Raw genomic sequence first — 114080 nt, forward strand, 5'->3', positions numbered from 1 at the left:
TCCAGTCCGGACTGGATGAAGACGCCGCCGCACGACAGGCTGGTTGGCGGATTTTCGGTGCCAAACCCGGTGCTTATGGCGCAGGCGTGCAGGGCGCTATCGATGGCCGTTTGTGGCAAAGCCGCGAGGATCTGGCCGAGGTCTACCTGAATTGGGGTGGCTACGCTTACGGCGGTTCCGATGAGGGTACGGCAGCCCGCGAGCAGTTCGCCCAGCGCTTGAGCCAGGTTCAGGCGGTGCTGCAAAACCAGGACAATCGCGAGCATGACTTGCTCGATTCCAATGACTATTACCAGTTCCAGGGCGGCATGCTCGCCGCTGTCGAAAGCCTCAGCGGCGAAGCGACGGCGAGCTACCATGGCGATCACAGTCAGCCGGACTTGCCGAAGATCCGCACGCTGAAGGAAGAGCTGAACCGGGTGATCCGCTCCCGGGCAGCCAACCCGAAGTGGATCGAAGGGGTCAAGCGGCACGGCTACAAAGGCGCTTTTGAACTGGCGGCCACCGTCGATAACCTGTTCGCTTTCGACGCCACCACGCAGCTGATCGACGACCATCAGTACGCCTTGCTGGCCGACGCTTATTTGCTTGACCCGTCGACCCGCGAATTCGTCCAGCAGCATAATCCGCACGCCTTGCGCGACATGACCGAACGCATGCTCGAAGCTCAGCAGCGGGGGATGTGGCAGGAACCGGGCGAGTATCGGCAGGCGTTGGAGAATTTGCTGCTGGATATCGAAGAAGATGTTTGAGAACGAGACAACCCGATGACAGACACTCCGCATTTCCCGCTGTCCGCCGTGGTCGGCGCCGATGCCCTGAAACTGGCGTTGTGCCTGACGGCCATCGACCCGAAAATCGGCGGTGTGCTGATCGAAGGTCCGCGGGGCATGGCCAAGTCGACGTTGGCCCGTGGCCTGGCGGATTTGCTCGCCAGCGGGCAGTTCGTCACCTTACCCTTGGGCGCAACCGAAGAGCGACTGGTCGGCACCCTGGACCTGGACGCCGCGCTGGGCGAAGGCCGTGCACAGTTTTCTCCGGGAGTGTTGGCCAAGGCCGACGGCGGCGTGTTGTATGTTGATGAAGTGAATCTGCTGCCCGATCATCTGGTGGATTTGCTGCTCGACGTCGCGGCCAGCGGCACCAACCTGGTCGAACGCGACGGCATTTCTCATCGGCATTCGGCGCGCTTTGTGCTGATCGGCACCATGAACCCGGAAGAGGGTGAACTGCGCCCGCAATTGCTCGACCGTTTCGGCCTGAACGTCGCGCTCAGCGGTCACACGGCGCCGCTTGAACGCGGTCAGATCATCCGGCGCCGGCTGGATTTCGACAGCGATCCCCAAGGCTTCTGCGCCCAATGGGAAGCCCCGCAGCAGCAATTGCGCGAACGCTGCCAGCGCGCTCGTGCGGCACTGGCGAGCATTCCTCTGGACGATCAGGCGCTGGTACAGATCACCGAGCGTTGCTTTGCCGCTGGGGTCGACGGCTTGCGCGCCGACCTGGTCTGGCTGCGTGCCGCTCGCGCTCATGCAGCGTGGCGTGGGGCAGAGGTGATCAGCGAGGACGATATCGATGCAGTGGCCGAGTTTGCCTTGCGTCATCGTCGTCGTGACACTCCACCGTCTGCACCGAGCCAGAACCCCGCGCCAGACTCGTCCGCAGCCCAACAACCGAACCCCGGCGAAGGCCAGGGCCAGTGGGGTGAAATGCCGGCTCAGGCATTACCCACCGGCGCCCGTCATGAAGTGCCGAGCTGGCCAAAAAAGCCCTAGGCATTCGCCCTCGATCTGACGCGGGGGCGAATGCCAAACCCCGTGCAGGACACCTGAAACACGGCAGGCAGGGCCAGCGTCGAACCACCAGCAGCGGCTCGGTCAATTGGCCTGGAACGCTGCTCAACGGCCGCCCGCGTCAGCGCGAAGATCTGCTGTTTCACCTGCGCAGTCGTTCGCCCCATGAATTGTGGCTGGTGATCGTCGATGCCTCGGCCTCGACCCGGCGTCATCAGGCGTTGAGCGATGCCAAAGGCCTGCTGGCGCAACTGTTCGACGACGCCTATCGCCAGCGCGTGCGGCTGGCGCTGTTGACCGCCAGTGGTACTGCGCCGAAGTGGCAGGTGCAAGGTCTGAAAGCCTCGGCCAGCCTGCGCGACTGGCTCGGCGCGCTAGGTGCGGGCGGTGGCACGCCGTTGTTTGCCGCACTGAATGAAGCGGCGCATTGGCTGACGTCGCGGCAAAAGCGCTTTCCGGCAGAGCAGCAGCGATTGTTGCTGCTGACCGATGGCCGCCTCAAGGAGTGGCCTGCACTGGCGCAACTCCATTGTCCGGGTATGCTGGTGGATATCGAGCGCGGGCCCATCCGGCTCGGGCGCGCTAAAGCCCTGGCCGCCGAGTTGCAGGCCGAGTATCGGCACATCGACGATCTGTAGCGCTTGCAAGAAGATCGCAGCCTGCGGCAGCTCCTACAGAATTGCGTACGCCGTCGTGATACGGTCGGCGTAGGAGCTGCCGAAGGCTGCGATCTTTCAGGGACAAAATCAAAGGAGTGGACCATGCGTGTTCTAGCCGCTAACAGTCAGGACGATTTTCGGGTCAAAGCCTATGCCGGCACCAACGGCGTGTTGCTCGCCATGGACCTGGCCGAGTCCCGACGCAAAGGCCTGCTCGGTTTTGCCATCGAAAAACAGCAGGGCAGCGGACCCTGGGAGTTTCTGTTCAACAGCCTGACCTTCCCCGGTAAGGCCCACACCTTTCCTCAGTACAACGCCACGCCCAGCGATAGCGCACCGTTGCAGAAATTTCGCTGGGCCGATTACGCGGTCAATCCGGGCGTGACGATCAACTACCGAGTGCATCTGGCCTATGGCACGCCGGATGCGCCGCAATTGGGCGAGGCCCTGGCGGTGACGGTCACCACCGACAATGGTTTGCCGGCAGGCCAGCATGTCATTTTCAATCGTGCGGTGGCGGCCAGTCAGGCCTTCTCCCGCAAGTTCCCCGAGCTCGATGCACAGCTGAGTGCCAACAAGAATCTGTCTCTCGACGACTGGCCCGCCGCACCACGGCTATGGCTGGAGAACGGTTTGCTCGAGCAGATCACCGGTTTCATCGAGCGCGCCGTGGATAGCCAGTGGGCGCTGGACATTGCGATTTACGAGTATCAGTTGCCGACCATTGTCGACGCGGTCAACGCGGCGTTTGGGCGAGGCGCCAAGGTTCGGGTGCTGTATCACGCCAAGCCCGGCGATACCGACACCACCATGAATGAAGAGAGCCTGGCCAAGCTTCCCGCCGAGAACAAACGGGGGCGGGTGACCCACGCCATTTTCCATGACAAGTTCATCGTGCTGAGCCAGGTCGATGGTGCCGGGGAGTATCGGCCGCAATCGGTGCTGTGCGGCAGTACCAATTTCACCGACAACGGTGTCTACCGTCAGGCCAACGTGGTGCATGTGCTGGACAATACCGTTGTGGCCACCCGCTATCTGCAAGTGTTCGAGCAGATCTGGGCCGCGCCGACCGATGTGGGCGCCACGCGTACGTGGTTGACCAAGAACAACCCGATGGACCCGTCGCAGCCGTTGTTTGTCGGTTTTTCACCGCGTACCGGCCAGGCCGATCTGCAGCAATTCGTCGAGATCATCAATGCGGCGAAGAAGGACGTTTTGTTTGTCACCGCGTTCGCACTGCCGGATGAAATCCTCAACGCCTTGCTCGGCCAGCCCCACGACGATGTGCTGCGTTATGGCCTGCAAAACACCGCCAGCCGCATCACCGGTTTTCACGCCGACCGCACGGCTGATTTCGCCGCCACTGCATTGCTCAACACCGGCATCGAGGGCTGGCTCAAGGAAAGCATGAAAGGCCAGAAGGGTGACCTGCTGGTGCATTTGAAGGCCATCGTCATCGACTTCACCAGCGACACGCCGGTGATCATCAGCGGCAGCCACAACCTGAGCATCAACGCCAGTGAGGGCAATGACGAAAACTTCCTGATCATTCGCGGCGATGTCGACCTGGCCGACCGTTACGGGCTGGAACTGCTGCGCTTCTACGAGCATTACCGATTCCGCTATGCCGCCAAACAAGAGGATCTCAAGCAGGTTCCGCCACTGGCAGTGGATGACAGTTGGACCAACGCCTATTACCTGGACGGCGACCTGCGAATGCTCTCGCGGTTGCGTTTTTCCGGGCGGTAAATGATCGGCTGCATGTCATTCCGTGAGCCCGGTAGAACGGGCTCCGGCTATTTGCTCATCGCTGCCCGGTACTGGCGTGTGCGTTTGGCGATGTACAGCTGGTCGAGGATCAACGCCCAGATCGCCGGCACTGCAGGTTTTGGCCGGTGACCACGGCTCATGCGCTTGATCTGGAAGCGCACGACGGCCATGGTGGCCAGCGACGCCAAAGGTTTGCGCTTCCAGGTGATCGGCGGCAATTGTGGGTGGCTGGCGTGCCCCTCGCGCCACAACTTGACCAGCAACGGCTCGACCGCCAGCGCAGTGCCGATACCGGCCATGGCGATGCCGCTGGCCAGCACCTGTTCGACAACGGGTAGGCGTCGAATGCCACCGGTGACCATCACCGGCATCTTCGCCCGGCTCGCCAGTTCACCGGCCATTTCAAGGAAGTAGGCCTCGCGCGCCAGAGTGCGTCCGTCGCGGGCTTCGCCTTGCATCGCCGGGGCTTCATAGCTACCGCCCGACAACTCCAGCAGATCGATGGCCAGCGGGTTGAGCATGTCGATGACCTGCCGCGCATCGTCGGCATCGAAGCCGCCGCGTTGGAAGTCGGCGGAATTGAGTTTCACCGCGACGCAAAAATCTGCCGTGACCGCTGCACGAACCGCATTCACCACTTCTATCAACAAACGTGCGCGATTTTCCAGCGAGCCGCCCCAGCGGTCGGTCCGTCGGTTAGTCAATGGCGACAGGAACTGACTGATCAGGTAGCCATGGGCTGCGTGAATTTCTACTCCGGTAAAACCGGCTTTTTGCGCCAGAGCGGCGCTGGTGGCAAAGCGCTGGATGACGTCCTGGATGTCGTCTTCGCTCATTGGCGTCGGTTGGGCGAACATTTTCGAGAACTGTCCCATCTCCAGCGCCACGGCAGACGGCGCCCAGGCTTGTTGCCCGAGATTGGCCATGGTCTGGCGCCCGGGATGATTGAGCTGCACCCAGAACTGCGCACCCTTGGCCCGACCAATGGCAGCCCACTGACGGAAACGTTCAAGGTGCCGTTCATCTTCCAGCACCACGCCGCCGGGACCGGTCATGGCCCGGCGGTCGATCATTACGTTGCCGGTCAACAGCAGGCCGGCTTCGCCATCGGCCCAGGCCCGATAGAGTTGCATCAAGGCCTGGGAGGGTGCTTGTTCGGTGTCGGCAAGATTCTCTTCCATCGCCGCTTTGGCGATGCGATTGCCGATCGTCTGGCCGTTGGGCAGATTCAACGCGTTAAAGGGCGACATACTTGACTCCTCATCAGTGGAGAGGCGAGGCTAAGCTTAAAGTCAACTTTAATGTCAAGCGCGGGAATGAGGTTCTGATGAAGATTGGTGAATTGGCGCAATTGAGCGGACTGACGGCTTCGCGCATCCGGTTTTACGAAAGTCAGGGGTTGATCGGTCAGGTTCAGCGTTTGGCCAACGGTTATCGGCGCTACCCGGCGCAGGTGCTGCAAACCCTGCAAATCATCCAGTGTGCGCAGCAGGCCGGGTTCAGCCTGGAGGAGCTCAAACAGTTGCTCACCAGCCCGAAGCAGGGTGAACTCCGGCATGACGAGTTGGTGCTGAGCCTGGAGCGCAAGGTTGAGCAGATCGAAGAAATGCAACAGCATCTGGCTCAGAGCAAGGCGAAATTGCTGGGTGTTATCGAGACCGTCAAGGCACGACCTGAGGGGTTGGTGTGTTCGGAGAATGCCGAGCGCGTGCTGGCGACGCTCAAGCACTTCTGAGCGTCAACGGTGTTGTACACCGCTCGACTTGTTTTTATGTTGATTGTCCAGAATCACCTGTCCCCACGGACGGTAGCGCAAGGAAAACACTGCCGTCGGATGGCAGCCACCCGACATGGCGTCCGGAGTTGCCGGCTCGGCGCGGAACGGCTGACCTTCGGCGCTGATCTGACGGAACGCTTCACGCACGATACCGACCGAGCAGGGCAGCGCGCTGGCGTAACTGTTGCGCACCACCAGCGGCAAGCGTCCGGTGCCGGCGCCGTCCTGCCACCAGACTTGAATCCCGCTGCCGGCCAACTCACCCAGCCAGTTCGCGTTGAGCTGCGGCGCCAGCTTGCCGGCACTGAACGCGCTGATGTGCAGCGGCGCGTCGAGTTGGCGGGCGAAGGCCTGGAGTTGCCGTTGCAGTTGCTCGCGCCTGTCGACTGCCATGAAGTGCGCGTCATCCAGCTCCAGCGGCAAGTACCAGCCGCTGACAGGCAGCTTCCAGTCCTTGCGCAGTTTTTGCTGTTGGGCCAGTGATTGCCCGAGCTGCGCTTGCCAATAGGACGCCAGCCCGGCGCTGTCGAGCTGGTCAATACGCTGGTAAAACGCCGGGTCCATGGACAGCCCGAGCACCAGTTTCAACCCCTGCGCCTGGGCCTCGCGCAGACTGTTCGCCAGCCAGCCGTTGGCTTCGCCAAAAACCGAGTCGCCGTATGCTGTCCATTGCACGATGACGGTGGTCGCGCCTTGTTTGGCGCTGGCTTGCCAGACCTGTCGCCATTGCGCCTGACTCAGGCTGGCGTCGACATTCAACGGTTGATAGAAAATCCGCTCATCAGCGCGGACTTGTTGACTGCCAAGCAACAGCAGGCAGAGAAGAAGCATTAATCGGCTCATCAGAAGTTCAACTCCACGCCCAGCAGCACACCATTGCCGCGTTCATACAAATTGCCGCCCTGTGATTGCTGATACTCCGTGCGCACGGTCAGGTGTGCGCGGTAGGCGTTATAAATGTCGTCGTCGAACCACCATTGCCAGCGCAGACCGAGACCGGTGCGCAGGTCCTGGCGCCAGTCGTTGCTCGGGTCCTGGCTGGCGAACTCGAGGAAGCCATACGGCATGATGGTTTGCGCGCTGTTGAACGGAAGCTTCCAAGTGTGTCCTTGCTGGAAGCGCGACAGCCATTGATGGTCGCCGGCCTTGGTCCACCAAGCCGCGTCGAGGTAGAGAAAACGCTCCTCCCAGTCGCTTTCATCGACTCGCCAGTCGTTGCGGAACCGGCCTTGATCAAGGAACGAAGCGGTAGCGCGCAGCAAGTAGTCGGTGTTGGTGTGGCCGTCTTTATGGTGGTCGTTGAGCTGCTCCCATAGCTGATTCGGGTTGAGAAACTCACCCAGACTCAGGCCTTGCTTGTCCTGGTCGTCGAAGGTGTTCTGTTTGTAGATCTCGGCGTAGAAGTTGATGTTCGCCGTTCCCCAGGGTTTGTAGCGCAAGCCAAGCCCGGTGCCGACGGACTCTACGTAACTGGAGCGACCAGTGCCGCCCAGCAACGCCCGGCCATACACCGACAGCGTGCTGCCGGCGCGGCTTGGCTCATCGCCCAGGGCATGGTCCCACATGGCTACCTGCACGTTTTGCGAGGCGGCGTGGCGAGCGGTGCCTTGGGTAGTGTCGGGGCGCAGGATGTCGTTGGTCGAAACCCCGGCCGGCGACCAGGTGCTGGCGAGGGTTCGGCTGTCACGTCTGGACAAGGTTTCGTGGGCGCGACGCTGACGATAGCGGCGGGCTTCGAGGCTGCCGCTGTCGTCGTCAGCGGCCACCGGGTTTTGCTCCAGATCGATGACCCGGCGTAGTTCCTTGCGGGCCGCAGCGCTGTCTTCGGCTTCGTCGTAGCGCCAGGCCAGGGTCTCGCCGAGGCTATAGTCCTCGGGAAAATGGTGGGTGGCGGTTTGCAGGTAGGGAATCGCGCGAGCCCGCTCTTGCCGGGTTTCGGCCCCGGCCAGGCGCATGCCGTAGTCGGCGCTGTAGCGTGGGTTTTTCGGGTCGCGACGTAACGCTTCGGCCAGCCACGCGGTGCTTTGCGGCAGATATCCGGCCTTTAGCGCGGTCACCGAGGCGGCATAGAAATGCCCGGCGTCAGGGGATTGCTGCAACGCCTGACGCTGACGCTCAAGGGCCAGTGCGTCGTTGCCCTGAGCTTGGGCGATTGCCGCGCCGAGGGCCCATTCGTTACTGCCGCGGGTGCGGCTTTGCTGCCAATAGCGTTCGGCGGCGTCGGTGTCACCGACGGTCAATGCGCTGCGGCTGGCGGTGAAGCGGGCGTTCTCGGTGAGTTCGCGGTCCGGCACGCTGCGCCAGATACGCAAGGCGCCGGCAGAGTCGCCGGAGGCTTCGAGGGCATAGGCCAGCGGTAAGCGACTGCCGCGATCGCCAAGTTTTTCCGCAGCCTGATAATAGACCACGGCCTCGCCTGGCCGGTCAGGCATGGCGCAGCGACCCAGGGCGCGGAATTCGCCGGTTTCTTTGGGTTGCGCACCGATGGCCTGGCGTACCGCGTCACACTGGCCGTTCTCTGCCAGTTGTCCGAGCAATTGGCCGCGCGTCGCGGCGTCGACCCGGTTCAACAGCAAGGCCATGCGTTTTTGCTGAGCAGGGGTTGTCGTCGACGACGAGCCATAGAGCCCGGCCAGACGTTGCAACATCACCGCCGGCAAGCGCCCGCCATGGCGATCAAAGGCATCTTCCAGCAATTGTTGCGCGTGATCACGCTGGCCGTTGTTGAGCGCCAGGTAGGTGGCTTGATTCAGTGAACCGAGATTACCGGTCTGCTGGTAATGCCGTTCCCACAGCGTCGCTGCTTCGCCATTACGGCCCAGCGTCTGAAGCAGTTCGGCACGGCGCTTCACCACGTCGGCGGTTTGCGGTTGGCTGGCGAGCCAGGCCATGATTTTGTCGCTCTGGCCCTGTGCCTGCCAGACATCAAGCAAACGCTCGCTACGTTTGCTGTCCCAGGGTTCGGGCAGGCGCTGGCTTTGCAGCAGTTCGGTGGCTTGCAGGCGTTGCGCGAGAACCAGCCAGGTCTGCGGATCATCACTGGGCGAGCAGCCGCGTAACTGGGCGAGTGCGGCTTGCGGGTCGCGACGCGACAGCCATTCTGCGGTTTCCAGGCACGGGCGCTGCAACTCGCTGCTCAGGCGTTGCACAGTCGGCGCGTCGCCGGTTTGTCGTGCCAGTTCCCACCGCCGTTGGCGCAGGCCTGGATCGGCCAGGTCGTCGGCCGGCATTGATTGCATCCAGCGTTGGGCCTGTTGGATATGGCCCATGGCAATCGCTCGATCGACCATCGCCAGACGCGCCTTGCGTGCCGCTTCCGGGGTCGGCGCCTGTTGCAACAGGTCCTGCAAAGGCTTTTCTTCGAGGCGTTGCACATAGGCGTTGGCCAGTCGTTGCCAACCTTCGGCATCGAGTTGTTTACGCGCGGCCAACGGCGCGAGTTCCTCGATAGTGCCGTTCGAGTCGCGCAATTGCTCGGACCAGTTGGAGCGGGCCAGACGCAGGATGTTGTCATCACCCTTTGGCGACAGTTGCGCCAGCCAGTTGCGGGCTTTGAGCGCACCACCGAACTTGGCCAGGCTCAAACTGTAGGCCTGCCACAGTTGCACACGTTGATTGAGAAGGCTGGTGGCCATCCAGTTTTCGACCTGTTCGGAGGGCGGGGGGTCCTGTTCGATCCAGGTCAGTCGAAGGTTGAGCAGGGCGTCGCTGTTGTCCGGGTTGTCCGGCAACGCCTGGACGGCGTCCTTGTAGCGCCGTAGCTTGGCCAGAGCCTGGACCAACATCGCCCGGGCCTCGTCGTTTTTCGGGACTATGGTCAGCAGGTGGCGCATCAGGCGCTCGACTTTAGCCCAGTTGCCTTTTTTGGCTTCGCGGTAGCTGCGGTCCATGTAGGGGAAACTACGGAACTGCTCGAAATCGCTCAGTGGCGCCGCTTCTACCCAATTGGCGGCGCTCAGGCTCAGCAACAGGCTACCGAGCACCACTCGATGACGGATCCCTGGCTTCATGCGACCTCCCGAGCAATGCGGAAAGCCGCTTGTTGTTCAGCGGATTGCTCGGCCAGCGCCTGTTGCAGAATCTCTTGGGTGATCATGCCGCGTTCGATCAGGTGATCGCCCAATGACATGCGCTCGGCGTCGAAGTCGATCAGCGCCTGATTGAACAGCGTTGCCGGGACCATGCCGCGCACTTGCAGCAGGTTGCCGAGCAAGACCTGGTGGTGGCCGACGCGTTCCAACAGGGCTTCATCGTCCTGATGACGCTCAAGCACGTGCAGCATGTGACGGACTTCCTCGTTTTGCAGCGGGCTGGGGTACCAGTAGCGGATGCCCAGCGTGACTCGGCCTTGCGGTGCCAGACGGCAGCGAACCGGGCGTTTCAATTGACGGCTGATGGCACCCAGCGAAACCTGACTGACCGGACCTTCGGAGGCCAGCACCAGGGTTGTGCCTTCTTCGGCGACCGGCAACACGCCGTAGTGGGTGGCGACTTTGCGTGGCACGCGGTCGATCAGCTGTTTGTCGAGCTTGAACGGATTGAGTGGCGCCCACTCCAGGTCCAGTTGCTCGGCCAGGGTTTCGACCAGTTGGGTGCTGTTGATGTGCTCGCGCAGCAGCAGTTCATGACCGAGGCGGCGGCGCACCGGGTTGGTGATCGCGGCTTCCAGTTGCTCTTCGGTCAGCAGGCCTTTTTCTACCAGTCGATGGCCCAGCGGTGTGCGCTGGGCCTTGGCCAGGGCCGGAAACTCGTGGGTGGTCTTGTCCCAGGCCACGCGGCGCGAATCGCCCATTTCCATGACCTGGCGCAGGGCGCGCAAGTTGGCGAAAAAATTGACGAAGTTGCTCCACATCATCCGTGGCGCTGACAGCAGACCTTGGCCCAGACCGTAGAAGCGGGTGACGAACCAGGCGCGCTGGAACAGACGGTTGAGCAGCATCAGGCCGTTGAGCCAGAGCAGTGTCGACAGCAATGGGCTGTCGGACAGAATGGAGGGGAAACGCCAGGCCTCGGGGGAGAGCAGTGTCACCAGCCACATGCTCAGCAGCACCAGAAGCAACAGGTTGACCATAAAGCTCAGCAGGTAGGCGATCAGACCCCGACGGTCGCGCCAGAGGAAATAGTTCAGCGAGCCCTTGCTGCTCCAGCCCAGGTTCTTGGTGCCCTGGAACACGATGCCGACAATCCAGCGCGATTTTTGCCGGATCGCGTGTTGCAGATCTCGCGGGAAATGTTCTCGGACACAGATGACCTGGGAGAACACGCGGTTCATACCCAGGACCCACTTCTGTTCCAGCGCCAGTTTCGGGTCGGTGACCGAGTAGCGGGCGAAGATGCACTTCATGCCTTTTTGCTTGAGGCGAAAACCGATGTCGTAGTCTTCAGTCAGGCTCTGCACGTCGAAGGCGATGCCATCGCCGTCCTCCAGCAGGGCGCTGATCGCCTTGCGGCTGAAACAGGTGCCCACGCCGGCGCTCGGCACCTGGCCGGTCAGCGCCTCGCGCACGATCACGTCCTTGCCGTGGTTCTCGGCGAATTCATCGACATAATGCCCGGCGGTGAAACCGTTCCATGCCGGCGCGTAGGGGTAGACCGGAATCTGGATCAGGTCCTTGCTCGGCAGCAGGTAGTTGAAGAGGCGCAACTCCATTGGCGAAATCACGTCTTCGGCGTCGTGCAGGATGAACCCGGCGAACTCGATTTTCGCTTCGCTTTCAAAGCGCAAAATCGCGTCGATGATGTTGTTCAGGCAGTCGGCTTTGCTGGTCGGGCCGGGACGGGCACAGACCACTTTGTGTACGTTGGGATAGTGCCGGCACACGGCATCGACGTCGGCCTGGGTCTCGGCGTCGTTGGGGTAGGTGCCAACAAAGATCTGGTAGTTCTCGTAATCGAGGGTCGAGGCCGCGAGCCGGGCCATTTCACCGACCACGCCGACTTCGTTCCACGCCGGAACCATGATTGCCAGGGGCTTTTCGGGGATCTCATACAGCCGCTGTTCATCGGCACGCTTGAACTTTTCATAGATCCGCCAGCGCCGGATCAGCTTGCGGCTCCAGTACATCAGGTCGATGAACAGGTCATCCAGGCCCAGCACGAACATCAACAAGGCCAGGGTGATCGCAAGGTATTTCAGGCCAAACAGTACGTATGCAAAAAAATCGACAAACCCCAGACTCATACCGCACTGCCCGCCGAGCGCGCGCTCAACCAGCTACACAGGTGTTTGGCGATACGTTCGCTGGCGTGCCCATCGCCATAAGGGCTGTGGATGCGACTCATGCGTTTGTAGGTGGCCTCGTCATCGAGTAGCTGGCTGGCTTCTTTGACGATCTTCGTGGTGTCGGTGCCCACCAGCAGCACTGTGCCGCCTTCGAGCACCAATGGCCGCTCGGTCACCTTGCGCAACACCAGCAACGGTTTACCGATGAAGGGGGCTTCTTCCTGGATGCCACCGGAGTCGGTCATGATGAAGTGTGCACGGCCCATCAGCCAGACGAAATGCTGATAGTTCTGAGGCTCGATCAGATAGATGTTCGGCGTGTCCGAAAGCACGCCATACACCGCGCTTTGCACCTGCGGATTCAGATGCACCGGATAAACGAACTGCACGTCCGGATAGCGCAGGGCCAGATCCGCCAGGGCCAGGCAGATATTGCGGAAACCTTTGCCGAAATTTTCCCGACGGTGGCCGGTGATCAGCACCATGCGCCGGTTGTCGTCGAGCACCGCCAGCGGTGAGTCGGCGGCGGGGTGCCATTGGATTTCCTGCTGATGGGTGCGCATCCACAGCAGTGCATCGATCACCGTGTTACCGGTGATCTCGATGTTCTCCAGCGGTACACCTTCGCGCAGCAGGTTGTCCTGGGCGTTACGGGTCGGTGGAAAGTGCAGGTTGGCAATCACCCCGGTCAGACGTCGGTTGGCTTCTTCCGGCCACGGTGCGCGCAGGTTGCCGGTGCGCAGTCCTGCCTCGACGTGGCCGATCGGCAAATGGCGATAAAAGGCGGCGAGGGCAGCGATGAAGCTGGTGGTGGTATCGCCGTGTACCAGCACGATATCCGGGTGCAGGCGTTCGTAGCTTTTATCCAGGTTGAAAAGCAATTGCTGAGACAGGCCATTGAGGGACTGGCCCCGGGTCATCACGTGCAAGTCTTCATCGACCGTCAACTCGAACAAGTCGAGCACCTGTTTGAGCATCTCCCGGTGCTGACCGGTGGAGCAGATGCTCAGCTCGACACCAGGCCAGTGACGCAAAACCCGGGCCAACGGAGCCATCTTGATGGCCTCCGGCCGAGTACCGAAAACCATCATGACTTTGAACGACATTGATCCCTCCCGAACCGTTACGTTGCTCGAACCTCACGGTTTGAGCGAACGCTACTCAATCGGTCCATTGAAGGAAAGCAGTGGATCGGGGGGTTGTCCAATACGCTTTTGAGCTTCTCAGCGATTTTTGTTGGTGACGGTGGCTCGATGAGCGAGCAGCCGATGTGCCCGTGGGAAGGTACGCAAGGTGCCAAGGGTATTGCACAACCACGACAGATCATGGCGAGGTTTGCGCACGACAGCGTTGTGGCGGGCCTTGCCGATGATGTTGGCAAAGACATCGTTCAAGGCGTCTGCATTTTCGAAACCCTTGAGTTTTTTCAGCAGTTTCCCATTGCGATAGAACAACACGGTGGGGGTGCCGCTGACCTCGGGGTGGCGAGCGGATTCGCCAGTATTCAACATATAAATCTCGGCGCGATCTTTATAGGCCTCGGCCGTCGCACGAAAAATCGGCCCGGCGAACTCACAGGCGTAACAGTGTTGATTGCCGAAATACAGGACGACCGGGCGGTAGGTCCTCAATGCCCGGCGGTATTGCGGTGCGAGAGGGTGGGTTGTCGAACTCATTGAAGTCTTCCTTGTTCAGCAGTGAGACGAAGAGAAGGCATGCAATGACGCTAATGCCGTCTGCAGGGTGCGTCTACTGTCAGAGTTGACAGGTACAGAGCGCTGACTGGCCTCGTTTTGAAGCGTACCCGACCTCAAATGTGGCCCAGCTACCCGCGCCTGTAGCCAACGGTAGCGCTTGTGCGCTGCGACGTCTGGCAACGTCTGTTTTGAATTTTCGCGCATCCCGTTGATTCGATTCATATTTCATTTGCCGTGGGATTTTCCTGTCGGGCTATGGCACACTTTCTGCTGTCTATTCCGTTGTTACATACCAAATTCCGGTATAGCGGAATACACATCATCCTGGAGTGCCCGTCATGCAGCGCCGACCTTCCTTGTTTACAGCGTGTGTTTTTCTCTTTGCGGCTTCAGCCTCTGCCGTGGGCATTGCCCAGGCGGCGGACAGCAAGCTCGACAATGTGTTGAAGCGTGGACATTTGATTGTGGGCACGGGCAGCACGAACGCGCCGTGGCACTTCCAGGGCGCGGACGGCAAATTGCAGGGTTTTGATATCGACATCGGGCGGATGGTCGCCAAGGGTTTGTTCAATGACCCGAGCAAGGTCGAGTTCGTGGTGCAGTCGTCAGATGCACGGATTCCCAATCTGTTGACCGACAAGGTCGACATGAGCTGCCAGTTCATTACCGTCACCGCTAGCCGTGCGCAGCAAGTGGCGTTTACCCTGCCGTACTACCGCGAAGGCGTGGCCCTGTTGCTGCCGGCCAACAGCAAGTACAAGGAAATCGAAGACATGCGGGCCGCCGGCGACAGCGTCACCGTGGCCGTGCTGCAAAACGTCTATGCCGAAGAGTTGGTGCACCAGGCGCTGCCCAAGGCCAAGATCGATCAGTACGACAGCCAGGACCTGATCTACCAGGCCGTGAATTCGGGCCGGGCCGATGCCGCCGCTACCGACCAGTCCTCGATCAAATACCTGATGGTGCAGAACCCTGGCCGCTATCGCAGCCCGACCTACGCCTGGAGCCCGCAAACCTACGCCTGTGCGGTCAAGCGCGGCGATCAGGACTGGCTGAATTTCGTCAATACCGTCTTGCATGAAGCCATGACCGGCGTTGAGTTCCCGACGTACGCGGCGTCTTTCAAGCAGTGGTTCGGTGTAGACCTCCCAACACCTGCAATCGGTTTCCCCGTCGAATTCAAATGATCTGGTAAGAGTGGGGCGTTTGCGCCCCGCTCAAGGTACTGCTGACCATGAACTATCAGTTGAACTTTGCCGCCGTCTGGCGCGATTTCGACACCTTGCTGGCGGGGCTCGGTCTGGGCCTTGAACTGGCGTTGGTGTCGATCGCCATCGGTTGCGTGATCGGCCTGCTGATGGCGTTTGCTTTGCTCTCAAAGCACCGCGCATTGCGGGTGCTGGCGTCGGTGTATGTAACGGTGATCCGTAACACGCCGATTCTGGTGTTGATTCTGTTGATCTACTTCGCGCTACCGAGCCTGGGTATTCGGCTGGACAAGCTCCCGTCGTTCATCATCACCCTGTCGCTGTATGCCGGGGCGTACCTGACCGAAGTGTTCCGCGGCGGGTTGTTGAGCATCCCTAAAGGCCTGCGCGAGGCCGGGCTGGCGATTGGTCTGGGGGAGTGGCAGGTCAAGGCGTACGTCACCGTGCCGGTGATGTTGCGCAACGTGTTGCCGGCGCTTTCGAACAACTTCATTTCGCTGTTCAAGGACACCTCGCTGGCTGCGGCGATTGCCGTGCCGGAGCTGACCTATTACGCGCGCAAGATCAACGTCGAAAGCTACCGGGTGATTGAAACCTGGCTGGTGACGACGGCGCTCTATGTTGCGGCCTGTTATCTCATCGCGATGCTGCTGCGTTACCTCGAGCAGCGTCTGGCGATTCGCCGTTAGGAGCGTACCCATGTACGAGTCCCCAAGCTGGTTGCATGAATTGTGGATCGCCCGCGACACCCTGTGGTTGGGCTTCTTAACCAGTGTGCAGTGTTCCGTCCTGGCAATCTTGCTGGGCACCCTGATCGGCATCGTTGCCGGGCTGGTGCTGACCTACGGCAAGTTCTGGATGCGTGCGCCGTTTCGTTTTTACGTTGACCTGATCCGTGGCACGCCGGTGTTTGTGCTGGTGCTGGCCTGCTTCTACATGGCGCCGGCGCTGGGCTGGCAGATCGATGCATTCCAGGCGGGAGTGCTGGGGCTGACGCTGTTCTGCGGTTCGCACGTTGCCGAAATCGTTCGCGGTGCGTTGCAAGCGCTGCCGCGTGGGCAGATGGAAGCGAGCAAGGCCATCGGCCTGACGTTTTATCAGGCCCTCGGTTACGTCCTGCTACCCCAGGCGCTGCGGCAGATTTTGCCGACCTGGGTCAACTCTTCGACCGAAATCGTCAAGGCCTCGACCTTGCTCTCGGTGATTGGTGTGGCCGAGTTGCTGCTGAGTACCCAGCAGATCATCGCCCGGACCTTCATGACTCTGGAGTTTTACCTGTTTGCCGGTTTTCTCTTTTTCGTCATCAACTACGCCATCGAATTACTCGGCCGGCATATTGAAAAGCGGGTGGCCTTGCCATGACTCAAGCTCAAGTTTCGACAAAAAATGCTAGCCAGGCCCTGCTGGACATTCGCGGTCTGCATAAGCAATACGGCCCGCTCGAAGTGCTCAAGGGCGTCGACCTGACGATGCAGCGCGGCAACGTGGTCACGCTGATCGGTTCCAGCGGCTCCGGCAAGACTACGCTGCTGCGCTGCGTGAACATGCTCGAAGAATTCCAGGGCGGGCGGATCCTGCTCGATGGCGAGTCCATCGGTTATCACGAGGTCAACGGCAAACGCGTGCGCCACTCGGAAAAAGTCATCGCCCAGCACCGGGCCATGACCGGCATGGCGTTCCAGCAGTTCAACCTGTTTCCGCATCTCACGGCGTTGCAGAACGTCACCCTGGGCCTGCTGAAAGTCAAAAAGCTGCACAAGGACGAAGCGGTAGTGCTGGCGGAAAAATGGCTGGAGCGCGTCGGCCTGCTGGAGCGTCGCGACCACTATCCGGGTCAGTTGTCCGGTGGTCAGCAACAGCGCGTGGCGATTGCCAGGGCGATTGCGATGAACCCGAGCCTGATGCTCTTCGACGAGGTGACGTCGGCACTCGACCCGGAACTGGTCGGCGAAGTATTGAGCGTGATCAAGGGCCTGGCTGAGGATGGCATGACCATGCTGCTGGTGACCCACGAAATGCGTTTTGCCTTTGAAGTCTCGGACCAGATCGTCTTCATGAATCAGGGGCGTATCGAAGAGCAGGGGCCACCCAAGGAACTGTTCGAACGTCCGCAATCTCCGCGCCTGGCGGAATTTCTCAAGAACACCCGCTTTTAACAGTCAATTTCGAATCAGGAGAAACACCCATGAGCATTACTCGATACGGCACGGGTAGCACCGCCGGTGGCGGCCAGCCGCGTCCTTTCGCCCGTGCGGTCGAAGCCGATGGCTGGCTGCATGTGTCTGGCCAGGTGCCGGCCATGGATGGCGAAATCATTGTCGGCGGGATCGTGGAGCAGACTCATCAGACCCTGCGCAACCTGATCGCGATCCTCGAAGAAGCCGGTTATGGTATCGAAGACGTGGTGCGCACGGGTGTGTGGCTGGAAGATCCACGGGATTTCTGGAGTTTCAACAAAGTCTTCTCCGAGTACTTCAGCCCGGAACACGCACCCGCCCGGGCCTGTGTGCAGGCGAACATGATGGTCGACTGCAAGGTCGAGATTGATTGCATCGCTTATAAGGCGAAGAAGGCCTGATTTGTTCTTGTAGGAGTTGCCGAAGGCTGCGATCTTTTGGCGTTTTTGGAGGTGCCTGAAGGGCAAGATCAAAAGATCGCAGCCTGCGGCAGCTCCTACGGGCGAATTTGAATGGGAACCCACTGACATGACCGAAGACACCATCAAGCGCCGGGCTCGCGGTTTGGACCGGGCGTTCGATATTCTCGATTTCCTCAAGGAAATCGGCCAGCCGTTGCGTCCGAACGACATCGCCAGCGGTATCGGCAGCCCGAAATCCACGGTCTACGAGCTGGTCGCGTCCCTGCTTGAGCGACGGATTCTCGAACCGGTGGGCAAGGAAGGTCACGTCTACCTCGGCCGGCAACTGTACTTTCTCGGTCAGGCGCATCTGCGCCATTTCGACCTGAGCCGCGAGGCCGATCACGCCTTGCAGGAGATCGTCAGCCAGACCCGCGAAACCGCGCAGATGTGCCTGCTCAACGGGCGCAAATACACAGTGGCGTTGATGAAGGAGGGCGAGCGGCATTTCCGCATTTCCTCGGACATCGGCGAGAACGCGCCGATCCCGTGGACCGCTTCCGGGCGCTTGTTGCTGGCGCATTTGAGCGATCAGGAAATCGTCGACCTGATCGATGAGGACGACTTCATCCTGCCTGATGGCGAACGTCTGCCGCTGGAGCGTTTTCTGGCGGAAATCCGTCAGGCCGGTGTTGATGGTTTCTTCTCCTTCGATAGCGTCGCCGACACCTTCACCCATTGCTTCGCCGCCCCGGTGAAAGACCCGAGCGGTGTCGCCATTGCGACCCTGTGCATCGTCGCCCCAAGGGCCGATGCCAAGAACAACTACAACGACTATCGCCGGGTGTTGATCGAAAGCGCGAACAACCTGGCCCGTCGCATCAACGAATAGCAGTGGCCGTTCGCGGCCGCGTGTGAGGAGTTAGAACATGTCTTCTGCCTTGAACATCGCCGCCGTGGAAAAGGGCACCGGCCAACCCGGTGCCAACCTGGTGCGTGACGTCAGTCTGCCGGCGCTGGTGCTGCACCGCGAAGCGCTGGAGCACAACATTCGCTGGATGCAGGCGTTCGTCAGCAACAGCGGTGCCGAGTTGGCGCCGCACGGCAAAACCAGCATGACCCCGTCGTTGTTTCGCCGGCAACTGGAGGCGGGCGCCTGGGGCATCACCCTGGCCACTGCGGTGCAGACGCGTGCCGCCTACGCCCATGGCGTGCGCCGGGTGTTAATGGCCAACCAGTTGGTAGGGGCGCCGAACATGGCGCTGATCGCCGAGTTGCTGGCGGATCCGGCATTCGACTTTCATTGCATGGTCGATCACCCGGACAACGTCGCCGACCTCGGGGCATTTTTTGCCGCGCGTGGTCTGCGCCTGAACGTGATGATCGAGTACGGCGTGGTCGGCGGCCGTTGCGGTTGCCGCAGCGAAGCCGAAGTGTTGGCGCTGGCTGAAGCGATCAAGGCGCAGCCGGGGTTGGCGTTGACCGGCATTGAAGGCTACGAAGGGGTGATTCACGGCGACCAGGCGGTCAGCGGCATCCGCGAGTTTGCGGCGTCACTGGTACGCCTCGCGGTGCAGTTGCAAGACAGTGGTTCTTTCGCCATCGACAAGCCGATCATCACCGCCTCGGGTTCAGCCTGGTATGACCTGATCGCCGAGTCCTTTGAAGCCCAGAACGCCGCCGGACGTTTTCTCAGTGTGCTGCGCCCTGGCAGTTACGTGGCTCACGACCACGGTATCTACAAGGAAGCGCAATGTTGCGTGCTGGATCGTCGTAGCGACTTGCACGAAGGCCTGCGCCCGGCGCTGGAAGTCTGGGCCCATGTGCAGTCGTTGCCGGAGCCGGGTTTTGCGGTGATCGCCCTGGGCAAACGCGACGTGGCGTACGACGCCGGGCTGCCGGTGCCATTGCTGCGTTACCGGGCAGGTGTGCTGCCAGCCATCGGTGATGACGTCAGTGCTTGCACCGTGACGGCGGTGATGGATCAGCATGCGTTCATGACGGTCGCGCCCGGGGTTCAGTTGCGCGTGGGCGACATCATCTCGTTCGGTACGTCTCACCCGTGCCTGACCTTCGACAAATGGCGCACTGGTTGCCTGGTGGATGAGCAGTTGAACGTCATCGAAAGCATGGAAACCTGTTTCTAGGTCTAGGACCGAGGCGCGGCCATCGCGAGCAAGCTCGCTCCCACATTGGACTTGCGGTGTTCACAAGATCCTTGTGGGAGCGAGCTTGCTCGCGATGACGACCTGCTAGACAACATTGAATCACCAGAGCCCCCACAACCATGAACACCATCAGCCCTCTCGGCCCCGACACCCCGCGCATTGCACTGATCGGCGAGTGCATGATCGAGTTGCAGCAGCGTGCCGACGGCAGTCTGCAACAAAGTTTTGGCGGCGACACCCTGAACACCGCGGTCTACCTGTCTCGCGAATTGGGCAATGGGGCCACGGTGGATTACGTCACCGCATTGGGCGATGACAGTTTCAGCGACGCCATGTGCCAGAGCTGGTCTGAAGAAGGCATCGGCCTGGACATGGTCCAGCGGCTACCGGGGCGTTTGCCCGGTTTGTACTGCATCCAGACCGATGCTTCGGGTGAACGTCGTTTCCTCTATTGGCGCAACGAAGCCGCCGTGCGCGATTGCTTCACCACGCCGGCGGCGGCACCGATTCTTGCGGCGCTGCCGGATTACGATGTGCTGTATTTCAGTGGCATCACCCTGGCGGTGCTGGGCGAAGCAGGGCGTAAAAAGCTCATCGAGACACTGATCGAAGCCCGTCAGCGGGATGCGCGGATTGTCTTCGACAACAACTACCGGCCGCGTTTGTGGAGCACCGTGGAACAGGCTCGGACGGCGTACCGCGAGGTTTTGCCGTATGTCGATCTGGCACTGTTGACGGTGGACGATGAACAGGCGCTGTTCCACTTTTCCGATTGTGCGGCGGTGTTCGCGGCCTACCAGCAGATGGGTACGCCGGAGGTGGTGCTCAAGCGCGGAGCCGAGTCGTGTCTGATTCGCTGTGGCGGTGAGTCGTTCGAGGTTCCGGCACAGCGAGTCGAGCGGGTGGTGGACACCACGGCGGCGGGGGATTCGTTCAGCGCGGCGTATCTGGCCAGTCGGCTCCGTGGCGGTAGCCCGGCAGAAGCCGCAGAGGCCGGGCATCGGTTGGCGAGTCAGGTGATTCAGGCGCCGGGGGCGTTGATTCCAAGGGATTGAAGAATCAATCCCGGTAAAACACCTGCACCAGGTGATAACCGAACTTGCTCTTGATCGGTCCGTGCACGACACGCAGCGGTTTCTTGAAAATCACTGCGTCGATAGCGCCGACCATCTGCCCGGGCCGAACTTCGCCCAGATCACCCCCGCGTTTGCCGGACGGGCAGGTGGAATACTTCTTGGCCAGCACATCAAAGGCCTCGCCCTTGGCGATGCGTTGTTTGAGCTGTTCGGCCTCTTCGGCCGTTTTCACCAGAATGTGGCGGGCTTGAGCTTTCATTGGGGCAGTTACCTTGGAGCGGTTGTGGCGGCGGGGCGCGATTATGCCTCAAATCATCCGGGGCGGATCATGTGGTGAATCTGCATTCTGTCAGTGCTACTGCATCGACTATTCTTCGAAGACGTAGACGCTCGGACGCGTGAAAAGTGGCGTGCCTTGGCGATTTTCGTTCAATCGAAGGCTAAACGGATATTTTTTTGCCATGGAAATTCACTCGCTGCTAAGAATGCTGGCCAGCCAGGACGGCTCCGATCTTTACCTGTCTACCGGAGCACCGCCCACCGGGCGATTTAATGGTGCGCTCAGAGCGCTGGCCAGCGAGGCCTTCAAGTCCGGCGAGATCGCCGGGATTGCCGAAGCCATTATGGACGCCGAGCAGCGTGCGGAGTTCGACCGCGAGCTGGAAATGAACCTGGCGGTGTCTCTGGTCGGGGTCGGGCGCTTTCGAGTCAACATCTTCAAACAGCGTAACGACGTATCGATCGTGGCGCGCAACATCAAACTCGATATCCCGCGCTTTGAAGACCTCAAACTGCCTGCCGTGCTGCTTGAAACGGTGATGCTCAAACAGGGATTGATGTTGTTCGTCGGTGCCACGGATTCGGGCAAGTCGACATCGCTGGCAGCGCTGATCGATTACCGCAATCGCCACAGCAGCGGGCACATCATCACCATCGAGGACCCGGTGGAGTACATTCACAGGCATCAAAAATCGATCATCAACCAGCGCGAGGTCGGCGTTGATACGCGCAGCTTTCACGCCGCCTTGAAGAACACCCTGCGCCAGGCCCCGGATGTCGTACTGATCGGCGAAATCCGCGACCGCGAAACCATGGAACATGCGTTGGCCTTTGCCGACACCGGGCACCTGGTGATCTCCACCTTGCACGCCCACAACGCCAATCAGGCGCTGGACCGGATCATCAATTTTTTCCCTGAAGAACGCCGTGGGCAGTTGCTCAATGATCTGGGCAACAACCTCAAGGCCTTCGTTTCCCAACGTCTGGTGCGGACCCGCGATGGCCAGCGCCGGGCGGCGGTGGAGGTGATGCTGGGCACGCCGACTATTGGCGATTTGATCCGGCGCAATGAGTTGGGAGAACTCAAGGAAATCATGGAAAAGTCCGTGAACCTCGGCATGCAGACCTTTGATGGTGCGTTGTTTGCGCTGGTGGTCGAGGGGGTCATTGATGAGGAGGAAGCATTGAAGAATGCCGACTCACCGAACAACCTGCGCTTGCACCTGAAGTTGCACGCGGACGGTTCGCCAAATGCCGCAATCCCATCCACCGAAACCGGTGAATGGGGGCTGATGGACTGACCCATTCCGCGTAGGACAGGCGGAGTTACCCCTGCAATTCTGGCCGATCCCGAAATTGCTCCAGCGCTTCAGGGTTGGCCAGCGCATCGGTGTTTTTCACCGGCCGGCCATGTACGACATTTCTGACTGCCAACTCGACAACCTTGCCGCTGATGGTGCGCGGAATGTCGGTCACCGCGACAATCTTCGCCGGCACATGCCGAGGCGTGGTGTTGGCGCGGATGACCTGGCGAATCTCCTGCTCGAGATTGTCGTCCAGCGTCACACCTTCACGCAGGCGCACGAACAACACCACCCGCACGTCATCCTGCCATTGCTGGCCGATGGCGACCGAGTCCAGTACCTGATGGACCTTTTCCACCTGACGATAGATTTCCGCCGTGCCGATGCGCACGCCGCCGGGGTTGAGTACCGCGTCAGAGCGCCCGTGGATCAGCCAGCTGCCGTTGGGCCGTTGTTCGGCGTAGTCGCCTTGAGCCCAGACGCCCGGGAACTGGCTGAAATACGAGGCACGGAGTTTTTCCTGCTGCGGGTCATTCCACAGACCGATCGGCATCGCCGGGAAGTGCCGGGTGCAGACTAACTCGCCTTTTTCACCGATGACCGGTTGGCCGGCCTCATTCCAGACTTCAACGGCCATGCCCAGGCCCTTGCACTGCATCTCCCCACGGCGGACCGGCAGGACCGGATTGCCGGCAATGAAGCAGGAAACGATGTCGGTGCCGCCGGACATCGACGACAGGCACAGTTCGCTTTTGATCTCGCGGTAAACATACTCGTAGCTTTGCGGCGACAGCGCTGATCCGGTTGAAAGCACGGCTTTCAGGCTGCCCAGGTCATGGCTGAGGCGTGGCTGGATCTCATTGCTTTCCAGGGTTGCGAGGTATTTGGGGCTGGTGCCGAAGACGCTGATGGCTTCGCTGTCGATCAGGTCGATCAAGCGTTGCGGACCTGGATGGAAGGGCGAGCCGTCGTACAGCACCACGCTGCTGCCGACCGCCAAGGCCGAGACCAGCCAGTTCCACATCATCCAGCCACAGGTGGTGTAGTAGAACAATCGGTCGTCAGGCCCGAGGTCGACGTGCAAACCGTGTTCCTTGACGTGTTGCAGCAGCACACCGCCGACGCTGTGGATGATGCATTTCGGCACGCCGGTCGTGCCGCTGGAGTAGAGAATGTACAGCGGATGAGCGAAGGGCACTGCGACGAACTCGGGCTCACCGCCCTTGCCGTAAAACTCATCCCACAGCGCGACCCCGGCTTGAGTTTTGTAGTCTTCGATACGCGCCTGTGGTCGGGCGTAAGGCACGATGATCAGTTGCTCTAGCGACGGCAGGCGTTCGAGGATTTCGTTGACTTTGGTGGTCTGGTCGATCGCTTTGCCGGCATAGCGATAGCCTGCGCAGGTGATCAGCACTTTCGGTTCGATCTGACCGAAGCGGTCAACCACCCCGTGCGTGCCGAAATCGGGTGACGAACATGACCAGATCGCGCCCAGGCTGGTGGTTGCGAGCATGCCCACCAAGGTCTGCCAGGTGTTCGGCATGCACGCCGCGACTCGATCACCCAAGCCGACGCCTGCGGCTCGCAGGCTTTTTTGCAGGCCGGCGACGTGCTCGGCCAGCTCAAAGTAGCTCAAGCTTTCGCGCTCGCCGTTTTCGGCGATGGCAATCACCGCGGTTGCGTCATCGCGACGACGCAGCAGGTGTTCGGCGAAGTTCAGCGTGGCATCGGGAAACCACTCGGCGCTGGGCATCAGCGGGCCTTCACGCAGCACCGTGCTCGGTGGCAGGTGAAACGTGATCTCGAAAAAATCGACGATGGCCTGCCAGAAATCTTCGCGCTGATCGATGCTCCATTGATGCAACGTCGGGTAGTCGGCGAGTGCAAGGTTGTGTCGCTGATTGCTGAAGCGCCGGAAGGCATCCATGCGGGTTTTGCCGATGCGTTCGGCGCTGGGCTGCCAAAGTATTTTTGACATGATTGGCCTCTTGTTCTTATGTGCACACACGCTTCAGTGACAAGTAGAGGCTACTGCGCCAGCCACCCACCATCAATATTCCACGCCGCGCCACGCACTTGGCTGCCGGCTTCACTGCACAGAAACAGCACCAGTTCGCCCAGTTGCGAAGGGGTCACAAATTCCAGCGACGGTTGCTTCTCGGCCAGTAAATCATGTTGCGCCTGCTGTGGGTCAACGCCTGTGGCGGCGCGGTCGTCGATCTGTTTTTGCACCAGCGGGGTCAGCACCCAGCCTGGGCAGATGGCGTTGCACGTGACGTTGCTGGTAGCGGTTTCCAGACCGACCACTTTGGTCAGGCCGATCACCCCGTGTTTGGCCGCGACATAGGCGGCCTTGCCGACCGAGCCGACCTGGCCGTGCACTGAGGCGATGTTGACGATCCGGCCCCAACCCTTGGCGCGCATGCCTGGCAGGCTGAGACGGGTGCTGTGGAAGACCGACGACAAGTTGATCGCAATAATCGAATCCCAACGCTCCACGGGGAAGTCTTCCACCGCAGACACATGCTGGATACCCGCGTTATTCACCAGAATATCGACGCCGCCGAACTCATGCTCGGCATAGGCGATCATCTCGGCAATTTGCGCAGGGTCGCTGACGTCGGCCGGGTGATGGCCGACCTTGCCGCCGAACTGCTGCACCTGTGCGATGACCTTGGAAGCATCGCCGAAACCATTGAGGATCAGGTTGGCGCCGGCCTTGGCCAGGCTCAGTGCGATGCCCAGACCGATGCCGCTGGTGGAGCCGGTGACCAGTGCGGTTTTGCCCGAAAGAGTTGTCATGAATGCCTCACACAATGCCGGTGGCGTAGAAAGTACCGATGACTACGAAGACCGCCAGGGTCTTGATCAGCGTAATACAGAAAATGTCTTTATAGGCTTCACGGTGGGTCAAGCCCGTCACCGCGAGTAAGGTAATCACTGCGCCGTTGTGTGGCAGGGTGTCCATGCCGCCACTGGCCATGGCGGCGACCCGGTGCAGCACTTCCAGTGGAATGTTCGCCGCATGGGCCGCTGCGATGAAGTCATTGGCCATGGCCGCCAGGGCGATGCTCATGCCGCCCGAGGCCGAACCGGTGATGCCGGCCAGCAGGGTCACGGTGATCGCTTCATTGACCAGCGGATTAGGGATGCTTTTGAGCCAGTCGGCCAGTACCAGGAAGCCGGGCAAGGAGGCGATGACCGCGCCAAAACCGTATTCCGACGCGGTGTTCATGGCCGCCAGCAAGGCACCGCTGACCGCGCTTCTGCTGCCCTCGGCGAGCTTGCCGCGGATCGCCTGGAAACCGAATACCAGCACCATGATGATGCCGACCAGCAACGCGGCCTGGACCGCCCAGATCGCGGTGAGCTTGGCGATTTCGGTGGTCACCGGCGCGGCCATGCCGGGCAGGCTGAGGCTGTGGGTTTTGCCGTACCACAGCGGAATCCAGTGGGTGAACAGCAGATTCATGATGCCCACCAGCAGCAACGGCGAGAGCGCGATCCACGGATTAGGCAGCTTCACGTCTGCGGCAGTTTCCGGCTCGTTGCGCAGTTGCGTGCCATAGCCTTCACCGCTGTGCTGGGCCTTGTTGCGCTGGCGCTGAAGGAACAGCATGCCGGCGCAGAATACGAAAATCGCGCCGATCAAACCCAGCCAGGGCGCGGCCCAGGCCGTGGTGTTGAAGAAGGTGCTGGGGATGATGTTCTGGATTTGCGGAGTGCCGGGCAGGGCGTCCATGGTGAAGGAAAACGCGCCTAGGGCAATGGTCGCCGGGATCAGCCGTTTCGGGATATTGCTCTGACGGAACATCTCCGCGGCAAACGGATACACCGCGAACACCACGACGAACAACGACACGCCACCGTAGGTGAGCAGCGCACAGACCAGCACGATCACCAGCATCGCCTGACGAGTGCCAAGCAGACGAATCGCTGCGGCGACGATCGAACGTGAGAAGCCCGACAGCTCAATCAGCTTGCCAAATACCGCGCCGAGCAGGAACACCGGGAAGTACAGTTTGATGAACCCGACCATCTTCTCCATGAACACACCGGTGAAGGCGGGCGCAACGGCAGAAGGGTCTGTGAGCAGGACCGCGCCGAGGGCGGCAATCGGAGCGAAGAGAATGACGCTGTAGCCACGGTAAGCAGCCAGCATCAGCAGCGCGAGGGCTGCCAAGGCAATGATCACACTCATGGTGTGTCTCCTGGATTGTTATTTTTGTGGGGTGGATCTTTTGTAGGAGAGGGCGTTAGCGAGTTTCGTGCCATAAGCCCAAATAGCTGAAATATAAGGATTTATAATGATTTTTTTGAGAGTGGAGTGAAGTTGTTTCTCTTTTGTGAGACGAAAAAGATCGCAGCCTGCGGCAGCTCCTACAGGGAAACGCAAATTCCCACCGTAGGAGCTGCCGCAGGCTGCGATCTTTTGATCTTTAAGATGTTATCTCTATATGAAGACTAAGATCTCTCTATTGAGACTCGGCAATCCCCAACGCCACCATTTTCTTGTACAGCGTCGAGCGCCCAAGCCCCAGCCGTGTCGCCGCTTCGATAACCTTGCCGCCACAGTGCGCAAGTGCGTTTTCTATCAACTGCCGGTCGAACCGCTCACGCGCAGCGCTGAAGGTCTCGTTGGCAAGCGTTTCAATGGCCAGTGGCACCGAGCGTTTTACCGGGACAAAGCTGCCAATCGCCGCACGAATCTCGGCCGCGTTCAGGATCAGGTCATCGCTGAGCAGCGCGGCCCGCTCCAGCACGTTGCGCAGTTCGCGAATGTTCCCCGGCCAGGCGTGTTGACTAAGCAACTCCAGCGCCTGGCTATCAAGTTCATGCTGGCTACGCAGTTCTTCCAGAATCGCTTCACTCAGGGCCGGCAGATCGTCGAGGCGTTCGCGCAGGGGCGGTACCTGGATGGGCAACACGTTGAGGCGGTAATACAGGTCGGCACGAAACTCGCCGCGTTTGATCGACGCTTCGAGGTCAGTGGAGGTCGCGGCGATCACCCGCACATCGCTCTGGATCACCTCGTTGGAGCCGACCGGTTCGAATTCTTTTTCCTGCAACACCCGCAGCAGTTTGCTTTGCAACGGCAGCGGCATGTCGCCAATTTCGTCAAGAAACAAGGTCCCGCCCTGAGCGATCTGCAACTTGCCGGAGCGGCCCTTGCGATCCGCGCCGGTGAAGGCGCCGGGTGCGGTGCCGAAGAATTCGGCTTCAAGCAGCGCTTCGGGGATCGCTGCGCTGTTGATGCTGACAAAGGCTTTGTGTGCCCGTGGCGAGGCACCGTGAATCGCCTGGGCCAGCAATTCTTTGCCGGTGCCGGTTTCACCCAGCAACAAGACCGGGGACTCGGTACTGGCGCTGCGCCGGGCGCGGCGTTTGACTTCCAGGCTGGCGGCGCTGGTGCCAATGAAGTGGGCGAAGGTGTACTTGGCTTGCCGGGCCCGCAGCAGCGAGCGAGTCGACGCCAGTTCTTCCTGCATGCTCAGGTAACGTTTGAGCATCGGCGACAGGCTGCGCAATTCATCGAACAGCGCGAAGCCGATGGCACCAATCACCGCACCGGCGTCGTCGTGAATCGGCAGGCGCATCACCACCAACGGTTCTTTGGGCGTGTCCTGCATGTCCAGCAAAATGGGCCGGCCGGTACGCACCACCTCGCGCAGCAGGCTGCCAGGGATCACACTTTCGCAGGGTTTGCCGATTGCCACTTCGGCTGACGCCAGGCCGAAGCGTTTGGCATAACGCTCGTTCATCCAGACAATATTCGCGTCGCGGTCGACGATCACCGTGCCTTCGCTGGACTGCTCGATGATCTCGAACAAAGAGCGGATCGCCAGCATGCGCACACGTTGGTAATCCTTGAGGCTTTCGGTGGTGTTCATGGTTTCATTTCCAGAATGTGTATTGCCTGTGCGGGCCCCATCGCGAGCAAGCTCGCTCCCACATTGGACTTGCGGTGTTCACAAGATCCCATGTGGGAGCGAGCTTGCTCGCGATGGACGCGACGCGGTCCAACGACATGTGCGTGATTATGCCCAGCCCGGATGCGCCGCGGCCAACAGCTCTTTGGTATAGGGGTGCTGCGGCGCGTCGAAGACTTCATGGCTGGCGCCGCGCTCCACGACTTTACCGTCCTTGATCACGATCATGTCATGAGCCAGGGCGCGAACCACGGCCAGGTCATGGCTGATGAACAGGTAGGTCAGGCCGTGTTTTTCCTGAAGCTGACGGAGCAGGGCGACCACCTGTTTTTGCACCGTGCGGTCAAGCGCCGAGGTGGGTTCGTCGAGCAGGATCAGCGCCGGTTTCAGCACCAGTGCGCGGGCGATGGCGATGCGTTGGCGCTGGCCGCCGGAGAACTCATGCGGGTAACGATGGCGGCTTTGCGGGTCGAGGCCAACTTCTTTCAGCACCTGGATGACCTGGGCTTCGCATTCGGCAGCACTCGACTGGCTGTGAACTTCCAGTCCTTCGCTGATGATCTGCGCCACCGACATTCGCGGGCTGAGACTGCCAAACGGGTCCTGGAACACTACCTGCATTTGCTTGCGCCAAGGTCGCAGCTGCTTCTGGTTCAGGCTGTCGAGCGCCTCGCCCTGAAAGCGGATGCTGCCTTCGGAATCGAGCAGGCGCAGGATCGCCTGGCCAAGGGTGGACTTGCCGGACCCCGACTCACCGACGATGCCCAGCGTCTTGCCGCGTTGAATGCTCAGGCTGATGCCGTCGACCGCACGCAACCAGGTTTTACGCTGGAAAAACCCGCCGCTCAGAGGAAAACGCACGCTGAGGGCGTCAACTTCCAGCACCGCTTCGCGCTCATCGCGAGGCAAGGGTTCACCTTCCGGCTCGGCGTTCAGCAACAGGCGGCTGTAGGGATGTTGCGGTTGATTGAAGAGACTTTCGCACTCGGCTTGCTCGACGATCTCGCCGCCGCGCATCACGCAGACACGCTGGGCGATACTGCGCACCAGATTGAGGTCGTGGCTGATCAGCAGCAGTGACATGCCCAAGCGTTGTTGCAGTGATTTGAGCAGCAGCAGGATCTTGCGCTGCACCGTCACGTCGAGTGCGGTGGTCGGTTCGTCAGCGATCAGCAACTCGGGTTCGCAAGCCAATGCCATGGCGATCATCACCCGTTGTCGCTGGCCGCCCGAGAGCTGGTGCGGGTAGGCCTTGAGGCGCTCTTTGGGCTTCTGGATGCCCACCAGTTCGAGCAGTTCAAGGGTGCGTTTTTGTGCGGCCTTGCCACCGAGTCCCTTGTGCACCAGCAGGGTTTCGCCAATCTGCTTTTCGACGCTGTGCAACGGATTGAGGGAGGTCATCGGCTCCTGGAAAATCATTGCGATGCGATTACCGCGCAAGGTTCGCAGGGTCGCGACGTCCGCACCGAGCAGTTCCTGGCCACGATAGCGAATGCTCCCGGAGGACGTGGTGCCGCCGTCGGGCAGCAGTTGCAGGATCGAGTGGGCGGTCACCGATTTTCCCGAGCCGGATTCGCCGACCAGTGCCAGGCACTCGCCGGGGCGAATGTCCAGGCACAGGTTGCGCACCGCGGCCTGACCACTGAAGGCCACGTTGAGGTCACGGATTTCGATCAGGTTGTCATTCATATCAACAGTCCGCTTCAAGATCGAGGATCAAACGCGTCACGCAACGCCTCGCCGATAAACACCAGTAAAGAAAGAATCAGCGCCAGGGTGAAAAACGCCGTCAACCCGAGCCACGGCGCTTGCAGATTCTGTTTGCCCTGGCCGATCAATTCGCCCAGCGAGGCGCTGCCGGCGGGCATGCCAAAGCCGAGAAAATCGAGAGCGGTGAGCGTCGAAATCGCCCCGGTGAGAATGAACGGCAGGTAACTCAAGGTCGCGTTCATCGCGTTTGGCAGAATGTGCCGCACGATCACTTTGCGGTCCGTCAGGCCCAACGCACGTGCCGCTTTGACGTACTCCAGATTGCGCCCGCGAAGGAACTCGGCGCGCACTACGTCTACCAGTGCCAACCAGGAAAACAGCGCCATGATCCCCAGCAGCCACCAGAAATTCGGCTCGACGAAACCTGAAAGGATAATGAGCAGGTAAAGCACCGGCAGCCCCGACCAGACCTCCAGCAAGCGCTGACCAAACAAGTCGACCCAACCGCCGTAGTAACCTTGCAAGGCGCCGGCGGCGATGCCGATCAGGGCGCTGATGAAGGTCAGCGCCAGCGCAAACAAAATCGATACACGGGCACCGAAGATCACCCGCGCCAACACATCGCGCGCCTGATCATCTGTGCCGAGCCAGTTGATCTTTGACGGTGGGCTCGGCGCGGGCTGATTGAGGTCGTAGTTCGGCGTGTCGTCGCTGAAGGGGATCGGCGGGAACAACATCCAGCCGCCGTCCTTATGGATCAGCTTCTGCACGTAATCACTGCGGTAATCAGCCTGGAATGGCAGTTGGCCGCCGAATTCCTGTTCGGTGTAGCGCTTGAACGCCGGGAAGTACAACGAGCCCTGATAACTGAGTACCAGTGGCTTGTCGTTGGCGATCAGCTCGCCGCCGAGGGTCAGGATAAACAGGCCGATGAACAGCCACAGCGACCACCAGCCGCGACGGTTTTTCTTGAAACGTTCGAAGCGTCGGCGCGCCAGGGGCGAAAGATTGAGCATCAGGCGTTCCTCGCGGCGAAGTCGATACGCGGGTCGACCAGGGTGTAGCAGAGGTCACCGATGAGTTTTATCAGCAGGCCGAACAAGGTGAAGATGAACAGCGAACCGAACACCACCGGATAGTCCCGAGACACCGCCGCTTCGTAACTCATCCGCCCCAGGCCATCGAGGGAGAAGATCACCTCGATCAACAGCGATCCAGCAAAAAACACGCTGATAAACGCCTGCGGAATGCCCGAAACCACCAGCAACATCGCATTGCGAAACACGTGGCCATACAGCACGCGGCGCTCGCTCAGACCTTTGGCGCGGGCGGTGACCACGTATTGGCGGGTGATCTCGTTGAGGAAGGAGTTCTTGGTCAGAATGGTCAAGGTGGCAAAGCCACCGACCACCAGTGCCGTCACCGGCAGCACCAGGTGCCAGAAGTAATCGGTGACTTTCCCCAGCGTCGACAGTTGCTCGAAATTCTCCGAGACCAATCCACGTACCGGAAACCAGTTCAACGACGTGCCGCCGGCAAATACCACGATCAGAAACATCGCAAACAGAAACGCCGGCATCGCGTAACCGATGATGATCGCGGTGCTGCTCCAGATATCGAAATGGCTGCCGTGATGCACGGCCTTGCGAATCCCCAGCGGGATCGACACCAGGTAAGTGATCAGTGTCGCCCAGAGCCCGAGGGAGATGGTCACTGGCATTTTTTCGAGGATCAGGTCGGTGACCGTGGCGCCGCGAAAGAAGCTTTTGCCGAAGTCCAGTCGGGCATAGCTGGTGATCATCAGCCACAGGCGTTGCGGTGCCGGTTTGTCGAAACCGTACTGTTTTTCGATGTCCTTGATCAGTTGTGGATCAAGACCCCGACTGGCCCGCGAGCCACGGCTGATGGCCTCACCGGAAGCGCCGATAGTCGAACCGCCGCCGATGCCTTGCAGACGTGCGATGGCCTGCTCGACAGGCCCCCCCGGAGCGGCCTGCACGATCACGAAGTTGACCAGCAGAATGATCACCAGGGTCGGAATGATCAGCAGCAAACGTCGAAATACATAAGCCAGCATCAATGCGGCCCTCCGGGTTTACCACGGTTGATGCGTTCGGCAGCCATCTGTTCGTTGGTCAGCGGCGTTGTGCTCATTTCCCACCAGCTCTCGATGGCTTCGTCATTACTCGCCTGTACCTGCGGAATGCCGAAGCGGTTCCACCACACCGTTGAAACGCCCGGCGGATAGTAGTTGGGGATCCAGTAGTAGTTCCATTGCAGCACCCGGTCCAGTGCATGGGCATAACGCAGCATGTCGGCCTGGGTGGTGGCTTTGACCAGACCGGTAATCAGCGTGTCGACGGCTGGATTTTTTAGCGCCATGTAGTTGTTGGCGCCGGGGTCGGTGGCAGCGGCCGAGCCGAAGTAGTTGTACAGCTCGGTCCCCGGCGAGGTGGTCACCGGATAGCCGGTGACGATCATGTCGTAGTCGCGACTCATCAAGCGGTTTACATACTGCGACGAGTCGATCCGGCGGATGTCCAGGTTGATGCCGATCTGCGCCAGCGTGCGCTTGTACGGCAGTAGCAGACGGTCCATGCCGTTCTGGCTGATCAGGAAGGTAAACGCCAGCGGTTCGCCCTCGGCGTTGACCAGTTGATCGCCGTCGGGTTTCCAGCCGGCTTGTTCGAGCAGCGCCAGTGCCTGCAATTGCTTGTCGCGGATCAGGCCGCTACCGTCGGTCTTCGGTGCTTCGAAGACCTGGTCAAAGACCTCGTCCGGAATCTGCCCGCGCAACGGTTCGAGAATCGCCCGTTCGCCGGCATCGGGCAGTTGCCTGGCCGCCAGCGTGGTGTTGGAAAAGAAACTCTGCTGGCGGATGTACATATCGCGCATCATCTGCCGGTTACTCCACTCGAAATCCCAGAGCATCGCCAGTGCCTGACGCACACGGCGATCCTGGAACATCGGTTTTTGCAGGTTGAACACAAAGCCTTGCGCCGGTTGTGGTGCCTCTGTGGCCAGATGGGCCTTTTGCAAGCGGCCGTCGTTCAGTGCTGGACTTTCATAACCGATGGAGTAAGCGGTGGCCGAGAACTCGCGGTTGTAGTCATAGGCGCCACCGCGCAGGACCTGACGAGCGACGTCGGTGTCGCCGAAGTACTCGATGCTGAAATGGTCGAAGTTGTACAGGCCGCGGCTGACAGGCAGGTCCTTGCCCCACCAGTCGGCGTTGCGCTCGAAGGTAATGCTGCGTCCCGAATCAATTTTGCCGACGCGGTACGGGCCGCTGCCCAGCGGTGCTTCATAACCGCCGCCATTGGCGAAGTCGCGGGTTTTCCACCAGTGCTCGGGAAACACCGGCAAGGTTGCGATGTCCAGCGGCAGGGTGCGGTTTTCGTTGTTCTTGAAGTCAAAGCGAATGGTGCGCGGCGACTCGATTTCGACGCCTTTGACGTCGGCGAATTGGGTGCGATAGCGCAAGCTGCCCTGGGTCATCAGCAAGTCGTAGGTGTAGCGTACGTCGTCGGCGGTGATGGGCGTGCCATCGGCGAAGCGAGCCTTGGGGGTCAGGTAGAAACGCAGCCACAGGCCATCGTCGGCGCGCTCCATTTTCTCTGCTACCAGCCCGTACACGGTGTAAGGCTCATCCAGCGAGCGCTGAGCCAGTGGCGAGTAAATCATCCCGTCGAGCTGAGTCACGCCAATACCCTTGTCGATGTAGGGCAACACGTGGTCGAAGCGGCCGATTTCAATCGCCGAGCGGCGCATGCTGCCGCCTTTGGGGGCTTGCGGATTGGTGTAGGCAAAGTGACTGAAACCGGCGGGGTATTTGGCCGGTTCGCCATACACGGTCAAGGCATGTTGTGGAGCTGCATTCACACCTGCGGTGCTCAGCAGCAGGGCCAGGGCCGTGAAGATCAATGAGGGGAAAGCCAGTCGCATTGTCAGCCTTAAGAGCCGGGTGATCGATAATCACGATTTGTACGCTAGCGGCGCGTGACTCGCCAGCCATAATCATTCGATACAAACGCAACGGCCCACCAGAAGGCGGGCCGTTGTTTGAGCAAATCGCGGTTTGATCAGTCCTGGCGGCTGGTCACTTCCAGCAGGTGGTAACCGAACTGGGTTTTAACTGGGCCTTGCACGGTGTTGACCGGTGCGCTGAAGACCACGGTGTCGAATTCCTTGACCATCTGGCCTGGACCGAACGAACCGAGGTTGCCGCCGTCACGGCTGGACGGGCAGGTGGAGTTGGCTTTGGCGATTTCAGCGAAATCAGCGCCGCCTTCGATTTGGGCTTTCAGTTCGTTGCACTTGGCTTCGGTGGCAACCAGGATGTGGCGGGCAGTGGCTTTAGCCATGGGAAAACTCTCCATTCAATGTTCAATAAAGTGCTGAGCCTACCGGATTCAGTAGTCTATTTCTCGTCAATTCGCCTCATCTTGCCGTCGGTCGAAAAAAATCTGATCGGCAGGTTAAAGACCAACGCTTTTCAAGCGTTCGGCATGCTGCAGATACAACTCGACGGGGTCGATGCCTTTACGTGTCAGGCCTGCCGGTTGATTGATCGCGTCCAGGTGGTCCATCGGGTAGTCAGAACGCAGGACGGTGCCCAGGTGCGAGCTGAAGCGGCCGACCATCCCGTCGTTTTGCTCAGTCTCGTGAGTGAAAAACCTGGAAAACCCTCGACAAAAGCTGTGCAGTGGATCGAACGCATGCAGCCCTTCATCCAGCAAATTGCCCTGCAACGTGCCACTCCAGGAGTAATAACGAACGCCATTGATCTGCTCTTCGCCGTTGCCACCCCAGGTCTTCGGCAGGCCTTGAGGGTATTTGGCATTGAACGCACCAACGCCTTCAGTCGTTAAAGCGCTGAGCGCGGCAACGGCATTCTGCGGGATTTTCGGGCTGCCACTGATGAACGCCAGGAACTCGACGAACAGTGTCGAGACCGCCGCCGCGACGTGTTCTGGCAGGTGGCCGGGGGTCAACGCCTTGCGCAAGCAGTCGGCCAGTTCGGAGCCATGGTTCGGCCCGCTGACGGAGGTTACTGAAGCGACATTCCGGGGCGCTATCGCTGCGGCATAACGTGCGGCCAGTGCGCCTTGGCTATGGCCGATCAGATTGACCTTGCTCGCGCCGGTGCCTGCCAGCACCCGGTCGATTTGCGCCAGCAGTTGCTCTCCACGGACCTCATTGCAGTGAGTGGCCGAGAGATAGGGTATGAACACTTGAGTGCCAGCGTTCCTCAGTGCCTGCTTCACGCCATGGAAGAGTTCCAGTTTGCCGATGCTTTCGAATCCGAAAAGACCGTGGACCAGCAGGACAGGGTGTTGCGTGGTTGCATTCCGTTGCATGTGCGTACCTGTATTCCGTAAGTTCGAGTGGGGTGTTCACGTCCTCACTCTAATGCAGGCTCACAAGCGAGCGCTGTGCGAAAAAGCCGCTATAAACTGTTGAAGACGGAATAAAAATAGCGAGAAAAATCAGATATTTACTAGGTATTACTCGGAACATTTCGACATCTTTTTGCACGGAATGCAGCTCAATCCCAGTGTATGTCCTACCCGAGACAGGTCATTGGTCTCTTTGCTATTGGACGGTGGGCTGACATCAACAGGCTGGCATTTAGGCTCCAATAGACGCATTCAACGTTGCATCCAAAATATCGGGCAGCGTTTTTCCAAGGACAGGAGAGGGCAAATGGGTACTGATGCAGTATGTGGCGATAGCGTTTCTAAAAAGGCTGTACCGGTGTGCACCAAGAGGCAGCACGTTAATGCGGGCCAGCTTGCTGAACCGATTTTGATAGCGCACGAGGGGGAGGGGGCACTGTTCCTTCAGCAGACTGTTCTCGACCCAGCCCAAAACCGTGCGGTGCTCAACGTCGGACCCTACCCGGGCATGGCTTGCGGAGACAAGTTGGTGCTGTCGTGGAGTGGCATCGATGCCGATGGCGCCGCTTATTTGTACAAAACACAGCGTTTTGTCAGCAACGCTCAGGTTGGCAAGGAAATTGTCTTCGTTGTTCGAGAACCGCATATTGCTGCGCTCGATGGCGGCTCACTTGAGGTGTATTACACCTTAAGCAATGCCGAGCTGAGTGGTCCCGTTGAATCCCGGCGACTGCAATTGGAGGTGGGAGATGTCAGGCAGGAGTTGCTTGCGGCTCGGGTGGATGACGCCATAGGTGGCTGGCTTGCTCCCGGGAGGGTAGCTGAAGGGACGAAAGTCAGCATTCGCCCCTACGCCAGAATGGCGGTGGGCGACACAGTGTTTTTGTCGTGGGTAGGCAACATACCGGGTCATGGTTTCAGTGATTCGTTGAGAATTGAACAATTTGCCGTCGGGAGCGATATCTCGTTCTGGATCGATCCGCACTACATCACGCCGAATCTCGGCTCAGTCGTCACGTTCAGTTACGTTGTCGAGCATCCTGGCCAGGCAATACGTTACTCGGAGCAAGCACAGGTAATGATTGGCGTCCGTGAGCTGCTACCGCTCGCGATACCCGATGTGCTGGAGGCTGATAAAGGGGCGCTTGATGTGCGAGATGCACTTGATGGCGTCACTGTCGTGATCGATGGATCAGGTGTTGAACAAGGGGAGCTGGTTTACCTGAAATGCGACGGCACTTACTTCAGCCATCGAGACAGCATCGAGGTCTCGGACGATTCAGCGATAGTCTTCATCGTGCCTTACCGCTTTTGGAGAGAACATCAAGACTCTACTGTTCGGGTGAGCTATAGCGTCGAGCGCCTGGACGACACGAGTCAGGTATCCGGGGTGCTGGAGATGTATGTGCGCTCAGGTGGCCTGCCGCTGTAGTCAAGGACGCGAACCGTGCCGCCGCTCCCTATATTCATAGGGAGCGGCAGTGCTGGGCGTTGGGGGGGCGAACGCTCGTGTCGCGGGGGCGTTCAGACGTTCACTTTGGCTTCGTGGCCAGGCATGCGCAGCTTCAGACTGGCGTTGCGCAACAACTGCTCGGTCGCCTCCCAGCCCAGGCAGCCGTCAGTCACCGAAACTCCATAGCGCAGCGACGTGCTCAACGGTTGGCAGCCCTCGAACAGATGGCTTTCAAGCATTATGCCGATCAGCGAGCGGTTGCCGTTCAGGCGTTGCTCAAGCACTTCGTTGAACACGGCCGGCTGGCGTAACGGGTCTTTACCACTGTTGGCGTGGCTGCAATCGACCATGATCCGCGACGCAATCTTCAGTTTCTGCAAGTCGCTCTGTATTTGAGCAACGCTCTGAACATCAAAATTTGGCCCGCGATGGCCTCCGCGCAGTACCAGATGTGTATCCGGGTTGCCCTGAGTCTGAATGATTGCCGGGTGCCCCAGGCTGTCGACACCGAAGTGCCGATGCGGATGCGCTGCCGAGCGCATGGCGTCAGTGGCTACGCCGACGCCGCCATCGGTGCCATTCTTGAAGCCGACCGGCATGCTCAGGCCGCTGGCCATCTCACGGTGAATCTGTGATTCGGTGGTGCGCGCGCCAATGGCTACCCAGCTCAGCAGGTCATCGAAGTAGTTGGCGGCCATGGGTTGCAGCAGCTCGGTGGCAATCGGCAAACCAAGGCGCAGCATTTCACGCATCAATTCTCGGGAGAGGGTCAAGCCGCCGACCATGTCGTCGCTGCCATCCAGATGCGGGTCGTAGGCCAGGCCTTTCCAGCCCACCGTGGTGCGAGGCTTTTCGATGTAGGTGCGCATCACCACGAGCATTTCATCGCTGACGTCGTCTGCAAGGCGGGCGAGCTTGCCTGCGTATTCGAGGGCGGATTGCGGATCGTGAATCGAGCAAGGGCCGACGACGACCAACAGACGGGAGTCTTCACCGTTGAGAATTGCGCGGACCGCTTCACGGTGGGCAGCGACCTGTTGGGTCAGCGTGTGGGTGAGCGGCAATTGGTGCTTGAGTTGCAATGAGCTGGGCAGACGCTGGGTCAGCGCTTCATTGGCAGGGCTCAGGGTGGACAGCGGCAGAGCAGAGATGGACGAGTTCATATTCGGGCTTCCTGGGCTGGCGGCGGGTTCGCTCCCGCGCGCTCGGCCCTACTGGGGTGTTCGACAATTGGCCGGGTTGGCTTCGAGTGTGTGCATGCCACCTGTGGGTGACCGATCGGAGGCGGCAGGCTGTCCCGAGCGGAGGCTGGTAAATCGCCAGGCGGAAAAACTGTCGTAACGGTAATAAGTGGCGTAGTTCATGTCGTGATTCCCTGAAGTCAGTGATGTCGCTAAAAATGTTTGGGGCTGAAAAAACAAAACCCCCGGTCGGGAGGCCGACCGGGGGTTGAGAATTCTCTGGTAGGCGACCCCTTGAGTAGTGGGCGCCGTGTGGGTATCAGGCGCGCCAGTGGCTAAACCAATACCCAAAATAAAAGTTTATCGGTGCGCAAACGTCATTCACCCGTGCAGCCGCAACCGAGCGCGGGGCGCTGGCGATACGAAGCTGTGAAGGGGAATGCAACATGGTCTGTCTCCGATGAATGCGCCGAGCTTACTAGAGGCCGGTGCGTAGATTCAATCAGAAAATGTTATCGGTTCGCTGGCCAATTTCTATGGCTAAGCGCTGCGTAGCTTTGTGACACACTTCGGGATTGCTTGCGGGCACTCATCAAGGACAACGCAGATGACGACACTGACTATCGCCGCCGCTCAATCGATCTCGATTGCCGGGGACCTTCACGCCAATATTGCGCGGCATCAACGCTTCATCCAGGTCGCAGCCGAGCAGGGTGTGCAACTGTTGGTGTTCCCCGAGTTGTCACTCACAGGTTATGAGCGCGGGTTGGCGGCGGAACTGGCAATCGCACCGGATGCGGCTGTTTTGCAGCCACTGCGGGATCTGGCTCGGGAGTTGGGAGTGACCACTGTAGTCGGCATGCCGATTCGTCTGTCGGCCGATGCGCCGGTATTGATTGGCGCGCTGGTACTGGCTGCCGATGGTTCGCTGGGGGTCTACAGCAAGCAGCATCTGCATTCTGGCGAGGAGGTAGCGTTTGCGCCGGGTTCGGGCGGTTCGCTGCTGACGATGGGCGACGATACGATCGCCCTGGCTGTGTGCGCGGATTTTTCACACGCCAGTCATGCCGCTGAAGCTGCAAACAAAGGTGCGAACATCTATGCCGCTGGCGTGTTGATTACGGAAGGCGGCTATGCTGCGGATACCGCATTGCTCCAGGGGTATGCCAGCGAGCACTCGATGGGGGTGCTGATGGCCAATCATGGCGGTGCGACGGGCGGCTGGGAGTCGGCAGGGCGTAGCGCAATCTGGGCGTCGGACGGTTCGCTGATCGCGGCGGCGTCGGGAGCTGGCGATTTACTGGTGATCGCCCGCCGAAATACCAGCGAGTGGGGCGGGGAGGTTGTGCCGGTGGTGAGTGCTTGAGGAGGGCGAATGGATTTTGAGCTGCGGCTGGCTTCGCCGGAACATTTGCCATTTGCGCGAGCGTTGACGTGCCAAACCATGCTTGGTTATTACATTCGGTACGATTTGCCGTGGATCGACGAAGCCTTTGATGTTGCCTGGGCGGGGCGGGAAAACTGGCTGATTTACCAAAATGCATCGGTGCTGGGTTTTACCAGCCTGAGCCGTGACTCGAAGGCCCTGTACATCCGCGAGCTGCATGTGGTCGAGGCCTTTCGCGGTCAGGGTGCCGGCGCCTGGACCATTGAACAGGTGTTTGCGAAGGCCTGTGCAGAGCATCGTCCTGCGCTGCGTCTGACGGTGTTCAAGGACAACCCGGCGCAAGCGCTTTATCAGCGGATGGGCTTGCAGATTGTCGGGCAGGACGACTGTTTCCTGAGGATGGAGCGCAAATGTCCCCGCTGAAACGTCTGTAAAGCGTGTAGCTCAAGTCTTTCAAGACGAATTGAAACTTTTTATATAGCGCTTGCTGCTAGGTCTGCCGGATGCTTTTTGCTAAGGTGTTCGGCAACCAATAAGACTATATCGCGAGGTGTCTGCTTGATTAGGGTGCTAGTAGTCGATGACCATGATCTCGTTCGTACAGGTATTACACGAATGCTGGCTGACATCGATGGCCTGCAAGTAGTCGGCCAGGCTGAGTCGGGGGAGGAATCCCTGCTTAAAGCGCGTGAGTTGAAACCGGATGTGGTGCTGATGGACGTCAAGATGCCGGGGATCGGCGGTCTTGAAGCCACGCGCAAATTGTTGCGCAGCCATCCGGACATCAAAGTCGTCGCGGTCACCGTGTGCGAAGAAGACCCGTTTCCTACCCGGCTGTTGCAGGCAGGCGCTGCGGGCTATCTGACCAAGGGCGCCGGGCTCAATGAAATGGTGCAGGCGATTCGCCTGGTATTTGCCGGGCAACGTTACATCAGCCCGCAAATTGCTCAGCAATTGGCGATCAAATCGTTCCAGCCAAGCAATGATTCGCCCTTCGACGCACTGTCAGAACGGGAGATCCAGATCGCCCTGATGATTGTCGGCTGCCAGAAGGTCCAGATCATTTCCGACAAGCTATGCCTGTCGCCAAAAACCGTGAACACCTACCGTTACCGCATTTTCGAGAAGCTTTCGATCAGCAGCGATGTAGAGTTGACGCTGTTGGCGGTTCGTCACGGCATGGTCGATGCCAGCCTCTGACAATGACCGACCCGTTTGATCCAAGCGCCTTTCTTTCGACCTGCAGTGGGCGCCCCGGTGTGTATCGCATGTTCGACAGCGGTGCGCGCCTGCTGTATGTGGGCAAAGCCAAGAACCTGAAAAAGCGTCTGGCAAGTTATTTCCGCAAGACCGGCTTGGCCCCCAAAACGGCTGCGCTGGTGGGGCATATTGCCCAAATCGAAACCACTATCACCGCCAACGAAACCGAAGCGTTGCTGCTTGAGCAGACGCTGATCAAAGAGTGGCGGCCGCCCTACAACATCCTCCTGCGAGACGATAAGTCCTATCCGTATGTGTTTCTTTCGGAGGGTGATTTCCCACGCCTGAGCATCCATCGCGGCGCGAAAAAGCTGAAGGGCAAATACTTCGGTCCTTATCCTAGCGCGGGCGCGATCCGTGAAAGTCTGAGCCTGCTGCAAAAAACCTTTTTTGTTCGTCAGTGCGAAGACAGTTACTACAAAAACCGCACGCGGCCCTGCTTGCAGTACCAGATCAAACGTTGCAAGGCACCCTGCGTCGGCCTGGTCGAGCCGCAGGTGTACGCCGAGGATGTGCGTCACTCGGTGATGTTCCTCGAAGGTCGCAGTAATGCGCTGACAGACGAGTTGTCCGCGGGCATGGAGCAGGCGGCGAGCACCCTCGATTTCGAGCGGGCGGCCGAGCTGCGGGATCAGATTTCCCTGCTGCGCCGGGTGCAGGATCAACAGAGCATGGAAGGTGGAACGGGGGATGTCGATGTCATTGCGGCGTTCATCAATCCGGGCGGTGCCTGTGTTCATTTGATCAGTGTGCGCGGTGGGCGAGTGCTGGGCAGCAAGAACTTTTTCCCGCAGGTGGGTATTGAAGAGGATGTTGCCGAGGTCATGGCGGCGTTTCTTGGCCAGTACTTCATCAGCAGTCCCGAGCGCGACTTGCCGAGCGAATTGATCGTCAATGTGGTCCACGAAGACTTCCCGACCCTGATTGCGGCCATCGAAGAGCTGCGTGGTCGCGAGTTGACCATCAGTCATCGGGTTCGCGGCACGCGAGCACGCTGGCAGCAACTGGCTGTGACCAACGCCGAGCAGGCGCTTGGGGCGCGGCTGGCCAATCGTCAGCACGTTGCCGCACGGTTTGAAGCCTTGGCGCAAGTGCTTGACCTGGATGAGCCACCGCAACGGTTGGAGTGCTACGACATCAGCCACTCAAGCGGCGAAGCGACTGTAGCGTCCTGTGTGGTGTTTGGCCCCGAAGGGCCGCTGAAGTCCGACTACCGCCGCTACAATATCGAAGGTGTCACGCCGGGCGATGACTACGCGGCGATGCATCAGGCACTGACTCGACGCTTCAGCAAGCTGAAGGACGGCGAGGGTAAGTTGCCGGATATATTGTTGGTGGACGGCGGCAAGGGGCAGCTGTCCATGGCGCGTGATGTGCTCAACGAATTGGCCGTGCCCGACCTGATTCTTCTAGGTGTGGCCAAAGGCGCGACGCGCAAGGCCGGGTTTGAAACGCTCTATCTCAATGACGCCACCCATGAGTTCACCTTGCGCGGGGATTCTCCGGCGCTGCATTTGATTCAGCAGATCCGCGATGAGGCCCACCGATTTGCCATTACCGGTCACCGCGCGCGGCGTGGAAAAACCCGCCGTACTTCAACGCTCGAAGGCGTTGCCGGGGTAGGGCCGACACGGCGGCGCGATCTGTTGAAACATTTTGGTGGATTGCAGGAGCTGTCTCGTGCCAGCATCGAAGAGATCGCCAAAGCACCGGGGATCAGTAAAAAGCTCGCTGAGTTGATTTATGCAAACCTGCACAGCGAGTAGAATGCCCAACTCACCTCGTAGCCAGTTGTGCCGATGAATATCCCTAATCTGATCACCGTTCTACGCGTTCTGCTTATCCCGATCTTCATTTTGCTGTTTTACCTGCCGTACCAATGGAGCTACCTGGCGTCCGCCTCGGTCTTCGCGTTCGCTGCGGCTACGGACTGGCTGGATGGCTATTTGGCCCGCCGCCTGGAACAAAGCACACCGTTCGGGGCGTTTCTCGATCCGGTAGCCGACAAACTGATGGTCGCAGTGGCGCTGGTGCTGCTGGTGCAAGAGCACGGTAACCTGTGGCTCACGCTGCCGGCTGCGGTGATCATCGGTCGCGAAATCGTCGTCTCTGCACTCAGAGAGTGGATGGCCGAACTGGGGGCGCGTGCGCATGTTGCCGTATCGAACCTGGGCAAATGGAAAACCGCCGCGCAGATGCTGGCGCTGGTGATCCTGCTGGCCAATCCGTCGGACTTCAGCTTTTGGGTCCTGGTGGGTTATGCCTTGCTGATGGTCTCCGCAGGTCTGACGTTGTGGTCCATGGTGCAGTATCTGCGCGCTGCCTGGCCGCATCTGAAAACCGATGTGGAAAAAAAATAAAACTTTTTTGAATCAAGGGGTTGACGGGACTTCTAAATTCTATAGAATGCGCCACACCAAGACGCGGGAATAGCTCAGTTGGTAGAGCACGACCTTGCCAAGGTCGGGGTCGCGAGTTCGAGTCTCGTTTCCCGCTCCAATTATTGTTCTACAGGTTTCTATTGAAGTCTGCAGAAACTGAAAAAAGAGGCTTCGGCCTCTTTTTTCGTTCCAGTAAGTTCCACTCGAAAACATTACCATCCACGTTTTCTTAGTACATTTTTTAGTACATTAATCCGGCGCTTGGTAGATCACTTTCTCGTGGGACTCGCCTCTCTGGAAACCGTACAAATCTCCTCTATTCAAACGAGACGGAGATTGTACGATGGCTCTCACCGATACTGCAGTCCGGCACGCCAAACCCCGTGCCAAGGACTACACCCTCCCTGACTACAACGGCCTCGCTCTTTTCGTGAATACGAAAGGCGCCAAGTGCTGGCACTTCCGCTTTTCCTGGGCGGATAAGCAACCCCGTATTTCTCTCGGTACCTATCCTGAAATTAGCTTACAAGATGCTCGCGCTCTGCGTGATGTTGCGAGGGCACTGGTCGCTAGGGGCATCGATCCGCGTGTCCATCGGCAGCTGGAGCGTAATGCTAGGCGCCTGGCCTCGGAAAACGCCTAAGAAGCGGTTGTTCAGCATTGAAAGTGGCACGCAAAGTTGAACATCGTGTTTCTGGTCGTGGGTCTCGATAGTCCGGTCGGACCCAGAACTTCCTGACGACGCTGCCCATAGCTTTCGCAACATCGGCCAGGATGAAGCCGAGATCAACTTTTGATCGCCGACCGAGGGCTCAGGCACGCCCAGTGATGCGTTGATCAACTGGTTGCTTTTTTGATTGATGCGTTCAAGCAAACTGCGCCCGCTACTTTCCTGTCAACTCGACTCCGTGTCAGGGGGAGGCCGTGCATTGATCAGTCTCTGGCTGCGCAGACAATAATCTCCACCAACAACCCCGGATCAGCCAGCTTCGCCTCGCCACAGGCGCGGGCCGGGGCATGGCCCGCCGGTACCCAGGCGTCCCACACGGCATTCATCGCCTCGAAGTCGGCCATGTCGGCCAGCCAGATGGTGGTCTGCAGCAGTTGTTCCCTGGTCGAGCCGGCTTCCGCCAACAAGGCATCCACCCGCGCAAGAGCGTCGCGGGTCTGATCGGTGACAGTGTGGTGGGATTCGCCGACTTGTCCGGCCAGATACAAGGTGTTGCCGTGGATGACGATCTGGCTCATGCGCGGGTTGGTGTGTTTGCGCTCGATGGTTTGCATCAATTGGTCCTCTGTGAAATGGCGCCGCTCAGAAGCGTTGCACTGAAAAACTGTCCAGCCATTGGGGTGCCTTGCCGGCGATGCAGTCGGTGACCAATTGGCCGGTTGCTCCGGCCAGGGTCAGGCCCAGGTGCTGATGGCCGAAAGCGTAAATTAGCCGCGGTTCGTTCGGTGACGGGCCAATAACCGGTAATGAGTCGGGCAAAGACGGTCGGAACCCGAGCCATTTGCGCGCAACCGGTTCCGTCAGGCCCATGACCCGGCGCACGTGGCGTTCCAGATAATCAAACCGCTTGGGATTGGCCGGGTCGTTGATCGAGCCGAGCTCCACCGTGCCCGCCACCCTCAGGCGGCCGGCCATGGGCGTCATGTAGAACGCGTTTTCCACCGGGCAGCAGGGGCGGTTGAGCAGAGTGTCTTGCAGATCGAATTCGATGTGATAGCCGCGCTCGGTATCCAGCGGAATGTGATCGCCGACCTGTCGCGCCAGCGCCGCCGACCAGGCGCCGCCGCACAGCACCACCCGGTCGGCGCGGTAGGTCTGGCCTTCGGCGCTGAGCAGATGCAGGCCGTCGCTGTGCCTTTGCAGGCCGGTGATCGTTGCTTGATGCAACGCTCCTTCAGCCACCAGTGGTGCTGCCAGCGCTTCGATGAAGGCGCGCGGGTCATCCATGTGGGACGACTCGGGAAACAGAATGCCGGCCACCGCTTTGCCCGCCAAGGCCGGTTCCAGTTGTTCGACATCGGTGGCGGTCAGTACCTGCTGTGAGATACCCAGAGAGCGGCGTAATTCGATGGCTGCCTGGGCGCCGGCAAAACCTTGCTCGGTGCCGTAGGCATAGAGGCAGCCGTTGTGACGCAGATGCTGATCGGCCTGTGGGCAGTCAGTCAGCAATGGCGCATAACCGCTGTAGGTGTGTTGCAGGATTTTGCTCAGGGCCAGTGTGTTGGCCTCACAGCGTGAGGCGCGACATTCATTGAGAAACCGCAACAGCCAGGGCATCAACCGTGGCAGGCGCGCCCAGTTGATGACGAAGGGCGAGTCCGGCGAAAACAGCAGCGACGGAATTGCCTTCAGCAACGATGGCTGGGCAATTGGCATCACGCCGTAGGGCGCAAGGGTGCCGGCATTACCGTAAGACGCCCCGGAGGCAATCGCGTCGCGCTCAAGCAACAACACCTGGTAACCCTGGCGGCGTAGCCAGAGTGCGGTCGCAACCCCGACAACACCTGCGCCGATAACGGCAATTTCGCAATGAACTGGCTGTGTCATGTCCTCAGATCCGGTTGTGCATGTAGAGATGACCCTGGCGCGCCAGTTGGCTGATAACCCCCAGGGCTTTGACCAGATGCTCGCGCGACAGGGCGGCGGAGATATTGATGCGCACGGCTTGCGGCGAGAGTTCTGGACGCAGGGTGAAGGCCCCGCCGGCCAGCAGCACGACACCGCGTTCCTGACACAGCCGGGCGAAACGCGAGCCAGTCCAGGGTTCCGGCAGCACCAGCCAGGCATGAGTGCCGGTAGCGCTGTGCTGGAATTCCAGGCCTTCCAGATGAGTGGCCAGCAGTGCCTGGCGGATCCGCAATTCTTCGCGTTGTTCCGAGACCAGCTGTTCGGCATGGCCATCCTCGATCAACTGGGTGGCGATCAGTGCCGTCAGGGGCGAGGTGCTCCAGCAGTCGATGCGTTGCATGGCGGCGATGTCCTGCACCAACGGCTGGGGCGCCATGACAAAGCCCATGCGTAACCCGGGTGCAATGCACTTGGAGAGGGCCGAAATATAAATTGTCCGCTCGGGCATCAGTGAGGCGAAGGAAGGCGGCGATTGATCCAGCAAGGGCCGATACACATCGTCCTCGATCACCAGCAGGTTGGTTTCGCGAATCACCGCGGCCAGCGCCTCACGGCGTTCGGCATCAAGGGTAATGGCGGTCGGGTTATGGATCGAGGGCACCAGAAACAACAGCCGTGGCTGATGTTCGGCGCAGGCCCGGCGCAAGGCTTCGGGTGACATACCGCGCGCGTCGGCGTCGACCCCGACCAGAATCAGGCCCAAGGAGCGGCACAGGGCGTTGATGCCTTGATAGGTCACGCTGTCGGCCAGCACGGTGTCACCGCTGTTGGTCAGGCTGCGCAAGGTATTGGCGATGCCATGTTGGGCGCCCTCGACGATCAGCATCTGCCCGGCTTCGGCGTGTACGCCGGTGTGGCACAACCACTGCGCCGCGGCTTCACGGGCCCAGAGCGGGCCTTCGGACGGGTGATAGTCCTTCATGTCGGTAAAGCGTGGGTCGCTGGAAAGACGCGGCAGTAGCTGTGCCAGCACCCGATTGAAGCCATCGGTGGCCGGCCGGTTGACGCTGAGGTCCACGGTGCCCGGGTCGTTGCTCGGCGCCGACTGGAACTGTGCGGCCGGATGCCGTGGCAGGGCGACTTGCGTACCGCGCCCCGGCCGGCTTTCGACCAGGCCTTTCTGCTGCAACACGGCCATGGCCTTGGTCACCGTGGTGATGTTCACCCCCAGTGCGCTGGCGAACTCACGATGCGGCGGCAGGCGCTCGCCCGGCTTGAGCTTGCCATTACGGATCGCTTCAGCCAGTGAGGCGGCCAATTGGGCATAAAGGGTTTCCGCTTTGTCACGCTGCAAGGCAGCGCTTGCTTTGAGCTCGTCCAGCAGTTGTTCGAATTGACTCATGGTGCCTTATCCCTGCTTGTCATGCTTGCGGCAAGACAATAAGCAAATTTGTATTGCTTTTTATCCGATACAAGTCCTGTTGACAAGCGAAAAAACCGTGATTAGTGTGTTAGTTGTAATGCTTGTCATGCATAACAATAAGAAAGATGGCTGTCATTCCCAGCCCAGCGGGTACGCACATGACGTTCGACATGTTCCAACCGGGCTCGTCCCGGCAACCACCGGCCGTTCAGCTCGTTCGTGGGCGGCACAGAGTATGCCGGAGCCATGGCCGCGGCGCGACTGAGCCGCGAAATGTGGCGGTTGGCGTGGTTGCCCTATGCTGTGGTGAGAGTGATTGCGGGTGTTTTGGGTGATGAGACCCAGGACGATCGAGTCATGGACGGCGCTTGAGTTGTACGGCTTGTAATGGTCAAGAATAATCATTAACCAATAGGTGATTTATGTCCGACTTCAAATTCGACACCCTGGGGTTCTCTCGGCGCGGGCTGCTCAAAGCCGCTGGCTACGGTTCACTGGCGGCATTGATGGGCAGTGCGATGGGCCCGATGTCCTCCGCCTTCGCCGCCGGGAAACCGATCAAGACCGTACGCCCCGGCTACCTGACCGCGGCCTGCCTGGGCGACATGCCCCTGGGAGCGCTGCGCGAAGGCACACCTGTCGGCACCGATCTGGAATTGCTGAAGGTTATCGCCGATCGTCTCGAACTCAAGCTCGACGTGCTGACCATGGGTTTCCCGGCGGTGGTGGAAGCCGTGAGGTCGGGTCGGGCCGACTGGTTCGGTGGCAACTTCGCCTGGAACCCGATGCGCTCGAAGATCCTGCTATTGACCGATCCGGTGTTTTACACCGGTGCCTACGTGATCATGCGCGACAGCGAGCCGTTCGAAACCTCAATCACCGTGAACGACGTGAAGGGCCGCACCATCGGCGCTATTACCGGCTATTTCACTATCCCGGACATGAAGAAAATCGAGGGCGTGAAGGAGGTCAAACTCTACGACAACACCGACTCATGCCTGCGTGACGTGCGGGCCGGGCGACTGGATTTTGCCGTGCTGGATGCCCCGACCATTGACTACATGATCCTTCAGGATCCCAGCCTCAAGCTGAAACAAATCCCCATGTCCTACGATGAGAAATTCCCCAGCCTGACCGCCAAGTTCGAGGCGATCTGGGGCGTTCATCCGCAGAATCAGGACTTGTTCGATGGTGTGAACCAAGGGCTGCGCTGGCTCAAAGCCACGGATCAGATCAAGCCGATCCTCGCCAAGTACGGCATCAAGAACCCCGACTACCTCGTGCCTCCACTCAAGGACCCGCGCATTGGCGTGGACCGAGACGAGAAGGGCAACCTCATCGGGCCGTTCGAGCACCCGCCGCGAGACTTCAGTCAGGCCTTCGCCTGAGTCGACGTCGCGATCACAGTTTGCGTCATCCACTTACGGACATTGCTCATGGCTGAATCAACTCCACTGGTGCGGATCGAGGGGCTGTACAAGTCCTTCGGCAGCCTGGACGTTCTCAAAGGCATCGACCTCAACGTACAACAGGGTCAGAAGATCTCGCTCATCGGCCCCAGCGGGTCGGGCAAGACCACCTTGCTGCGCTGCGTCAACTACCTCGAAGAGCCGACCAAAGGTGATATTTACATTGATAACGAACTGATCGGCCAGCGTCTGGTGGGCACCCGCAAAGTGCCCATGAGCGACAAGGAGCTGGCGCGGATGCGCACCGAAATCGGCATGGTGTTCCAGCGCTTCAACCTGTTTCCGCACCTCTCGGTACTGGAAAACATCATCCTCGGCCCGCTGAAGGTGCAACAACGCAGTCGCGCGGAAGCGGTGGAGCTGGCCGAGGACCTGTTGAACAAGGTGGGCATGTTCGCCAAGCGCGATGTCTATCCGGAACAGCTCTCGGGTGGGCAACAGCAGCGCATTGCCATCGCCCGGGCGCTGGCGATGCGACCCAAGCTGATGTTGTTTGACGAGGCGACTTCGGCGCTGGACCCGGAACTGGTGGGCGAAGTGCTGACCGTCATGCGCAAGTTGGCGGAGGAGGGCATGACGATGATTATCGTGACCCACGAAATGCACTTCGCCGAAAGCGTCTCCGATCAGGTGATCTTTATGGCCGACGGCAACATTGTCGAGCAGGGACCGCCCCGGCAGATTTTCCGTGAGAGCCAGATCGAACGTACCCGCTCCTTTATCCGCGCTGTACAGGAGCACTGATCGATGTTCGATTCCACTGCACTGAACAAAGCCATTGAGATGCTGCCGTACTTTTTGAATGTGCTGGGCATCGGTGCACTGACCACCGTTGGCCTGACCGCGGCCGCGTTCGTCGTGGCGGCGTTGCTAGGGTTTTGTCTGGCGTTGATGCGGCTTTCGCGCAGCCGCGTGCTGAGCTTGATCGCCAGCGTGTACCTGGAGGTGTTTCGCAACGTACCGATCCTGACCCAGCTGTTCATTCTGTACTTCGGGCTGACTTACATCGGTATCACGTTGCCGGCGATCGGTGCGGCGATCATTGGTTTTGGTCTGAACGGTGCGGCGATTCTGTCGGAAGTGTTCCGTTCGAGCATCCGCACCATCGATCGTGGACAAAGCGAAGCGGCGTTTTCCATCGGCATGACCCGCTCTCTGGCGATGCGCATCATTGTGCTGCCGCAGGCATTCAAGGTGGCGATTCCAGGAATGGCGAACTTCGCCATCGGTCTGCTCAAGGACACGTCCCTGGCGTCGGCGGCGGCGGTGCCGGAGCTGACCTTCAAGGCGCGGATGCTGGTCAGCGAAACCTACCAGACCAACTTGATCTATTTCCTGTTGGCGATCATCTACCTGGTGTTGAGCCTGGTGCTGTCCCATTGGGCAGCGCGGACCGAACGGCGACTCAAAGTCGTCAAGGAGAATTGATATGGGCTATGGCGACCTGTGGGAAGCAACCCATGTCGAATTTCTTACAGCGGCCTGGGCCACTCTTCAATTGGCATTCGGTGCGCTGGTCATCGGCTTGATCGTCGGTCTGCTGGTGGCGCTGGCGCGACTCTCGAGCAATAGGGCATTGCGGCGCGCAGCGCTGATCTACATCGAGGTTTTTCGCGGCACCCCGGCGCTGGTGCAGTTGTTCATCGTCTATTTCAGCCTGACCGAAATCGGCGTTCAGTTCAGCTCGTTCCAGGCAGCGATGATCGGGTTGGGGCTGAATGCTGCCGCCTACCTGTCGGAGATTTATCGCTCGGGTCTGGAGGCGGTGCCCAAGGGGCAAGTGGAAGCCGCGAAGGCGATTGGTATGCCTCATCTCAAGGTGTTGCGTTGGGTCGTGTTGCCCCAGGCCATCCGTATCGTGCTGGCGCCGATCGGCAACGTCGCGATCTCTCTGTTGAAAGATACGTCAGTGGCTTCGCTGATCGCGGCGCCGGATCTGATGTTGCGCGCCCAGGATTTGAGCTCCGTGTACTTCATGCCGCTGGAGATCTACATCCTCGTGGGCGCCATTTACTTTGCGCTGTGTTATCCGCTGTCACTCGGTGTGCGTTTGCTGGAGCGTAAAACGAGGCATTGAGCCAATGGCTCGTCCGGTTTTTATCCGGACGAGCAGCGCTGGATGCGGATGCGCCCTGCGCAATATTCAATTTGACGCAAACGGTAGTCGTTCCGCGAACCAGGCCACCGCTTGCATTTTGAACACCTCGGCAGGTGGTGTTAACGGGTAGCGCTGATCATAGGCCAGAACAATGCGCTGGGCGGGCAGCTCTTCCCGTATGGGGCGACAGACCAAGGGCTGACCATCGTAGCTACGGTCGCCATAGGGGCGGGTATAGGTCAGCGCCACACCGAACCCGTTGGCAACCAGGCTGCGTTGAAATTCGAAGCTGTGTGTCCGTTGTACGCTGGCGGGGGAGAGTCCATGGAAGCTGAATAGATCCAGCACATGCTGCCAGCTATGGATCTGATCCGTCACCACCAGGTTGCATTCGCTCAGTGCCGCCAGACTGACACGGGCCTCGTTTGCCAGCGGGTGATCGGCCGGTAACAGGGCATGGGCGGTCAACTGGCACAGCTCTACGCATTCCATGTTGGCCGGCAACCCGAGATCGTACGTCAGCGCCAACTCCAGGGCGCCTTCGGCAAGGCGCTTGCCCAGATATTCGAAGCTGCCTTCGCGCATATCGACAGTGACCTGAGGATAGTCGCGTTGGAGGTGTCTCAGGATCTGCGGCAGGCAGTACGGCGCCAGGTCCGCGTAACAACCCAGCACCAGTTCCCCGGCAAAGTCGCTGCTATTGCTGCCGATATCCGCAAAGCTTCGCGCTTCGGCCAGGACGCGTTTTGCCTGGGCCATCACCGTGCGGCCGAAGGGGGTGACGGACACGCCGAGCCCGCGTTGGCGAACAAACAGCGGTTGGCCGAATAGCACCTCCAGTTCGGTAATAGCCGTGGAGATCGAGGGCTGGGAAACGTGCAACTCCTCGGCCGCCAGCGTGAGATTGCCGTGCTTGGCCGCAGCGAGTGCGTAACGGAGTTGTCGTAGGGTGAACTTCATAAGTTTTTCTTTGGTGATACATCAATACTTATTATTTTATCATTGTTGTGTGCCGTGAAATATTTGTCCAGCGCCCACATTTATTTCCTCCTTCAAGGAGTTTCAGGTCATGGCACACAGCGCATTCACCCTTGACGAAAAAGATATCGAAGCGTTCCAGCGCGATGGTGCGGTTTGCCTGCGCGGTATTTTCACTGATTGGATCGAGACGATTGCCGCCGGCATTGAACGCAACCTGGCCGAGCCGGGCGTTTATGCCAGTCGCTACGTCGAGAAGGATGACAAACCCGGCGGTTTTTTCGATGACTATTGCAACTGGCAGCGAATCCCGGAGTTTCGCGCAATGGTTGAGGAGTCACCTGCGGCGTCCGTTGCAGCCGCCGTCATGCGGTCGAAATCGGCACAGTTCTTCCATGATCACGTGCTGGTCAAGGAGCCGGGGGCGCAGAAAGCCACGCCCTGGCATCAAGACATCCCCTACTACTTTGTCGAAGGACAGCAGAGCGTCAGTTACTGGATCCCCGTGGACCCGGTGCGTGAGTCGACACTGCGTCTGGTTGCCGGCTCACATCGTTGGGAGAAAGGGATAAAACCGGTGCACTGGGCCGATCAAAGCGATTTTTACCGGGACGCCGGCGGATACCGCGACGCGCCCGATCCGGATACGGAAGAGGGCCTGCAGGTACTCGAGTGGGAGATGCAACCGGGCGATGCGGTGCTGTTTGATTTCCGTACGGTACATGGCGCCAGAGGCAATGCCTCGGCGCAGCGTCGAAGGGTGCTGTCGCTGCGCTGGCTCGGCGACGATATTCGTTACCTCGAGCGTCCAGGACGGACCTCTCCACCGTATCCAGGGCATGCGATGCAGACCGGTCAGAGACTGCGCGAAGATTGGTTCCCGACGATACATCAAGGAGTTTGAGCTTCACGTTGATGACAGATGTTCGCCACTGAGGTGGCGAACACTTGCACTGCCATAATCCTGTTCACTGTGTTGGAGCGTGCGATTGTGAAAATCAAAAAAAACCTTACCGCCACACTGATTTCCCTCGGCCTGTTGGCCGGTAGTGCTGCGAGCCAGGCCGCCAGTTGGTGCGAGTCGGGTAAACCGGTGAAATTCGCCGGGCTCAACTGGGAGAGCGGCATGTTGCTCACCGAGGTGTTGCAGATCGTCCTCAAGGACGGTTACGGCTGCGCAATCGACACCTTGCCGGGTAACTCCATCGCTATGGAGAACGCCTTGAGCAGCAACGACATTCAAGTGTTGGCCGAAGAATGGATCGGTCGCAGCGACGTCTGGAACAAAGCGGCGAAAAGCGGCAAGGTCCTGGGTGTCGGCGCACCGATCATTGGCGCCACCGAAGGCTGGTACGTGCCGCGTTATGTGGTCGAAGGGGATGCCAAGCGCAACCTCAAATCCAAGGCGCCCGAGCTGAAGAACATCGCCGATCTGAGCCGCTACGCCGGACTGTTCAAGGATGCGGAGGAGCCGGGCAAGGGCCGTTTCTACAACTGCCCGGCCGGCTGGACCTGCGAGCTGGAAAACAGCGAGATGCTGAAAAGTTACGGTCTCGAAGCGAGCTACACCAACTTCCGTCCAGGTACCGGCCCGGCCCTGGATGCCGCCGTACTGTCGAGCTACAAGCGTGGCGAGCCGATCCTGTTCTACTACTGGTCGCCGACGCCGTTGATGGGTCAAGTCGATCTGGTCAAGCTGGAAGAGAAGCCGGGTATCGACAAGAAGATCAGCATCCAGGTGGGGCTTTCCAAGGCCTTCCATGAGCAGGCGCCAGAACTGGTCGCGGTGCTGGAGAAGGTCAATCTGCCGATCGACCTGCTGAACCAGAACCTGGCCCGAATGAGCAAGGAGCATATCGACTCGCCCAAACTGGCGAAGATCTTCTTCAAGGAGCACCCGGAGGTCTGGCAGGCTTGGGTCAGCGCTGACGCGGCCAAGAAAATCAACGCGGCTCTGTAGGTCGACAACCTCCCGGCTAACCGAGAGGCTGGCCGGGAAGTTTGCCTCAACCACTTGATCGAGGGTTCCAATGTTTCCCGAGCGTTTCACATTTTCCATCGCCGACTGGGTCAACAGTTGGGTTGATGCACTGGTGACCAACTACGGCGATGTGTTCCGGCAGATCTCCGACACCCTGCTGTGGGCCATCGTCAACCTCGAGGGCCTGCTCCGCGCAACGCCCTGGTGGTTGATGTTGGTGATCGTCGGCGGTATTGCCTGGCACGCCACCCGCAAGCTGGTCACCACAACCGTTATCGTCGGCCTGCTGTTTTTGGTGGGGGCCGTGGGCCTGTGGGACAAACTCATGCAAACCCTCGCCCTGATGCTGGTGGCGACGCTTATTTCGGTACTGATCGGCATTCCGCTGGGCATTCTCTCGGCGCGCAGCGATCGCCTGCGTTCGGTACTGATGCCACTGCTGGACATCATGCAGACCATGCCCAGCTTCGTGTACCTGATTCCGGTGCTGATGCTGTTCGGCCTGGGCAAGGTGCCGGCGATCTTCGCCACGGTCATCTACGCCGCTCCGCCGCTGATCCGTCTGACCGACCTGGGTATCCGCCAGGTAGATGGAGAGGTCATGGAGGCGATCAATGCCTTTGGCGCCAACCGTTGGCAGCAACTGTTCGGCGTGCAACTGCCGCTGGCCCTGCCGAGCATCATGGCCGGGATCAACCAGACCACCATGATGGCCTTGTCGATGGTGGTGATCGCCTCGATGATCGGTGCCCGTGGTTTGGGTGAGGATGTGCTTGTTGGGATTCAAACCCTCAACGTCGGACGCGGCCTGGAAGCGGGCCTGGCGATCGTGATTCTCGCGGTGGTGATTGACCGCATTACCCAGGCCTATGGTCGGCCACGGCATGAGGTGAGCAAATGAGCATGGCACGGATGAACAAGATCGAAGTCAAAAACGTCTTCAAGATCTACGGTGCCCGCACTGAAGATGCACTGAACATGATTCGCCAGAAGAAGACCAAGGATCAGGTCCTGGCCGAAACCGGCTGCGTGGTCGGGGTCAACGACCTGTCGCTGTCCATTGGTAGCGGCGAGATCTTTGTGATCATGGGGCTGTCCGGTTCGGGGAAGTCGACCCTGGTGCGGCACTTTAACCGCCTGATCGACCCGACCAGCGGCGCGATACTGGTGGACGGCGTGGACATTCTCCAGCACGACATGGAGGCGTTGCGCGAGTTTCGTCGGCACAAGATCAGTATGGTGTTCCAGAGCTTCGGCCTGCTGCCGCACAAAAGCGTGCTGGACAACGTCGCCTACGGCCTGAAAGTGCGTGGTGAAACCAAGCAAGTGTGCGCCGAGCGCGCCTTGCACTGGATCAATACCGTGGGCCTGAAGGGCTATGAGAACAAGTATCCGCACCAGCTGTCGGGCGGTATGCGCCAGCGTGTGGGCCTGGCCCGAGCCTTGGCGGCGGACACTGACATTATCCTGATGGACGAAGCCTTCAGTGCCCTCGACCCGTTGATCCGGGCCGAGATGCAGGATCAGTTGCTGGAGCTGCAGAAGACGCTGCACAAGACCATCGTGTTTATTACCCATGACTTGGATGAGGCGGTGCGGATCGGCAATCGCATCGCGATTCTCAAGGACGGCAAGTTGATTCAGGTCGGGACGCCGAAGGAGATCCTACATTCGCCCGCCGACGAATATGTCGATCGTTTCGTCCAGCGGCGCGTGGTCGCTTTGTAAGGGCTGGCCAGGCGCAGCAACTCTTCGCGCTCCTTGGCGGGGGCCGTCAACTCCAGGCTTGTTGAACTAGCTTGCCTCACTCGGCACCGGTGATCGGGCCTTCGCTCTCCATGTTGAAAGCAGACGAACACAGGCTGCTTTCGGAGTGACATTCAGACGTCTACTCACAATATGCGACTTTTCATCACTGTTTCCCGTCCTGAATAAGGTTTACACCTGTTTCAGGACGGGACAAATGGTGAGTTCCACTCGAAACTACCGCCAACCACGGTTTATTAGTACATAAATCCGGGGCTTGGTAGATCGCAGTTTGGTGGTGCCGCCTTACTGGAAACCGTTCCAATCTCATCCATCCAAACGAGCCTGACCTGCTGCTGGCTCGCCCTGTTTCTGCCAGCGTCAGAGTGTTGTCCCCTCCGTTGCCAGCCCGGAAAACTCCTGCATTGCATCCAGCAAGGCCCCACGAAAATAGGTCTTCGATGCCCGATCACAGAGGATGTGCAAACTCGGTAGTTGAGCGGTGCTGGAATTGATCACTATCACATTGATTCGCGCCGCCGAGGTTTGTGCCACCGCACCCGGGCCGAAAGCTTCGGCGCTGAGGTCGACTCCGCAGAGTTTGGCCATAACTTGCGTGAGGTGTTCGCCACTGAGCTGAAAGCAGGCATGACTGTCCTGGCGTGGCAGCAGGTAGTTGGCCTTATGGTCCAACTCCCAACGGGTCTCTTCGTCTGCAATACGCTCGCCCTGATCCTGGGGGCTGCCCAGCAGCAGGTACTCGGTCTGGGACAGACGCGCCACCTGACTGCCATCGGCGTGAGTCACGGCGCGGTTGGGCGCATCCGGCAGGACGAAGTTGCGCCCCCGCAGGTATTCGGCGCTGTGTGCGCCGCGAAACCCGACCCGAGGCAGGTCGGTCAGATCCATCAGACTGCAGCCCGGAAAAGGTGCCAGGGCAGGTTGGCCAATGGGGTGTTGTTCGTTCAGGCTGGTCATGGCTTAAAGCTCCTGGCGTTGGTTGTCGGGATCGAAGAAAGGCAATTTCACCACCTCGGCCTGGAGCAGGATGCCGCCTTCGACGCGGATCGGAATCTGCTGGCCGGGGCTACTCTGGTCGATGCCGGCGTAGGCCAGGCCGATGATCTTGCCAAGGGTTGCGGAATACTCGCAGGAGGTGACGCTGCCGCTGATGTCCGGGCCGTTGAGCACCAAGTGTCCTTCAAGGGGCTGCGGGCTGCCTTTGGGCAGGGTGAATCCCACCAGTTTGCGTTTCAGTGGCTGGGCTTCGAGGATGTCCACCGAACGGCGGCCGACGAAGAACGGCTTGTTGCGACTGACCGCCCAGCCCATGTCGATTTCCGCCGGGTGGGTCATGCCGTCGGTGTCCTGACTGATGATCACATGGCCTTTTTCCAGACGCAGCAGGCGCTGGGTTTCGACACCGAACGGGCGGATGTCATGGGCCTTGCCGGCTTCAATCAGCGCATCCCAAAGCTTGAGGCCATGGCGCGCCGGCACGTGGATTTCATACCCCAGCTCTCCGACAAAACCCACCCGCAACAAGCGTGCCTCGATCCCGGCGACTGTGCCCTGGCGTACGCCCAGGTAGGGGAAGCCTTCCGCGCTCAGATCGAGGTCGCTGCAGACTTTCTCCAGCACCTTGCGCGAGTCGGGGCCGGCGACGTTGACCGCGCAAATGGCTGCGGTGACGTTGGCGACATCCACGTCCAGGCGCCATTGCGCGTTCCACTTGAGCATCTGCTGATAGATCCGGTCGACGCCGCTGGTGGTGGCAGTGACGTAGAAGTGATTCTCGGCAAACCGCGCGCAGACCCCGTCGTCGATCACCACCCCGTGCTCGTTGGTCATCAGCGCATAACGGGAACGGCCGATCGGTTGCTTGAGGAAGGCAAAGGTGTACATCCGGTTGAGCATCTCGGCGGCATCCGGGCCGCGTACATCCAGGCCGCCCAGAGTCGAGACGTCGATGATACCGACCTTGTTGCGCACGTGCAGGGCTTCGGCTTGCATGCAGCGTTCGCGATCCTTGGTGCTACCGTAGTAGGCCGGGCGCTGCCAGATGCCGGCGGGCATCATCTTCGCGCCGGCTTGCAGGTGGCGGGCATGCATCGGCGTCTGCCGGTACGGGTCGAAGGCGCGGCCGGCGACATGGGCCAGTTTCTCCGCGACGAAGGGCGGTCGCGCCGTGGTGACCCCGGTTTCGCTGATGTTGCGTTGGGTCGCCCAGGCCACCAGGCGCGCGGTCGGCAAAGCCGAGTGGCGGCCCTGAGATGGGCCCATGCCGACGGTGGAGTAGCGCTTGACCAGTTGCACGTCGCGGTAGCCGATTTTCGTCGCGTTGACGATGTCCGCGACTTGCAGATCCTCGTCAAAGTCGACGAAATCCTTGCCCTTGGGGTGAGGGAAGATCGGCCAGTTGAAGTTGACTCGGGCTTCTGGTCCAAACGGCGCCCGCTGAGCCCTGGCTTCAAGGCCAAGTGCGAGCGCGGCGTCGGCACCGGCATTGACGCCGTTGGCGATCACGTTGTCCAGCTGGTGACGACCGTTGACCGAGCCTGCGACATTGAGGTTCTGTGGCAGGCCGCTGAGGGTGAACTCGGCACGCTGATCGTCATAGGCCAGTTTGCCGCCCGCCTGACACAGCAATTGATAGACCGGCATGTAACCGGCGGACATGCACAGCAAGTCGCAGTCCAGGTGGTGCCCGCTGTCGGCGACCTGACCCTGTACGGTGATCTTGCGCACGTCGACGCCAGTGACATGACGCATCCCCTTTTCGTGCAGGGCTTCGTACACCGTACTGTTGCTCAAACAAGGGATTTTGCGTTGCGCCAAGGCATCCAGCAGGTCGGTATTGTCGGGCGCGTTACGCAGGTCCACCAGAGCGGCCACTTCCACACCTTGATCATGCAGATCGAGGGCGGCGAGATAACCATCATCGTTGCCCGTCAGCACCACGGCGCGTTTACCGGGTTTGACCGCATACAGCTTCATCAGCCGTTGCGCGGCGCTGGTCAGCATCACGCCCGGCAGGTCGTTGTTGCGAAAGATCACCGGCTGGTCGAAGGAGCCGCTGCACACCAGGCACTGGCGGGCACGAACCTTGTACAGGCGCTTGCCCTGAATCACCGGCAGGTAGTTGTCGGTGAACCAGGCGTTGCAGGTGGCCTCGGTGAGGATCTGGATGTTGGCGTGCTGTTGCACCGCCGCGAGCAGTTCGCGGCGCAGGGTTTCTGCTCTTTTACCTTCGATATCGAAGCGGGCATAGGTCAGCGAGCCGCCGAGAATCGGCTGCTGCTCGATGAGCAGAACCTTGGCTCCGGCATTCGCTGCGGTGAGGGCCGCGTGCAGGCCGGCGGGCCCGGCGCCGATCACCGCCAGATCGGTGAACAGATAAGCCTTGTCGTAATACTCGGGTTTGAAAGTCAGGTCGAGCACACCGAGGCCGGCCTTCTTGCGAATGATCGGCTCCCAGACCTTCCACATGCCCTTGGGCTTGTAGAACGAGCGGTAGTAGAAACCCACCGGCATGAATTTGGAAAACTTGCCCAGGTAAGCATCGCGGTCGTTGTCTAGCGAGCCATTGACGTTCTGCGCCGTGACCTGCAAACCGGCGGACAAAGCGTGTGCATCGGCCAGGACGTTAGGTTCTTCGGGCAGTTGCACCAGACTGTTGGCGTCCTGACCGGCCATGGTCAACGGGCCACGCGGGCGGTGGTATTTGAACGAGCGGGAAATCAGGAAACGCCCGTTGGCCAACAGGGCGCTGGCGATGCTGTCGCCTTGCAAGCCTTGATAGCGCTGGCCGTCGAAACTGAAATCCAGTAGCTGATCGCGGTTAATCAGCAAGCCCATGGGGGCGGGGAGGCGGTTCATCCTGCGATCTCCTTGGCAATTGCGCTGAACTCGACACGGGTGCTGAACAGTTCTTTGGGGTCGAAGGTGCGCAGGATTTCATCACTGACGGTGTGACGCTCCGCCAGAAACCAGTAACTGGACGGCGTGTGCATCCACCACTCGCGCACCACGCCGGCGAGGTTGTCGGTGTTGAACACGTAGTCGGCCCATTCGGCGTCGCTGCACGTCACCGGATCGGGCATGGGCTTGAACTCACCGCCATAGGTGAACTCGCTGATATTGCGTGGCCCGTTGAGCGGGCAATTCATGATTTTCATAGTCCGCTCTCCGTCAGTGACTGGCCGCTGTGGCGCCCATTTCGTTGACTTGCTGGAAGGTTGAGAAGCGCTCGAGGCCGAAGGGCTTGATCAGCTCCGGCACCTTGCCGCCGCTGGCGACCAGCTCGGCCATGGTCTTGCCGCAGATCGGCGTGGCCTTGAAGCCCCAGGTGCCCCAACCAGCGTCGAGGTAGTAATTCTTCACTGGCGACAGGCCCATGATCGGGCTGTAGTCCGGGGTCATGTCGGTGATACCGGCCCATTGGCGCATCAGCTTGGCGCTGGCCAGGAACGGGAACATCTCGATGGCGTGGGCCAGCAGGCTTTCCTTCAAATCGAGCGTTGAGCGCGTATTGAACAGCGGATAGGGGTCGGAGCCACCGCCGAACACCACTTCGCCCCGGCTGGTCTGCTGCACGTAGCAGTGCAGGGCCGAGGAGCTCACCAGCGGATCGAGAAAAGGTTTGAACGGCTGGGTGACCATCGCTTGCAGGGGGAAGGTCTGGATCGGCGAACGGATCCCGGCCTTGGCCATCAGCAAGGAGCTGTGCCCGGCAATCGCCTGCACTGCGCAACCGCATTTTATGGTGCCGCGATTGGTCTTGACCGCGGTGATGGCGCCGTTCTCGATCACCAGGTCCTGGACTTCGGTGAGCTGGTGGATTTCCACGCCGCGTTTGGCCGCCTGCTTGGCGTAGCCCCAGGCCACTGCGTCGTGGCGTGCGGTGGCACCGTCGATATGCCAGAGACCAGCGAGTACCGGCAAGTGCCCGGGGTCGAGATTGAGGCTGGGCACCAGTTCGCGAATCTGCTGGCGGTCGATCATCTCGGTGCGTCCGCCGAAGTGTTTGTTGACCTCGGCGCGCTGGCGGAATGAACGCACGGTGGCATCGGTGTGGGCCAGGGTCAGCTGGCCGCGCTCGGAGTACATGATGTTGAAGTCGAATTCGTTGGACAGCGACTGGAACATCCGCACCGACTCGGCATAAAAGCGCACACCTTCGCTGGTCAGGTAGTTGGAGCGGATCACCGCAGTGTTGCGCGCGGTATTGCCGCCGCCTAGGTAGGATTTTTCCAGCACCGCAATATTGCTGATGCCGTGATACTTGGCCAGGTAATAAGCGGTGGCGAGACCATGGCCGCCGGCACCGATGATTACCACGTCATAGCTCGGTTTGAGTTCCCGGGGCGGCGGCAAATCCACCTCCACCGGGTACTCCGAACTCAGCCCGTACTTCAATAGATTGAATGGCATACGGCCTCCGATTGGCTGCGTTGGGCCTGGTGTTGCATAAGGGCCGCGGTCACGGTGTTTTTCATCAGAAAGGCGATGGTCATCGGCCCGACACCGCCGGGTACCGGGGTGATGGCTGCGACTTGGGGCAGCGCGCTGTCGAAGTCGACGTCGCCCACCAGCCGGCTGCGACCCTGATCGTCGATGCGGTTGATACCGACGTCGATCACCACCACGCCGGGCTTGAGCCAGTTGGCGTCGATCAGCCGTGGTCGGCCCACGGCGGCGATGACGATATCCGCCTGACGGCACAAGGCTTGCGCATCGAGGCTGCGCGAGTGCAGCACGGTCACCGAGCAGTCGGCCTGCAACAACAATGCCGCCATGGGTTTACCGACGATGTTCGAGCGGCCGATCACCACCGCGTGCTTGCCCCGCAGATCGCCGCAGGTTTGTTCCAGCAAGTACAGGCAGCCGCTGGGGGTGCAGGGCGCGAGCACCTCGCGACCCTGGCTGAGGCCACCGACGTTCTGACTGTGAAAACCGTCGACGTCCTTGTCCGGAGCGATAGCCTCCAGTGCGCGTAATTCATCGATATGCGAAGGCAGCGGCAGCTGCAGAAGAATGCCGTGGATCGAGCGATCTGCATTCAATCGGGCGATAAGAATGAGTAACTGTTCAGTGCTGGTGTCCGTGGACAGCCGATGTTCCAGCGAGCGGATACCCACCTCTTCGGCGCGCAGGATTTTGTTGCGCACGTAGACTTGGCTGGCCGGGTCGCTGCCCACCAGAATCACCGCCAGGGCCGGTTGAATGTCACGCTCGCGCAGGTTCGCCACGTCCTCGCGGACCTGTTCCAGCACGCGGGCAGCGGCGGCTTTGCCGTCAATCAGTCTGGGCGCGTTCACCGGAAGATCACCGTTCTGTCCTGGTTGAGGAAAACCCGGTGTTCCAGGTGGTACTTGACCGCCTTGGACAGGGCCACGGTTTCGGTGTCGCGACCGGTGGCCACCAGGTCGTCGGGCAGGTAGACGTGGTCGACACGCTGCACTTCCTGCTCGATGATCGGCCCCTCGTCGAGGTCGCTGGTGACGTAGTGGGCGGTGGCGCCGATCAGCTTCACGCCGCGCTGGTAGGCCTGGTGATAAGGCTTGGCGCCCTTGAAGCCAGGGAGGAAAGAGTGGTGGATGTTGATCGCCCGGCCCGAGAGTTGCTTGCACAGGTCATCGGAGAGGATCTGCATGTAGCGCGCCAGGACCACCAGTTCGGTGCCGGTGTCGTCGACGATCTTCATCAACTCGGCTTCCTGCCGGGCCTTGGTGTCTTTGTTCACCGGCAGGTAGATGAAGCGGATGCCCTCGCGTTCGGCCATGGGGCGCAGGTCAAGGTGATTGGAAACGATGGCGGTGATGGTCATGTCCATCTCGCCCTTGTGGTAGCGGTACAGCAGGTCGGTCAGGCAGTGGTCGAACTTGCTGACCATCAGCAACACGCGCATCGGCTCGCGGGTGTCGTGCAGCTCCCAGCTCATGTCGAACGCGCTGGCGACGTCACTGAAGCCGGCTTTGAGTTGTTGAATGTCACCCAAATGGCCGTCGTTGAAACGGAATACCGCGCGCATGAAGAATTGGCCGCTGAAGTCGTCGTCGAATTGCGCCATCTCCCCGATGTAGCAACCGTTGTCCGCCAGGTACGTGGTGACGGCGGCGACAATGCCGGACACCGCGGGACAGGTGATTTTGATAATGAAATGGTTTTTTTCGTGTTGCATGACACGTCCTCGGGAAGATGGCGGCAGCTCATCGCAGGGCGAAAAAAACATCAGCGGACAGCGGTCTCATCCATGAGCGATTTTTCTTGTTGGGAATAAAATATTCCTGAAGTTGGCTTTATAGGGGAATGCCCGCGCCGCGTCCAGATATTTTGTGAAAGTTTTTTAACTGGCAGGAAATAACTTGAGGCCGACGGGGTCGGCCTCAAGGCAGGGGCAAAGCGGGAGGAGGCGGGGCGTTATTCTTTGTCGTTGCCGTAATTCATGATCGACAACAGACGGATCGGCACTTGCACCAGTTGCTCGGGGCCGTGGGGGATTTCCCCTTCGAACGTCAGGCTATCACCGGCCTCCATGCGGTACAGCTGGTTGCCGTGGCGATAGATCAATTCACCTTCGAGCAGGTGGAGGAATTCGGTGCCTGGGTGGGAGAAGGTTGGAAACTCCTCGCTGGCATCATCCATGCTGACCATGTAGGCCTCGAAGCTCTTCTTCGGCCCACGGGTGTGGTTGAGCAAATGGTAGGTATGACCTTTCTCGGTGCCGCGGCGCACCACTTCCATGCCCTGGTCGGCCTTGACCAGCAGCGCGCTGCCGCCTTGCTGGTCGTATTCGCTGAACAACTTGGACAGTGGCAAGCCGAGCACGTCGCACAAACGGCTCAGCGTATCGAGGCTGGTGGAGACCTGGGCGTTTTCGATCTTGCTCAACATGCCCTGGCTGATATCGGCAATCTTGGCGACGTCGGACAGTTTCAGATCCTGGGCCTGGCGCTGACGCTTGATCTGCATTCCCAGGTATTGCTCAAGCTTGAGGCGCGGGGCGGTTTCGGTCGACATAGTCATCAGGTCCTGCACAGTTTCTGTTCAGTAATATTAGTTTCGCACTGAGAAAGTGCAAATCACGAGTCTTGGCTCGCAGGTATCAGGCAGTATTCCCACAGGGAAAAGAATTTTCCCATATATACAGCACAAAAGCGCCTTTTGCGGCGCATCGACGTTTCACTCGCGAATCTGGCAAGGGCTTTGCATTCCTATTGGGAAACTTACTTTCTTTTTAGGAATAAAAAGAAAGTAAGGCCTACCCACAATTGTTTTGCCTTTCGCGAGGAGTGACGAGCAATGTTGCCAGCAGAAACCCAGCGCATCATCGACAAGCACGGGATCAAGTACGTGCTTGCGCAGTTTGTCGATATTCACGGTGCGGCAAAAACCAAGTCGGTGCCGATCTGTGGGCTCAAGGTGGTGGCCGAGGAGGGTGCAGGTTTTGCCGGCTTCGCGATCAGCGGCATGGGGATGGAGCCCCATGGCCCGGACTTCATGGCCCGCGGCGACTTGTCGACCCTGACTCCGGTGCCCTGGCAGCCGGGTTATGGGCGGGTGGTGTGCATCGGTCACGTTGATGGCAAGCCCCATCCGTATGACAGCCGTTATGTGCTGCAACAGCAGGTGCGGCGCCTGGAGGAAAAGGGCTGGACCCTCAACACCGGTCTGGAGCCGGAATTCAACCTGATGCGTCGCGATGAGAGCGGCAAGCTGCAGCTGGTCGACCCTAGCGACAACCTCGACAAGCCTTGTTATGACTACAAGGGCCTGTCCCGTTCCCGGGTGTTCCTCGAACGTTTGACCGAGGCCTTGCAGCAGGTGGATTTCGAGGTCTATCAAATCGACCACGAGGACGCCAACGGCCAGTTCGAAATCAACTACACCTACAGCGATGCCATGACCTCAGCGGATCGCTTCACCTTCTTCCGCATGGCCGCCGGCGAGATCGCCAATGACCTGGGGATGATCTGTTCGTTCATGCCCAAGCCGGATCCCAAGCGCGCTGGTAACGGCATGCACTTTCACCTGTCGATCAGCAGCGCCGACAACAAGAATCTGTTCCATGACGCCAGCGACCCGAGCGGCATGGGCCTGTCGAAACTGGCCTATCACTTCGCTGCCGGTTTGCTCGCCCATGGCCCGGCGCTCTGTGCCTTCGCCGCGCCGACGGTCAACTCCTACAAGCGTCTGGTGGTCGGCAACTCGTTGTCCGGCGCGACCTGGGCGCCAGCCTTTATTGCCTTCGGCGCCAACAACCGCTCAGCAATGGTTCGGGTGCCATACGGCCGCCTCGAATTCCGTCTGCCGGACGCCGGTTGCAATCCCTACCTGGTCAGCGCCGCGATCATCGCCGCCGGCCTGGACGGCATCGACCGTCAGCTGGAAATCGACCACGTCTGCAACGAAAACCTCTACAGCCTGAGCCTGGAGCAGATCGCCGCACGGGGCATCAAGACCCTGCCGCAATCCCTCAAGGAAGCCTGCGACGCCCTGGAAGCCGACCCGCTCTTCGCCGAGGTGCTGGGCCCGCAGATCGTTGGCGAGTTCATCAAGCTCAAGCGCATGGAATGGGTGGAGTACAGCCGCCACGTCTCCGATTGGGAGATCCAGCGCTACACCGAATTTTTCTGACTGTGCACTTTGACAACCATTCGGGCACTCGGCACGGCGTCGGGCGTTCACTGCCTCCGAAGGAGACTTGATATGTGTGGAATCGTAGGTCTTTACCTGAAAAATTCGCAGCTGGAATCCCAGCTGGGCAAGCTGTTTGAACCGATGTTGCAGGCCATGACCGATCGTGGCCCGGACAGTGCCGGCTTCGCCATCTACGGTGATGAAGTGGCGGAAGGCTGGGTCAAGCTGACTCTGCAGGCGACCACCGAAGGCTTCGACTGGAAAGCCCTGATGGGTGAACTGGAAGGGCGCCTCGGCTGTTCTCTGGACTGGTTTCAGAACGCCAGCGCTGCGGTGCTCAAGGTCAATGCCGAGGAAGCCCCGGTGCGTCAGGCCCTGGCTGAACTGGCGCCGAGCGTGCGCATCATGAGCGCCGGCCAGAGCATCGAAATCCTCAAGGGCATGGGCTTGCCCCAGGAAATTTCCCAACGTTTCGGCCTGGCCGGGATGAAGGGCAGCCACATCATCGGCCACACCCGGATGGCCACCGAAAGCGCGGTGACCATGGAAGGCAGCCACCCGTTTTCCACCGGCGCCGACCTGTGCCTGGTGCACAACGGCTCGCTGTCCAACCACTTCCGCCTGCGTCAGGAGCTCAAGCGTGAAGGCATTCATTTTGAGACCGACAACGACACCGAAGTGGCCGCCGGCTATCTGACCTGGCGCCTGCAGCAGGGCGACTCGCTGAAAGAGGCGCTGGATCATTCGCTGGAGGATCTGGACGGTTTCTTCACCTTCGCCATCGGCACCCGCAACGGTTTTGCGGTGATCCGCGACCCGGTCGCCTGCAAGCCGGCGATCCTTGCCGAGACCGATGACTACGTCGCCATGGCTTCCGAATACCAGGCGCTGTCGAGCCTGCCGGGGATTGAACACGCCAGGATCTGGGAGCCGGCACCGGCCACCCTGTACATCTGGGAACGCGAGTCAGCTTAAGGAGCGCACACATGAAAACCATCGATCTTTCCACTGCCTCGGTGCGCGACCTCAACCAGGCGCTGCATGACCAGGTCAACAACGTTCAGGACCGCGAGTGGGTGGTGACCCACTCCAATGGCAAGCACAACCTTGCTGTCGGGGTGAATGAAGCGGTGTCCATCGATATTCAGGGCCACGCCGGTTACTACTGCGCCGGCATGAATCAGAAGGCCTCGATCACCGTCCACGGCAACGTCGGCGTCGGTTGCGCCGAGAACATGATGTCCGGCTATGTCCGGGTCAAAGGCAGCGCCTCTCAGGCGGCCGGTGCCACGGCCCATGGCGGCTTGCTGGTGATTGAAGGCGACGCCGGGGCGCGTTGCGGGATTTCCATGAAGGGCATCGACATTGTGGTCGGCGGCAGCATTGGTCACATGAGCTGTTTCATGGGCCAGGCCGGGCGTTTGGTTGTTTGCGGCGACGCCGGCGATGCGCTGGGCGATTCGTTGTACGAGACCCACATCTACGTGCGGGGCACCGTCGAGTCCCTGGGCTCGGACTGCATCGAGAAAGAGATGCGCGCCGAGCATCTGGAAGAGCTGCAAGGCCTGCTGAACCGTGCCGGTTTCGATTACAAGGCGGCTGACTTCAAGCGCTACGGCTCGGCCCGTCAGCTGTACAACTTCAAAGTCGATAACGCGTCCGCGTACTGATCCGCGCGAGGAGAACAGATATGAGCGACCCTATTAGCCAAAAAGCAGCCCCTCCAGTGCTGCGCGAGTCAGCCACCTTCGACCGCCTGACTATCCAGGAAATCCAGCGTGCTGCCGAGACCGGCATCTACGACATTCGCGGCGGCGGCACTAAACGCAAGTTGCCGCATTTCGATGACTTGTTGCTGCTCGGCGCCAGCGTTTCGCGCTACCCGCTCGAAGGCTATCGGGAGAAGTGCGGCACCGATGTAATCCTTGGCAACCGCTTTGCCAAGAAGCCGATCCACTTGAAGATTCCGGTGACCATCGCCGGCATGAGCTTCGGTGCCTTGTCGGCCAATGCCAAGGAAGCCCTGGGCCGTGGCGCGACCATCGCCGGCACCAGCACCACCACCGGTGACGGCGGCATGACCCCGGAAGAACGTGGCCAGTCCCAGCATCTGGTCTATCAGTACCTACCGTCGCGCTACGGCATGAACCCGGATGACCTGCGCAAGGCCGATGCCATTGAAATTGTCTTGGGGCAGGGCGCCAAACCCGGTGGCGGCGGCATGTTGCTGGGTATGAAAGTCACCGAGCGGGTGGCCGGTATGCGCACCTTGCCGATCGGTGTCGACCAGCGTAGCGCTTGCCGTCACCCGGACTGGACCGGGCCGGATGACCTGGCAATCAAGATTGCCGAGATCCGCGAAATCACTGATTGGGAAAAACCGATCTACGTGAAAATTGGCGCAAGCCGGCCGTACTACGACGTCAAGCTGGCGGTGAAGGCCGGAGCCGACGTGATTGTGCTCGACGGCATGCAAGGTGGCACTGCGGCGACCCAGGAAGTGTTTATCGAACACGTGGGGATCCCGATTCTGTCGGCCATCCCGCAGGCGGTACAGGCTTTGCAAGAGATGGGCATGCATCGCAAGGTGCAGCTGATTGTTTCTGGCGGGATTCGCAACGGCGCCGACGTGGCCAAGGCCATGGCGCTGGGTGCGGATGCGGTGGCTATCGGTACGGCGGCGCTGATCGCGCTGGGCGACAACCATCCACGCCTGAACGAGGAACTGAAAAAAATCGGCTCGGCCGCCGGGTTTTACGACGACTGGCAGAATGGCCGAGACCCGGCAGGGATCACCACTCAGGACCCGGAACTGTCCAAGCGCCTCGACCCGGTGGAAGGCGGTCGGCGTTTGGCCAACTACCTGCGGGTGCTGGTGCTGGAAGCCCAGACCATGGCCCGGGCCTGCGGCAAGTCGCACCTGCACAACCTCGATCCTGAGGATCTGGTGGCACTGACCGTGGAGTCGGCCGCCATGGCCCGGGTGCCGCTGGCGGGGACCAGCTGGATTCCGGGTTCAGGTTCCGGTTACTGAGATGACGTTCGTTCCCACGCAAGCGTGGGAACGATCAGTTAGAAGGGCCCGCCCAGAGGCCCATGAAATAACCATTGCTCACTGCCAGGCACTTTCCATTCTTTTGCAGGAGCTTTGAACATGGTCAATCGTCTTCTCGGCAAATCCCTTCTGGTCTTATTGGCTGCCAGCACGCTCGCGCCGTTGGCGCAGGCGGCCGACGCGCCGACCTTGAACACCGGCAGCACCGCCTGGATGGTGACGGCGGCGGTGCTGGTGCTGTTCATGTGTCTGCCGGGCCTCGCGTTGTTTTACGGTGGTCTGGTCCGCGCAAAAAACATGCTCTCGTTGTTTACCCAGTGCTTCGGCGTCGCCGGCCTGGTGGGTGTTCTGTGGGTGATCTATGGCTACAGCATGGTGGTCGACACCACCGGGATGGTCGAGGGCCAGGTGACCTTCAACAGTTTTGTCGGCGGGCTGAGCCGGGGCTTTCTGGCGGGCATGACCCCCGCCAGCCTGGTGGGCGATATTCCGGAAGGGGTGTTCGTGACCTTCCAGATGACCTTTGCCATCATCACTCCGGCGCTGATTGCCGGGGCCTTTGCCGAACGTATGAAGTTCTCGGCGGCGCTGTTGTTCATGGCGCTGTGGTTCACTCTGGTTTATGCCCCGGTGGCCCACATGGTCTGGGGCGGCTCGGGCGCCTTGATGCATAACTGGGGCGTGCTGGATTTTGCCGGCGGCACCGCGGTGCATATCAATGCCGGTGTCGCCGCGCTGGCCGCGTGCCTGATCCTTGGCAAGCGCAAGGGCTATCAGAATGCGCCGATGCCAGCCCATAACCTGAGCCTGACCATGGCCGGCGCGGCCATGCTCTGGGTCGGCTGGTTTGGCTTCAATATCGGCTCCGGCGGCGGTCTCAATGGCACCTCCGGTATCGTCATGCTCAACACCCAATTGGGCGCCTGCGCCGGGATTCTCGGCTGGATGTTCACCGAGTGGTTCAAGGTCGGCAAACCCAGCGCACTGGGCCTGGCCAGCGGTGCCTTGGCCGGTCTGGTCGGCATCACCCCGGCGTGCGCGTATGTGGGCGTCGGTGGCGCACTGGCCATCGGTCTGCTGTGCGGGGTGTTCTGCTACTTGAGCGTCACCGTCCTGAAACGCCGCTTCGGTTATGACGACAGCCTCGACGTTTTCGGCTTGCACGGCATCGGCGGGATGATAGGCGCGGTGTTGACCGGGGTGTTCTGCGTACCGTCCCTGGGCGGGTTGGTGGAAGGCGTGACCATGGGCGCTCAGGTCATGGCGCAAATCAAGGGTGTACTGCTGACGACGGTGTATTGCTTTGTCATCAGCTGGATCATTCTCAAAGTGGTCAACGCTTTGGTCGGCTTGCGCGCCGATGAGTCGGTGGAAGACATGGGCCTGGATCTGGCCGAGCATAATGAGAGTGCCTACAACCACTAATCGCTGTTGTTGATCGACACGGCCCACCTTCGAGTGGGCCGTGTGCGTTGTGCTCAGCTCAACGCTGAATCGCTGATCGACTGTCGTTCGCGGCCCTGGGCGGCACGTTGCAACTGGCTGGCGATCAGGGTGTTCTTCAGCAGATAAGCAATGGTCATCGGCCCGACACCACCGGGAACCGGGGTGATTGCACTGGCGACGGTGCGCGCGCTGACGTAGTCGACATCGCCTACCAGACGGCTGCCGGACTCGCTGACAATGCGATTGATGCCGACATCGATCACCACCGCACCGGGCTTGAGCCAGCTGGCGTCGATCAACTGGGGACGGCCCACCGCCGCAACGACAATATCCGCCAGCCGGCACAGTGCCGGGGCATCGACACTGCGCGAATGCACCACGCTGACCGAGCAGTTGGCCTGCAACAGCAAGGTCGCCATGGGCTTTCCGACAATATTCGAACGACCGATGACCACCGCGTGCAAGCCGCTCAAGTCACCGCAGGTCTCGTGCAGCAGGCGCATGCAGCCGCTGGGCGTGCAGGGGGTCAGGACCTCGATGCCTTGCACCAGCCCGCCGACGTTCTCTCGATGAAAACCGTCCACGTCCTTGATCGGGTCGATGGCATGAATCACCGCCTGTTCGTCGATATGGGCCGGCAATGGCAATTGCACCAGGATGCCGTTCACCGCGGTGTCGGCGTTCAGTTGCGCAATCAGCTCCAGCACGTGTGTCTGGCTGGCGGTTTCCGCCAGGCGGTATTCAAGGGAGCGGATTCCGACTTCCTCGGCCCGCAGCAGTTTATTGCGCACGTAGACATGGCTGGCCGGGTCGTCGCCGATGAGCAGGACTGCCAGGGCGGGATAAATCTGCTGCCCGGCCAGGACCAGAAGGTCTTCGCGAACTTCTTCCAGGACCTGGGCCGCGATGGCTTTGCCGTCGATATCGCGGGCGAGTGGAGAGGTACTGCTGATCAAATCAGTCACCGTCGTCATTGAAAGAGCATCGAGGCGATCATCGAGGCGCCGAGGTGCCTCGATGGTCCATTAGAAACATGAAACCAAGGGCTCAGGTTACCAGTCGGTGGCAAGCGTACACCACCAGCACACCGGCGATCAGGGTGGCATAGGGTAACCAGCCGGCGCGTTTCAGCTCTGCACCGGACTCCACGTACAGGTCACTGAGCATGGCTTCGGGGAAGCGCCCTTTGTCCTGTACATAATGGCGATAGCAGAACACCGGGATGATCAACAACGCCAGCAACAGACCGGTCACCAGAGTCCCTGCGCCCCAGATATCGGCCCCCAGCCCCATGCACGCCAGATTGACGAAGCTCAGTACGCCACCGGCCGCCAGGAGGATGGTCGGAGCCTTGTACGGGCGCACCCAGTCGGGGCGGTCCAGTCGATGGATCCAGCCGGCGTTGAGGTTGAGGAAGTTGAAGATGATGTAGCTGACGTTGGACGCGGCGAGCACGAATACATAGTCGGACATCAGCAACAGCAGCAGGTTGAATGACAGGTCGGTCCACATGGCTGCAGTGGGCGCGCCGTGTTCGTTGGTGCGGCCCAGGTATTTCGGCAACCAGCCATCCACGGACGCCTGATACAGGGTGCGCGAGGAGCCGGACATTGAGGTCATGATCGCCAGCAGCGTAGCGAGGATCAGCATGATCAGCACGATGTTGGCCACCAGCTTGCCGCCGCCGATGCTGTCCGCCATGACCTGGCCGACGCCCATGCCACTGTAGATTGCCGGCGACAACAGACCGCTGTAGACCGCAGGCGTAACCACTACGCCGCTGGCGTCCAGCACCGCCGGTGTCACCAACTGACCAAGGCCCAGGCTGCCCTGAAATGCCAGCGGCACCAGCGTGAATACCAGAATACATAGCAGGCCGGCATAGAAGATCGCCTTGAAGGTGTCACGCTTGGGGTCCTTGAATTCCCGGGTGTAACACACAGCGGTTTCAAAGCCGTAGGTCGACCACGCAGCCATGAACAGGCCACCGGCCATCAGTGACCAGCCGGAAATGTCCCAAGGGCCGTCGATCACTAGCCCGGCTGCGTCATGGGCCAGGGGATACAGCGGCAGGAAGTTGGCCTGGGCTGCATCCCCAGTCAACAAGGGCACCACGCCAACCAGCAGCAAGGGAATCAGCGAGGTCACACCGAGCACCAGGGTCAGGCGTGCCGAGCGCAGGATGCCGCCATGCTGCACGGCGAAGACCGTGAGCAGGATCAACAGGCCGATGGCAAACGTCGCGTTGATCCGCAACGACAGGCCACTCTTGATCCCGCCCAGATCGAGCAAAGTCAATTGCCAGGTGTTGATCAGCGCATCGGCGGGAAACAGCGCGGTGAGGATGTAACCGGCCGCCAGCCCGGAGCCGATGGACAGCACCGGTGACCAGGCCAGCCAGTTGCACCACACCGAAACCGGTGCGATCAGCTTGCTGTAACGCACCCAGGCGACTGCGCCATAGACCGAGGCGCCGCCGGACTTGTGGGGAAACAGGCCGGCGATTTCGGCGTAGGTGAAAGCCTGGATAAACCCGAACAGGATCGACACGATCCAGACGATCCACGCCGGTTTACCCACGGTGGCGGCAATCGCGCCGATAGAAAACAGCACCAGGGCGGGCACGCCACTGGCGACCCAGAAAGCCCCGCGCCAATCGATCTTGCGGTGCAGGCTGCCGACTGAGCTGGCGGCCTGCGGTACGGTCTCGAACGTAGTCGCTTCCATCTTCGTATTCCCATGTCTGAGTAGAGTGGTAGTGGGGCAGTCAAAGTCAGGTGGCGCACGTGCTCATGAAGTCGATCAACTGCGGACCCGGCTCTTGTCCGGGTCGTAGAAAATCGCTGCGGTGACCCTGGCGCTGATGCGCTTCTGCAGGCCATCGACTTTGCCGATCTCAAGCGTCGTGCCGACGTCGGCGCAGGCCACGTCCACCCGGCACAGCGCGATGTTGCTGGCCAGCAGGGGCGAGCGGCAGGCACTGGTAATCACCCCGACCTGGGCCCGGCCGCGGTACACCGGGTCACCGTGGTGTGCGCCTTCGTTACCGCTCAGTTGCAGGCCCACCAGCGTGTGACCGGGATGGGCGCTGCGCCGCAGCAGGGCCTCGCGACCGATGAAGTCATCGGTTTTACTTTTCAGCGGCACGGAAAAACCGATGCCGGCTTCGAAGGGATCGGTCTGGTCGTTGAATTCGTAACCGGCGAAAATCAGCCCGGCTTCGATGCGCAACATGTCCAGCGCTTCCAGGCCCAACGGCACCAGACCCAAGGGTTGGCCGAGCTGCCAGATCCGGTCCCAGACCTGTCCGGCATCCTCGGGTTGGCACCAGACTTCATAGCCCAGTTCGCCGGTGTAGCCGGTGCGGGAAATCATCAGCGGGCAGCCGTCGTAACCGTCCAGGCGTCCTACCAGAAAACGGAACCAGCCCAGGGTTTCCAGGCTCGGTTGGGTGGGCGGGGTCCAGACCATCTGCTTGAGCAGCTCACGGCTCAGGGGACCCTGGAGCGCCAGGTTGTGGATGTGTTCGCTGGCGGACTTGACCCAGACCTTCATGCCGAGCTTTTGCGCCTGTTCGCGCAGCCAGACCCCGGCGTAGTCCTCGCCGCAGATCCAGCGGAAATTGTCCGGGCCCAGACGCAGCAGGGTGCCGTCGTCGAGCATGCCGCCGTGTTCGTGGCACATCGCCGAGTACACCACTTGACCGACCGCCAGGCGTCGCACGTCGCGGGTCAGGCAGTACTGCAGCAAGGCTTCGGCATCGGGGCCGATGATCTCGAATTTGCGCAGGGCGGTCAGGTCCATCACTGCCACCCGTTCGCGGCAGCCGAGGTATTCCTCGATCGCGCCATAACCGTCATAACGCAGCGGCAGCCACCAGTTGCGGTAGTCGATGAAGCTGCCGGTCAAGGCGCTGGTGCGTGAGTGGAACGCCGACTCACGGGTAAGGATCGGGTCGGCATCAGCCGTGGTTCGAGTGCTCATGGCGATGGAAAAACGCTCCTTTTCGCTGTAGATGCGGATATGGATATCGGTCGGGTTCCAGCCATTGGCCGGGTCGATGTCGTCCGGGCACGAGGTACTGGCGCAGAGCAGGTCGGTCATGGCCCGCAGCAGCACGTAATCGCCGGGGCGCGACCAGGGTTCGTCCAGGGTCATCTGCTGGTGCGCGTCGATCCCGGTGTTGAAGAAGAAATTGATCGCCGGCCAGCCGCTGCGAGCCTCGACCCCGTGGGGCGCCAAGGCCCGGCTCAGGTTGTCGCTGCAGTTGTCGTGCCCAAAGTAGCCATGGCTTTCGTAGTAGCGCGCAGCGCAGGCCAGGGCGAAGGAATCGTGGCGGCCGACGGTGTCACGCACCACCTCCAGCATCGGCTGCATCTGCCGGTCGAAGAACTTCGAGAACAGCCCCGGTGCGGGGTAGGCGCTGCCGTTCAGGGTGCGGGTGACGGTTTGGTCCAGGTCCAGCTCAAGGCCGCGATCCAGGGTCCGTCGGTCGAGGGCAACGAAGTCCGAACATTGGCGACCGGCCACGTCCAACACCTGCACATACTGACCTTTGCTGACGGTGTAACTGTGGGCGGTGCCGGCGCCAATGGTGAATTCGTCGAGCAACTCGCCCAGCGGTTCGGGCAGATCAGGCAGCAGAAGAGGCGAGGGATTGGCCCGCGTCACCATCAGTTGCAGTTCGCTGGGCCGGTACTGTTGGTCGACAGCGTTCGGCCCGGCAGGCGCGGCGACGATCACCAGCAGCTCATCGCTGGCGATGAAGTGGCGGCTGTAGCCGGCCGGGCTGTCCTCGTCCCAGAGTGAGGTGGTGCTGGGCAGGTGTTGCGGATCAATCCCGCGTCGGCTCAGCGCCTGGCCGATGCGGCGAGCCTGCTGCGTCGGTTCGGCGAGCCGTGCGCCAATGAACGCGCAAGCCGCCGAACCGCTTAGCGACCAGGACGCCAGGGCGCTGCGACCGCTGGTGTCCAGGGCCAGCAGTTCGCAGGGTTGCCGCCCTTCGATGTCGATCACTTGCAGGCTGTCGCCGGGCAGCAGGGCGACCAGGGTCAGGCCGCCAGCAGCCACTCGATAGCGCTCCAGGGCCGGGGCTCGGGCAAACAGTCCGGGTTCCCAAGGGCGGGAAACACGAGGTGCATTCATGATGAGGCTCCCGGGTCAGCCGACCGACTTGATGGCAGCCGGCGGTTCACCGAGGTACGCCGCCATGGAGTCGTCCAGGGCATTCAGCCACGGCGTGTGGTGGGGCGGCGATTGGGTCCCGGTCATCAGCGATCGGTAGGATTTGTCGCGATAACCCATGATGTTTTCCGCCTTGTCGTGCTTCCAGTGCAGGAAGGTCTCGTTGACTGCGGCGATGTCGAAATTCGGGTAGTCGGTCGCATCCACCAACTGCTGGATGTAGGCGCCCTGGTATTCGAACATCTGCTGGTTGGTTTCCAGCGTTTGCTCCCGCTCATGCCATTGCAGACTGTCGGTGACCATTTCGGTCTGGTTCGGCAGCGGGATGCGCCCGAGGATCACATCGCGGGCATACCAGGCCTGGGCGTCGAACATGTTGAAGGAGTACCACTGGTCCTGCATGCCGAGGTAGATCAGCCGCGGGTTCGGTTCCCAGAACACGCCTTTGTACAGGTTCATCGGCCACAGGCGGTTGTCGGTCTTGAGGCTCAGTTCGTCCGGCAGGAAGGGGAAGTGATGCTTGTAACCGGTGCACAGGATCACCGCATCGATGTGTTTGCTGCTGCCATCGATAAAGTAGGCGCGGTTGTTTTCCAGGCGCTGCAGCAGCGGTTTCTCTTCCCAGTTGGCTGGCCAGACATAGCCCATGGGCGCGGTGCGGTAGCAACTGGTGATACTGCGGGCGCCGTACTTGTAGCATTGCGAACCGATGTCTTCGGCGGAATAGCTGCTGCCGACGATCAACAGGTCCTTGCCCTTGAACTCCAGCGCTTCGCGGAAATCATGGGCGTGCAGAATACGCCCGGCGAACTGTTCGAAGCCTTTGAAGTACGGCACCTTCGGCGTGGAGAAGTGGCCGCAGGCGTTGATCACGTAGTCGAATTCTTCGCAGGTGAGGGTGTCGCTGTTGTAGTCATGGGCGCACAGGGTGAAGCGCTGGCTGCGCTCATCGAAGGTCACCTGGCGCACCACGTTGTTGAAGCGGATGTAGTCGCGGACGCCGGCTTTTTCCACCCGGCCCTTGATGTAATCCCAGAGTACTTCTCGTGGCGGGTAGGAGCCGATGGGGCGGCCGAAATGCTCCTCGAAGGTGTAGTCGGCGAACTCCAGACATTCCTTCGGTCCGTTCGACCACAGATAGCGGTACATGCTGCCGTGCACCGCTTCGCCGTTTTCGTCCAGACCGGTGCGCCAGGTGTAATTCCACATGCCACCCCAGTCGCTCTGCTTTTCGAAGCACACCAGCTCCGGGATGTCGGCGCCCTGGTCACGGGCCGACTGGAAGGCTCGAAGTTGCGCCATGCCGCAAGGGCCGGCGCCGATGATTGCCACGCGTAAGGTCATGATCGTGCCTCGTAATGTACGCATCAGATAAAAACAGCAGCCGCGCTCAGCGAAAGATCACTGTCTTGTCCTTGTTGATGAACACCCGGTGTTCCAGGTGGTATTTCAGGGCTTTGGAAAGGGCGACGGTTTCGGTGTCGCGGCCGATGGCGACCAGGGAGTCGGGCAGGTGGGTATGGTCGACCCGCTGGATTTCCTGCTCGATGATCGGCCCCTCGTCGAGGTCGCTGGTGACGTAGTGGGCAGTGGCGCCGATCAGCTTCACGCCCCGGTCGTAGGCTTGGTGATAGGGTTTGGCGCCCTTGAAACCGGGCAGGAACGAGTGGTGGATATTGATGGCGCGCCCTGACAGCTGCTGGCACAGACCGTCGGACAGAATCTGCATGTAGCGGGCGAGCACCACCAGATCGGTCTGAGTGTCCTCGACGATGCGCATCAGTTCGGCTTCCTGGCTGGCCTTGCTGTCCTTGGTGATCGGCAGGTAGATGAAGCGGATGCCCTCACGCTCGGCCATGGCCCGCAGGTCCAGGTGGTTGGAGACCACCGCTGTGATGTGCATGTCCATCTCGCCCTTGCGATGGCGGTACAGCAGGTCGGTCAGGCAGTGGTCGAACTTGCTGACCATCAGCAATACCCGGGTCGGCTGGCTTGAGCTGAACAGTTGCCACTGCATGTCGAAGCCGCCGGCCAGATCGCCCAGGTCTTCACGCAAGGCGCCGATGTCGCCGACAACGCCGGTGTTGAAACGGAAGACTGCGCGCATGAAAAACTGCCCGGTGAACTCGTCGTCGAATTGCGCCAGCTCGCTGATGTAGCACTGCTGCCGGGCCAGGCAGGCGGTGATCGCGGCGACGATGCCGGACGCCGCCGGGCAGTTGATCTTGAGAATGTAGTGTTCGTTGGAGGTGTCCATCGAAGGCTCCCTTGATGAAGTGGCTGGGTGAAATGGAGGGAGGCTCAGCCCTTGGCCGTGCGCTTGGTTTTTTCCGGGTCGTCGAAGGGCAGGGCGTGGGTCACGGCGGCACTTTCCTGGCTGCCGCGCACCTGCAGGGCAATGCCGGGAATGGAGCTGGCGACGCTCATACGGGCGATCGCCATGGAGCGTTTGCTCAGGCGCGAATACATGCCGCAGGTGATCACCCCGACCTGCGTGTTGCCCTGCCACAAGGTGTCGCCGGCCTCGGCGGCGCGGCCCCCTTCAAGCAGCACCCCGGTGATCTTGAAGCGCTCCTGGCCGCGCAGCCGGAAGTGCTCTTCGGCGCCGCGGAACTCGCGTTTGTCCGGGGAGACGGTGAAATCCAGGCCCATTTCCCAGAGGGTGTCGCCGGCCTTCTGGTCAGCGAAGGGGTACATTTGCGAGTTGTCGTAGGGGAAGAACATCAGCGAGCTTTCCACCCGCAGCCAGTCCAGGGCAGTAAAGGCGCAAGGGATGATGCCCAGGCCCGAACCCTGTTCGAGGATGGCGTCCCACAGCGCCGGCGCATCGGCGGCCTTGCAGAAAATCTCGTAGCCGCGTTCGCCGGTGTAGCCGGTGCGCGAGATCATCACCGGGCGGTCGAACAGCCGGGTTTGCAGGTGATGAAAGTACGGCAGCTGACGAATTCCGGGCACGTGCTCGGCGAGAAAGTCCACGGCCAGCGGCCCTTGCAACGACAAGTCGTGCAGGTCGTCGTCGAACAGCACCGCCACCTGCCGGCCCTGGGACGAACGCACCAGCATTTCATGGCCGCTGCCCGCGCCGTGGACCACCATGAAAGCGTTGGGGCCGGTGCGGTAGACGATGCAGTCATCGACGAACTTGCCGTCCTCGTCGAGCATCGAGGCGTACACCGATTTGCCGGGATAGAGCTTGGCGATGTCGCGAGTGGTGGCCCATTGCAGCAGGCTTTCGGCGTGCGGGCCGACGTAGTGGACTTTCTTCAGGCCGGAGACGTCCATCAGCCCGGCACGGGTGCGGATTGCCTGGTGGTGATCGGCCAGGTCGCTGGCATAGGTCCAGGCGGTGCCCATGCCGTTCCAGTCTTCCAGGTTTGAGCCGAGCGCGCGGTGCCGCTCGGCGAGTGCAGAAATACGCCATGAATGAGCCATGTGAAGGTCCTTGTCGGGAGATAAACGGGAAAAGAGATCAGGCTTCGGGATCGAAGCGGCTCAGCCACTCGACCAGGGGCTGTCGGTAACGGCTCATGCCCTTGTAGTCGGCGATCGGCTCGGGCAGGTCGCGCAACACGCGGTGCAGGCGGCAGCCCCAGCCGGGCTGACTGACCAGCTCGTCCATGCTGATCAGGTAGGTGCGGATGCTGAACATCACCGCGTGGCTGCGCGGCAGGCGGGCCATCACTTGCAGCTCGACCCGCAAATGAACCTGTTGCCCGACGTTCTCGGCCGTGACGCGGCCGCGGTCGGCGCCCCATTCATGGAAGGTCTCAGGGGAGGAGTCCAGGCGCGGGTTGATGGTCAGGGTCCAGTTCAGGCGCCTGACCGGCTGCCCCACTTGCAGGTTGAGCAGGTACTTCAGCGCGCGATCGAACACGCCCATCTGGTGGGCCATGGGCACTGGCGAATGCCACTGTTTGAAACTCATGCCGGCGTCGAAGGCGAGGGACCAGTCGGCCGGGCTGGTGATCATGCCGGCGTCCATGAACAGGTCGCCGTCACGCTGATCGAGCAGGGCAAAATCGCCCTGGACCTGACGGGTGATGAACTCCAGTGGCTCGCAGGGCAGGGTCGTGGCATCGCCGAAGACAAAGCGCTGATCGATCTCCAGCAGTTGGTTGCGCCAGTGCCAATGGTCACAGTCACGCGCAAGAGCAAACCACTCGGGGTAATCGGCGCAGAGGTTCTCCATGAGCATCTGCAGGGCGTCCCAGGCAGCCACTTGCATGTGCGGCATCACCAGGTAGCGGCGCGGGTCCTGGTCCAGCACCAAAGCGCGTTCGGCCATTTCCGAGCGGTAGTGTTCGTCGATGTCGAAGCCATGCTGGTAAATCGAACCTGGATCACGGGACGTCGCCGGTTCGATGTTCACCGAATACAGGTAGCTGTCCTCGGTGAAGGGGAAGGGAAAACGGCGGATGGCTGTGGGGCTGTTGCGAAAGCTGAAGGTGTCTCGGTAGGTCTGCACGGGGCTCGATTGAATGGTCATGGTCGACTCCTAAAGGTCTAGCGAAACGCAAGGGCCGCAGCCGCGAGAGACACAGGGCATGAGAAACTCGACCTGCTCGGCGGGGCTCAGGAAATGGTCGCGGTGTTCGATTTCGCCGCGCACATGGCGGGTCATGCACTGGCCGCAGACCCCGCCACGACACAGGTTGGGCACTTGTAGCCCGGCGGATTCCAACGCTTCCAGCAGGCTTTGTTCGGCGCCGACCCTGAGGTGCCGGCCGCTACGCACCAGCTCCAGATCGAAGGGCTGTCCCGGTTGCGCGGCGCTGAAGGCTTCCCAGTGCACACGGCTCTGCGGCCAGCCAAGTGCCTTGGCCTGTTGCCGGACCGCGTCGAGCAACGGTTGCGGACCGCAGGTGTAAACGTGGCTGCCCAAGGGGCGGTCGCGCAGGATGCTGCTCAGGTCCGGGCGACAGTCGTAGGTGTGGAGCCGCGATCCCAAGCGCTGTTGCAACGTCTCGAGGTAGGCATCGCTCACGCCTGGGCGATACAAGTAATGCAGCTCGAAGTCGGCCCGTTGTTGTTTCAGCGCCGCGATGTAGGCCATGAACGGCGTGATGCCGATGCCGCCGGCAATCAGGATGTGCAGGCTGGCGGTGGAGTGCAGGGCGAACAGATTGGCCGGTGGCGAGATCTCCAGGGTGTCACCGGCCTGGACGTGCTGGTGCAGGTAGTGCGAGCCGCCACGGGAGGCTTCCTGTAAACGCACGGCGATGCGGTAATGACGGTTGTCCGCAGGGTCGCTGGTCAGCGAATAGGCGTTGCGCACTTTGCCCTCGGCCAGCGTCAGGTGAACCTGCACATGGCTGCCGGGGGAGAATCCTGGCAGTGGCCCGGCGCAAGGTTCCAGCGTGAATTCGCGCACTACTGGGGTGAGCATTCTCGCCGCGCTGACCCGAACCTTGAGCACGGCGCTCATGACTTGGCTCCGGCGTAAGGTTCATCGGGATTGGTACAGACGCCGAGGTAGGCCCCCAGACGTTGAGAAAAGTGTTCGCGGACATCCAGCCCGACTTCACAGCCGATGCAGGTCACGACCGACTCCAGACCCGCCGCTTGGGTCAGCCCGCAGTGCACGCAATAGACCAGGCGCGAGCCAGGCAACGAATGGGTGATATCGATCTCGTCGTCCTCCAGCCCGGCACTGCGCGCCTGACCGTGGATACGCCAGATAAAGGCCTCGTCGCCCATGATGTAGAGGTGGCTGCCGACAGTGGCGCGGGTCAGTACGTCGTCCAGTCGGCGCGCGAAGTCGGCGTTCTCACCATTCAGCACTAGCGGCTGTTCCAGCTCGCCGACAAAAGGCGCGCAGGCGTTTGCCGATTGCATCACCACGATGTGCCGGGTGACCGCGTCACGCGGCAGCGGCTGGCGATACCGTGGAAGGCTGTGAAGTCGGTCGAGGGCGGCGCTGTGTCTATCCGTCATGCTGGCGTTCCTGGGCGTTGGACAGGGGATGTTGTTTCCTGTTGGGGAAGATAATTTCCTATGGGGAAAATCTTCTCAATCCGGAAAAAGGGTTATCTCTTTGGAGGTAGCCCGCGGTTACCGGGTTTCGGGGCATGGAAGTTGCTCGTGTTTACTCAGGGTTGAGCAACGACACGGGGAGTCATCGACAGTGCAGACACGACCGCAGTGGTGGGCCCGCTGGTTTGGGCGTATCCGGCCCGAACAGATGCACCATGTGCGTAGGCTGCTGGCGGGGTTGCCCTTGTGCCAGATGCACGCTGACGGTGCCTTGCCGGGGTTTCTCGACCGTTTCGAAGCACTGCTGCCCTCGTGCCGGCTAAACCTGATCCTCGGTGGCGAAGACCTCGGGCCGGCGCGCCGGGGGCTAATCGATGGTTGTCAGGATGTGGCGCGCTGCCCCTGGCGCACTGCGACCGTGACTGACGTGCCGCAGGTTTGTGCGCCTTGTCGGCAGCGCGGCGTGCACCGCCTGCTGTGTGCCTTGCCCGAGGATGACGGGCCGAACAAAGGCCTGTTGTTGCTCGATACCCCGCAACCGGTCGGCGTGAGCTGGCGCCAGTTGCTGGAGGAAGCGGCGCAGGCGGTGGGGGTCACCGTGCGTTTGTTGCGGCACAAGCGTGAGCAACAGCGTAAACAGGCCACCTCGCAGCACGGCGCCCTGGCCCGTGAGCTGCACGATTCGGTCGCCCAGCAGTTGGGCTATCTGTCATTCCAGGCGCGCCTGCTGCAGTCGCGGCTCGGTGAGCCGGAATCGGCAGCGGCGGCGTTACAGGAGCTGCGCGGTGGCTTGAGCCAATTGCAGCGCCAGGTGCGCGAGCTAATCACCAGCGCCCGCCTGACCATGGACGGGCGCTCGCTGCGCCAAGCCCTGGCCGACTCCGTGGCGGAGTTTTCGCGGCGCTGCATCATCGTCTTCGAACTGGACAATCGCCTGGCCGACGATGCCCTGAGCCCGGAAACCGAATTGCAGATTCTGCAGATCATTCGCGAGGCCCTGGCCAACGCGGTGCGCCATTCCCACGCGCGGCATGTGCGCATCGAGTTGCGGCAAAACCAGGAAGGCGAAGTCTCGGTCTCGGTGGAGGACGACGGCATCGGCCTGAGCCCCGCGTCAGGCGAAGAAAACCATTTTGGCCTGGCGATTATCCGCGAGCGCGCCGCAAGCATTGGCGCCCAGCTATCCATTGAAACCATTCGCCCCCACGGGGTGCGCGTACACCTTGGCCTTTCCCGCAACCCAGACCTGCCAGAGGGGAGTCTTGATGGACTGCACGACCTTATTGCTGATCGATGACCACCCGTTGTTTCGCAAGGGGCTGGCGCAGTTGTTCGACGCCAGCGATGACTTCGAAGTGGTGGGGCAGGCCGCCAGTGGCCGGGAAGGCATCAACCTGGCCGTCAGCCTGGCGCCGCAGCAGGTCTTGCTGGATCTTCACATGCCGGGCTTGAGCGGTTTGCAGGTGCTCGATGAACTGCGGCAGTTGCGCCTCGACTGCCAGGTGGTGGTGCTCACCGCGTCGATGGATCGCGCTGAACTGTTGACGGCCCTGCGCCTGGGGGCCAGCGGTTATGTGCTCAAGGAAACCGAGCCCGATGCGTTGCTGGCTTACATGCGCAATTGCAACAAGGGCGCGATCGTTCTGGATTCGACGCTGGTGTCTCTGCTCGCCGATCAAAGCGGGCCGGTGCGCGGAGCGGATCAGGCCGACACCGGCAACCTGACCGAGCGCGAGGGACAGACCCTGGCCCTGATCGCCGCCGGTATGAGCAACAAACAGATTGGCCGGGAACTGGGGATCAGCGATGGCACGGTAAAAATCTATGTGAAGAATCTCTTGCAGAAGCTCAGCCTGCACTCGCGCCTCGAACTGGCGGCGTGGGTACACAACGGCGCATCGGTGAGACACGAGGAGCGCCATTAGATGATGGAACGACCAGAGGCATTTGTGCAGACACCGCCATTGCACCTGATGGACTGCTTTCCCGCAGCGTTGCTCGAACTCAGGGATAACGGTCAGATCGCCCACTTCAACCTGGCCTGGGTCGAGCTGATGGACCTGCCGGACCCAGAGCGCAACCTCATCGACTATGTGCACCACGAGGACCGCTCGTTATGGCGTCAGGCCTTGCATGAACTGCGACGGCGTCCCGAGACGTCCTTCAACCAGCGACTGCGTTTTGTCCACCCTTCGGGCGAGCTGCGCTGGTTTGAGGTCGGCCTGAAACGCGGCAATAACGGCTTCTATCTGGTGGCCGGGGATATCACCGCGCACAAGCGGCGGGAGATTACCTTGCAGGCCAGCCAGCGCAGCAGCATGAGCCTGCTGGACAGCATGCCGGGGCTGATTTATCGCGGCCGCAACAACCGTGACTGGACCATGGAGTTCGTCAGTGCCGGTTGCCTGCAACTGACCGGCTACCCGCCGGAGCGGCTGGTGGACAACCATGACTTCACTTACAACAGCCTGATCCTGGCGCAGGATGCCGATTACGTCTGGCGTGAGGTGCAATATGCCTTGTCGCGGCAGGAGCCGTTCGAACTCAACTACCGGATTCGTTGTGCGGACCAGTCGATCAAGCAGGTCTGGGAAAAAGGTGTCGGGATCTATGCCGACAATCGAGAAGTGCTGGGCATCGAGGGGGCGATTTTCGAGCGAACGGCGGGCAAGGCCCCGGCTCGCTGAATCGCCAGGGGCACTGTCTACGTCGGCTTGCGCGCCGACGGGGATGTGTAGGACATGGACTTGGCCGAGCACCATTGAGAGCAGAGAGGACCAGAGAGCGCCGGGTTTGGTCCCGGCGTTTTCAGCGGCTTGTCAGATCTGACCTGCATCAGTTTTCCTGAACGTAAATGAGCTGTCTGAAATCCTGTTCGACAGCCTTTCTGGTCTTACGCATTTTGTATTCCACTTTATCGAACAGTTTTAGACCTTCTTCGGTCCCAAAGCCATGTCGTAGATACGTCCGGCAGGAAGATCGAGACCGGAGGCAATTTGTAAGGTGGTCTTATTGTTTTTTTCAAAGTCGCTGATGTCTTTCGAGGCTGCACGCAAGGCGTTGATCCAGTCGCCAGCACTTTCAATTTTGCCTTTGAGTTGCAAACCATCACGGACTCTTGAGTCAAAGGCGGGGCCGACGCGGCCATTGGTGACCAGCATGGTGGCCTTGGAAATCCCGACCACTCCGGCCAGCCCTTGGCGTGGAGCCTTTTTCTTGCGAGCCGGGTTGTTGCGCTCATAGGACAATCTTTCGAAGTTATTCCAAAGCTCATGCAGGGCATGAATGGATTGCGGATTGAAAGAGTCCGGGTTGGCCATGTCGAACCCGATCAGGGTCTGAGCATAGGGCAGTGCCTGAGCAAAAAGATCATCTATATAAGGGGCGGGGTGAACCGTTGCACCTGTGGTTGCAAGCTGCCTCATGGGATTGCCCCGGCAGGCTTGCCAACGGCCTAGTGTCAGTTTCAGTTCATGAGGGCGGCGCTGATTCGGGGTGTTCAACCAGTCGCTCCAGTGCTGCACGTAGACAGGGTTGAACCGAGCGATTCTTTGCTGGAATTCGATAATGGTATCCATGGCAATGCCTGGCATGTGATCTCACCTTGAGTGTCGAGAAACGATCGATAGGAGGGGCAAGAGCTGCGCCGAATTTGGCGCAGCCAGCACGGTTACAGAGAAGCGAGTGCAGCCTGTCTGGGTTTGACCAGTGCCATATACACCCCCGCACCATTGCCAGGAACGATGTAGTTGGCGTCGCACAGATCGGTCACCAGGGTCGGTGCCATGGCCAGCTCAAGCTGGGGAGCTGTTGCGTATCGGGAAGCGCTATCGCTCAGGCTTTCGCTGAAGGTGTTCAGGAACTCTTCGCAGGTCGCGAATTTTCCATAGCTGTAGCCACCCTGCTGGTCCTGGTAAAAGCGTGAGTAGACCAGCAGTACGATGCCCCAGCGCTCGATGATTTCGTTGGGCTTAGTCGAGGGAATGGGCTTGATCAGGTCTTTACGAATGCCCTTGATTTTGTCGTAAGCGTTCTTGTTGTTGTGAACGATCTTGAACTCGATAGCTTTCGACGGTGCTTCGCCATAGCTGTCCTCGACCCAGATATCGACCTTGCGCCGTTCGGCGGCGATCAGCCAACGGGGAACGTTGATGCGGTCAGGCAGGGCGCTGTCCGGCTTGAACGCTTCACAATCATCCAGCTGGCCACCGAGACCGAACCGATCACGATGGATGTCCAGCAGCGCTGCCGACTCCAGGCTCAGCCACAGCTCCGGCGCTACGGTGACGACGATTGATTTGAGAATGCGTTTGCGTTCTTCTTGTTGCAGATGAGTCAGCAGAAAATCGGTAAAGGCGGGAACACAGGACATGGGATCTCCGTATCAGGTCCGAGAGGTGGCGCAAGGTTGATCAACCGGCCGACATCATAGAACGGGGCAGCGGGAAAAACCGCTGCCCCCGAAGGACTTTCTGACACTAGGGAGCTTGCGTTCGCCATCAGGGCGAACGCAGTTTTGCAGCGTCTCAGCGAAACGCCGGCACCACCTGTTTGATAAACAACTCCAGGGATTTTTTCTTCTCCGCGTGGGGCAGGCTGTTGTCGCACCAGAAGCTGAACTCGTCGACACCCAGTTCCTGGTAGTACTTGATGCGCGGGATGATTTCTTCCGCGGTGCCAATCATGGCGCTCTTGTGGATGCTCTCCAGTTCGAACTCCGGCCGGCCGGCGAATTTTTCTTCCGGGCTCGGCGCCAGGAAGCCGTTGACCGGCACTTCCTTGTTGCCGAACCAGGCATCGAAGGTGCGGTAGAATTTCGAGATCGCCTTGGCGCCGACTTTCCAGCCCTCAGGGTCGTCGACCGCATGGACGTGGGTGTGACGCAGCACCATCAATTGTGGGCGCGGCACGTCCGGGTTGTTGTCCAGCGCAGCCTGAAACTTGTTCTTCAGGTCGAGGACTTCTTCGTCGCCCTTCATCAGCGGCGTGACCATGACGTTGCAGCCGTTGGCCACCGCGAAGTTGTGCGAGTCCGGATCGCGGGCGGCGATCCACATCGGCGGGTTGGGCTTCTGTATTGGCTTGGGCACGCTGGTGGAGGTCGGGAATTTCCAGATCTCGCCGTCGTGGGCGTAATCGCCCTGCCATAGGGCACGCACCACCGGGACCATCTCCCGCAGCGCCTGACCACCGGAGGAGGCGGGCATGCCGCCGGCCATGCGATCGAACTCCACCTGATAGGCGCCACGGGCCAGGCCGACTTCCATTCGACCGTTACTGATCACGTCCAGCAGCGCGCATTCGCCGGCAACCCGCAACGGATGCCAGAACGGCGCAATGATGGTGCCAGCGCCGAGGTGAATGGTGGTGGTTTTGGCAGCCAGATAGGCCAGCAGCGGCATCGGGCTTGGCGAGATGGTGTATTCCATGGCGTGGTGTTCGCCGATCCAGACCGTGCTGAAGCCCCCGGCCTCGGCCATCAGGGTCAGTTCGCTCAGGTCCTCGAACAACTGCCGATGGCTGACGCTCTCGTCCCAACGTTCCATGTGCACGAACAGGGAAAATTTCATGACGCTTACCTCAAATCTTTGTTATTGGCTGTCGGTTCAGGCGAGGACGGGCAGAGCGCCCATCTTGCCGTGGCAGTACACTAGCGGGCCAGCCGTGTGGTGCGGCACGATCAGGTTCTTCACAGCACCGACCATGATCGCGTGATCGCCGCCTTCATATTCGCGCCACAGTTCGCACTCGATGATCGCCGTGGCGTTGCTCAGCAGCGGGTTGCCCAGAGCGCTCAACGTCCATTCGATCCCTTGCGCCTTGTCCTTGCCTTTACGGGCGAAGGCATAGGCTTCGTTCTGCTGACCACCGGAAAGCACATGGATGGCGAAGCGTTTGTTCTTGATCAGTACGGGGTAGGAATCCGAACTGTAGTTGGGGCAGAACAGCACCAGGGCCGGGTCCATCGACAGCGAGCTGAACGCGCTGGCGGTCAGACCAACGATTTGCCCATCGTCATCCAAAGTGGTGATCACAGTCACTCCGGACGGGAACGAACCCATGACTTGTTTGTAGACGGCTGCATCGATCATTGGATGGTCCTCTGGCGTTGTACGACGGCTTTTATGATTATATTGGTCTGATGGTATACCGTAATACATCGTTTGCAAGCGCTTTTTGCGAGGCCGGATCAGTGGGCGCCAGCGGCCTTGTTCAGATCGCTCTCGGCCCATTGGGTGTACACGCAAGCATCGGCTGTGGCCCAGCGTACACGCACCGGATCGCCGGCTTTTAGAGGCATGCCTGCGGCAGAGAGGGCCTTGACGGTCATGGAGGTGCCGCCCGAAGTCACTACGCTGCAAGTCTGGCTTTCACCGAGAAACAGCACTTCCACGACCTTGGCCGAGACTTCGTTCCAGCCTGCCGACAAGGGTTCTTGGCTGGCTTGCTCGACACTCAGGGCCAGGGCTTTTTCTGGGCGGACCATCAGCAGCACGTCCTGGTCGGTGTGCAGGCCAGGGGTCAGGCGGATCGACAATGACTGGCCTTCGAAACCGGCCACAGCGTTGCCCTGAGCCTTGAGCTTGAGGAAGTTGGAGTTGCCGAGGAACGAAGCAACAAAGGCATTCGGCGGGTTCTGGTACAGCTCGTAGCCACTGCCCAGACCAACGATCTTGCCGTGGCTGAAGATCGCGATGCGCTGGGACAAACGCATGGCTTCTTCCTGGTCGTGGGTCACGTAGACGATGGTGATGCCCAGACGCCGATGCAGTTGACGCAGTTCGTCCTGCAAGTCTTCACGCAGTTTTTTGTCCAGGGCGCCGAGGGGTTCGTCCATCAACAGGATGCGCGGTTCATAGACCAGCGCCCGGGCGATCGCTACCCGTTGTTGCTGGCCACCGGAGAGTTGCGAGGGGCGGCGATGGGCGAACTGTTCGAGTTGTACCAGCTTGAGCATCGCATCGACCCGACGTTCGCGCTCGCTGGCGGCCAGCTTGCGGATGGCGAGGGGGAAGGCGATGTTGTCGCGCACCGACAGGTGCGGGAACAGCGAGTAGCGCTGGAACACCATGCCGATGTCACGCTTGTGCGGCGGCACGTTGACCAGCGACTGGCCGTTGACCAGGATCTCGCCGCTGCTCGGCGTTTCGAAGCCGGCGAGCATCGACAGGGTGGTGCTTTTGCCGGAGCCACTGGAGCCGAGGAAGGTCAGGAATTCGCCATCCTTGATGTCCAGCGAGATGTTGTCCACGGCGGCAAAATCGCCGTAGTGCTTGTTCAGGTTGCGCAGGCTGACCAGGGGTTTGTCGTTCTGCTGCGCGGGGTCTTTGATCACGGCACTCATGTCGTACTCCTAGGCGCTCAGGCGCTGATTTTATTGCGCCGGCGCAGGGCGGCGGCGATCACCATGACCAGTACCGAGAGGCCGATCAGCAGCGTCGAGGCGACGGCGATCACGGGCGTCAGGTCCTGGCGCAGGGTGGTCCACATTTTTACCGGAAGGGTTTGCAGGGTCGGGCTGGCCATCATCACGCTCAGCACCACCTCATCCCACGACACCAGGAAGGCGAACAGCGCACCGGCTACCATGCCCGGACGAATCGCCGGAAAGGTCACCTTGAACACAGCCTGCAGACGTGAAGCGCCACAGATCACCGCGGCATCTTCAATCGACTGATCGAACAGCTTTAGCGAGTTGATGATCGAGATGATGGTGAACGGTAATGCGACGATCACGTGGCTGACGACGAAGGCGAACATCGTCCCGGTGTAGCCCAGTTTGAGAAACAGCGCGTACACCGCTACCGCAATGATCACCAGCGGTACGATCATCGGCAGGGTGAACAGGCCGTAGAGCATTTCCCGTCCCGGGAAACGGCCGCGCACCAGGGCGAAGGCAGTTGGCAGGCCCAGCGCCACGGCAAAGACAGTGGTCAGTACCGCGACCTTGAGGCTGGCCATGGCCGCGTTCATCCAGTCGGCGTTGGAGAAGAATTGGCCGTACCATTTCAGCGTCCAGCCTGGCGGCGGGAAGACCAGCCACTGAGAGGAGCCGAAGGACAGCAGCACGATGAACACGATCGGCAACAGCAGGAACAGCGCGATCAGCCCGGTGGTGAAATAGAGACCGAGACGCATGCGTCGGCTCATGGCGTTGGGGGTCAGGAGCATGACGGCTTACCTCGCATTGCTGGCGCCAACCGGGGATTCCGGCTGAAGCTTCAGGTAGAAGTAGAACAACACCAGCGTGATGACGATCAGCAACGCGGCGCCGGCGCTCGCCAGGCCCCAGTTGAGGAACGACTGCACCTGCTGAATGATGAATTCCGGCAGCATCATGTTCTGCGCGCCACCCAGCAGCGCCGGGGTGACGTAGTACCCAAGGGACATCACGAACACCATCAGACCGCCGGAGAACAGACCCGGCCGGCACAGCGGCAGGAACACCCGGAAGAAGTTGGTCCAGGGGCTGGCACCGCAGATCGAGCCGGCCTGCAGGATCATCGGGTCGATGGCCTGCATGGTGGCCTGCAGCGGCAAGACTATGAACGGGATCATGATGTAGCTCATGCCGATTACCACGCCGGTCAGGTTATGCACCATCTCCAGCGGCTGATCGATGATGCCCATCGCCATCAACGTTTTGTTGATCACTCCGGAGGCTTGCAACAGCACCAGCCAGGAATAAGTCCGGGCCAAGAGGCTGGTCCACATCGATAGCATCACGATGTTGAGGATCCAGCGGCCCCAGCCACGGGGAACCAACGTGATCGCCCAGGCCAGGGGGAAGCCCAGCAGCAGGCTGAACAGGGTCACCAGTCCGGCCACCGAGAAGGTGTTGAGCAAGACCCTGGTATAGGCCGAGTTGGCGAACAGCTGCTGGTAGTTGCCCAGACCCGGCTCCGGCTCAAGCACGCCACGCAACAGCAAACCGATCAACGGCGCCATAAAGAACAGGCCAAGGAACAGCAGTGCGGGGATCAGGTTGCCCGCACCACGCCAGCGCTGTGCCAGTGAAGGGGAGTGCTTCATCACAGCCGCCTTGCCGGGAACCGCCCCGGCAGCGCCAAGGGCGCTCCCGGTCGGTGTTGATTGACGGGACGCAGTGGCCGTCATTTTCATTTGACCAGCCATTCGTTCCACCGTGTCGCGATGGCTGGACCGTTCTTGGCCCAGTACGCGAAATCAAGAGTGATCTGATCCTTAGCGTAGGCAGTCGGCAGGTTAGGGGCCAGCACCGAATCCAGGCGCGCCAGGCTGTCGACGTTGACTGGCGCATAGGCGGTCAGGTTGGAGAAGTCGGCCTGGCCTTTGGCGCTGCTGGCGTTGGCCAGGAACTTCATGGCTGCGGCCTTGTTTTTCGAGCCTTTCGGAATCACCAGAATGTCGGCCATGACCAGGTTCTGTTTCCAGCTTACGCCGACGGGGGCGCCATCTTCTTGCAGGGCGTGGATCCGACCGTTCCAGAACTGCCCCATGCTGGCTTCGCCAGAGGCCAGCAACTGTTGCGACTGGGCACCGCCGCCCCACCAGACGATGTCTTTCTTGATCGTGTCGAGTTTCTTGAAGGCGCGGTCCAGGTCCAGCGGGTAGAGCTTGTCCGCGGCTACGCCATCGGCGAGCAGGGCCAGTTCAAGCACGCCGGGGCTCGGCCATTTGTACAGGGCGCGTTTGCCGGGGTAAGTCTTGGTGTCGAACAGCGCGGACCAGTCCTGGGGTTTGCCGGCGCCGAGCTTGCCCTCGTTGTAGCCGAGGACGAAGGAGAAGAAGAACGAACCTACGCCGTGATCGGAGACAAATCGCGGGTCGATCTTGTCGCGCTGGATGACGGAGAAATCGAGGGGCTCGAGCAAGCCTTCGGTCGCTGCGCGCAAAGCGAAGTCCGCCTCGACGTCGACAACGTCCCACTGCACGTTGCCGCTTTCGACCATGGCTTTGAGTTTGCCGTAGTCGGTGGGGCCGTCCTGGACCACGGTGATACCGCTGGTCTTGCTGAACGGATCGGCCCAGGCCTGCTTCTGCGCATCCTGAGTGCTACCACCCCAGCTGACGAAGTTGACGCTTTCAGCCGCCATTGCCACGTGACTGGCCGTGGCCAGTAAACCCGCGAACAGTACTGCGGTTACACGTTTGTTCAACACCATTTTCACGCCCTCATTTGTTGTGTTTTTGAGCGGGCTTTGTAGTGCCCGCCTATCGGGAGCAGTAGGTCCATCTGGCCTCTAAAGGCGACCGTGCCAAGGGCTGTTATTGGTGCTTTCCCTGGCGGGGGCACTTGGCTAACGCGTCCGGTCTATGGAATATCATATTATGGTATTCCAAGCTTTGTGCAAGCATTTTGCCGTACCGGCTATCAGCCAAAAGCGGGTTTTTGTGCCGTCAGGCCGACGGGCAGCGGCTTGCGCGGGTTACAGGGATAAGCCCCGGGATCATTCGGTGAAGGGGATGCTCTCCACCACTTCCAGGTCGTAACCGGTCAAGCCAGCGTATTTCAACGGTGGACCCAGATGACGCAGCTTGCCTATGCCGAGATCTTGCAGAATCTGTGCCCCGGTACCCACTTCAGAATAGATCCGCGATTGCGAGCGACTGAACTGCCGTGGCGGCTGGGTCAGTTGGGGGACGCGCTCGAGCAGAGCCTGGGACGATTCATGATTGGCCAGAACGACCACCACGCCGCGACCTTCTTCGGCCACCCGTTGCAGCGCGGCCCACAATGTCCAGTTGGAGGGGCCGTTGTATTCGGCACCCACCAGGTCGCGCAGCGGGTCGATCACATGCACACGCACCAGCGTTGGTTCGTCATGGCGCAACTCACCCATGACCATCGCCATGTGCACGCCGCCTTCGATGCGGTCCTCAAAGGTGATCAGGCGGAAGGTGCCATGTACTGTCGGCAGCTCACGTTCGCCGATGCGCACCACGGTGTGTTCGGTGCTGAGGCGATAGTGAATCAGGTCGGCGATGGTGCCGATCTTGATCCCGTGGTTGCGCGCGAACACTTCGAGGTCCGGACGGCGCGCCATGGTGCCGTCATCATTCATCACTTCGACAATCACCGAGGCCGGTGTGAAACCGGCCAGTCGTGCCAGGTCGCAACCGGCCTCGGTATGGCCGGCGCGAGTCAGCACGCCGCCTTCCTTGGCGCGCAAGGGAAAGATGTGGCCGGGTTGCACAAGGTCGGTGGGCCCCGCGTCGGCGGCGACAGCGGCCGCGACGGTGCGCGCCCGGTCGGCGGCAGAGATGCCGGTGGTCACGCCGACGGCGGCTTCGATAGACACGGTGAACGCGGTGCTGAATACGCTGCCGTTGCTCGGCACCATCTGTTCCAGCCCGAGGCGTTTGCAGTGCTCGTCGGTCAAGGTCAGGCAGATCAGGCCGCGGGCTTCACGGGCCATGAAGCTGATGGCCTCGGGTGTGCAACAGTCGGCGGCCAGCAACAGGTCACCTTCGTTTTCCCGGTCCTCATCGTCGACCAGCAGTACCATTTTGCCGAGGCGATAATCTTCGATGATTTCTTCGATGCTGTTGAAGGCCATGCTGGGACTCTCAGTGTCTGATGGAAATATTTGTGGTATACCATAATACAAAACAAACCGAGAGGTCACTATGAAGGCGTACTGGATTGCTCATGTGGATGTCACCGACCCCGATCAATACCTCCATTACACTCAGCGAGCGCCGGCGGCCTTTGCTTTGTATGGCGGGCGAATGCTGGCCAGGGGTGGACGCAGCGAAGCGCTGGAAGGCAGGCCGACGCCGCAACGTAGCGTGGTCATCGAGTTCGACTCTTACGAGCAGGCGCTGGCCTGCTACCAGTCCGAGCAATATCAGGAGGCGAAACGGCACCGCGCGGGCGTGGCTCGGGCCGAGGTGATCATTGTCGAAGGGGTTGCGCCCTGAAGTCGGGACGCGGCGGGATCAGCGGATAAAGTGGATTTTGCCGCTGTCGTCGTTGCCGATGTAGATGCCGTAAACGCCGGCCTGGCGCTCCTCGATATAGCGTTCGAGGATCTGCCGGATAGCCGGGTAGTAGATGCTGTCCCAGGGAATGTCCTCAGGCGCGAAGAATTTGTAGTCGAGGGTTTCCGGGCCGTATTGGCCGGTGATCTCCAACGCGGTGGCGCGAAAGATGATGTACACCTCGCTGATCTTCGGCACGCTGAAGATTGAGTACGGCGAGAGTATTTCTGCGCGCACGCCGCTCTCTTCCCAGACCTCGCGCAGCGCCGCCTGCTCGGTGGTCTCGCCACCTTCCATAAACCCCGCCGGCAAGGTCCAGGTGCCAGGGCGCGGCGGGATGGCGCGCTGACACAGCAAATACTTGCCATCCTGCTCGATGATGCAGCCGGCAATGATTTTCGGATTGACGTAATGGATGTAGCCGCAGCCGCGGCACGTCAGGCGCTCGTGCGTATCGCCCGGCGGTAGCTGAGACCTAAGGTCATTGCTGCCGCACTTTGGACAAAAACTCGGGCTGAACATCTTCAGCGACCTATGCGCGGTTCTTTGAGGGCGATGGGCAGGGTGATCTCTGGGACTTCACCGGGCTCTTCCTGCTTGCGCTTGAGGTAATCCAGCGCGACCTTGGCTGCGGCGCGCACGTGATCGACCGAGGCCTGGTGGGCGGCCAGGGGATCGCCGCTCTTGATCGCTTCGACGATGCGTTCCATTTCCTGGTTGCTGACACCTCGACGGTTTTCCTGGGACACCGAGGTCGCCCGCAGGTAGCTGATGCGGGCCTGCAACTGGCGCAGTTGGGTCGCCGCGACATGGTTGCCGGAGCCTTCGAGGAGTACGTCGTAGAAGCCCTGGACCGAGTCGATGACCTGTTGCAGTTCGCCGTCCTTGAGGGCCTTGCGGTTTTCCTCAAGTGCTTTTTCCAGGGCCTTGATGTCCTTGGCCTTGGCGCGCAGGGTGAACAGCTGGACGATCAGGCCTTCAAGCACGCAACGCAGCTCATAGATGTCGCCGGCATCGGAGAGGGTAATGATCGCGACCCGAGGCCCCTTGGCGTCGGCGAACTCCACCAGACCTTCGGACTCCAGGTGGCGCAAGGCTTCGCGTACGGAAGTGCGGCTGACGCCCAGGCGATCGCACAGATCGCGCTCGACCAGACGGTCTCCCGGCAGGAGCTGGAAGTTCATGATGGCGCTTCGCAGTTTATCCAGCACGATTTCGCGCAGGGTAATGGGGTTGCGATTGACCTTGAAGCTGTCGTCGAGTGGCAGGCGTTTCATGGGGTCCGCTCTGAGTGTGGCTGTCCATGCAAAAAGAGCACTTTGATCCAGGATCATTGTGCTCAGGTCATCAAAACAGCCAAGGGTTAACTGGAGGCCTCGGCATCGGTTTCGGCGAAGGCTTCACGGGCAAGCCGGAAACTGTCTACGGCAGCGGGAACACCGCAATAAATACCGACCTGAAGCAGAATTTCACGTATTTGTTCACGACTCAGCCCGTTACGCAAGGCGCCGCGAATATGCAGCTTGAGTTCGTGAGGCCGATTGAGCGCCGAAATCATCGCCAAGTTTATCATGCTGCGTTCTTTAAGCGACAAACCCTCACGGCCCCAGACGTGGCCCCAACAGTACTCGGTGACCATCTCCTGAAGAGGCCGGGTGAAGTCGTCGGCGTTTTCTATGGCGCGGTTCACATAGGCTTCGCCCAATACCTGGGTGCGGATTTTCAGCCCTTGTTCATATTTCTCGTTGCTCATCGCCGTGTGCTCCCGAGATCTTCAAGTCCGCCCATCAGGGTGTATTTGAGTTCCAGATAATCCTCGATGCCGTACTTGGAACCTTCGCGGCCCAGGCCCGAGAACTTGATACCGCCAAACGGCGCGACTTCGGTGGAAATCAGCCCTTCGTTGATCCCGACCATGCCGTATTCCAAGGCTTCGCTCATGCGCCAGGCACGGCCCAGATCGCGGGTGTAGCAATAGGCGGCAAGACCGAATTCGGTGTCGTTGGCCATGTGAATCACCTCGACCTCAGTGTCGAAGCGGAACATGGCGGCCAGCGGGCCAAAGGTTTCTTCCTGGGCGACTTTCATCGAAGACGTCACGCCGGCCAGCACCGTTGGTTGGAAAAAGCCGTGGCCGAGGGCATGGCGTTCACCGCCGCAGAGCAATTGCGCACCGTGGGCGAGGGCGTCTTGTACATGGTCTTCGACCTTGGCCACGGCGCGCTCGTTGATCAGTGGGCCCTGAGTGATGCCGCTGTCGAAACCACTGCCCACTTTCAGTTGCGCTACACGCTCGGCCAGCCGGGCAACGAACGCATCGTGAATGCCAGCCTGCACCAGGAAGCGATTGACGCAGACGCAGGTTTGTCCGGCGTTGCGGAATTTGGCAATCAGCGCACCGTCCACCGCACACTCCAGGTCGGCGTCGTCGAAGACGATGAAGGGAGCATTTCCCCCCAGTTCCAGCGATACCTTCTTCAGCGTCGGCGCGCACTGCGCCATCAACAGCTTGCCGATGGCGGTGGAACCGGTGAACGACAGCTTGCGCACCAAAGGACTGGCGGTGAGCTCAGCACCGATGGCCACGGCGTCGCCAGTGATCACATTGAAAATGCCCGGTGGAATCCCCGCCTGTTCCGCCAGCACCGCCATGGCCAGGGCCGAGAACGGGGTTTCCGGTGCCGGTTTGACGATGCACGGGCACCCGGCAGCCAAGGCCGGGCCAGCCTTGCGGGTGATCATCGCCGCCGGGAAATTCCACGGAGTGATGGCCGCAACCACGCCAATCGGCTCTTTGCTGACAACGATGCGCGCATCACCTTTGTGGCTGGGAATGGTGTCGCCGTAGATGCGTTTGGCTTCTTCGGCGAACCACTCGATGAAGCTCGCGGCATAGAGGATTTCACCCTTGGCTTCGGCCAGTGGCTTGCCTTGTTCGAGGGTCAGGATTTCTGCCAACGCATCGACATTCTCCAGTATCAGCGCGTGCCAGCGCTTGAGCAGGGTGCTGCGTTCCTTGGCGATCAGCGCGCGCCAGGCTGGCCAGGCCTTGTTGGCGGCGGCAATGGCTTGGCGGGCGTGGGTGGTGCCAAGGTTCGGCACCTGGCCGATGCGCTCACCGGTGGCCGGGTTGAAGATGTCCTGACAGGCGCCGTCCGGCGCATCCAGCCATTGGCCGTCGATATAGGCCTGCTGGCGGAACAGTTGCGAGGCTGCTGGGCTCATGCCGGCTCCCAAAAAAATAATAAGGGGCCGCACGGGTGACGGTGCGCGGCCCGGAAGAAAAGCATCAGGCCAGGGCGGGCAGGGGGCCCAACTTGCCTTTGTGGTAGATCATCGGTGTCACCGGCTGCTCGGGCAGAATCAGGTTCTTCACCGCGCCGACGATGATCGCGTGATCTCCGCCGTCGTACTCGCGCCACAGTTCGCACTCGATGATCGCCGTGGCATTACCCAGCAGCGGGTTGCCCAGAGCGCTCAGGTGCCAGTCGATGCCCTTGGCCTTGTCCTTGCCTTTACCGGCAAACGCGTAGGCCTCGGCGGTCTGGTCGGCAGACAGCAGATGAATCGCGAACTGCTTGCTGTCGCGCAGGATCGGGTAAGTGTCGGAGGCATAGTTGGGGCAGAACAGCACCAGCGCCGGATCGATCGACAGTGCACTGAAAGCACTGGCGGTAATGCCGACGATGCCGCCATCCAGGTCCAGGGTGGTGACCACCGTGACCCCGGAAGGGAACGAGCTCATGACGTCTTTATAAATGCCGGGTTCGATCATGTCGGTGGCCTCTTAGCGCATCACGAAGGGGTCAGGCATCGGTGCCTGGGAGAGGTTGATCCACACCGTTTTCAGCTCGGTGTAGGCCAGCACCGAATCGATGCCGCTCTCGCGTCCATAGCCGCTGTTCTTGAAGCCGCCGATCGGTGCCATGGCCGATACGGCACGGTAGGTGTTGACCCAGATGATCCCGGAGCGTACGTCTCGGGCCAGGCGGTGGGCACGACCCAGGTCACGGGTCCAGATACCGGCGGCGAGGCCGAACTGCGAGTCGTTGGCAATCGCCAGGGCTTCGGCTTCATCCTTGAAACGAATGACCGAGGCCACCGGACCGAAGACTTCTTCCTGCATGATCTTCATCGTGTTGCTGTCGCATTCGAACAGCGTCGGCTCGTAGAACCAGCCGTCGCCCAGGTTCTGCGGACGTTTGCCGCCCAGCCTCAGATGCGCGCCTTCGGCGATTGCATCGGCCACCAGTCCTTCGACGACAGCCAGTTGCTGCGCAGTGGCCATGGGGCCCATTTCGCTGGCGTCATCCTGGGGGTTGCCGATGCGGATACGCTTGGCACGTTCCACCAGGCGTTCAACGAACTGGTCGTAGATTTCGTCCTGAACCAGTAGCCGCGAGCCGGAGACGCAGCTCTGGCCGGAGGCGGCGTAGATCCCGGCGATGGCGCCGTTGATCGCGCTGTCGAGGTCAGCGTCAGCGAAAATGATGTTCGGCGATTTACCCCCCAGTTCCAGCGACAGTTTGGCGAAGTTCTCGGCGCTGCTGCGCACCACGTGCCGCGCTGTCGCGGCACCGCCGGTAAAGGCGATCTTGCGTACCAGCGGATGACGGGTGAGGGCCGCGCCGGTGCTTGGGCCGTAACCGGTGACGACGTTAACCACACCCGGCGGGATGCCCGCCTCCAGTGCCAGACGGGCCAGCTCGAGAATAGTCGCCGAGGCGTGTTCCGACGGTTTGATTACGATGGTATTGCCCGCCGCCAGAGCCGGGGCGAGTTTGATGGCGGTCAGGTAAAGCGGGCTGTTCCAGGGAATGATCGCGGCGACCACGCCCATGGCTTCGTGCACCGTGTAGGCAAACAGATCCGGCTTGTCCAATGGCAGGGTGCCGCCTTCGAGCTTGTCCGCCAGGCCCGCGGTGTAGTGGAAGAACTCCGGCAAGTAGCTGACCTGACCACGGGTTTCGCGAATCAGCTTGCCGTTGTCGCGGCTTTCCAGCTGCGCCAGTTGCTCCTTGTTTTCGGCGATCAGGTCGCCGAGGCGACGCAGCAACTTACCGCGAGCGGTGGCGGTGAGGCCGCGCCAGGCCGGGCTGTCGAAAGCCGTCTGCGCAGCCTGCACGGCGCGCTCGACATCGGCTTCGTCAGCATCGGGCAATTCAGCCCAGGCTTGAGCCAGGGCCGGGTTCAAACTTTCAAAAGTCTTGCCGGAGAGGGCATCGACCCATTCACCACCGATGCACATCTGGAAGCGTGCGAGTGTCATGCAACGATCCCCTTTATTTGGTTTTGTCGGGCGTTTGCCGTGTCGAGAAATTCCAGCAACAGCTGGTTGACCAGGCGCGGCGATTCTACGGGCATCATATGCCGCTGCTCGGCGAGCACGGCAACGGTGGCACCTGGAATTCGTTCGGCCAGTTGCTGGGCCATTTCCGGTGTCGAGCCCGGATCCAGCTCACCGGTGGCGACCAGTGTCGGTACCTGAATGCTGCCCAAGTCATCAGCGCGGTACATATCCTGGGTTGCGAACAGCTCATAGGTGGTCAGGTAACCTTGCGGATCATTACCGGCCAAGGTCTGGCGAAGGGCCGCGATCTGCGCCGGATTGGCAGCCTGGTATTCGCGGCTGAACCAGCGTGACAGGGCGGCCTCGGCATTGGCATCCGGTCCGTGTTCGGCAGCCTGAGCAGTGCGTGCGATGACCCCGGCGCGCTGTTCGGCGCTGCGATTGAACACACTGTTGAGCACCACCAGGCCTTGCAAGCGTTGCGGGTAATGCAAGGCAAAAGCCCGGGCCACCAGCCCGCCCATGGAAAAGCCGATCACCGTCGCCTGAGGCAACTGCAGGTGGTCGAGCAGGTCCAGCAACTGATCGGCATAGCCGAGCAGGGGAGTGCCGCTTTCCGGGCGCGGGCTGGCGCCATGGCCGAGCATGTCGTAGGCAATCACGCGGTACTTCGTGGCCAGGCCAACAACCTGGCCGCCCCACATTTCTTTGTTCAGGCCCACGCCGTGGATCAAAACTACAGGCTGGCCTTGGCCGGTCGCCAGGTAACTGGTGCCAGCCGGGGTGCGTTCAGCGGTGAGCCGAATCATGGAGCGCTCCTGCATGCCTTTTTGTTGTAGTGGCTCTCACCGGAATTACTGGGCTTTCTCGGCAGCCAGTTCTTCCAGATCGATGTAGCGGTTGCCGATGCGTGGGTGCAGGCGGCCGCCATCGGCGCAACCCAGGACCACGACGATTTCGTCGGCGCGCGGTGCATCTTCGATCTGCATTTCCAGAGTGATGTAGTGCGAACGCAGGCCTTCGTCATCCTTGTGCATCATCGGAATCTGGATCGAGGTGCCCGGACCACCGCGTTTATTGGTAAAGCTCAGGTAGCTCTTGGCTTTAACCGCTTCGCGGTAATGGTTGCCGAAGCGCAGGGTGTGGATGACGGCGGAGGCGTGCTCGATTTCACCATCGGCGCCAACGACGGCCGCCTTGCCGTAAGCCTCGATCTTCTCGGCGCCGCCGATGATCGACACCAGGCGCTCGACCATCAATGCGCCGAGGTCGGAGCAGTTGGCGCGAATTTCCGGTTTCAGGTCTTCGACGAAGCCGCGGCCCAGCCAGGGGTTCTTCATCACCACGGCCAGACCGACCATGGTCACGGGCTTATCGGCGGCCTTGCCGCCTTCGATAAAGGTTTCGTCGACGTAGCTGACGATCTTGCGGATTTCGAAACTCATGAGCTGCTCCGTATGCGGGGTGAGAGATGTCTGTGCGTATGATGGTATACCATAATACCGACAGTGCAAGAGTCTGAAATGAGTTTCTGGTCGGAAGGTGATAAAAAAGGGAAGGGCAATCTCGCGGACAGGTCATTCAATGTATGGCGGGCACGGTGGGCATCGCTTGCAGGCAGGGCAGGATCGATCAAGAGATAGATATTTCGCAATTCGTTAGGCAGTTTTTGTCGCTGAGCGATAAAAGCGGAGCGGGCAGGGCAGGACGCCGAGCAGGCGCTTTGCGCATATTCAATGCGAGTTCGGAAAAGCTGACCACGGGCTTGCGCTGGACGGAAGGGCTCGTTTGGATATTGGCCGATAGTAGCCAGGGGCGAATTGACCCGTTAGGAGGGGAAGGAGAGCGTGGTACCAGATGGCGAATTCTCGGTGAGAAATCATCCCCTTTTTTGCTATTGATACACTTAAAAAACCAGTCCAGAATCAAGTCCATTCCTGTTTCAGGAATAAAAGAAACCCTATAGATTTCAATGGGTCGGACGCTAGATGCGAGTCTCGTTTCCCGCTCCAATTATTGTTTTACGGGTTTCTATTGAGATCTGTAGAGACTTAAAAAAGAGGCTTCGGCCTCTTTTTTAGTTCCAGTAAGCTCCACTCGAAAACACTACCATTCACGTTTTTTTAGTACATTTTTTAGTACATTAATCCGGCGCTTGGTAGATCACTTTTTCGTGGGACTCGCCTCTCTGGAAACCGTACAAATCTCCTCCATCCAAACGAGACGGAGATTGTACGATGGCTCTCACCGATACCTCGGTCCGACACGCCAAACCCCGTGCTAAGGACTACACCCTCCCTGACTACAACGGCCTCGCCCTTTTCGTGAATACGAAAGGCGCCAAGTGCTGGCACTTCCGCTTTTCCTGGGCGGATAAGCAACCCCGTATTTCTCTCGGTACCTATCCTGAAATTAGCTTACGAGATGCTCGCGCTCTGCGTGATGTTGCCAGGGCACTGGTCGCTAGGGGCATCGATCCGCGTGTCCATCGGCAGCTGGAGCGTAATGCCAGGCGCCTGGCCACGGAAAACGCCTAGGAAGCGTTTGTTCAGCATTGAAAGTGGTACGCAAAGTTGAACATCGTGTTTCTGGTCGTGGGTCTCGATAGTCCGGTCGGACCCAGAACCTCCCGCTTCAATTGGCCGCCGAGTCGGCTGACAGCGAGGGCGCTCAGGTTGAGATGTATAGGGGAGGCTTACTTTCGCTGTTCATGGCCAGTTAAGCCTTTGGGCCGGGTCGGTGATCAATCGTTGGGCAGGTGCAGTTGCACTTCCATGGCGTCATGAAGGAGTCTGACGACCTCGATCACGTCGTCGCTTGCCACGCGATAAAACACGATATGGCGTGGGCTTTTGACCATTCCATGGGGGTGTTTGGCCTGCTGGCGTGAATAGATGAGGTGATAGCTGCGAAGGCCCGGTGCAAGCTCATCACGGTCGTGGCTGCCAATGCGATAAGGCGTGCCGGCAATAGCTTGCAGCGCCGAGAGGATCAGCGCCTGGTAGCGCTGGCGTGCTTGATCGCCGAACTGCGTCTGGGAGAGCCTGAGGATGTCGACAATGTCGGCGCGCGCCGCGTTGGAAATCCGATACTGCGACATGCTCAGTGTTTCTCTCTTGCGGGAATCGTTGCCTCCAGGCTCAAGCCCTCGAGGTAGTGCTTCAGATCCCCTTCGTTCAACTGAGTAAAGCGCCCGTGCTCAAGGTCCATGATGCCGATCGAGGTCGCTTGGCGCAGGGCCTCAATTTTGGCGGTGTCTTCGGCGACGCGCTGTTCCAATAGGCGCAAACCTTCTCGCATCACTTCGCTGGCATTTTGATAACGGCCGGACTGCACCAGGTCCTGGATAACCTGTTCCTGGTGAGGGGTGAGCACAACGTTTCGCGTCGCCATAGTTAGCTCCAGCTTTGGGCAAACATGTTTTCCAATTATTGGCATATTATGCCATTTTGCCCGCGAACGCATAGTCTGAGATTTGTATCTGACGAACTGGGTCATCGCGGACATTGTCGCCAGTATCCGTCGATACCTTAACTCTCAGCCCTCAAGGTCAACTCCATTAGGGCAGCCTTTAGGGCCAGCTGGTTTTGGTACAGCCGTTCGAGGACATCAGGTAGCGAAATACAGTGGACATCGTTTCGACCCCAATCGATGAGTCGAAAGCGTAGCGGGGGGAGGGCTTACAGAAAATTTAGTTGTGTTGCATCTACTGGTTGAATCCACAGCCCGAAGCGGACTCTGAGAAGAAACATGGCGAGAGGCCGGCCTCAGGAGCTTATTTGGGTGTCCGTTCGGGCTTGGATACTTGAAGGTCAGCTTCGATCTACATCTACCGAATAGTGTCACCTCCGGAGGAAATAGCCTGTGTATACGATTCAGCCGCCCAACCTGACCTTAACGGTCGGCACTGACTAATGAATGCTTCCATTATTGCCTATCAACAGCCAGCGACGGCTGCGCTAACATAGCGGCAGGAGGTCTTGCTTAGGCAGCAACGGCCATGCATTAAAACAGGAAGTGAGATGCCGATGACCTTCACTAGTTCACCTTCGAAGTCATCCAATGGATGGCAGATTCAGCTCGTTCGGGGCAATCCCGATTGTGCCGCGTTTTACCAATGGATACACAGTGAGCTCACAAGGGTGACCAAAAACTGGCCACCCAAAATCACGAAGCTTACGACCGGTCGAAAGGGCAACCTTGGCGAATTCCTGTCTTACAAAGTTGCGCGTGCTAGTGGGTTGTATGGGAAAGGCAACGGGTACACATTGGCGCTTATGGGAGCCCTGACACCGCTGCAAGATGGTGCCCCGACGGGGCTGGACGTCACTATTGTCCACTTGGACCCAAAGGGCGACGAGAGTAAGGACTGCCTTTACATCATGGAGGTCAAGACTACCGGCGCCGTCAAGTTGACCTACGCGACTGCACTAGTTGATGACTACGAAAAACTCTTGGGGAAAACAACGGTCGCAGGGTCGCTAGGTCAGAGGCTCAATTGGCTCCAAGGCTACCTGATGGAAGTACACGAGTTTGATGACGACGCGCTTGAGCGAGTCGGTAAGCTTTTTATGCCTGAGGCGAAGGACTGCAAAGGCATCAGGCTGCTACCTACGTTGGTTCACGATCGTGGAGTCGGGGATGTGGCGGCTATTGAAGCTCTAGACGATGTTGCCGCGAAGATTCAACAACAAGGGTGGGGTAAGCAGACCATTGAGCCCTGGAGCATTGCGATAAGCACGCTCACGAATTGCCTTGTGCATCTCTCTAACAACGGAACTACGATGCCATGAGCGCCCTCCCTGCTTCAATCAGATTCCTCGAAAGCGCTGCCTCATCTGCAGCGAAGGCGAGAGGGGTTGAACCAACGTGGCCGACCGCAGATCCTTTTGATGTCTCGACCGCACTTAAGTGCATAAGCGCATTCCAAGTTCGCGTAGACCTCGACGTACTTGAGACGCTAGATGATGAGCACAGCGCGCGACCTCTTGTTGCCGCAGCCCGCATCTTGCAATCGACTGCTCAACACCTGCGACGCGGAATAAGTCCGCCGAAAGTTGCTGACCTTGATGACTTGTCATTTCATGCTGCTCTTGCCTTTGCGATGCATGGCAACTTTCCCAGCGCGCGAGCTGCGCTTTCTGATGTGTCCTCAGGCTATACCAAGGAAAGCTTGGTATTCCGTATGGTCGCAGCCATATGCGACCCCTCCAGTAGGGCTGTTCGATATATTTCGAACAACCGGAACTTCGAGAAGTTTCGTTTCTGGTGGTTCCGCGCCCTGCGTAGCTCTAAGAGGCAGACGCGTACCCGAGCATTCAAGTCTGCGCTTGCGCTCTTCACTGAAGCTGCAATGGCAGGAACTATGGCGGAAGGCGCACTCTTGCTGGGAGGACGGGTGGCGGCCTACCAAGCAAAACGATTAGCAACCGTTAATCTTCTCGACGACGCGCCCGAAATTCCAAGATGGTTTATCCGGCACTCCATTCGGGCGGGTACGGTGACAATGCTGCCCCCGCAACACATTCTTTTGAACAAGAAACGAATTGCCAATCACGGGCGCAACACCCTCCTAACGCTTCCCACGAGCACGGGAAAGACTTTTGTTGCTGAAGCTTGTATAGCTGCCGATTTAGAGGGTGATGGCCTTTGTGTCTATGTAGCGCCGTTTGTCGCGGTTGGGGAGCAAGTGAAGGACTCACTTCGGAAACGTCTTGGCGACGAGATATCTTTAGTTTCTATGTTTGGTGGTTTCCAATCTGAAGCCTTGAACAGCTTCGCCGAGAGTGAGGTTGTCGTCGCTACGCCTGAACGGTTTGACGGGTGGCTTCGTTTTGGTGAAAACCTTGATCGACTACGCACGGTCGTCTTCGACGAGATTCATATTCTGGAGAATGGAGTTCGGGGTGCCCGCGTGGAGGGCTTGGTTTCCCGCCTTCGGTTGCTTCAGCGAAGCAACCCAAAGATTCGCATCATAGGGCTGTCAGCTGTATTGACTGAGCCGCAGCGAGTTTGCACATGGCTTGGCGTAGCACAACGCGACCTACACCAAATTGGCTGGCGACCTACCGCTCGCCGATTGGCTATGTGCCTTGCGAACGGGGATATGTACTGGATTCACGGGAACGACGCGCTCCGCCCCTCGGACGAGATACCCACCTCTACCGTATCTGAACCTATCAAAGTCAAACTTCCTGGACAAATCCGACCGGGGAAGTTTCCGATTGTTAACGAGAAGAGTGCGGCCGCCAATCTTGGCTCGATAGCACGCGACCTTTTGACTCGACTGGGTTCGCCCGGGCTGATCGTGTGCTCACGAAAATTGGACACTCGGCTGCTTGCTCATGGACTAATGGAAGATCGAGAATCTGTTGAGAACGACGTAGTTCTAGAGACAGCAGAAAGCATCCTCACACGCTATCCGTATTTAAACTTCCTTGCTGATTGTCTTCGGCGTGGCGTTGCGTACCACAACGCATCTCTTCCCTTTGATGTACGCCGTGACATAGAGAAACTAATCCGGGCGCGTGCGCTCTCCGTGGTTTGCGCGACTACTACTCTCGCCGAAGGAGCGGATCTTCCATTCAGGTGGACTATCGTTGGTCACTGGCTCAGCAGTATGCGTGACGATGGCACGGCAATGAAGTCGATGACTTTCCGTAACATTGCGGGACGCTGCGGGAGAGCTGGTGCCTTTACTGAGGGCGACACGATTCTCTTCGAAAACTTGATGGGCCCTCCATCTTTGAAACTGCGCCAGCAAAACAAGCATCGCTTGGAGGAAGTCATGTTTGCGTCCTCGCCGCTCGTGTCCACGCTTGGTAGCGAATGGGATGAAACTCCCCCCCAAGGGCAAAAACTGCTAGAGGCAACACTCAGCGCGCAACTGCTCGCGTGCATCGGAGAGAACCCCGACGCTGATGATATCGTGTCGGATTTGACGGATGCCTCATACGCTGGGCAGACCGGTGGTGAGGATAACGTACGTCGAATTCTGTGTGAGACCGTTAGTAAAATTTTGGATGACCAACAGGCTGGTGGTGCAATGGCTGTCATGAACAGCCCAATCCGACTCACAGACTTTGGCAAGGCTGCCAATCTGAGCGGCTTTTCGCCTGGAACCTGTCGGCTAATGGTGCAATACCTGACCGAGGAATCTTTTGAAACTCAGGCAGCGCTTTACAGTGATCTGCTGGAGCGGTTTAACGATGTTCCCGAACAGTCTAACGAAACGTTGACAAAAATTTTCTCAGGGGCTAAGCACAGGAACGTGGTCAAGGCCTCAAACATTGAGGAGATGCTGGAGAACTTGCTATCGCGTATGGATTTACGCCAAGTCTTTGAAGCCCTACGCAAGAAGAGCTCTACGGCGAAGCCGGACACCGTTGAGACGATGTTTGAGGACTTTGTGTCGTTCATAAACAGCGTTGTGGGCAATTTCCTACCTTGGATTCTACGAGGTCTCGGGAAGCTCAGCGAGTTCGGGAGTGAAGAGGCGGCCACCATCAAATGGTCGCAAATGGCTAGGGAGGTCGAAGCCGCTTTGCGTGCGAGGGGTGGTGAGGCTGAGATCGACGACTTGCTGATTCCAATTGAGTGATTGCTCTGTTGAGGTTGAGCTACAACTGCTCGCTCAACAAAGACTGGAAAAATAACCTGGCTTATAGATGGTTACTTGAAATTACGCCGTGGCTTTCCAAAATTTGGAGCAAACGGAAGTGTTTGACGTCAATTCAAGGTAAGCGTCCGGTATCCGTCCGGCGAAGTCATCTAGCCCGCCCTGCAAAGCCAAGACATGGTGTGCACTTAAATTTTAAGTGGGCACCATTTCTAGACTTTTAAGCGGGTCTTTCATGCAGCCACAACACCGTTCCTATTCCAAATCCTTCAAAGCCCAAGTCATCCAAGAGTGCGCCCAGCCCGGTGCTTCGATTGCCAACATTGCACTGAGCCACAGCCTCAACGCGAACCTCGTCCATAAGTGGATTCGGCTGCAATCGCAGAAAAGTGTCGCCCTGCAACCTACCTTCATCCCGCTGACACCACAGCCGCCGACTTCACGATTAGATATCACCGCTGCCACCATCTGCCTCGAAATCCCACACCCGCGCGTTACGGTCAAAGTAAGCTGGCCGACCGAAAGCGCGGCTGCCTGCGCGACCTTTCTGCGAGACCTGTTTTTCTGGGGCTTGTTATACCGCTATCGTACGTGCAGCTGTCTGCTGCAGTTGGCGAGCGATTGCATTCGTTTTCGTCAGGCAATGCAGCCAATGCTTCGGAGCCACATGGGGGCATTGGCGCAGCTTGCGGAACTCACTTTTACGGAAGTCGTGTGGCGGAAGACGGACGGTGTCGGCTGGAGTCACTACAGCGGCCGTCTTCACGCCAGTCGAAGGGCGACTTTTCGTTGAAGCGTTACACGATTGAATCCACAAGAGCCTTTGTGGGCCGTACCTCAACGACACGGCCTGTACTCATGAATACGATCATTCCGCGCATGGCATGGGTAATATCAAGGTAGGTCTGTACCTGTTCCTGATAGTGCTTGAGCGCAGCAGGCGCAGGGTCTACATCACTTTTCCAGTCCACTATGACGTCCGGTAATCCAGACTCCGTAAATGTCAGCGCGTCAGCGATACCGACGGTAGCAGTTTCCTGCCCGTCTTCGGCCTTCGCGGAATAGACCACGAATTCTGGAAGTAGAAATTTCCGCAGAGCGGCGACCTCGGGTAGTTCCAGCGTCCTGGTTACACAACTAGCCAGCTCCTCCGCGGCAAGACCTGTAGCTGGGTCGGCGACAGGCGTCTGTCCAAGTGCCAGGATCAGTTCACGAGCGCGATCAATGAGCGACACCAACTGCGCATCGGTTTCGCCAGTCAGCACTTCCTCCATAAGCTTGTGCAGAATAAGCCCACGTTCGCGGCCGCCTTGCACCTGTGGCAACGTTTCCAAATCGTGCGTTTGATCATCGGAGGTGCTTGTCCAAATTTCTATCGTTTCCTCTTCAAGTACAGCTCCACCGGTGCCTTCATTGCGACTCGGTGCAAGCCAACACAGCTGCGGCTGGCTCGCAGCAATGGCTTCAGCTTCCCTAGCAAACCTTTCGCGCGTCTGGTAGTTGCTGTCTAGCCCATTCGTAACAACGACATGCGCTGGCCAATCCGCGAGGTGAGGTTCCGGAAGGTTCGCTAGGTCCAGGTCGAGCAGGCTGGCCCATGCAGATTTCGAAGGAACAGTGTCGTGACGCGTAAGTACCAGCAATTCTCGAGCACGCGTCGCCGCTACGTACCACAGTCGGATACGCTCGCGTTCAAGTTCCTCTTTCTCTTTATCCATAGCCGCTTCATAACCCGCCGGCGCAATTTTCAGCACCTTGCAATAGAGGGTGTCGCTATGTCGATCAACTACGGCACCGCTTGCCGACATGATCTGGGTCATTGTGTTGATGGGAATTACAATGGGCCACTCCAAGCCTTTTGCGGCGTGCATCGTCACCAGCGCAACTGCTTCTTCCTGGGCATCTGGGCGGCCTTCCACGGCCCGGGTCTCATCTTCCCAGGCTGCGGTCATCGCTTCAGAGAAGGCGCGCAAGCCGGCACCTGCATAGGTAGTCGAAAAGTTTAAATAAAGATCAATATTGGCCAGGGCTCGTTCGGCTTGGCCCCCATGGCGCTGCAATAGCAACGGGCGCACCTGCAGCATATCCACCGCCTGGGATAACAGTGCATGGGGAGTGGTTGAATTCGCTCGCCGATTGAGTGATTGCAGCTTTTCGATAATCTCACGGGCCAGTGGATGAGTGACGTCTGCGCTCCCAGTGCTCAGATCCAGGGAGGGAAGTCGCTCTGGTGTATCTGCATTTCGTGGCAGCGTCCACACCACATCCAGAAGTTCTTCCTCGCTCAACCCGACCAGCGGGCCACGCAGCAGTGAGCCGAGTGCTAGCGTATCGCGCCGGTCGGCCAGCACTCGGGTTATCGCGATCAAATCTTGAATTTCTTGACGCCGATAGAGTCCTTTGCCAGCCTGGGTAGCCACCGGTATCCCACGCTGCTCTAACGCTTGTTCGTAACGCCACAGGTCAGTCCCGGTGGGCGCGAGGAGAGCGATGTCTCCAGGCTGGCAGGGGCGGGTTGCGGTCCCATTGCGGTCTGCGACTGGTTGGCTACCGATCAGGCGCGCACAGAGATCGGCGACGGCTTCGGCTTCTGCATCGCGTTGTTGTTCAGAGCTGGACTTGCCGTCGGCATCTGCAGCAGCAATATTCAGTGCAGCAACGCAGGGCGTGTCACGCTCGCCATGAAAAGCCTCAAGCGCGGTGAAGCCGGGTTGCCCGGGTGACGATAAGATGCCCTGGAAGCGCTCGTTGACGTAAGTGAGGATCGACGAGCATGAGCGGAAGTTGGTGCTGATAGCGAGTAGGCTGTCTGGGGCCTGCTCCTTGAATGCCTCGCGAGCCTGCACATAGGCGCTGACATCGGCGCCGCGGAATCGATAGATGGCCTGCTTGGGGTCCCCCACCAGAAAGAGCGCGCCAGGGCGGATCTGGAACGTTGTCCAGTCGTCAGGCGTACTGCCTGGCGATCCACAAAGCCGCCAGAAGATCTCCGCCTGAAGCTGATCGGTGTCCTGGAATTCGTCGACCAGTACATGTACAAAGCGTTGCCCTAATGCACTGCACACCTCGGGATGATCGCGCAACAAATCGCGCGCCGTGTAGATCAGATCGTCGTAATCAAGCCTCGCAGTGGAACGCTTGTACTCACCGTATTTATCTACGGCCTGTTGAGTTTCTTCGATCACGGCTGCCAAGGCTTGAGCAGCAGCCGATTGCTGTACCTCAGTCCATGCTTGGCGGCACGCCTCATAGTGAGCTTGTGCCTGATCGTTGAGCTGAGCACCCTCTGCCTTCGACAAGCCTGCCAGCTTGGCAGCTGTCTCCCATTTTCCTTTGAATTTATAGGCTTTGAAATCACCCGCTTGGGTACAAAGTTCCTGGTGGGGTCGTAGCGCCAAAGCCCGAACCGTCCCCGTAGACGTCTCCAGTGATGCGCCTGCGCTTAGTTCGGCTGCAAGCTCAGCCAATTGTGAGGCTTTAATCACAGTTTCAGGTTCATGCGCACTCGCACTGCTGGTGAAGGCTACAAAGTTGGCGGCTGCGCGTTGGAGTGCTATTTGAGCGAGCTGGATAGGGGCCGCAGCGGGAGCCGAAACCCCACGGTGCTGGCGCAGTTTGTCGGCGACAAGGTGGATGAGTGTCAGGGTCTCATCAGGGCTATGCATCACCATCTCGGCGATAACGCTGCTTCTGTTGGTATTCAGCGTCTCTCGCAGCCAGTCATCTACGATCCCATTGAATGTACGTTCAGCCGCTTGGGCGTCCATGACAACAGCGCCCGGATCGAGGTTAGCTTCAACCGGGTAGGGTTTGATCAAGCGCTGGCAGAAGCCATGAATTGTTGAGCATGTGATTTCATCAATTGCGGCGCGGGCGGAGTGAAGGTTTTCGAGCTGTGCCTCGGACAACCCATTGGGGAGCGCAACGCGAAGTTCGGCTGAGATGACACTGGAACAAAGCTCGGAAACGAAGTTGCGTACGCGCACCAGCAGCTCGCTGGCGGCGAGCTCGGTGAAGGTCACCGCAGCAATATTGCTCGGACGAATGCCATCGGCCAGCATCAGCGCGATGCGCCCGGCCATAACAGCAGTCTTGCCGGAGCCTGCTCCGGCCTCCACTAAAAACGAGCGATCGTGCTGGCTTATCGCCTGCCAGCGCGCATTGTCATCCTTGAGAACCCTGGTTAGCGCGCTCATCATTTTTCCTCCCAGATATTGGCGGCTTCGCCCAATGCTTCCGTTGCGGCCGGTAGTTTGCGTTTGCAGTAAGTGGCGCTTGCATTGGCGGGCAATGCGAACGCGAGCTCGTCATAGTTGATGCCCGCGTCAGTGCCCGGTACCGCCACGCCACTCACGAGGCTTGTCCTTGCCGCCTGGAGATAGTCGGTGAGTCTGTTCATTACGTCTTGCGAGTCAGCGAGGTGAAGACTGGTCTTATCACGCGGATAAAGCAGTGAAGCGCTCACCGCAACCTGATCCCCTAACAATGCCTTTACCGCAAAGGAGTAAAGGCAGCGCTGCAGTTCGCGCCCGCCATCCAGCTCTATTTCATCCTTTGGCTTGCGGCCGGTCTTGTAGTCGCGAACAAATGCTTTAGCTCCATCAGCGGATAGGTCCAGTCGATCGATGTAGCCGGTGATATTGAACCCCGTACCAGGAATTGGCACTGATTCGGCGGTGTTCCAGGGCAATGTTACTGAAGGCTCAGAGCTTGAGCCGCCGAAGGGCACTTCGGCATAGGCACGAGAATCCGACGGCACTCCTTCGCGTTCACTCAGTGCCCAATTTGCCATCGTGCGAGCAGCTTCCAGCGTACGTTCCCAGATAATTCGGGGAGGCACTGGGTGTTCGGTTTCCCATTGGGTGGCAACATCAGCCACCGCGGTGGAAACTGCGGTTTCGATCAAGGTCTCAGGGGCATTCGCCAGGCCGTCTGATTTTTCGATGATGAGCAAGGCCTTCTCGAGAATTTCGTGGACCAGGTTGCCGTTCTGTGCGCCATCGAGCACCAAAGGCTCGCTAGCGCTTTGTGGGGCGCGCCAGCCCAATCCATAGGCCCATACGAAACCAATCGGATTGCGAAGCAAATAGCGAAGTGAACTGGCCGATTGGGTACGATCGAGGATCGCATCGATCAAGGGGTGCTTGGCCCGAACAAGGCCGTCATGGGCGGTAATGGCCGTGCTTCTCCAATTGTTCCAGCAACGCTGCGCGCTCAACGCTTGTGGTTGTGCCTGTAGCTCGTTCGGGCGCGCCATGAGCCGGTCGGTCTCGCTGTAAGCATGCTCAGGTACGGCGTGGCGGCGCAAATAGGCTTCCTCGGGCTGCGAGCCGAGCAGGGGACTTCGTCCTAGCAAACGTCCGTCCTTGTCTCTGCGTGCGCGGGACAGCACGACTTCTCCGTCGGTGCTGGCCAGGATGATCTCGAAGTCTCGACGATCAGCGAGATTGCGCGACAGTGGATCGAGCAGCGATGTGGGAATGACATGGGTCGGGATCAGCCGATCCTCGTCCACAGCACGCGGCCACTGGGACGCGTTCAGACCTATCAAACGTACGTAACGTCGTGGCGACGCAGCTAGGGTGCTGGCAGGCATCCAGGCGATCGATATGCAGGCATCTAGCCCATCATCCTGCTTCAAGGTTTCCAGGGTTTGGTCGATGGACACCGCCGGCCCGGCCTGAAGCGCCTTATTCCATATGGTCAACGCGCGTCCTTTGAGAAACATTTTCCCGAGCTGCGTGGCCGCTTCGGGGCCTTGGCTCAGCAGTTCAATACTGGTACGCAATGTAGGCGTATGGTCCTGACCATCCACCCAGGAGCTGGCCTCCAGGCGCGAAAAAAGTTGCTCCCACGACTTCACTTTCAGAAGTGGCGCGTCGTTTAGCAGGATGCGTTGCCAGCCTTTGGGTAGAGATTCCCAGGCTGCCGAATCACGGCAAAGAGATGCCAGGCGGCGGACACGCGACTGCGACAGGCCGTAAACCACGATATCGGCTAATGCAGCCGCTGCTTGGCCTTCACGAGTACTGAGGGTCTTGATTCCGTGAACGAAATGCAGATCGAGGTTGGCATCAGCGCGCAAAGCCAGGAAGTGTTCATCGTATTCGGTGGTGGACGAGGCGGCGATCGCGATCTCGGAGGGAGGCACACCAGATACGAGCAGTTTTCGCACCCACCGCATCGCCTCAATGGACTCGTGGTAGGTCGTTGCCGCGCTAACTGCGCAGATTGCAGGTGTTTGCGCGGGTGCCTGTTGAATGCTGACTGCACTGCCATCCAACCAATCGGGCACTGGCCTCGGACCGAAGTTCCACTGTACCGAAACGTTTTGGGCCAGTGCTATGAGTAGCGGCCGCCAGCAGGGAGGTAGGTCGCTCAAGCCTTCAATAAGCACCTCGCCGAGGACTACTGCGGCATGAGCAATACGATTCTGGGCGGCGGCAGCGATATCGAGCGGGCGCAGCACCGCCGCAGGCAGTTGATCGAGTATCGCTGCTTCCAGGCGAGCGATGGCATCCAACCGGGGATGTTCGGCTGCGCGCGTGTCAAACTCGATCCCTGCATACCAAGCTTTACGCAATGTTTCCGTCGCTGCGTTAGTCATCCCGGGAAGCGTTTTGATGCTGTCCAGTTCACCCAAGCCTACACAGGGTAGGGCCATTTGAATGGCCGCGCGCAGGCTTTCGTCGTCTATCGGGCAGGTGAATCCACCTGCCAGTCGAACCGCCAACTGCTCAAAAGTCATCACTTGGACGCCATGGCGGCCTTCTCGGGCCAAGGCCAGACGTTGATGGCGCATGGCTAGGCGGCCCTGCACTACAACGGTCGAACGTTTCGCAAAAGACATCGCTGCTCCTTCAGAGTGATACGTAATGATCAAGCGCTTGTATTGTGCTGGCCCGTCAATCCAATAGGTCTCAACTAGCTTAAATTCAGCTCGCGGACTGTCTCTGGGCAAAAAATACTGCGGTAGAAATATCGAGCGAGATTGAAGCGAAAGACTTCACGAGCAACGGCTCTGGCAACGCCCAATCCCATTTTTCGCGCAGCATGTTCTCCACATCTGCGAGAGTCGAATCGAGATCGCTTGGGTCCAAACTACCCACGGCCTTGAGTGCGGCTTTTGCCTGATCGATGTTCGCGTCGATCTCTATAGCAAGGCCCGAGTTATCACAAGAAAGGCCCACATGATTGAGCAGCAGGCGTAGCGCATCATTGGCGTAATCACCTAGCCAACTGATCAAATAACATTTTCCGCTCGACTCGATGAGGTAACGCTCGCCAAGACCCAATGAGACAAATGTCTTTCGAGCTTCATCGAGTAACGCTTGAGCGCCGCGATCGATAAACGGGCAAGCGGCCGTGTCTGCCAGGACTGCGCGCATCTCTTCGCGCACAGTGTCATGCACCATAGCGCCCAAACCATCGAACTGAGGAGGGGCACCACCGCGTGCGGCTGAAACAATAATGACCTTGGCCTGGAGATCAACATCACGCACCTGCCATCTCCGGCCTCCAAAGATGATGCGTTGATCCTTGGTCAACGGGCGGCTTACGGGGACTGATCCGAGTGCTTTTCCATCACACACCAAGCGGAATTCTTCATCGCTGGTGAATGCGCTGTAGAACTCATAGTGGTTGATCAGTCGCTCTCCAACCGTCCCTGGAAGCAATAACCCAGAACTGTCTTGAACAATGAGTTCATGCTCACCCAGGGACTTGAGCAGCCTCATGAAGTCTGACTTCTCGACATTCGGAAACGCCCCCTCTGCAATCAAGACTTTCCAGAGGTCTGCTGCAGATGCGCCGCCACACTGGGCAATGATGGAAAGGGATTGCTGAACAAGGGTGGATGCGTGAATGCCCTGAGCCCTGGGAGGTTCAAACCATCCCCTGGCCAGCAGTCTGACCATGGCAATGGTCTGGACCAGCCCTTGGCGCAACTGATCCGATAGGCTAGCCCCATCTGTGAGTGGTGACTCTTTGCAGTAAACGCGGAGTGTCGCTTTTTCTCCCGGGCGTCTGCCCGAACGCCCTAAACGCTGTCGCAGACTCGCCACCGATGGTGGGGCACCAATCTGCACCACTGTTTTGATGCTGCCGATGTCTATTCCGAGTTCAAGCGTCGTGGTGCAAATCGCCGATGCCGCCTGGTTGCCCGCCTTGAGCGCACGCTCAGCTTGCTCCCGCAGATCCTTTGAAAGGCTGCCGTGATGAGGCCAGAATTCGTTGGGCACGCTATCTTTCTCGCAACGGCGACGCAGTTGGTCCGCGTAACATTCAACCTGAGACCGACTGTTCGGGAAAATCAGGTTATTACTGCCGCGTAACACCTTGTATAGATGATCAGCAATCGCGAAGTCAGGGCTTGCCTCGTTTTCCGTCTCGTCTTCATTTCC

102 protein-coding genes and 1 tRNA gene (2 of these 103 only partly in view) are annotated in these 114080 nt (G+C 59.9%); 43 read left to right on the forward strand and 60 right to left on the reverse strand.

Annotation, left to right across the window (positions count from 1 at the left end; translation table 11 throughout):
- The 4 genes from cobN to AC1RPZ_RS10065 all read left to right on the forward strand — a co-directional run.
- Positions 1 to 752 carry the 3' end of a cobaltochelatase subunit CobN gene (gene cobN, locus AC1RPZ_RS10050; protein WP_493136889.1) on the forward strand. The gene continues 3022 nt to the left of window position 1, outside the view, so 752 of the gene's 3774 nt are visible here — the last part of the coding sequence; its start codon lies beyond the left edge, outside the window; the stop codon is at positions 750 to 752.
- 15 nt (positions 753 to 767) lie between these two features.
- Entirely contained in the window at positions 768 to 1775 is a 1008-nt protein-coding gene (locus AC1RPZ_RS10055) for a magnesium chelatase ATPase subunit I (RefSeq protein ID WP_493136890.1), read from the forward strand.
- Between the two features lie 2 nt (positions 1776 to 1777).
- On the forward strand, positions 1778 to 2431 hold the full coding sequence (locus AC1RPZ_RS10060; RefSeq protein ID WP_493137155.1) for a vWA domain-containing protein: 654 nt from the start codon (positions 1778 to 1780) through the stop codon (positions 2429 to 2431).
- Positions 2432 to 2554: 123 nt separating this feature from the next.
- A complete protein-coding gene (locus AC1RPZ_RS10065; RefSeq protein WP_493136891.1) occupies positions 2555 to 4201 on the forward strand; it encodes a phospholipase D-like domain-containing protein in 1647 nt (548 codons plus the stop codon).
- Between the two features lie 47 nt (positions 4202 to 4248).
- Here the strand turns inward: AC1RPZ_RS10065 and AC1RPZ_RS10070 are convergent, their stop codons facing one another.
- A complete protein-coding gene (locus AC1RPZ_RS10070) occupies positions 4249 to 5472 on the reverse strand; it encodes an NADH:flavin oxidoreductase/NADH oxidase family protein (protein WP_493136892.1) in 1224 nt (407 codons plus the stop codon).
- A 77-nt stretch (positions 5473 to 5549) separates the two neighbouring features.
- Between AC1RPZ_RS10070 and AC1RPZ_RS10075 the strand changes: the two genes are divergently transcribed.
- Entirely contained in the window at positions 5550 to 5957 is a 408-nt protein-coding gene (locus AC1RPZ_RS10075) for a MerR family transcriptional regulator (protein WP_493136893.1), read from the forward strand.
- 3 nt (positions 5958 to 5960) lie between these two features.
- Here the strand turns inward: AC1RPZ_RS10075 and AC1RPZ_RS10080 are convergent, their stop codons facing one another.
- The 5 genes from AC1RPZ_RS10080 to AC1RPZ_RS10100 form a co-directional block, all read right to left on the reverse strand.
- Complete coding sequence (locus AC1RPZ_RS10080) at positions 5961 to 6842, reverse strand: DUF4434 family protein (RefSeq protein ID WP_493136894.1); 882 nt, start codon at positions 6840 to 6842, stop codon at positions 5961 to 5963.
- On the reverse strand, positions 6842 to 10009 hold the full coding sequence (locus AC1RPZ_RS10085) for an NfrA family protein (protein ID WP_493136895.1): 3168 nt from the start codon (positions 10007 to 10009) through the stop codon (positions 6842 to 6844). Before AC1RPZ_RS10085 ends, AC1RPZ_RS10080 begins: the two co-directional genes overlap by 1 nt.
- Complete coding sequence (gene nfrB / locus AC1RPZ_RS10090; protein ID WP_493136896.1) at positions 10006 to 12180, reverse strand: cyclic di-3',5'-guanylate-activated glycosyltransferase NfrB; 2175 nt, start codon at positions 12178 to 12180, stop codon at positions 10006 to 10008. The genes AC1RPZ_RS10085 and nfrB overlap by 4 nt, the downstream gene beginning before the upstream one ends.
- On the reverse strand, positions 12177 to 13328 hold the full coding sequence (gene wecB, locus AC1RPZ_RS10095) for a non-hydrolyzing UDP-N-acetylglucosamine 2-epimerase (RefSeq protein WP_493136897.1): 1152 nt from the start codon (positions 13326 to 13328) through the stop codon (positions 12177 to 12179). Before wecB ends, nfrB begins: the two co-directional genes overlap by 4 nt.
- 117 nt (positions 13329 to 13445) lie before the next feature.
- Entirely contained in the window at positions 13446 to 13898 is a 453-nt protein-coding gene (locus tag AC1RPZ_RS10100; protein WP_493136898.1) for a thioredoxin family protein, read from the reverse strand.
- A 359-nt stretch (positions 13899 to 14257) separates the two neighbouring features.
- Between AC1RPZ_RS10100 and AC1RPZ_RS10105 the strand changes: the two genes are divergently transcribed.
- The 8 genes from AC1RPZ_RS10105 (at position 14258) to AC1RPZ_RS10140 (ending at position 20928) form a co-directional block, all read left to right on the forward strand.
- A complete protein-coding gene (locus AC1RPZ_RS10105; protein ID WP_493136899.1) occupies positions 14258 to 15106 on the forward strand; it encodes a transporter substrate-binding protein in 849 nt (282 codons plus the stop codon).
- Between the two features lie 47 nt (positions 15107 to 15153).
- Positions 15154 to 15816, forward strand: coding sequence for an amino acid ABC transporter permease (locus AC1RPZ_RS10110; RefSeq protein ID WP_054596802.1), 663 nt, complete (start codon positions 15154 to 15156; stop codon positions 15814 to 15816).
- Positions 15817 to 15826: 10 nt separating this feature from the next.
- Positions 15827 to 16489, forward strand: a complete 663-nt coding sequence (locus AC1RPZ_RS10115; RefSeq protein WP_493136900.1) for an amino acid ABC transporter permease — start codon at positions 15827 to 15829, stop codon at positions 16487 to 16489.
- Positions 16486 to 17283 (forward strand): amino acid ABC transporter ATP-binding protein, encoded by a 798-nt coding sequence (locus AC1RPZ_RS10120; protein ID WP_493136901.1) that lies wholly within the window; start codon positions 16486 to 16488, stop codon positions 17281 to 17283. The genes AC1RPZ_RS10115 and AC1RPZ_RS10120 overlap by 4 nt, the downstream gene beginning before the upstream one ends.
- Before the next feature lie 29 nt (positions 17284 to 17312).
- On the forward strand, positions 17313 to 17705 hold the full coding sequence (locus tag AC1RPZ_RS10125) for a RidA family protein (RefSeq protein ID WP_493136902.1): 393 nt from the start codon (positions 17313 to 17315) through the stop codon (positions 17703 to 17705).
- Positions 17706 to 17832: 127 nt separating this feature from the next.
- Complete coding sequence (locus AC1RPZ_RS10130) at positions 17833 to 18597, forward strand: IclR family transcriptional regulator (RefSeq protein ID WP_493136903.1); 765 nt, start codon at positions 17833 to 17835, stop codon at positions 18595 to 18597.
- Between the two features lie 37 nt (positions 18598 to 18634).
- Positions 18635 to 19852: an amino acid deaminase gene (locus AC1RPZ_RS10135; protein WP_493136904.1), complete on the forward strand. Its 1218-nt coding sequence runs from the start codon at positions 18635 to 18637 to the stop codon at positions 19850 to 19852.
- Positions 19853 to 19992: 140 nt separating this feature from the next.
- Positions 19993 to 20928, forward strand: coding sequence for a sugar kinase (locus AC1RPZ_RS10140; protein ID WP_493136905.1), 936 nt, complete (start codon positions 19993 to 19995; stop codon positions 20926 to 20928).
- A 4-nt stretch (positions 20929 to 20932) separates the two neighbouring features.
- Here the strand turns inward: AC1RPZ_RS10140 and AC1RPZ_RS10145 are convergent, their stop codons facing one another.
- On the reverse strand, positions 20933 to 21208 hold the full coding sequence (locus tag AC1RPZ_RS10145; protein WP_019690952.1) for a peptidylprolyl isomerase: 276 nt from the start codon (positions 21206 to 21208) through the stop codon (positions 20933 to 20935).
- 202 nt (positions 21209 to 21410) lie between these two features.
- Between AC1RPZ_RS10145 and AC1RPZ_RS10150 the strand changes: the two genes are divergently transcribed.
- Positions 21411 to 22529 carry a PilT/PilU family type 4a pilus ATPase gene (locus AC1RPZ_RS10150; protein WP_493136906.1) on the forward strand — a complete coding sequence of 373 codons (1119 nt, stop codon included), beginning with the start codon at positions 21411 to 21413 and terminating at the stop codon, positions 22527 to 22529.
- A gap of 25 nt (positions 22530 to 22554) precedes the next feature.
- Here AC1RPZ_RS10150 and AC1RPZ_RS10155 read toward each other — a convergent pair whose 3' ends face one another.
- The 10 genes from AC1RPZ_RS10155 to AC1RPZ_RS10200 all read right to left on the reverse strand — a co-directional run bounded on the left by AC1RPZ_RS10155 (position 22555) and on the right by AC1RPZ_RS10200 (position 35532).
- Complete coding sequence (locus AC1RPZ_RS10155) at positions 22555 to 24510, reverse strand: acetoacetate--CoA ligase (RefSeq protein ID WP_493136907.1); 1956 nt, start codon at positions 24508 to 24510, stop codon at positions 22555 to 22557.
- 50 nt (positions 24511 to 24560) lie between these two features.
- Positions 24561 to 25334, reverse strand: coding sequence for a 3-hydroxybutyrate dehydrogenase (locus AC1RPZ_RS10160; protein WP_493136908.1), 774 nt, complete (start codon positions 25332 to 25334; stop codon positions 24561 to 24563).
- A 7-nt stretch (positions 25335 to 25341) separates the two neighbouring features.
- Positions 25342 to 26733, reverse strand: coding sequence for a GntP family permease (locus tag AC1RPZ_RS10165; protein ID WP_493136909.1), 1392 nt, complete (start codon positions 26731 to 26733; stop codon positions 25342 to 25344).
- A gap of 274 nt (positions 26734 to 27007) precedes the next feature.
- Complete coding sequence (locus AC1RPZ_RS10170; RefSeq protein WP_493136910.1) at positions 27008 to 28423, reverse strand: sigma-54 interaction domain-containing protein; 1416 nt, start codon at positions 28421 to 28423, stop codon at positions 27008 to 27010.
- Between the two features lie 147 nt (positions 28424 to 28570).
- Positions 28571 to 30151, reverse strand: a complete 1581-nt coding sequence (locus AC1RPZ_RS10175) for an ABC transporter ATP-binding protein (protein WP_493136911.1) — start codon at positions 30149 to 30151, stop codon at positions 28571 to 28573.
- A gap of 14 nt (positions 30152 to 30165) precedes the next feature.
- Positions 30166 to 31188, reverse strand: a complete 1023-nt coding sequence (locus AC1RPZ_RS10180; RefSeq protein ID WP_493136912.1) for an ABC transporter permease — start codon at positions 31186 to 31188, stop codon at positions 30166 to 30168.
- A complete protein-coding gene (locus tag AC1RPZ_RS10185; protein WP_493136913.1) occupies positions 31188 to 32249 on the reverse strand; it encodes a microcin C ABC transporter permease YejB in 1062 nt (353 codons plus the stop codon). The genes AC1RPZ_RS10180 and AC1RPZ_RS10185 overlap by 1 nt, the downstream gene beginning before the upstream one ends.
- The gene (locus AC1RPZ_RS10190) at positions 32249 to 34117 is read right to left on the reverse strand and encodes an extracellular solute-binding protein (RefSeq protein WP_493136914.1); all 1869 of its coding nucleotides are present in this window, start codon (positions 34115 to 34117) and stop codon (positions 32249 to 32251) included. Before AC1RPZ_RS10190 ends, AC1RPZ_RS10185 begins: the two co-directional genes overlap by 1 nt.
- Before the next feature lie 137 nt (positions 34118 to 34254).
- Positions 34255 to 34536 (reverse strand): peptidylprolyl isomerase, encoded by a 282-nt coding sequence (locus AC1RPZ_RS10195; protein WP_054596819.1) that lies wholly within the window; start codon positions 34534 to 34536, stop codon positions 34255 to 34257.
- 114 nt (positions 34537 to 34650) lie between these two features.
- Positions 34651 to 35532: a lipase family alpha/beta hydrolase gene (locus tag AC1RPZ_RS10200; RefSeq protein WP_493136915.1), complete on the reverse strand. Its 882-nt coding sequence runs from the start codon at positions 35530 to 35532 to the stop codon at positions 34651 to 34653.
- Between the two features lie 346 nt (positions 35533 to 35878).
- Here AC1RPZ_RS10200 and AC1RPZ_RS10205 point away from each other — a divergent pair, with 346 nt between their 5' ends.
- Positions 35879 to 37003, forward strand: a complete 1125-nt coding sequence (locus AC1RPZ_RS10205) for a hypothetical protein (RefSeq protein WP_493136916.1) — start codon at positions 35879 to 35881, stop codon at positions 37001 to 37003.
- Positions 37004 to 37095: 92 nt separating this feature from the next.
- Here AC1RPZ_RS10205 and AC1RPZ_RS10210 read toward each other — a convergent pair whose 3' ends face one another.
- Positions 37096 to 38187, reverse strand: coding sequence for a 3-deoxy-7-phosphoheptulonate synthase (locus tag AC1RPZ_RS10210; RefSeq protein WP_493136917.1), 1092 nt, complete (start codon positions 38185 to 38187; stop codon positions 37096 to 37098).
- Between the two features lie 625 nt (positions 38188 to 38812).
- Here AC1RPZ_RS10210 and AC1RPZ_RS10215 point away from each other — a divergent pair.
- From AC1RPZ_RS10215 to AC1RPZ_RS10245, 7 genes are all read left to right on the forward strand, one after another.
- Positions 38813 to 39571 (forward strand): carbon-nitrogen hydrolase family protein, encoded by a 759-nt coding sequence (locus tag AC1RPZ_RS10215; RefSeq protein WP_493136918.1) that lies wholly within the window; start codon positions 38813 to 38815, stop codon positions 39569 to 39571.
- 9 nt (positions 39572 to 39580) lie between these two features.
- On the forward strand, positions 39581 to 40015 hold the full coding sequence (locus tag AC1RPZ_RS10220) for a GNAT family N-acetyltransferase (protein WP_493136919.1): 435 nt from the start codon (positions 39581 to 39583) through the stop codon (positions 40013 to 40015).
- 135 nt (positions 40016 to 40150) lie between these two features.
- Positions 40151 to 40792, forward strand: a complete 642-nt coding sequence (gene gacA, locus AC1RPZ_RS10225) for a response regulator transcription factor GacA (protein ID WP_071555134.1) — start codon at positions 40151 to 40153, stop codon at positions 40790 to 40792.
- A 2-nt stretch (positions 40793 to 40794) separates the two neighbouring features.
- Positions 40795 to 42618 (forward strand): excinuclease ABC subunit UvrC, encoded by a 1824-nt coding sequence (gene uvrC, locus AC1RPZ_RS10230; RefSeq protein WP_493136920.1) that lies wholly within the window; start codon positions 40795 to 40797, stop codon positions 42616 to 42618.
- Between the two features lie 33 nt (positions 42619 to 42651).
- Entirely contained in the window at positions 42652 to 43212 is a 561-nt protein-coding gene (gene pgsA / locus AC1RPZ_RS10235) for a CDP-diacylglycerol--glycerol-3-phosphate 3-phosphatidyltransferase (RefSeq protein ID WP_059405901.1), read from the forward strand.
- A 63-nt stretch (positions 43213 to 43275) separates the two neighbouring features.
- Positions 43276 to 43351: transfer RNA gene (locus tag AC1RPZ_RS10240), tRNA-Gly, on the forward strand.
- A 225-nt stretch (positions 43352 to 43576) separates the two neighbouring features.
- Entirely contained in the window at positions 43577 to 43876 is a 300-nt protein-coding gene (locus AC1RPZ_RS10245) for an Arm DNA-binding domain-containing protein (protein WP_493136921.1), read from the forward strand.
- A gap of 290 nt (positions 43877 to 44166) precedes the next feature.
- Here AC1RPZ_RS10245 and AC1RPZ_RS10250 read toward each other — a convergent pair whose 3' ends face one another.
- From AC1RPZ_RS10250 to AC1RPZ_RS10260, 3 genes are read right to left on the reverse strand one after another with little or no spacing between them, the layout of a single operon-like run.
- A complete protein-coding gene (locus AC1RPZ_RS10250) occupies positions 44167 to 44517 on the reverse strand; it encodes a RidA family protein (protein ID WP_493136922.1) in 351 nt (116 codons plus the stop codon).
- 28 nt (positions 44518 to 44545) lie between these two features.
- Positions 44546 to 45790 (reverse strand): NAD(P)/FAD-dependent oxidoreductase, encoded by a 1245-nt coding sequence (locus AC1RPZ_RS10255; protein ID WP_493136923.1) that lies wholly within the window; start codon positions 45788 to 45790, stop codon positions 44546 to 44548.
- A 4-nt stretch (positions 45791 to 45794) separates the two neighbouring features.
- Positions 45795 to 47213: an aminotransferase-like domain-containing protein gene (locus AC1RPZ_RS10260; protein ID WP_493136924.1), complete on the reverse strand. Its 1419-nt coding sequence runs from the start codon at positions 47211 to 47213 to the stop codon at positions 45795 to 45797.
- 443 nt (positions 47214 to 47656) lie between these two features.
- Between AC1RPZ_RS10260 and AC1RPZ_RS10265 the strand changes: the two genes are divergently transcribed.
- Genes AC1RPZ_RS10265 through AC1RPZ_RS10280 form a run of 4 tightly spaced genes read left to right on the forward strand, consistent with a single transcriptional unit; the run spans position 47657 to position 50780 of the window.
- On the forward strand, positions 47657 to 48622 hold the full coding sequence (locus AC1RPZ_RS10265) for an ABC transporter substrate-binding protein (protein WP_493136925.1): 966 nt from the start codon (positions 47657 to 47659) through the stop codon (positions 48620 to 48622).
- Positions 48623 to 48670: 48 nt separating this feature from the next.
- The gene (locus tag AC1RPZ_RS10270) at positions 48671 to 49447 is read left to right on the forward strand and encodes an amino acid ABC transporter ATP-binding protein (RefSeq protein ID WP_493136926.1); all 777 of its coding nucleotides are present in this window, start codon (positions 48671 to 48673) and stop codon (positions 49445 to 49447) included.
- Between the two features lie 3 nt (positions 49448 to 49450).
- Positions 49451 to 50131 (forward strand): amino acid ABC transporter permease, encoded by a 681-nt coding sequence (locus AC1RPZ_RS10275; protein ID WP_493136927.1) that lies wholly within the window; start codon positions 49451 to 49453, stop codon positions 50129 to 50131.
- Between the two features lies 1 nt (position 50132).
- Positions 50133 to 50780: an amino acid ABC transporter permease gene (locus tag AC1RPZ_RS10280; RefSeq protein ID WP_493136928.1), complete on the forward strand. Its 648-nt coding sequence runs from the start codon at positions 50133 to 50135 to the stop codon at positions 50778 to 50780.
- Between the two features lie 66 nt (positions 50781 to 50846).
- Here the strand turns inward: AC1RPZ_RS10280 and AC1RPZ_RS10285 are convergent, their stop codons facing one another.
- Entirely contained in the window at positions 50847 to 51761 is a 915-nt protein-coding gene (locus AC1RPZ_RS10285; RefSeq protein ID WP_493136929.1) for a LysR substrate-binding domain-containing protein, read from the reverse strand.
- Positions 51762 to 51870: 109 nt separating this feature from the next.
- Here AC1RPZ_RS10285 and AC1RPZ_RS10290 point away from each other — a divergent pair, with 109 nt between their 5' ends.
- The 4 genes from AC1RPZ_RS10290 to AC1RPZ_RS10305 all read left to right on the forward strand — a co-directional run bounded on the left by AC1RPZ_RS10290 (position 51871) and on the right by AC1RPZ_RS10305 (position 55488).
- Positions 51871 to 52683, forward strand: coding sequence for a phytanoyl-CoA dioxygenase family protein (locus AC1RPZ_RS10290; protein ID WP_493136930.1), 813 nt, complete (start codon positions 51871 to 51873; stop codon positions 52681 to 52683).
- 87 nt (positions 52684 to 52770) lie between these two features.
- Positions 52771 to 53739 (forward strand): ABC transporter substrate-binding protein, encoded by a 969-nt coding sequence (locus tag AC1RPZ_RS10295; protein WP_493136931.1) that lies wholly within the window; start codon positions 52771 to 52773, stop codon positions 53737 to 53739.
- Between the two features lie 70 nt (positions 53740 to 53809).
- A complete protein-coding gene (locus tag AC1RPZ_RS10300; RefSeq protein WP_493136932.1) occupies positions 53810 to 54661 on the forward strand; it encodes an ABC transporter permease in 852 nt (283 codons plus the stop codon).
- Positions 54658 to 55488, forward strand: a complete 831-nt coding sequence (locus AC1RPZ_RS10305; protein WP_493136933.1) for a quaternary amine ABC transporter ATP-binding protein — start codon at positions 54658 to 54660, stop codon at positions 55486 to 55488. The genes AC1RPZ_RS10300 and AC1RPZ_RS10305 overlap by 4 nt, the downstream gene beginning before the upstream one ends.
- 399 nt (positions 55489 to 55887) lie before the next feature.
- Here the strand turns inward: AC1RPZ_RS10305 and AC1RPZ_RS10310 are convergent, their stop codons facing one another.
- From AC1RPZ_RS10310 to AC1RPZ_RS10340, 7 genes are all read right to left on the reverse strand, one after another.
- The gene (locus AC1RPZ_RS10310; RefSeq protein WP_493136934.1) at positions 55888 to 56484 is read right to left on the reverse strand and encodes a sarcosine oxidase subunit gamma; all 597 of its coding nucleotides are present in this window, start codon (positions 56482 to 56484) and stop codon (positions 55888 to 55890) included.
- A gap of 3 nt (positions 56485 to 56487) precedes the next feature.
- Complete coding sequence (locus tag AC1RPZ_RS10315; RefSeq protein WP_493136935.1) at positions 56488 to 59385, reverse strand: 2Fe-2S iron-sulfur cluster-binding protein; 2898 nt, start codon at positions 59383 to 59385, stop codon at positions 56488 to 56490.
- A complete protein-coding gene (locus AC1RPZ_RS10320; protein WP_493136936.1) occupies positions 59382 to 59684 on the reverse strand; it encodes a sarcosine oxidase subunit delta in 303 nt (100 codons plus the stop codon). Before AC1RPZ_RS10320 ends, AC1RPZ_RS10315 begins: the two co-directional genes overlap by 4 nt.
- A gap of 13 nt (positions 59685 to 59697) precedes the next feature.
- Positions 59698 to 60939 (reverse strand): FAD-dependent oxidoreductase, encoded by a 1242-nt coding sequence (locus AC1RPZ_RS10325; RefSeq protein ID WP_493136937.1) that lies wholly within the window; start codon positions 60937 to 60939, stop codon positions 59698 to 59700.
- Positions 60921 to 61826, reverse strand: coding sequence for a bifunctional methylenetetrahydrofolate dehydrogenase/methenyltetrahydrofolate cyclohydrolase FolD (gene folD / locus AC1RPZ_RS10330; protein ID WP_493136938.1), 906 nt, complete (start codon positions 61824 to 61826; stop codon positions 60921 to 60923). The genes AC1RPZ_RS10325 and folD overlap by 19 nt, the downstream gene beginning before the upstream one ends.
- The gene (gene purU / locus AC1RPZ_RS10335) at positions 61823 to 62689 is read right to left on the reverse strand and encodes a formyltetrahydrofolate deformylase (RefSeq protein ID WP_493136939.1); all 867 of its coding nucleotides are present in this window, start codon (positions 62687 to 62689) and stop codon (positions 61823 to 61825) included. Before purU (AC1RPZ_RS10335) ends, folD begins: the two co-directional genes overlap by 4 nt.
- Before the next feature lie 239 nt (positions 62690 to 62928).
- Positions 62929 to 63528: a helix-turn-helix domain-containing protein gene (locus AC1RPZ_RS10340; RefSeq protein ID WP_401118024.1), complete on the reverse strand. Its 600-nt coding sequence runs from the start codon at positions 63526 to 63528 to the stop codon at positions 62929 to 62931.
- 282 nt (positions 63529 to 63810) lie between these two features.
- Here AC1RPZ_RS10340 and glnT point away from each other — a divergent pair, with 282 nt between their 5' ends.
- The 5 genes from glnT to AC1RPZ_RS10365 all read left to right on the forward strand — a co-directional run bounded on the left by glnT (position 63811) and on the right by AC1RPZ_RS10365 (position 69628).
- A complete protein-coding gene (glnT, locus tag AC1RPZ_RS10345; protein WP_493136940.1) occupies positions 63811 to 65145 on the forward strand; it encodes a type III glutamate--ammonia ligase in 1335 nt (444 codons plus the stop codon).
- Between the two features lie 72 nt (positions 65146 to 65217).
- Positions 65218 to 66123 carry a class II glutamine amidotransferase gene (locus tag AC1RPZ_RS10350; protein WP_493136941.1) on the forward strand — a complete coding sequence of 302 codons (906 nt, stop codon included), beginning with the start codon at positions 65218 to 65220 and terminating at the stop codon, positions 66121 to 66123.
- An 11-nt stretch (positions 66124 to 66134) separates the two neighbouring features.
- Entirely contained in the window at positions 66135 to 66818 is a 684-nt protein-coding gene (locus tag AC1RPZ_RS10355; protein ID WP_493136942.1) for a protein glxC, read from the forward strand.
- A gap of 20 nt (positions 66819 to 66838) precedes the next feature.
- Positions 66839 to 68182, forward strand: a complete 1344-nt coding sequence (locus tag AC1RPZ_RS10360) for an FMN-binding glutamate synthase family protein (protein ID WP_493136943.1) — start codon at positions 66839 to 66841, stop codon at positions 68180 to 68182.
- Positions 68183 to 68302: 120 nt separating this feature from the next.
- Positions 68303 to 69628: an ammonium transporter gene (locus tag AC1RPZ_RS10365; RefSeq protein ID WP_493136944.1), complete on the forward strand. Its 1326-nt coding sequence runs from the start codon at positions 68303 to 68305 to the stop codon at positions 69626 to 69628.
- Between the two features lie 53 nt (positions 69629 to 69681).
- Here the strand turns inward: AC1RPZ_RS10365 and AC1RPZ_RS10370 are convergent, their stop codons facing one another.
- The 9 genes from AC1RPZ_RS10370 to AC1RPZ_RS10410 all read right to left on the reverse strand — a co-directional run bounded on the left by AC1RPZ_RS10370 (position 69682) and on the right by AC1RPZ_RS10410 (position 80767).
- Positions 69682 to 70623, reverse strand: coding sequence for a bifunctional 5,10-methylenetetrahydrofolate dehydrogenase/5,10-methenyltetrahydrofolate cyclohydrolase (locus tag AC1RPZ_RS10370; protein ID WP_493136945.1), 942 nt, complete (start codon positions 70621 to 70623; stop codon positions 69682 to 69684).
- Between the two features lie 73 nt (positions 70624 to 70696).
- Complete coding sequence (locus AC1RPZ_RS10375) at positions 70697 to 72376, reverse strand: APC family permease (protein ID WP_493136946.1); 1680 nt, start codon at positions 72374 to 72376, stop codon at positions 70697 to 70699.
- A 75-nt stretch (positions 72377 to 72451) separates the two neighbouring features.
- Positions 72452 to 74794, reverse strand: coding sequence for a trimethylamine N-oxide demethylase (locus AC1RPZ_RS10380; RefSeq protein ID WP_493136947.1), 2343 nt, complete (start codon positions 74792 to 74794; stop codon positions 72452 to 72454).
- A 15-nt stretch (positions 74795 to 74809) separates the two neighbouring features.
- Positions 74810 to 76177 (reverse strand): trimethylamine monooxygenase, encoded by a 1368-nt coding sequence (locus AC1RPZ_RS10385; protein ID WP_493136948.1) that lies wholly within the window; start codon positions 76175 to 76177, stop codon positions 74810 to 74812.
- Between the two features lie 46 nt (positions 76178 to 76223).
- The gene (purU, locus tag AC1RPZ_RS10390; RefSeq protein ID WP_493136949.1) at positions 76224 to 77090 is read right to left on the reverse strand and encodes a formyltetrahydrofolate deformylase; all 867 of its coding nucleotides are present in this window, start codon (positions 77088 to 77090) and stop codon (positions 76224 to 76226) included.
- A gap of 44 nt (positions 77091 to 77134) precedes the next feature.
- Positions 77135 to 78265, reverse strand: coding sequence for an aminomethyl transferase family protein (locus tag AC1RPZ_RS10395; protein WP_493136950.1), 1131 nt, complete (start codon positions 78263 to 78265; stop codon positions 77135 to 77137).
- Between the two features lie 37 nt (positions 78266 to 78302).
- Positions 78303 to 79319 carry a heme-dependent oxidative N-demethylase family protein gene (locus tag AC1RPZ_RS10400; protein ID WP_493136951.1) on the reverse strand — a complete coding sequence of 339 codons (1017 nt, stop codon included), beginning with the start codon at positions 79317 to 79319 and terminating at the stop codon, positions 78303 to 78305.
- Positions 79320 to 79328: 9 nt separating this feature from the next.
- Complete coding sequence (locus AC1RPZ_RS10405; RefSeq protein WP_493136952.1) at positions 79329 to 80258, reverse strand: PDR/VanB family oxidoreductase; 930 nt, start codon at positions 80256 to 80258, stop codon at positions 79329 to 79331.
- A complete protein-coding gene (locus AC1RPZ_RS10410) occupies positions 80255 to 80767 on the reverse strand; it encodes a dimethylamine monooxygenase subunit DmmA family protein (protein WP_493136953.1) in 513 nt (170 codons plus the stop codon). The genes AC1RPZ_RS10405 and AC1RPZ_RS10410 overlap by 4 nt, the downstream gene beginning before the upstream one ends.
- Positions 80768 to 80957: 190 nt before the next feature.
- Between AC1RPZ_RS10410 and AC1RPZ_RS10415 the strand changes: the two genes are divergently transcribed.
- The 3 genes from AC1RPZ_RS10415 to AC1RPZ_RS10425 are packed head-to-tail and all read left to right on the forward strand — an operon-like array spanning position 80958 to position 83493.
- Positions 80958 to 82103: a sensor histidine kinase gene (locus AC1RPZ_RS10415; RefSeq protein ID WP_493136954.1), complete on the forward strand. Its 1146-nt coding sequence runs from the start codon at positions 80958 to 80960 to the stop codon at positions 82101 to 82103.
- Positions 82072 to 82731, forward strand: a complete 660-nt coding sequence (locus AC1RPZ_RS10420; RefSeq protein WP_493136955.1) for a response regulator — start codon at positions 82072 to 82074, stop codon at positions 82729 to 82731. Before AC1RPZ_RS10415 ends, AC1RPZ_RS10420 begins: the two co-directional genes overlap by 32 nt.
- Positions 82732 to 83493, forward strand: a complete 762-nt coding sequence (locus AC1RPZ_RS10425; protein ID WP_493136956.1) for a PAS domain-containing protein — start codon at positions 82732 to 82734, stop codon at positions 83491 to 83493.
- A 240-nt stretch (positions 83494 to 83733) separates the two neighbouring features.
- Here AC1RPZ_RS10425 and AC1RPZ_RS10430 read toward each other — a convergent pair whose 3' ends face one another.
- The 9 genes from AC1RPZ_RS10430 to ribBA form a co-directional block, all read right to left on the reverse strand.
- Positions 83734 to 84399 carry a hypothetical protein gene (locus AC1RPZ_RS10430; protein WP_493136957.1) on the reverse strand — a complete coding sequence of 222 codons (666 nt, stop codon included), beginning with the start codon at positions 84397 to 84399 and terminating at the stop codon, positions 83734 to 83736.
- Between the two features lie 77 nt (positions 84400 to 84476).
- Entirely contained in the window at positions 84477 to 85178 is a 702-nt protein-coding gene (locus AC1RPZ_RS10435; RefSeq protein ID WP_493136958.1) for a hypothetical protein, read from the reverse strand.
- 154 nt (positions 85179 to 85332) lie between these two features.
- A complete protein-coding gene (locus AC1RPZ_RS10440) occupies positions 85333 to 86376 on the reverse strand; it encodes an LLM class flavin-dependent oxidoreductase (RefSeq protein WP_493136959.1) in 1044 nt (347 codons plus the stop codon).
- A gap of 36 nt (positions 86377 to 86412) precedes the next feature.
- Positions 86413 to 86898, reverse strand: a complete 486-nt coding sequence (locus tag AC1RPZ_RS10445; RefSeq protein WP_493136960.1) for a flavin reductase family protein — start codon at positions 86896 to 86898, stop codon at positions 86413 to 86415.
- 98 nt (positions 86899 to 86996) lie between these two features.
- Positions 86997 to 88151, reverse strand: a complete 1155-nt coding sequence (locus AC1RPZ_RS10450; protein WP_493136961.1) for an ABC transporter ATP-binding protein — start codon at positions 88149 to 88151, stop codon at positions 86997 to 86999.
- A 17-nt stretch (positions 88152 to 88168) separates the two neighbouring features.
- Positions 88169 to 88978, reverse strand: a complete 810-nt coding sequence (locus AC1RPZ_RS10455; protein WP_493136962.1) for an ABC transporter permease — start codon at positions 88976 to 88978, stop codon at positions 88169 to 88171.
- 6 nt (positions 88979 to 88984) lie between these two features.
- Positions 88985 to 89929 carry an ABC transporter permease gene (locus tag AC1RPZ_RS10460; protein WP_493137156.1) on the reverse strand — a complete coding sequence of 315 codons (945 nt, stop codon included), beginning with the start codon at positions 89927 to 89929 and terminating at the stop codon, positions 88985 to 88987.
- Positions 89926 to 90951: an ABC transporter substrate-binding protein gene (locus AC1RPZ_RS10465; RefSeq protein WP_493136963.1), complete on the reverse strand. Its 1026-nt coding sequence runs from the start codon at positions 90949 to 90951 to the stop codon at positions 89926 to 89928. Before AC1RPZ_RS10465 ends, AC1RPZ_RS10460 begins: the two co-directional genes overlap by 4 nt.
- A gap of 285 nt (positions 90952 to 91236) precedes the next feature.
- Positions 91237 to 92346 carry a bifunctional 3,4-dihydroxy-2-butanone-4-phosphate synthase/GTP cyclohydrolase II gene (ribBA, locus tag AC1RPZ_RS10470; RefSeq protein ID WP_493136964.1) on the reverse strand — a complete coding sequence of 370 codons (1110 nt, stop codon included), beginning with the start codon at positions 92344 to 92346 and terminating at the stop codon, positions 91237 to 91239.
- Positions 92347 to 92416: 70 nt separating this feature from the next.
- On the opposite strand from ribBA, the gene AC1RPZ_RS10475 reads away from it, so the two are divergent.
- Entirely contained in the window at positions 92417 to 92710 is a 294-nt protein-coding gene (locus AC1RPZ_RS10475) for a DUF1330 domain-containing protein (protein ID WP_493136965.1), read from the forward strand.
- An 18-nt stretch (positions 92711 to 92728) separates the two neighbouring features.
- Here the strand turns inward: AC1RPZ_RS10475 and AC1RPZ_RS10480 are convergent, their stop codons facing one another.
- The 8 genes from AC1RPZ_RS10480 to AC1RPZ_RS10515 all read right to left on the reverse strand — a co-directional run bounded on the left by AC1RPZ_RS10480 (position 92729) and on the right by AC1RPZ_RS10515 (position 99505).
- Positions 92729 to 93292: an NUDIX hydrolase gene (locus tag AC1RPZ_RS10480; protein ID WP_493136966.1), complete on the reverse strand. Its 564-nt coding sequence runs from the start codon at positions 93290 to 93292 to the stop codon at positions 92729 to 92731.
- Positions 93293 to 93294: 2 nt separating this feature from the next.
- On the reverse strand, positions 93295 to 94047 hold the full coding sequence (locus AC1RPZ_RS10485) for a GntR family transcriptional regulator (RefSeq protein ID WP_493136967.1): 753 nt from the start codon (positions 94045 to 94047) through the stop codon (positions 93295 to 93297).
- 86 nt (positions 94048 to 94133) lie between these two features.
- Positions 94134 to 94523: a 4-carboxymuconolactone decarboxylase gene (pcaC, locus tag AC1RPZ_RS10490; RefSeq protein WP_401117971.1), complete on the reverse strand. Its 390-nt coding sequence runs from the start codon at positions 94521 to 94523 to the stop codon at positions 94134 to 94136.
- Positions 94520 to 95995, reverse strand: a complete 1476-nt coding sequence (locus AC1RPZ_RS10495; RefSeq protein WP_493136968.1) for an NAD-dependent succinate-semialdehyde dehydrogenase — start codon at positions 95993 to 95995, stop codon at positions 94520 to 94522. Before AC1RPZ_RS10495 ends, pcaC begins: the two co-directional genes overlap by 4 nt.
- A gap of 64 nt (positions 95996 to 96059) precedes the next feature.
- Complete coding sequence (locus tag AC1RPZ_RS10500; RefSeq protein ID WP_493136969.1) at positions 96060 to 96545, reverse strand: flavin reductase family protein; 486 nt, start codon at positions 96543 to 96545, stop codon at positions 96060 to 96062.
- Between the two features lie 12 nt (positions 96546 to 96557).
- A complete protein-coding gene (locus AC1RPZ_RS10505) occupies positions 96558 to 98039 on the reverse strand; it encodes an aldehyde dehydrogenase (RefSeq protein ID WP_493136970.1) in 1482 nt (493 codons plus the stop codon).
- Entirely contained in the window at positions 98036 to 98869 is an 834-nt protein-coding gene (locus AC1RPZ_RS10510; protein ID WP_493136971.1) for an alpha/beta fold hydrolase, read from the reverse strand. Before AC1RPZ_RS10510 ends, AC1RPZ_RS10505 begins: the two co-directional genes overlap by 4 nt.
- Positions 98870 to 98914: 45 nt before the next feature.
- Complete coding sequence (locus AC1RPZ_RS10515; protein ID WP_493136972.1) at positions 98915 to 99505, reverse strand: amino acid synthesis family protein; 591 nt, start codon at positions 99503 to 99505, stop codon at positions 98915 to 98917.
- Between the two features lie 792 nt (positions 99506 to 100297).
- On the opposite strand from AC1RPZ_RS10515, the gene AC1RPZ_RS10520 reads away from it, so the two are divergent.
- Positions 100298 to 100597, forward strand: a complete 300-nt coding sequence (locus tag AC1RPZ_RS10520; protein WP_493136973.1) for an Arm DNA-binding domain-containing protein — start codon at positions 100298 to 100300, stop codon at positions 100595 to 100597.
- A 206-nt stretch (positions 100598 to 100803) separates the two neighbouring features.
- Here AC1RPZ_RS10520 and AC1RPZ_RS10525 read toward each other — a convergent pair whose 3' ends face one another.
- Complete coding sequence (locus AC1RPZ_RS10525; protein WP_493136974.1) at positions 100804 to 101160, reverse strand: type II toxin-antitoxin system RelE/ParE family toxin; 357 nt, start codon at positions 101158 to 101160, stop codon at positions 100804 to 100806.
- 2 nt (positions 101161 to 101162) lie between these two features.
- Positions 101163 to 101453: a type II toxin-antitoxin system ParD family antitoxin gene (locus AC1RPZ_RS10530; protein WP_493136975.1), complete on the reverse strand. Its 291-nt coding sequence runs from the start codon at positions 101451 to 101453 to the stop codon at positions 101163 to 101165.
- Between the two features lie 629 nt (positions 101454 to 102082).
- Here AC1RPZ_RS10530 and AC1RPZ_RS10535 point away from each other — a divergent pair.
- The 3 genes from AC1RPZ_RS10535 to tnpA all read left to right on the forward strand — a co-directional run bounded on the left by AC1RPZ_RS10535 (position 102083) and on the right by tnpA (position 106471).
- Entirely contained in the window at positions 102083 to 102853 is a 771-nt protein-coding gene (locus tag AC1RPZ_RS10535; RefSeq protein WP_461959475.1) for a hypothetical protein, read from the forward strand.
- A 215-nt stretch (positions 102854 to 103068) separates the two neighbouring features.
- Complete coding sequence (locus AC1RPZ_RS10540; protein WP_493136976.1) at positions 103069 to 105660, forward strand: DEAD/DEAH box helicase; 2592 nt, start codon at positions 103069 to 103071, stop codon at positions 105658 to 105660.
- Positions 105661 to 105913: 253 nt separating this feature from the next.
- The gene (gene tnpA / locus AC1RPZ_RS10545; protein WP_493136977.1) at positions 105914 to 106471 is read left to right on the forward strand and encodes an IS66-like element accessory protein TnpA; all 558 of its coding nucleotides are present in this window, start codon (positions 105914 to 105916) and stop codon (positions 106469 to 106471) included.
- A gap of 4 nt (positions 106472 to 106475) precedes the next feature.
- Here tnpA and AC1RPZ_RS10550 read toward each other — a convergent pair whose 3' ends face one another.
- The 3 genes from AC1RPZ_RS10550 to AC1RPZ_RS10560 all read right to left on the reverse strand — a co-directional run.
- The gene (locus AC1RPZ_RS10550) at positions 106476 to 109874 is read right to left on the reverse strand and encodes a UvrD-helicase domain-containing protein (protein WP_493136978.1); all 3399 of its coding nucleotides are present in this window, start codon (positions 109872 to 109874) and stop codon (positions 106476 to 106478) included.
- Positions 109874 to 112528 carry a PD-(D/E)XK nuclease family protein gene (locus tag AC1RPZ_RS10555; protein WP_493136979.1) on the reverse strand — a complete coding sequence of 885 codons (2655 nt, stop codon included), beginning with the start codon at positions 112526 to 112528 and terminating at the stop codon, positions 109874 to 109876. Before AC1RPZ_RS10555 ends, AC1RPZ_RS10550 begins: the two co-directional genes overlap by 1 nt.
- Positions 112529 to 112613: 85 nt before the next feature.
- Positions 112614 to 114080, reverse strand: partial view of a DEAD/DEAH box helicase gene (locus AC1RPZ_RS10560; RefSeq protein WP_493137157.1) — the 3' portion only. It continues 705 nt past the right edge of the window; the window shows 1467 of its 2172 coding nt (coding positions 706-2172); its start codon lies off the right edge, out of view — the gene reads right to left on this strand; it ends in the stop codon at positions 112614 to 112616.

The organism is Pseudomonas sp. GW822-FHT02D10, from assembly GCF_058802345.1.

Excerpts from the sequence above, each read along its gene's own strand:
- AC1RPZ_RS10055 (WP_493136890.1), top strand. The coding sequence starts at position 768 with ATGACAGACACTCCGCATTTCCCGCTGTCCGCCGTGGTCGGCGCCGAT.
- AC1RPZ_RS10065 (WP_493136891.1), top strand. The coding sequence starts at position 2,555 with ATGCGTGTTCTAGCCGCTAACAGTCAGGACGATTTTCGGGTCAAAGCC.
- AC1RPZ_RS10070 (WP_493136892.1), bottom strand. The coding sequence starts at position 5,472 with ATGTCGCCCTTTAACGCGTTGAATCTGCCCAACGGCCAGACGATCGGC.
- AC1RPZ_RS10075 (WP_493136893.1), top strand. The coding sequence starts at position 5,550 with ATGAAGATTGGTGAATTGGCGCAATTGAGCGGACTGACGGCTTCGCGC.
- AC1RPZ_RS10080 (WP_493136894.1), bottom strand. The coding sequence starts at position 6,842 with ATGAGCCGATTAATGCTTCTTCTCTGCCTGCTGTTGCTTGGCAGTCAA.
- AC1RPZ_RS10085 (WP_493136895.1), bottom strand. The coding sequence starts at position 10,009 with ATGAAGCCAGGGATCCGTCATCGAGTGGTGCTCGGTAGCCTGTTGCTG.
- nfrB (WP_493136896.1), bottom strand. The coding sequence starts at position 12,180 with ATGAGTCTGGGGTTTGTCGATTTTTTTGCATACGTACTGTTTGGCCTG.
- wecB (WP_493136897.1), bottom strand. The coding sequence starts at position 13,328 with ATGTCGTTCAAAGTCATGATGGTTTTCGGTACTCGGCCGGAGGCCATC.
- AC1RPZ_RS10100 (WP_493136898.1), bottom strand. The coding sequence starts at position 13,898 with ATGAGTTCGACAACCCACCCTCTCGCACCGCAATACCGCCGGGCATTG.
- AC1RPZ_RS10105 (WP_493136899.1), top strand. The coding sequence starts at position 14,258 with ATGCAGCGCCGACCTTCCTTGTTTACAGCGTGTGTTTTTCTCTTTGCG.
- AC1RPZ_RS10110 (WP_054596802.1), top strand. The coding sequence starts at position 15,154 with ATGAACTATCAGTTGAACTTTGCCGCCGTCTGGCGCGATTTCGACACC.
- AC1RPZ_RS10115 (WP_493136900.1), top strand. The coding sequence starts at position 15,827 with ATGTACGAGTCCCCAAGCTGGTTGCATGAATTGTGGATCGCCCGCGAC.
- AC1RPZ_RS10120 (WP_493136901.1), top strand. The coding sequence starts at position 16,486 with ATGACTCAAGCTCAAGTTTCGACAAAAAATGCTAGCCAGGCCCTGCTG.
- AC1RPZ_RS10125 (WP_493136902.1), top strand. The coding sequence starts at position 17,313 with ATGAGCATTACTCGATACGGCACGGGTAGCACCGCCGGTGGCGGCCAG.
- AC1RPZ_RS10130 (WP_493136903.1), top strand. The coding sequence starts at position 17,833 with ATGACCGAAGACACCATCAAGCGCCGGGCTCGCGGTTTGGACCGGGCG.
- AC1RPZ_RS10135 (WP_493136904.1), top strand. The coding sequence starts at position 18,635 with ATGTCTTCTGCCTTGAACATCGCCGCCGTGGAAAAGGGCACCGGCCAA.
- AC1RPZ_RS10140 (WP_493136905.1), top strand. The coding sequence starts at position 19,993 with ATGAACACCATCAGCCCTCTCGGCCCCGACACCCCGCGCATTGCACTG.
- AC1RPZ_RS10145 (WP_019690952.1), bottom strand. The coding sequence starts at position 21,208 with ATGAAAGCTCAAGCCCGCCACATTCTGGTGAAAACGGCCGAAGAGGCC.
- AC1RPZ_RS10150 (WP_493136906.1), top strand. The coding sequence starts at position 21,411 with ATGGAAATTCACTCGCTGCTAAGAATGCTGGCCAGCCAGGACGGCTCC.
- AC1RPZ_RS10155 (WP_493136907.1), bottom strand. The coding sequence starts at position 24,510 with ATGTCAAAAATACTTTGGCAGCCCAGCGCCGAACGCATCGGCAAAACC.
- AC1RPZ_RS10160 (WP_493136908.1), bottom strand. The coding sequence starts at position 25,334 with ATGACAACTCTTTCGGGCAAAACCGCACTGGTCACCGGCTCCACCAGC.
- AC1RPZ_RS10165 (WP_493136909.1), bottom strand. The coding sequence starts at position 26,733 with ATGAGTGTGATCATTGCCTTGGCAGCCCTCGCGCTGCTGATGCTGGCT.
- AC1RPZ_RS10170 (WP_493136910.1), bottom strand. The coding sequence starts at position 28,423 with ATGAACACCACCGAAAGCCTCAAGGATTACCAACGTGTGCGCATGCTG.
- AC1RPZ_RS10175 (WP_493136911.1), bottom strand. The coding sequence starts at position 30,151 with ATGAATGACAACCTGATCGAAATCCGTGACCTCAACGTGGCCTTCAGT.
- AC1RPZ_RS10180 (WP_493136912.1), bottom strand. The coding sequence starts at position 31,188 with ATGCTCAATCTTTCGCCCCTGGCGCGCCGACGCTTCGAACGTTTCAAG.
- AC1RPZ_RS10185 (WP_493136913.1), bottom strand. The coding sequence starts at position 32,249 with ATGCTGGCTTATGTATTTCGACGTTTGCTGCTGATCATTCCGACCCTG.
- AC1RPZ_RS10190 (WP_493136914.1), bottom strand. The coding sequence starts at position 34,117 with ATGCGACTGGCTTTCCCCTCATTGATCTTCACGGCCCTGGCCCTGCTG.
- AC1RPZ_RS10195 (WP_054596819.1), bottom strand. The coding sequence starts at position 34,536 with ATGGCTAAAGCCACTGCCCGCCACATCCTGGTTGCCACCGAAGCCAAG.
- AC1RPZ_RS10200 (WP_493136915.1), bottom strand. The coding sequence starts at position 35,532 with ATGCAACGGAATGCAACCACGCAACACCCTGTCCTGCTGGTCCACGGT.
- AC1RPZ_RS10205 (WP_493136916.1), top strand. The coding sequence starts at position 35,879 with ATGGGTACTGATGCAGTATGTGGCGATAGCGTTTCTAAAAAGGCTGTA.
- AC1RPZ_RS10210 (WP_493136917.1), bottom strand. The coding sequence starts at position 38,187 with ATGAACTCGTCCATCTCTGCTCTGCCGCTGTCCACCCTGAGCCCTGCC.
- AC1RPZ_RS10215 (WP_493136918.1), top strand. The coding sequence starts at position 38,813 with ATGACGACACTGACTATCGCCGCCGCTCAATCGATCTCGATTGCCGGG.
- AC1RPZ_RS10220 (WP_493136919.1), top strand. The coding sequence starts at position 39,581 with ATGGATTTTGAGCTGCGGCTGGCTTCGCCGGAACATTTGCCATTTGCG.
- uvrC (WP_493136920.1), top strand. The coding sequence starts at position 40,795 with ATGACCGACCCGTTTGATCCAAGCGCCTTTCTTTCGACCTGCAGTGGG.
- pgsA (WP_059405901.1), top strand. The coding sequence starts at position 42,652 with ATGAATATCCCTAATCTGATCACCGTTCTACGCGTTCTGCTTATCCCG.
- AC1RPZ_RS10245 (WP_493136921.1), top strand. The coding sequence starts at position 43,577 with ATGGCTCTCACCGATACTGCAGTCCGGCACGCCAAACCCCGTGCCAAG.
- AC1RPZ_RS10250 (WP_493136922.1), bottom strand. The coding sequence starts at position 44,517 with ATGCAAACCATCGAGCGCAAACACACCAACCCGCGCATGAGCCAGATC.
- AC1RPZ_RS10255 (WP_493136923.1), bottom strand. The coding sequence starts at position 45,790 with ATGACACAGCCAGTTCATTGCGAAATTGCCGTTATCGGCGCAGGTGTT.
- AC1RPZ_RS10260 (WP_493136924.1), bottom strand. The coding sequence starts at position 47,213 with ATGAGTCAATTCGAACAACTGCTGGACGAGCTCAAAGCAAGCGCTGCC.
- AC1RPZ_RS10265 (WP_493136925.1), top strand. The coding sequence starts at position 47,657 with ATGTCCGACTTCAAATTCGACACCCTGGGGTTCTCTCGGCGCGGGCTG.
- AC1RPZ_RS10270 (WP_493136926.1), top strand. The coding sequence starts at position 48,671 with ATGGCTGAATCAACTCCACTGGTGCGGATCGAGGGGCTGTACAAGTCC.
- AC1RPZ_RS10275 (WP_493136927.1), top strand. The coding sequence starts at position 49,451 with ATGTTCGATTCCACTGCACTGAACAAAGCCATTGAGATGCTGCCGTAC.
- AC1RPZ_RS10280 (WP_493136928.1), top strand. The coding sequence starts at position 50,133 with ATGGGCTATGGCGACCTGTGGGAAGCAACCCATGTCGAATTTCTTACA.
- AC1RPZ_RS10285 (WP_493136929.1), bottom strand. The coding sequence starts at position 51,761 with ATGAAGTTCACCCTACGACAACTCCGTTACGCACTCGCTGCGGCCAAG.
- AC1RPZ_RS10290 (WP_493136930.1), top strand. The coding sequence starts at position 51,871 with ATGGCACACAGCGCATTCACCCTTGACGAAAAAGATATCGAAGCGTTC.
- AC1RPZ_RS10300 (WP_493136932.1), top strand. The coding sequence starts at position 53,810 with ATGTTTCCCGAGCGTTTCACATTTTCCATCGCCGACTGGGTCAACAGT.
- AC1RPZ_RS10305 (WP_493136933.1), top strand. The coding sequence starts at position 54,658 with ATGAGCATGGCACGGATGAACAAGATCGAAGTCAAAAACGTCTTCAAG.
- AC1RPZ_RS10310 (WP_493136934.1), bottom strand. The coding sequence starts at position 56,484 with ATGACCAGCCTGAACGAACAACACCCCATTGGCCAACCTGCCCTGGCA.
- AC1RPZ_RS10315 (WP_493136935.1), bottom strand. The coding sequence starts at position 59,385 with ATGAACCGCCTCCCCGCCCCCATGGGCTTGCTGATTAACCGCGATCAG.
- AC1RPZ_RS10320 (WP_493136936.1), bottom strand. The coding sequence starts at position 59,684 with ATGAAAATCATGAATTGCCCGCTCAACGGGCCACGCAATATCAGCGAG.
- AC1RPZ_RS10325 (WP_493136937.1), bottom strand. The coding sequence starts at position 60,939 with ATGCCATTCAATCTATTGAAGTACGGGCTGAGTTCGGAGTACCCGGTG.
- purU (WP_493136939.1), bottom strand. The coding sequence starts at position 62,689 with ATGCAACACGAAAAAAACCATTTCATTATCAAAATCACCTGTCCCGCG.
- AC1RPZ_RS10340 (WP_401118024.1), bottom strand. The coding sequence starts at position 63,528 with ATGTCGACCGAAACCGCCCCGCGCCTCAAGCTTGAGCAATACCTGGGA.
- glnT (WP_493136940.1), top strand. The coding sequence starts at position 63,811 with ATGTTGCCAGCAGAAACCCAGCGCATCATCGACAAGCACGGGATCAAG.
- AC1RPZ_RS10350 (WP_493136941.1), top strand. The coding sequence starts at position 65,218 with ATGTGTGGAATCGTAGGTCTTTACCTGAAAAATTCGCAGCTGGAATCC.
- AC1RPZ_RS10355 (WP_493136942.1), top strand. The coding sequence starts at position 66,135 with ATGAAAACCATCGATCTTTCCACTGCCTCGGTGCGCGACCTCAACCAG.
- AC1RPZ_RS10360 (WP_493136943.1), top strand. The coding sequence starts at position 66,839 with ATGAGCGACCCTATTAGCCAAAAAGCAGCCCCTCCAGTGCTGCGCGAG.
- AC1RPZ_RS10365 (WP_493136944.1), top strand. The coding sequence starts at position 68,303 with ATGGTCAATCGTCTTCTCGGCAAATCCCTTCTGGTCTTATTGGCTGCC.
- AC1RPZ_RS10370 (WP_493136945.1), bottom strand. The coding sequence starts at position 70,623 with ATGACGACGGTGACTGATTTGATCAGCAGTACCTCTCCACTCGCCCGC.
- AC1RPZ_RS10375 (WP_493136946.1), bottom strand. The coding sequence starts at position 72,376 with ATGGAAGCGACTACGTTCGAGACCGTACCGCAGGCCGCCAGCTCAGTC.
- AC1RPZ_RS10380 (WP_493136947.1), bottom strand. The coding sequence starts at position 74,794 with ATGAATGCACCTCGTGTTTCCCGCCCTTGGGAACCCGGACTGTTTGCC.
- AC1RPZ_RS10385 (WP_493136948.1), bottom strand. The coding sequence starts at position 76,177 with ATGACCTTACGCGTGGCAATCATCGGCGCCGGCCCTTGCGGCATGGCG.
- purU (WP_493136949.1), bottom strand. The coding sequence starts at position 77,090 with ATGGACACCTCCAACGAACACTACATTCTCAAGATCAACTGCCCGGCG.
- AC1RPZ_RS10395 (WP_493136950.1), bottom strand. The coding sequence starts at position 78,265 with ATGGCTCATTCATGGCGTATTTCTGCACTCGCCGAGCGGCACCGCGCG.
- AC1RPZ_RS10400 (WP_493136951.1), bottom strand. The coding sequence starts at position 79,319 with ATGACCATTCAATCGAGCCCCGTGCAGACCTACCGAGACACCTTCAGC.
- AC1RPZ_RS10405 (WP_493136952.1), bottom strand. The coding sequence starts at position 80,258 with ATGAGCGCCGTGCTCAAGGTTCGGGTCAGCGCGGCGAGAATGCTCACC.
- AC1RPZ_RS10410 (WP_493136953.1), bottom strand. The coding sequence starts at position 80,767 with ATGACGGATAGACACAGCGCCGCCCTCGACCGACTTCACAGCCTTCCA.
- AC1RPZ_RS10420 (WP_493136955.1), top strand. The coding sequence starts at position 82,072 with ATGGACTGCACGACCTTATTGCTGATCGATGACCACCCGTTGTTTCGC.
- AC1RPZ_RS10425 (WP_493136956.1), top strand. The coding sequence starts at position 82,732 with ATGATGGAACGACCAGAGGCATTTGTGCAGACACCGCCATTGCACCTG.
- AC1RPZ_RS10430 (WP_493136957.1), bottom strand. The coding sequence starts at position 84,399 with ATGCCAGGCATTGCCATGGATACCATTATCGAATTCCAGCAAAGAATC.
- AC1RPZ_RS10435 (WP_493136958.1), bottom strand. The coding sequence starts at position 85,178 with ATGTCCTGTGTTCCCGCCTTTACCGATTTTCTGCTGACTCATCTGCAA.
- AC1RPZ_RS10440 (WP_493136959.1), bottom strand. The coding sequence starts at position 86,376 with ATGAAATTTTCCCTGTTCGTGCACATGGAACGTTGGGACGAGAGCGTC.
- AC1RPZ_RS10445 (WP_493136960.1), bottom strand. The coding sequence starts at position 86,898 with ATGATCGATGCAGCCGTCTACAAACAAGTCATGGGTTCGTTCCCGTCC.
- AC1RPZ_RS10450 (WP_493136961.1), bottom strand. The coding sequence starts at position 88,151 with ATGAGTGCCGTGATCAAAGACCCCGCGCAGCAGAACGACAAACCCCTG.
- AC1RPZ_RS10455 (WP_493136962.1), bottom strand. The coding sequence starts at position 88,978 with ATGCTCCTGACCCCCAACGCCATGAGCCGACGCATGCGTCTCGGTCTC.
- AC1RPZ_RS10460 (WP_493137156.1), bottom strand. The coding sequence starts at position 89,929 with ATGAAAATGACGGCCACTGCGTCCCGTCAATCAACACCGACCGGGAGC.
- AC1RPZ_RS10465 (WP_493136963.1), bottom strand. The coding sequence starts at position 90,951 with ATGGTGTTGAACAAACGTGTAACCGCAGTACTGTTCGCGGGTTTACTG.
- ribBA (WP_493136964.1), bottom strand. The coding sequence starts at position 92,346 with ATGGCCTTCAACAGCATCGAAGAAATCATCGAAGATTATCGCCTCGGC.
- AC1RPZ_RS10475 (WP_493136965.1), top strand. The coding sequence starts at position 92,417 with ATGAAGGCGTACTGGATTGCTCATGTGGATGTCACCGACCCCGATCAA.
- AC1RPZ_RS10480 (WP_493136966.1), bottom strand. The coding sequence starts at position 93,292 with ATGTTCAGCCCGAGTTTTTGTCCAAAGTGCGGCAGCAATGACCTTAGG.
- AC1RPZ_RS10485 (WP_493136967.1), bottom strand. The coding sequence starts at position 94,047 with ATGAAACGCCTGCCACTCGACGACAGCTTCAAGGTCAATCGCAACCCC.
- pcaC (WP_401117971.1), bottom strand. The coding sequence starts at position 94,523 with ATGAGCAACGAGAAATATGAACAAGGGCTGAAAATCCGCACCCAGGTA.
- AC1RPZ_RS10495 (WP_493136968.1), bottom strand. The coding sequence starts at position 95,995 with ATGAGCCCAGCAGCCTCGCAACTGTTCCGCCAGCAGGCCTATATCGAC.
- AC1RPZ_RS10500 (WP_493136969.1), bottom strand. The coding sequence starts at position 96,545 with ATGATCGAACCCGGCATTTATAAAGACGTCATGAGCTCGTTCCCTTCC.
- AC1RPZ_RS10505 (WP_493136970.1), bottom strand. The coding sequence starts at position 98,039 with ATGACACTCGCACGCTTCCAGATGTGCATCGGTGGTGAATGGGTCGAT.
- AC1RPZ_RS10510 (WP_493136971.1), bottom strand. The coding sequence starts at position 98,869 with ATGATTCGGCTCACCGCTGAACGCACCCCGGCTGGCACCAGTTACCTG.
- AC1RPZ_RS10515 (WP_493136972.1), bottom strand. The coding sequence starts at position 99,505 with ATGAGTTTCGAAATCCGCAAGATCGTCAGCTACGTCGACGAAACCTTT.
- AC1RPZ_RS10520 (WP_493136973.1), top strand. The coding sequence starts at position 100,298 with ATGGCTCTCACCGATACCTCGGTCCGACACGCCAAACCCCGTGCTAAG.
- AC1RPZ_RS10525 (WP_493136974.1), bottom strand. The coding sequence starts at position 101,160 with ATGTCGCAGTATCGGATTTCCAACGCGGCGCGCGCCGACATTGTCGAC.
- AC1RPZ_RS10530 (WP_493136975.1), bottom strand. The coding sequence starts at position 101,453 with ATGGCGACGCGAAACGTTGTGCTCACCCCTCACCAGGAACAGGTTATC.
- AC1RPZ_RS10535 (WP_461959475.1), top strand. The coding sequence starts at position 102,083 with ATGCCGATGACCTTCACTAGTTCACCTTCGAAGTCATCCAATGGATGG.
- tnpA (WP_493136977.1), top strand. The coding sequence starts at position 105,914 with ATGCAGCCACAACACCGTTCCTATTCCAAATCCTTCAAAGCCCAAGTC.
- AC1RPZ_RS10550 (WP_493136978.1), bottom strand. The coding sequence starts at position 109,874 with ATGAGCGCGCTAACCAGGGTTCTCAAGGATGACAATGCGCGCTGGCAG.
- AC1RPZ_RS10555 (WP_493136979.1), bottom strand. The coding sequence starts at position 112,528 with ATGTCTTTTGCGAAACGTTCGACCGTTGTAGTGCAGGGCCGCCTAGCC.